The organism is Kitasatospora sp. NPDC101235 (assembly GCF_044767505.1).
Lineage (GTDB): Bacteria > Actinomycetota > Actinomycetes > Streptomycetales > Streptomycetaceae > Kitasatospora.
Window position 1 is genome coordinate 1 of sequence record NZ_JBIWNZ010000020.1, and the last position, 113,226, is coordinate 113,226.

The following is a 113,226-nucleotide window of genomic DNA, read 5'->3' on the forward strand; positions in this document are numbered from 1 at the left end:
ACCGGCCCCGCCCGCACGATGGGCGGCGACCGTACGGGCGGAGGGGCGGGGGTTGGTGTGGCGGTTGCGGGCCTTGCGGGCCTTGCGGGCCAGGCTGCCGAGGGCGGCGGCACCGGCGGCGGCACCGACCACGGCAACGGCCCCGCCGCCGAGCGATGCGGCACCAGCACCGGCGGCCCCGAGGGCGTTGGCGACGGCCACCGCCAGCGGGACACCCGGAACCGCGCCCGGCGAAGTCACGGGCTTCGGTTCGGGCTTGCGCTTCGGCTCGGGCGGTGGCTGGTTCTGGGGTGCGGGGACGACCTCGACCAGCGTCGAGGCAGCCGGTTCGGACATGATGAACGCTCCGGTTCTCTGCGAGGACGGAAGGCCCGGAACCGCCGACAGCTCGCCAGCAAGGCGGCGGTTCTGGGCCGTTACGGCTGGTCAGAGCCGGTAGGGCTCCAACGAGAAGAACACGAGGTGCGCGTTGCACTCGGCCAGCTCGGGTTCGTACCGCGCGAGCCAGGCCCGGATGGCGACATAGGCCCGTTCGCGGGAGCTGCCCGGCGGGAAGGCCGAGCTGCCGTGGCGGCTGACGACAGCGAATCCGCCGTTACCGAGCGGATACTGCAAGGTGATCAGCCAGGTGTGCGTGGGCTCGGCAGCCGGGATGGCGCCAGCGATGGTGTCGGACACGAGGACTCCGTGGGGTCAGGCGGCGATCGAGTCGGGGGCAGCGCAGGGCAGGCAGGTGCCGAGGTGCGCGGGCAGGACGTAGCCGGCATCCGTGCCGCAGGCGGGGCAGGTGCGCCGGGCGACGTTGGCCTTTTCGAGGGCGGCGGCCCGGGCGGGGGTCATCGGCCGTACGGGCTTGGCCAGCGTGAGGCGGTAGAGGTAGGCGGGGCGGGTGCCGCCGTAGCGGGAGCGCCACATGACCTGCGCGGCGACGTCCTGTCCGCCGGGGCGCAGGCCCTTGGCGCGGAGCTGGCGGCGGGTGAAGAGGCCACGCGGCGCCATGCGCCACGGGTAGGTGGGCGTTCCGCCGTGGCGGGCCCCGTCGGGGTCCCAGTGCCGCGGGCGGCTCACCGCTTGCCGTCCCTGGTGGCCTCGGGCAGGTCGAAGTAGCCGACCAGCCTGATCGGCGTGCCGGCGTAGGTGGTGGTGATGGTGAGCCAGGCGAAGGTGCCCGTCGTGGCGAGGTCGACGCCGGCCGGGTCGAGGCCGAGGCGCTGGCGCCACTGCTCGAAGTCGGCGAGGGAGTTGTCGTGGTGGAAGGCGAGGGTCATGCCCTCGGTGAGCGCCAGGTTGCCCTCGTCGTCGCGCTCGTCGGTGACGACGCGCTCGCTGGTGATCCTCGACGCGGGCAGGTCGGGGTGGGCGGTGAAGAGCGCGAGCAGGGAACCGACGGCGTTGATCTGGGCGCCGGCCGTGGTGGTGTCGGTGGTGGTGGTCACGATGCCTGCTCCTCGCGGGGGGTGGTGTCTTCGGTGGTGGCGGGTACGGCGTGCAGGGCGGGGCGGTCCGGGGCGGTCGCGCGCAGTTCCTGGTAGCGGGCGGCGACCCATCCGACGGACCAGCCGGTCAGCTCGACGGCCCGGCGCTGCGGGATGCGGGCCAAGACGCAGTCCTGGACCGTCAGTCGGGCCTGGCCCTCGGGCAGTCGCCCGTCTGCGGCGGGCGCGGACATGAGTTCCTGTCGAAGCTGTTCGATCTCCTGCTCGGTGCTCCGCTCACGCTCACGCTCAAGGAGTTCACGATCGCTCGCCTCCCGCTCACGGCGCTCACGGTCGGCCCGCTCGGCGTCCTCAAGGCGCTGCCGTTCCTGGCGTTCGTCATCGACCATCCGCAGCTCGTGCTCACGCTGCTGCTTGGCCATCCGCTCCTCGTGCTCACGGCGCTCACGCTCGGCCCGGTCGGCCCGGTCGAACTCGGCCAACCGCTCCTCGCGTTCCTGCTGGCGGCGCTGCTCGGCGCGACGCTCGCGCTCGGCCCGCTCATCGCGCTCACGGGCCTCATGGGCGGCCAGCGCGGCGGCGATCGCCCGCCGGTAGGCCAGCGAGGTCTCCGCCGTGACGATCAGCAGCAGCGGCGCCACCGAGTGGACCGCCACCCCGACCCGGTCATGGTCCAGGGCGGACTGACCCACGTTGAGCAGCACCGTCATGGCGCCGGTCATCCAGCGCAGCACGACCGGCCACCGGCCGCCCTCGCCGCCGAGGCGGGCGAGCACGCTGTCCAGGCGGACCACGATCACCACCGCCGCGTCCACGACCAGCGGCAGGATCGGCGCCGTCCACCCCCAGCCGTCCGGGGTGTGGTGGGACATCAGCGGGGTGACCGTGAGCATGCTGTAGAGGACTGCGCCGAGCGTGATCGTCCACGTGCCCACGGCCAGCGCCAGCTCGGCCGAACGGATCTGTTCCTGGCTCATCGGCGCCTTCACCGCGACCACCGCCCGGTGTGCGGTGAGCGCGTCGTGAGCGCGGTGAGCATGGGGGCGTTCATCAGTGAGCACCCCCGGCGGCGCGGCGTTCGCGGGCGGCGAGCTTGCGGCGGCGCTCGCTCACGCTCCACCGCTCGGCGGCGTTCAGCCCGCCGAACACGCCGTACTTCTCGTGCCGCTCCAGGGCCAGCTCCAGGCACATCGAGCGGACCGGGCAACCAGCGCAGATCATCTTGGCGCGACGCTCGGACCACTCGGCCGCCGCGCGAGCGACCTCGATGTCCTCGGCGTCCTCGTCGACCTCCGGGAAGAACAGGTTGGTGTCGACGCCAGCGCAGGCGGCGCCGCGCAGGTCGCCGTCGCCGTTCGGGCGGTACTCGGCGAGCACGGTGGCCGCCGGCCGGGCGGCCAGGTGCGGGGTGCGGGTCGCACCGGCGAGGAGGAAGTGCAGCTGGGCCATCACGCGGCCGCCTTCCAGGTCAGGACCCGGCGGCGCTCAGCGGTGTGCATCAGCGCGGACGCGAACCGGGCCGCCGGCCCGTCCAGGTCCCGCAGGACCGCCCGGGCGACGTCGAGCCGGACGACCCGGTCCTCGTCGGAGGCGTCCGTGCTGCCGTCGAACAGCTCGGTGTCGACACCGAAGCCGAAGTCTGCGCCGGTGCCGAACGCCAGCTCCGCGAACTCCTCGGGGGTCGCGGCCTCCTGGCCTGCAACAATCAGTTTCATGGGTTCACCTCGTCGAATTGGGGGGTGAGCCCGCAGGGCCGCCGCGCGAACCTTGGCCGGGAGCGCGGCGGCCCGACACACGGGCCCAGCTTCTCGTCGTTCACGAGCAGCCGCGGAACCCGACGCAGGCCCGCCGCCGCGAAGGCGGCCGGCGCGCGCCGGGGACCGTGATCGCTGGTAACGCGACCGGAAGCGGTGAGCCCCGCCCGCTGGTCAGCGGCGGGGCCGGATACAGCTCTGGGGCATGCCCATGGGCGCGCCCTCCTCAGGTCAAATCCCCGGGTGGGGAAGTTGGTTGGGGGTTGCCCGGCCTACGGGCGTCAGGTCTCTCGGGCCTGGTCCGGTGCTGTTCTCTGCCCAGCACCAGCAGGGCGGCGCACCCTCCGGAACGGGGAGTGCTGCGTGGCTCGCTGCCGCCGGCGACATCACCCGGTCGCCTCGGGGGCGGTCTGTCTCATCCCGCCACGTGCGTTGGAACTCCGCTGTACTCCCGGTTTCGCCATCCAGCCGTACGAATCGGCCTGGTCAGCGTCCCGTTCGGCCCCACACCCCCAGGAGGGGTGGCATGCCACTGCGTAGGGGGAGGGCTTCGTTCATCACGGCGGTTCGCCCCCGTCCTCTCGGCCTGGGCGCCTGCCGTGACCGCCGCCCTCGCGTCGGTCCCGCACGATCGATCTTCAGTTCTCAAGGAACAAGCGCTTCCTTCAGGCGGCTGTCACACCGCCCTCCGGGCGCGTTTGCGCAGCTCAGGGCAGCCCAAAGAAGGGCCACAAGAGCTGATGGTGTTTGCAGCGGCCCCGCTCGATCGCGGGCCCGTTCTGCTGCGACAAGCCTGCTCCGGCGCACAGCACCAGACCAATGACGGCCTGTCATATGAGGCTTTCCGCCGAGGCGTTGCCCTCACAATGAACATGGTGCACTTAGTGCGCCAAGTTGGCAAGTGCTTCGCCCCGGCGAGCCTGCGGCACACTGGTGCACTAAGTGCGAGACGTTGACTGGAGGATCACTGGTGACCGAGTTCCAAGGCGAGCCCGCCTATCTCCAGCTTGCCGATGACCTGCGGGAACAGATCCGCAGCGGCAAGCTGGCCGCAGGCTCCGCACTGTCGTCAACGCGGAAGCTGATGGACGACCACGGCGTGTCGAGCACCGTCGTGAAGGCCGCTGTCTCGCTGCTTCGCGCCGAGGGCTACGTCGTCGGGCATCAGGGGAAGGGGGTGTTCGTCCAGTTCCCGCCGCGCTTGGCCGTCCACTCCCGAGGGGCTGCCGATTGGGCAGTACCGGTGCTGCAAGCCGGCCATGCGCTCGAACAGGCCCTCCGCAGCTTGACTCAGTCCGGAGGTGAGGCTGAAGACGCCGAAGCGGCCCTCCAGCGCTGGCGGGACGCGTTCGACGCGCTTCCCGACAGCGTGAAGAGCCGCCTGGCGAAGTAGGTCAGAGCCCGCCGCGGCTGGTCGCCGCCCATCCACCTCGGATCAGGTCCTGGAGGCCGGACCGCTCGGGCTTCCACCCGAACTCGGTCGTGATCCGGGTGAGGTCGGCGACCAGCCGCGGCGGTTCCGGCTGCGGAGGGCGGTGAACCACAGGCACGGACCGCCCAGTGACCCGCTCCACGGCATCAACGATCTCGCGCATGCTCGCCGGGGTCGCACCCACGTTGTAGGCCCGGTGCGCGAACTCCCTAGCTTGCAAAGCCAAGACGTACGCACGGGCCAGGTCATCCACGTGAACGAAGTCCCGAACGGCGCTCCCGTCGCCGTTCATCTCCAAGTGCGGGTAGCGGCCGGCCGCCACGGCAAACGCCTTCGGGATGATCCGGGACTCGTCGGAGTCCGCTACCCCGCCCACCGACCCTGCGATGTTAAAGCAACGCAGGCTCACCGCCCGGACGGTGCCGCGCTCCCCTTCGCGCTTGAGCAGCTCATCTGCGGCGAGCTTCGAAGCGCCGTACGGGTTGCTCGGAGCAGGAACGACGTCCTCGCCGATGGGCTGCCGCTCAGGGGCGCCATAGATCGCGGCTGTCGACCCGAGCACGACCACCGGGCGATCCGTGGCCGCTCGACCGGGTAGCGCGGCCAGCAGGACTGCGGTGCCGTTGGCGTTGACGTCGTAATACTCGTCCGGCATGTCGAAGGACTCGCGCACCCGCGTGAGCGCGGCCAGGTGGCAGACGGCGTGCACGCCGCGCACGGCAGACGCTACGGCCTGCTCGTCGCGAATGTCACCGTGGACCACCTCGACCACCGGCAGCTCAGGGAGCGGGGCCCCCGGGGGCCGATGAGTCAGGGCAACTACCTCGTGGCCCGCCTCGGCAAGTCGTCGGACAACGGCGTTGCCGACGAAGCCGAAGGCGCCCGTCACGAGTACGCGCACGGAGTTCCTCCTCAGTTCAGGATCAGTCCGCGATGCTGCCACGCCAGGTCGAGGCAGGCGGCGGCGGCAGACGCGAGCGGTTCATTCTCCAGCAGGTGGCGGATGTTGGCCTCCGTGAAGTCGATCCCCCCGGCGTCGCCCGTGCCGGCGATGACGCTGCCCTCGGTGTTGCGGGAGACCATGCCGGAGAACACCGTGTCGTAGATGTCGGAGTCGATGACCACGACGCTGAGAATCTCGCCTGCCAGCGTGAGCGGGTCCAGGCCGATCCCGAAGCAGTACGGCCGGACCTTGCCCGCGCGTCGGGCCTCGTTGAGCGTACGGAACGGCTCGACCCCGTCGTAGTCGATGGGCTCGCCGCTGCTGCCGTCGGCCTCGGGGTCGCCCAGGAACTCCTCCGCGTACTCCCGGAGCACGTTGCGCCAGAGATCGAAGTCGTTCGACTGGTCCCACGGCATCACCGAGGACGGCTGGAACACCCCGGCGGGCATGATGTGGTACGTCCCGCCGGCCAGCGCCACGTTGCTCGCCGCCCGGTGGTGCAGCGGGAACGACGCCGTACCATCCGGCGCGAGCCGGATGGTCAGGGTGTCGATGGATGGCAGCAGCGGACGACGGCCAAGGTCGAACGGGTCACCGACCAGCGCCCGGAACGGGAGCGCGTCCCAGTTCGGCTCCCCAATCCATGCGGGGTCGCTGCCAGTCGCCAGCCACGCACCCGCCAGCTCATGGGCCACGCCCTCGCAGACGTCCGCCATGTCGAAGTACGTCGTGTAGCCGAACGACAGCTTGGGCCGACCGTCGACCTGGGCGACGTCGAGCAGCCGGAAGCTCGGCCGGTTCACGAACAGCGACGGTCGGTCGACCATGCGGATGGCCTGCGAGTACCGGGCGAAGCGACCGCCGTTCGCGGCCAACGGGCGGACGCCCTCGGACTCGGCTTCGGCGCCCACGATCTCCGGCGGAACCGTCTGCGTCAGCCACGTGAGGTCGATGTCTCCGAAGTCCATGGGGCTCGGCCACATCCACCCGGCCCTCGTGAGTACCGGGCTGTCTCCTGCACGGTCCACGTCGGGGTACAGCCGGGCAGCGGCCTTGGTGAGCTGGCTCCGGTGCCGGTTCAGGTCCCGGCGAGTCATCCGCCAACGGCGCTGTTCCTCGACGGCGGCCTGCGGGCCGCTCTCGTCGCCGGGAACCGAGACGACGGCCGCCTCGGCGACCGGCAGCAGGCCCAGCTCGTCCTCGGGCAACCCCAGCACCTGGGCCAGGCGCCGAAGCTCGTCCATGTCCTTGATCACTCGCTTCCCGCGCTCCAGCAGCGAGACATACGACTGGTCGTAGCCGAGCAGGTCGGCGAGCTCCTGCTGCTTCAGCTTGTGGAGAGCGCGGTAGGCCTTCAGGACGTCGCCGAGGTTGGACCCGTCCGGCGGCGCGGTGCGCTCAGCCGAGGTGGAGAGCCAGCTGACCGGCTCGGCCGTCGGGGCGGCCGGAGCGACCGGACCGGCGAGTCCGATCGCCCGGCGGCACGGGCTGCACACGGTGTCGGTGTTGCTGCGGCTCAGCCGGGCGCCGCATCGGGCGCAGACGACGGGCGTCTTGGCTGCGATGGTCATGAGGCATCTACCCCTTCAGGGATCGGCCGGTCACGGGACGAGCCGCCTGCAAGGCGGTGCCCCGTGCCGGAGAACATTCAACTGCACCTGCGGGTGCAGGAGATCTGTGTTTGATCAAGACGGGCACCCCCGTTTGGGGCACTGGGAGAATCCCGGGAGAGGATCTTGAGATTCACCCCTTGCCGGTCCGGCGAGAACCAACGAAAGCCAACGCTCTGACCAGCACGTTCACGTGTTTGTCCAGGTTGGCCGCCGCCCCGGACCTCATTCGGGACGAAGAGGCCGTGGGTTCAAATCCCGCCACCCCGACCCAGTGCAGAGGCCCTGCCGGAGAAATCCGGCAGGGCCTCTGTCGTTGTGCGCGACCGGCCGGGTGACCGAGCCTCAGCCGGTCCGGCGCCGGGATCCGTCATGCGCGCCGGCCTCGTCGCCCTGCTCGCCTCGGAACCCACCGTCGACGTCGTCGGCGAGGGCGGCAACGGCCGCGAGGCCGTGGAACTCGTCGAACGCCTACGGCCCGACCCGGCGCTGCCCGACCTCAGGATGCCTTCCCCCGACGGGGCGAGCGCCACCGCCGCGATCGTCGCCGCCCGGTCGGCGACCCGCGTGCTGATCCTGACCGCGTACGACACCGACGAGGAGATCGAGCGCGCGGTCGAGGCCGGAGTCGTCGGCTACCTGCTCAAGGACGCCACCCACGAGCAACTCGTCGACGCCATCCACTCCGCCGCCAGGGGCGAGACCGTCCTGGTTCCGAGGTCGCCGAACGCCTGGTCGCCTGTATGCGGCGCCCCGCCCCGTCGCCCTGACCGCCCGGGAGACGGAGGTGCTGAGCACCGTCGCCGACGGCTGGTCACCACCGAAGCCACCGTGAAGACCCACCTGCTGCGGATCTCCGCCGAACTCGGCGTCGATGACCGGGCGCAACCGGGCCCAGCGGCCGGAGAACCGCCACGTCGACCGCCGCCTCAGAAAACGGTGGTCAGTTCGGTGCGGGAGGTGATGTTGAGCTTCGGGTAGGCCTTGTAGAGGTGGTGGGCGACGGTGCGGGGGCTGAGGAAGAGCTGGGCGGCGATGTCGCGGTTGGTGAGGCCCTGGGCGGCGAGGCGGGCGATCTGGAGTTCCTGGGGGGTGAGGGGGGACTGCGGGGTGCCGGCGGGGGTGGCCGGGGTGGGGGCCGGGGTGCCGGTGGCGGAGAGTTCGGTGCGGGCGCGCGCGGCCCAGGGGTGGGCGGCGAGGCGGTCGAAGGTCTCCAGGGCGGCGCGCAGGTGGGGGCGGGCGTCGGTGCGGCGGCGGGTGCGGCGCAGCCATTCGCCGTAGAGGAGCGCGGTGCGGGCCTGTTCGAAGGGGCGGTGGGCCGTTGCGTGCCGGGTGAGGGCGGTGCGGTAGGCGGTCTCGGCGAGTTCGTCGGGGCCGAGCAGGGCCTGGCAGCGCAGGCGGAGTGCCTCGGCCCAGGGGCGGTCGGCGGCGGCCGCCCAGCGGGCGAAGCGCTCGTAGGGTTCGGCGGCGCGTTCGGGGGTGCCGAGGCGGACGGCGGCCTCGACCAGGTCGGGGACGGCCCGGGTGGCGCTGATGTGGTGCCGGTGCGGGCCGGTGGTGAGGGTGTGCAGCCGGTCGGCGGCGTCGCCGGCGCGGCCCTGGCCGAGGTCGAGCAGGGCGAGCGCCCACTGGACCCAGGCCAGGCCGGCCGCGGGGGCGGCGCTCTGCGGTCCGGTGGTGGCGAGGGCGGTGGCGGCGAGTTCGGCGCAGCGGTCGGTTCGGCCGTCGAGCGCGGCCAGGTAGGCGAGCAGCGCGGTGAGTTGGCTGACCCACTGGTGCTGGCCGGTGTCCCGGGCGAGGCCGAGCCCCTCGGTGGCGGTGAGTTCGGCGTCGCGGTGCCGGCCGTGGAAGAGTTCGGCCTCGGCCAGGAAGAACTGCAGGGTGGGCATCACGCCGACGGTGCCCTTGGCGCGGGCCTCGGCGACCAGTTCGGCGGCGAGTTCGGCGGTTTCCTCGTCGCGCCCGAGGACCAGGGTGGCGCCGCACAGCTGGATCAGGTCGACGGGGCTCTCGGCCCCGGCCCGGCGGGCGGCCGCGGCGGCCTCCCGGACGGGCGGCAGCGGCCCTGCGGGCCGGCCGAGCGCGGGCAGGACGGCCGCGGGCAGGTGGCGGGCGAGCGGGGCGAGGGGGTCGCCGTCGGGGAGCGGCAGGACCGCCAGGCGGTCCAGGACGGCGGCCACCGGCTCCTCCCCCGCGTACCAGGCGGCGTGGAAGGCCTGGAGCAGCATCCGGGTGGCGTACGTGGGGTCGATGTCGGTGCCGGCGGCGTCGAGCAGCAGCCGGTGGGCGGTCGGGTACGCGCCGCGCCAGAAGTGCGCGGTGGCCCGGACCTGGTCGAGCAGGGCGTGCGCCAGGACGTCGTCGGTACGGCCGGCGGCCTCGTCGGCGAGCGCCTCGGCGCGGGCCAACTCGCCTTCCTCGGTGGCGGCTTCGGCGGCCAGGACGAGCCGGCGGGTGGCACTGTCGCGGTCCGGGGTGAGCCGGGCGGCGCGCTCGTACGCGGCGGCGCCGCCGTGGCCGCCTCGGCGCTCGGCGCGGACGGCGGTGCGTTCCAGCGCGTCGGCGAGGCCGGCGTCGGGGGCGGTGGCGGCCAGGGCGAGGTGCCAGGTGCGGCGGTCGCCGTCGGGCAGCGCCCGGGCGATGAACTGATGGCTCGTCACTTTCTGGTGGTGCGGTGCCCGCTGGAGGATCGCGGAGCGCAGCAGCGGGTGCCGGAAGGCGATCCGACGGTCGGCCGTGACCGTCACCAGCCCGGACTCCTCGGCGGGCGTGAGGTGCTCGGCGGTGACGCCGAGGGCGGCCGCGGCGGGCAGGACGACGTCCAGCGCCCCGCTCTCCTCGGCTGCGGCAACCAGCAGCAGCGTCTGGGTGGCCGCGGGCAGGCCGGTGACCTGGCCGTGGAAGGCGATCAGCAGCCGGCTGGTGAGCGGCAGGCCGCCCGACGCCGGCGTCTGCGCTCCGGCGGCGACCGGGAGTTCGGTGAGCGCGAGCGGGTTGCCGGCCGCCTCGGCGAGCAGCCGGTCGCGGACGGCGGCGGGCAGGTCGGGGCCGATCCGCCGGGTCAGCAGCCGGGTGGCGTCGGCCTCGGACAGGCCGGTCACCTGTCGTTCGGGCAGGCCCAGCGGGCGCTCCGCCGGGCCGCCTCCGACCCCGGCCCCGGCCGCGCCGCCGGTGCGGGCGGCGAGCAGCAGGGCCACCCCCTCGGCCTGGAGCCGCCGGGCGGCCAGCAGCAGCGCGTCCAGTGAGGCCCGGTCCAGCCACTGCACGTCGTCCACGACGCACAACAGTGGTTGGTCGGCGGCGAGTTCGGAGAGCAGCCCGAGCGTGGCGAGCCCGACCAGCAGCCGGTCGACGCGCCCTTCGCCGACGGCCGGGCCGTCGTCGGAGAGCCCGAACGCCGCCTCCAGTGCCCGCCGCTGCGGCCCGGGCAGGGCGTCCAGCCGGTCCAGGCCGGGCGCGAGCAGCAGGGTCAGCCCGGCGTACGGAAGCTCGGCCTCGTACTCGACACCGGCCGCCCGGATCACCCGGAACGCCTCCCCCGCCCGCGCGACGGCGTCGTCCAGCAGCGCGGTCTTGCCGATGCCGGCCTCGCCCCGAAGCAGCAGCACCTCGCTGCGGCCGGCTCGCGCCGCGTCCAACAGGCCGTCCACGGCGGCCTGTTCGCCTTCCCTCCCGTACAGCATGCCCCGACCCTACCCATCCGGGCCGCGAACCGCCGCTGACCACGGCACCGGTACACCCCGCGAAAGGTACGTACTGCCATGCCCATACGTGACGGATTCGCCGCCGGCCAGCCGTCCATACCTTGGTGAGCGCCGGGAACTACCCGGCCAACCACCCACCGGAACACCGGAGATGACGATGACCGAGATCACCACCGCCACCCTCCAGCAGCTCGCCGAGCGCTACCTCGCGGCGTGGAACGAGACCGACCCGGCGGCCCGCCGCAAGCTGGTCGACGAGGTGTGGGCCGAGGACGGCCGCTACACCGACCCGCTGGCCGCCGTCACCGGCCGGGACGCGATCGACGCGCTGCTCGGCGCCGCCCAGGCCCAGTTCCCGGGGCTGGAGTTCACCCTCGGCCCGGTCGACGCGCACCACGACGTCGCCCGCTTCACCTGGAACCTCGGCCCGGCCGGCGCGGAGCCGGTGGTGATCGGCTTCGACGTGCTGGCGGCCACCCCGGACGGCCGGATCGGCGCGGTGTACGGCTTCCTCGACCGCGTGCCGGGCGCCTGAGCCGCCACCACCGACCACCCGAGGGGCGGGCCGCTCCCCACCGCGTCCCGCCCCCGGCACCGGCCACCCGTCCTCCTTGAGGAGAGCCCGAGATGAGCACCGCCCTGAACACCCGGCGGCCCGCCCCGGCCGCCCCGACGCCGGTCCCCAGGGGACTGCTGCCGGTCGTCCTGACCGCCACCTTCATGACCGCCCTCGACATCTTCGTCGTCAACGTCGCCCTCCCCTCCCTCCAGGGCGACCTCGGTGCCGGCCCGGCCGCCGTCCAGTGGGTGATGGCCGGCTTCAGCCTGGCCCTCGCGGCCGGCCTGGTCACCGCCGGCCGCCTCGGCGACCGCTACGGCCGCCGCCGGGTGTTCGGGCTCGGCCTGGCCCTGTTCACGCTCGCCTCCGCCGCGTGCGGCCTCGCCCCCACGGCAGCCGCGCTGGTCGGCGCCCGGGTGGTGCAGGGCCTGGCGGCGGCGCTGATGGGTCCGCAGGTGCTGGCGATCCTGCGCACCGCGTTCAGCGGCGCCGCGCAGGCGCGGGCGTTCGCCCGGTACGGGCTGACCATGGGCATCGGCGCGGTGTTCGGCCAGCTGATCGGCGGGCTGCTGATCCGCGCGGACCTCTTCGGCCTCGGCTGGCGCAGCTGCTTCCTGATCAACCTGCCGATCGGCCTGGCCGCCCTCCTGCTGGTCCGCCGCAGCCTGCCGGAGTCCCGCGCCCCGCAGCGGCCCGGTCTGGACCCGGCCGGCGTGCTGCTGGTCACCACCGCGCTGACCGGCCTGGTGCTGCCGCTGATCCAGGGCCCCCAGCTGGACTGGCCGCTGTGGACCGAGCTCTGCCTGGGCGCCTCGGTCGCCCTGCTGGCCGTCTTCGCCGTGCACCAGCACCGCGCCACCGATGCCACCGCCACCCCGCTGGTCGACACCCGGCTCTTCCGCAGCCGCGCCTTCAGCGCCGGCCTGCTCGCCCAACTCGCCTTCTGGCTCGGCCAGGGCTCCTTCTTCCTGGCGCTCGCCCTGCACCTCCAGTTCGGCCGTGGCCTGGACGCGCTCGGCGCCGGGCTGGTCTTCACCGCGATCGGCCTCGGCTACCTGATCACCTCCAACACCACCCACCGCGTCACCGCCCGTCTGGGCGACCGCCGCACCATCGCGCTCGGCGGGCTGCTGATGGCCCTCGGCCTCGGCCTGCTGGCCCTCACCGCGTACGACGCCTCGGACGGCAGCGTCTGGTGGCTGGCGCCCGGGCTGTTCGTGGACGGCCTCGGCATGGGCCTGGTGATCGCCCCGGTGACCTCGGTGGTGCTGGTCGGCGTCGAGCCGCGGCTGGCCGGTTCCGCGGCCGGGGTGGTGTCCACCGTGCAGCAGGTCGGCGGGGCGCTCGGGATCGCGCTGATCGGCCTGGTCTACTACGGCGCCGGCGACCCGACCGCCGCCTTCGGCCGCAGCGTCCTCGCCCTGGCGGCGCTGGAGCTGGTGCTCGTGGGCCTGGTCCGGTTCCTGCCGCACGGGGCACCGCGCAGGGGCTGATCCCGACGTGCTCCCGGCGCCCGGGCCGAGCCCGCGCAACCCTGGCGCCGGAGCGGGCGTTGGTGGACACGCCCGCCATGCTCCCGGCCGCACCCTCGGCCACACCCCCGACCGCGTCCCCGGCAACACCCCCCGACACCCCGACAGCACCCCCGGCACACAGGGCGGGTGGGCCCGAGCCCACCCGCCCGTTCCCTTCCCTCCCCCGGATCGGGTTGGATGGTCGGATGAGCGAGGAGAAGAGCGCCGTACCGGCGTGGGAGCAGCGGTTCAGGGCGGCCCGGGTGTCGCTGCCCGACTGGGCCGAGGACGCCCCCGACCGGGCGCTGTACGTGTCCAACGCGACCGGCACCTACGAGGTCTACGCCTGGGACCGCGCCACCGGCGCCCACCGTCGGGTCACCGACCGCCCGAACGGCACCACCGACGCCGAGCTGTCCCCCGACGGCGACTGGGTCTGGTGGTTCGACGACCACGACGGCGACGAGTTCGGCGTCTGGCGCCGCCAGCCCTTCGCGGGCGGCCCCGACGAGGAGGCCGTGCCCGGCCTCGCCCCCTCCTACTCGGCCGGCCTGGCCCTCGGCCGCGACGGCACCGTGGTCGTCGGACGCTCCACCGACGAGGACGGCACCACCCTGCACCTGCGCCGCCCCGGCAGCGCCGAGCCGGTCGAGATCTACCGGCACGAGGAGTACGGCGGCATCGGCGACCTCAGCCACGACAGCACGCTGCTCGCCATCGACCACACCGAGCACGGCGACGCGATGCACTCCGCGATCCGCGTGGTGCGCATCGACGGGGACGGCGGCGTCCAGACCGTCGCCGAGCTGGACGAGGTCACCGGCCGGGACGAGCCTCGCGGCGTCGCCTGCCTGGGCTTCGCCCCGGTCGACGGCGACACCCGCCTGCTGGTCGCCCACCAGCGCACCGGCCGCTGGGAGCCGATGATCTGGGACGTCGCCACCGGCGCCGAGACCGCCCTCCCGCTGCGCGACGAGCAGGGCCGCGAGCTGCCCGGTGACGTCTCCGCGCAGTGGCGCCCCGGCGCCGGGGAGCTGCTGGTGGAGCACGAGTACGAGGCGCGCAGCGAACTGTTCTCGTACACGCTCGCCGAGGGCCGGCTGACCCGCCTGGACACCCCGCGCGGCACCGTCGGCGGCGCCACCGCCCGTCCGGACGGCACCGTCGAGTACCTGTGGTCCTCCGCCGCCGAGCCCTCCGCCGTCCGCTCCACCGCCGGGACGGTCGTGCTGCGGGCGCCCGGCGCGGTGCCGCCCGGTTCGGTGCCGGTCGAGGACGTCTGGGTGGACGGGCCCGGCGGGCGGGTGCACGCCCTGGTGCAGCGGCCGACGACGCCCGCGCAGGGCCCGTACCCGACCGTGTTCGAGATCCACGGCGGCCCGACCCACCACGACAGCGACTCCTTCGCCGCCGGTCCGGCCGCCTGGCTGGACCACGGCTTCGCGGTGGTCCGGGTCAACTACCGCGGCTCGACCGGCTACGGCCAGGCCTGGACGGACGCGCTGCACGAGCGGGTCGGCCTGATCGAGCTGGAGGACATCGCGGCGGTCCGCGCCTGGGCGATCGACAGCGGCCTCGCCGACCCGGCCCGGCTGGTGCTCGCCGGCGGCAGCTGGGGCGGCTACCTGACCCTGCTCGGCCTCGGCGTCCAGCCCGACAGCTGGGCCCTCGGCGTCGCCGCCGTGCCGGTCGCGGACTACCACACCGCGTACGCCGACGAGATGGAGGCGCTCAAGTCGCTGGACCGCACGCTCTTCGGCGGCACCCCGCAGGAGGTCCCGGAGCGTTTCACCGCCTCTTCGCCGCTCACCTACGTCGAGCAGGTGCGGGTGCCGGTGTACATCAGCGCCGGGGTCAACGACCCGCGCTGCCCGATCCGGCAGATCGAGAACTACGTCGAGCGGCTGGAGCGGCTCGGCAAGCCGCACGAGGTGTACCGCTACGACGCCGGGCACGGGTCGCTGGTGGTGGAGGAGCGGATCAAGCAGCTGCGGCTGGAGATCGACTTCGTCCGGCGGCACCTGGGCACGGCCGAGCGCACCGGAGACGGGGGAACGGCGTGAGACGCCTGCTGATGCTCGCGGGGGCGGCGGTGGTCGGGGCCCTGGTGCTCACCGGCTGCTCGGGCTCGCAGCGGGACGAGGCCTCCTGCCCGCCCCCGGCCGCCCCGCCGACGCCGAGCTCCCCGGCCGTCGTCCCCACGGGCTCCGCCGGGCCGGCCGCGCCCGCCCCCGGCGCGACGCCGCTCGCCACCGCGACCAAGGCGAGCGCACCGGGCGCGGGGAGCGCGGCCGGCAGCGGGGGCGCGGGCACGGCCGTCCTCCTGGCGGCGTACGAGCCGACCGAGCAGGACGGCACCGTCACGCTCGCCAAGGGGTCGAAGGGGTCCAGCGGCTCCTCGGGCTCGAAGGGCTCCAAGGGGTCGAAGACCGGTCGCACCGTGCACCACCACATCGACCACTACGACTCCGACGACCACAACGGCAGCGGCAACGGCACCGGCAACAGCCACTGCCACAGCGACCCGACGCCGCTGCCCACCGGCTCGTCGTCCCCTACCCAGCCGCTGCTCCCGACGCCGACTCCGACACCGCCCCCGCCGGCGGTCAAGCCGACACCGGCACCGGCCCTGCCGACGAAGCGCTGAGACGGGGGTCGGACCAGCGACGCCGCCGGTCAGTCCAGGACCGGGTCCAGCCCGAGGGCCCGGTCCTGCTCCGCCTCCGCCTCACGGCGCACCAGGCGGTACCACATGAAGACCACGAACCCGCCGAAGACGAACCACTCCAGGGTGTAGCCCAGGTTCTGGAACGCGCGCAGGGTGAGCCCGTCCCCGCCCTGCGGCTGCACGGTCGGTACGGGGGCCAGTCCGGCGGGCGCGTCGTCGGCGGCCACCCAGCCGTCGTACCAGCCGTCGTACTCCAGCACGTTCAGCAGCGACGCCCGGTTGATCATGCCGAGCTGCCCGGCGGGCAGGCCGCCCGCCACCGCGCCGTTGCTGCCCACGGCCTCGTTGGCCTGCAGACGCCCGGTCACGGTCACCTCGCCGCCCGGCGCCGACCCGGCGGCGGCCGGGTCCCCGGCCGCCCAGCCGCGCACCACGGCGACGGCGTGTCCGTCGGCGGTGCGCAGCGGGGTGAGCACGTAGTAGCCCTGCTTGCCGTCCACCACCCGGTTGGGGACGAGCAGTTGGTGCTCGGTGTCGTAGCTGCCGGTCACCGTGACGGTCTTGCCGACGGTCTCCGTGCTCACCTGCGGTGTCGCCTGGTTGAGCAGTGCGTCGATCGGCCGGGCGTCACTCGAAGCAGTGATCGCCTGTTTGGTCTCCTGGTGCGTGGACACCCGGTCCTCGAACCGGCCGAGCTGCCAGGAGCCCAGCCACAGGCACACCGCCACGGCCGCCACGGCCACGACGGTGCCGCCGAGCCAGCGCGGAGTCAGGAGGAACCGGTACACACCCCCACGGTAACCACTCCTCACACCCGCCCGGTCCCCCGGGCCCCGGACACGGCGGCCTGCGGCCCGCTGCGGCCCCGGGCGCGGGTTCGCAGACGGGCCCTGGGTCACCCCGCCGTCGGCGAGCCCGACGGCTGCGGCGCCGGGCCGCCCAGGCCCTGGACGCCGCCGCGGTAGACGGTGCCGCTGCACGACACGGGCAGGGTCGCCGAGGCGGCCGCCGGGTTGCCGGGGGCGGGGGTGTGGGCGATGGTCACGGCGGGCGGCGCGGTGGTCGGGTTGCCGGTCGGGGTCGCGGTCGGGCTGGAGGCCGTGCTGGCGCCCGCCGACGGGGACGAGGAGGCCGGCGGGTTGGCGCTGGGCGCGTCGGTGGGGACGGAGGCCGGGGCGCCGGACTCGCCGGCGGGGACGCCCGAGCGCAGGGCCGCCTGGTTGACGCCGTTCGACGGGGTGGTCAGGGTGCCGGAGCCGGTACAGGTCTGGTCGGGGACCCAGGCGAACGGCACCCGGTACCCGGCCCGCGGCACGAGCACCGGCGGCTCCCCGTCCATCGCGGGCAGGCCGGCGGCCGGGTCGCCCGGCGCGTGGTCGGCGGTGCGGATGCGGCTGCGGTCACCGCCGCTGACGGAGGTGACCGCCACCGAGCCCGGCCCGCCGAGCCGGCAGCTGCGCCCGGAGACGTTGTAGACGGTGAACGATCCGTAGATCCGCCCGTCGCCGTCGGCCGTGCCGACCTGTGCGACGCCCTCGCCGAGGTCCGTCCGGCTGCAGAGCGGGACGATGCCGCCGTCGCCCGCGCCGGAGGTCCCGGTGGGCGCGACGCCGCCGTCGGTGTGCGCCAGCCCGCCGCCGGGGGTGTGCGGGGCCGTGACCGTACCGGGCGGCGGCGTGACGTCGCCGGTGCCGCTCGGGTCCGCGTGCGAGGCCGTACCGGTGCCTCCGGTGCCACCGGCGGTGCCGCTGGGGGACGTGGCGGCCGGGCTCTTGGCGTCGGCCGAGCCGGGGCCGCCGGAGAGCCCGAGGTGCTCCCCCTGGTGCAGGACGGGCAGGCCGATCGCGACGACGAAGGCGAGCGCGGCCGCCCCGGTCCAGGCACCGCGCCGGGCGGCCCGGCGGCGGGGCACGGCCCGCCGGATCCGCGGCAGCCCGCCGGCTGCGGGCTGGATGCCGGAGACGGCGCCGTGCAGCAGCTCGCGCACCGCCCGTTCCTCGGCGGACAGGTCCAGGAGCTCCGGGGCCCCACCGTCGGGCCCGTCCGTACCGGGCTGCCCGGGCGGGTTCGTGCCGGCCTTCCGGGGCCCGTCCGTACCGGGCTCCCCGGGCGCGTTCGTGCCGGAAGCCCCGTGCACCGGTCGCCGTCGACTGCCGTCCGTCTCAGCCATGTCCGGCCTCCATCTGGACGCGGAGGGCGGCGAGTCCGCGCGAGCCGTAGGCCTTCACCGAGCCGAGCGAGATGCCCAGGGTCTCGGCGACCTGCGCCTCCGTCATGTCCACGAAGTAACGCAGCACCAGAACCTCCCGCTGACGGCGTTGCAGAGAACGCAGCGCGGCCTTCAACTGGTCGCGCTCCAGGGCATCGTAGGCACCTTCTTCTGCACTGGCCATGTCAGGCATGGGCTTCGGCAGCAGTCGCAGCCCGAGGATGCGGCGGCGCAGGGTGGAGCGGGACAGGTTGACGACCGTCTGCCGCAGGTAGGCCAGGGTCTTCTCGGGCTCGCGCACCCGGCGCCGGGCGGCGTGCACCCGGATGAACGCCTCCTGGACGACGTCCTCGCAGGTCGAGAGGTCGTCGAGGAGCAGCGCTGCGAGCCGCAGCAGCGAGCGGTAGTGCGCCTGGTAGGTCTCGGTGAGCAGGTCCTCGCTGGTACCCGCGTCGGTACCGGCGCCGGAGTCCGCCGCACCCGGTGCGGCCGCCGTCATCTGGTCGTCTTCCGGCCTACTCACAGGCCACGGGGCGCGTGACGGGAAGGACACCGCGGCTCTCGCCGGGATGCCCGCCCTTGCCCCCACCATCACGTTCGCCACGCCCGTTGGACACTCGATCCCCTGTCATGGTTGCCCGGCCCGGGGCCCATTCTTCCGCATCGGCGGAAGAGGCCTCCAGAGGATTCCCACGGGATTCCGGACAGATTGTGTCGAGGAGCGGACACAGGTATGGACACAGCTGTGGACACAAGCAGGCACATCGGCACGCGCGAGGGCCCGCCGGCACCCGGCGGCGCTACTCCGCCGGCTCGCCCGCCGTCAGCTCCGCGGCCACCAGCTCGGCGAGCTGCACCAGGTTGAGCGCCGCCCCCTTGCGCAGGTTGTCCCCGCACAGGAAGAGGTCCAGCGCGTCCGGCTCGTCCAGCGCCCGCCGGACCCGCCCGGCCCAGACCGGGTCCGTCCCGACCACGTCGTTCGGCGTGGGGAACTCGCCCGCCGCCGGGTCGTCGTAGAGGACCACGCCGGGCGCGTCCCGCAGGATCTCCTGCGCGTGCTCCTGGGTGACCTCGCGTTCGAACCGCGCGTGCACGGCCAGCGCGTGGGTGCGGACCACCGGGATGTGGACGCAGGTCGCCGAGACCTTCAGGCCGGGCAGGCCGAGGACCTTGCGGGACTCGTCGCGGATGCCCATCTCCTCGGCGGACCAGCCGCCCTCGCGCAGCCCGCCGGTCCAGGGCACCGCGTTGAGCGCGAGCGGGGCGGCGAACGGCCCCTGATCGACGATCAGTGCGCGCAGGTCACCGGTCTGCCGGCCGACCGCGGTGCCCGCCACCAGCCCGGTCTGCGCGCGCAGCGCCGCCTCGCCGTCGCGGCCCTCGCCGTCGGCGGCCTGGTAGGAGGCGACCACGAGCTGCGCCAGCCCGTACTCGGCGTGCAGCGCCCCGACCGCGGCGATCATCGCGAGGGTGGTGCCGGCCGGACTGGCGACGATGCCGCGCGGGCGGATCCGCAGCGCGGCCGCGTTGACCTCCGGGACGACCAGCGGCACGTCCTCGGCGGTGCGGAAGACGGCCGAGTCGTCGATCACCACGACGCCCTTGACCGCCGCGATCGGCGCCCACTGGGCGGCGACCGGGTCGGGGACGGAGAACACCGCCACGTCGATCCCGGCGAAGGCCTCCTCGGTCAGCGGGACGACCTCGGCGGTCTCCCCGCGCACCACCGCCTTGCGGCCGGCCGAGCGCGGGGAGGCGACGAGCCGGATCTCGCCCCAGACGTCCCGGCGGAGGGAGAGCAGCCCGAGCAGCACCTCGCCGACCGCACCGGTGGCGCCGACGACGGCGAGGTTCGGACGCCGGGTCATCGCCCGGCGTCCCGGCCCGGTGCCCGGGTCATCGCCCGGTGCCGCCGTAGACGACGGCCTCGTCGCTCTCGCTGTCCAGGCCGAAGGCGCCGTGCACGGCGCGGACGGCCTCCGGCACGTCCTCGGCGCGGGTGACCACGGAGATGCGGATCTCCGAGGTGGAGATCAGCTCGATGTTGACGCCCGCGGCGGACAGCGCCTCGAAGAAGGTCGCGGTGACGCCGGGGTTGGAGCGCATGCCGGCGCCGACCAGCGAGATCTTGCCGATCGCGTCGTCGTAGCGCAGCGACTCGTAGCCGATGCCCTCCTTGACCCGGCCCAGCGCGTCGATGGCCTTCTGGCCCTCGGTCTTGGGCAGGGTGAAGGAGATGTCGGTCAGGCCGGTCGACGCGGCGGAGACGTTCTGCACCACCATGTCGATGTTGACCTCGGCGTCGGCGATGGCGCGGAAGATGCGGGCCGCCTCGCCCGGCTTGTCGGGCACGCCGACGACGGTGACCTTGGCCTCGGAGGTGTCGTGGGCGACTCCGGAGATGATGGCCTGCTCCATCTCGCCCCCTTCGGGCTGGTTCGGGTTGTCGTTGCTGACGATCGTCCCGGGAAGACCCGAGAAGGACGAGCGTACGTGAATCGGGATGTTGTAGCGACGGGCGTACTCAACACACCGATCGAGCAGCACCTTGGAACCCGACGAGGCCAGCTCCAGCATGTCCTCGTAGGCGATCCAGTCGATCTTGCGGGCCTTCTTCACCACGCGCGGGTCGGCGGTGAACACGCCGTCCACGTCGGTGTAGATCTCGCAGACCTCGGCCTTGAGCGCGGCGGCGAGCGCCACGGCGGTGGTGTCCGAGCCGCCCCGGCCCAGCGTGGTGATGTCCTTGCTGGTCTGGGAGACGCCCTGGAAGCCGGCCACGATCGCGATGTTGCCCTGGTCCAGGGCGGTGCGGATGCGGCCGGGCGTCACGTCGATGATGCGTGCCTTGTTGTGGACGGAGTCGGTGATGACACCGGCCTGGCTGCCCGTGAAGGACTGCGCCTCGTGGCCCAGGGATTTGATCGCCATGGCCAGCAGGGCCATGGAGATGCGCTCTCCAGCGGTCAGCAGCATGTCGAACTCACGGCCGGCAGGCAGCGGTGACACCTGCTCCGCGAGTTCGATGAGCTCGTCCGTCGTGTCGCCCATCGCGGACACCACGACGACGACCTCATGGCCGGCCTTCTTGGCATCAACGATTCGGCGGGCCACGCGCTTGATGCCTTCGGCATCCGCAACGGATGAGCCGCCGTACTTCTGCACGACAAGGCCCACGTGCGCTCCTCGACTCGAAGTCTTTTCCGGGGGCTACGGGCCCCCGTACCCCCCGGGGGAGAGGGGGGTGCGGTCGTCGTCAGTCTACCGAGCAAGGGTGCCCCGACCGGCTCTTTCCATATGGTGAGACGGTAGTTTCAGCACGTGAGCGGCAGTGCGGGGGGCTCCGCCGTCAGGTCTGCGGGCGATTCGGCACGGCTCCGAAGAATCAGCGGATCGGGCGACGGCTGTCCGGCCGGATTTCTTTTCCGGCCGGGCCGCTGAGGCATTCGTCACAATCCGGAGGCGCTATGGCGGAATACCGTCCACCGCCCACCGACCACGGGTCTGCTACCCGCTACCTACCGCCCGAGACCGAGCTCGGCCGCCATCAGGTCGCCCGCCTGCTGCTCCAGCTGCTCGTCGGTGAGCCCGTCGTCGTCGGTGTCCGCGCCGTCCGGCACCGCGCCGATCGGGCTGTCCAGCCGGACGTGGGCGATCAGCGACTGCAGGGCCCGCAGCACCGCCGTGCAGGTCGTGCCCCAGTTGGAGAGGTACGAGAACTGCCACCACCACAGCGCCTCGCTGACCCGGCCCTCGCGGTAGTGGGTCAGGCCGTGCTGGAGCTCGCTGACCACGCCGGCCAGGTCGTCCGAGATCCGGAAGGCGTTGGGCTTCTCCGGCGGGCCGTACGGGTCGAAGACCTCGTGGTAGACGTCGATCGGCGCGAGCAGCTCGGCGAGGCGCTCGCGCAGCTGCTCGCTGTCCGGCTCGGGACCGGCGTCGGGCTCGAAGCGGTCCTCCGGGACGACGTCCTCGATCGCACCCAGTCGGCCGCCGGCCAGCAGCAGCTGCGAGACCTCCAGGAGCAGCAGCGAGACCGCGCTGCCGGGCTCGTCGCCCTTGGCGACCTCGGTGACGGCGAGCACGAAGCTCTCCACCGAGTCGGCGATCTGCACGGCGAAGTCGTCCGGCTCCGAGCCGTGGCCGTGGGTGTGCGGGGCATGCGCCCCCGGTTCCCCGTGGGACTGCTGGTGGGGGGTGTGGGGCTGCTGGTTGATCGTCCGGTCAGACATCGAGCAGTCGTCTCCCTTCGAAGGCGCGGCCGAGGGTGACCTCGTCCGCGTACTCCAGATCCCCGCCGACGGGCAGGCCGCTCGCCAGACGGGTCACCTTCAGGCCCATCGGCTTGCAGAGCCGGGCCAGATAGGTGGCGGTCGCCTCCCCCTCCAGGTTGGGGTCGGTGGCCAGGATCAGCTCGGTGACCGTGCCGTCCGCGAGGCGTGACAGCAGCTCGCGGATGCGCAGGTCGTCCGGGCCGACGCCCTCGATGGGGCTGATCGCGCCGCCCAGCACGTGGTAGCGGCCGCGGAACTCGCGGGTGCGCTCGATGGCGACGACGTCCTTGGACTCCTCGACCACGCAGATGACGCCGAGGTCGCGGCGCGGGTCCAGGCAGACCCGGCACTGCTCGGCCTCCGCGACGTTGCCGCAGACCACGCAGAAGCGGACCTTGTCCTTGACCTCCAGCAGCGCGTGCGCCAGCCGGCGCACATCGGTCGGGTCGGCCTGCAACACGTGGAAGGCGATCCGCTGGGCGCTCTTGGGCCCGACGCCGGGCAGCCTGCCCAGTTCGTCGATCAGGTCCTGAACCACGCCCTCGTACAACGTCGCGCCTTCCCTCGGATGGTCGGTGGTACCGGATGGTCGGTGGTACCGGATGGTCGGTGGTACCGGATGCCGGTGGAGCTCCGGTGCCATCATCCAACGAATCGGGCGTCGGACACAGCGTCCGACGCCCGACTCCCACATAAATCACATGGGTCCGTCGTCTGAACTTCAGACCTTCTGAACTTAAGAACCCGCCGTTAGAAGGGCAGGCCGGGGATGCCGCCGCCCAGGCCCTGGGTCAGCGGGCCCATGCGCTCGGCCTGCATCTTCTGCGCGGTCTGGCTGGCGTCCCGGACGGCCGCCAGGATCAGGTCGGCCAGGGTCTCGGTGTCCTCCGGGTCCACGGCCGCCGGGGCGATGGTCAGCGCCACCAGCTCACCGGCACCGGTCACCGTCGCCTCGACCAGACCGCCGCCCGCCGTACCGTTCACCTTCGTCTCGGCCAGCTCCTGCTGGGCCTTCGCGAAATCCTGCTGCATCTTCTGCGCCTGCTTCAGCAGCTGCTGCATGTTGGGCTGGCCACCACCGGGGAACACGGCTCTCTCCTTGCTGTCACGGCTGTCTTGCGGTGCTTCGTTCGTCACCGCCGAGCCTACGTGCTGCCCGCTGCTCCGGGCCCCGATCGGGGCCCGGTTCAGGGTCGGCTCAGGGGCCCGACAGCCCCGGGGCGCGGGTCAGGAACCCTGGTGGTGGATCTCCTCCAGCACCGTCGCACCCAGCTCGCGGATGATCAGCTCCTGGCCGGAGAACACGTCCTCCTTGAGGTCCGGGTCGTCCGCCTCCGGGATGTCGTCCTCCGGGGCCACCGACTGCACCGGACGGGCCGGCGCCGCCACGGGCTGCGGGGCCCGCACCGGCGCGGGTTGCACGGACGCGGACTGCACGGGCGGGGCCTGGACGGGCGCCGGCGCGGCCTGGACCGGCGGCGCCTGCACGGGCGCCGGGGCGGGAGCGGGCATCGACGGCACGGCGGCCGCCGGACGCGCCGGGGCTCCCCAGCCCCCACCGACCTGGGCACCGCCACCCGGCGCACCGCCACCCGGGCCGCCGACGCCGCCGGACGGGTCGACGATGCACTCGATCCGCCAGTCCACGCCCAGCGCGTCGGCCAGCGCCGCGCGCAGCACGTCGTCGCTGTTGCTGCCGACGAAGCTGTCCCGGGCGCCGGCGTTGATGAAGGACACCTGGAGCACGCTGCCGTCGAACCCGGCCACCTGGCCGTTCTGGCTGAGCAGGATCCAGGTGAAGCGGCGGCGGTTCTTCACCGCCTCCAGGATCTGCGGCCACAGCTGCCGCACCTGCGCGGCACCCTGCTGCGCGGACGCCGACGGCTGCCCGCCGGAAGCCGCCGCCGGGGCGGGGGCCGGCGCGGGCACGGGAGCGGAGGCCGGGGCCTGGGTCTGGGTCGGCGCCTGGGCGGCCTGCGGCTGCGCCGCCGGGGGCGCCGCAGGAACCGCGGCGGGAGCGCCGCCGGCAGGCGGGAAGCTGCGCGGGATCGGCCAGGCCCCCGGCGCCGGCCCGGCGGGCGCGGCGGGCGGCGGGGCCTGCACGGGCTGCGCGGCCACGGGCGGCACCGCAGGCGCGGCCTGGACGGGAGCGGCCTGGCCGGGCGCGGGCGCGACCGGAGCCTCGGCCACCGGCGCGACCGCCATCGGGGGGGCCGCCACCGGCATGCCCACGGGGGCCGCCATCGGCGCGGCGAACCCGCCCGCCGCCGCCCGCCGCTCCAGCTTGTCCAGCCGTGCCTGCAACGACAGCTCGTCGCTGTACGCGCCCGGCAGCATCACCCGGGCGCAGATCAGCTCCAGCTGCAGCCGCGGCGCCGCGTTGCCCCGCATCTCGGTCAGCCCGGTGTTGACGATGTCGGCGGCCCGGCTCAGCTCGGCCGCGCCGAACGCGTCCGCCTGCGCCTGCATCACCGCGACCCGGTCGGCCGGGGCGTCGATCAGCCCCTTCTCCCCCGCGTCCGGCACGGTGGCCAGGATCACCAGGTCGCGCAGCCGCTCCAGCAGGTCGGTGACGAAACGGCGCGGGTCGTGCCCGCCCTCGACCACCCGGTCGATCACCTGGAACACCGTCGCCCCGTCGTGCGCGGCGAAGGCGTCCACCACCTCGTCCAGCAGCGCGGAGTCGGTGTACCCGAGCAGCGCCGTGGCCATCTGGTACGTGACGCCGCTCTCGCCGGCCCCTGCCAGCAGCTGGTCCATGACCGACATCGAGTCACGCACCGACCCGGCACCCGCCCGCACCACCAGCGGGAACACGGCGTCCTCGACCTGGATGCCCTCCCGGCCGCACACCTCCGTCAGGTAGTCGCGCAGCGTGCCGGGCGGGACCAGCCGGAACGGGTAGTGGTGCGTCCGGGACCGGATCGTCCCGATCACCTTCTCCGGCTCGGTGGTCGCGAAGATGAACTTGAGGTGCTCCGGAGGCTCCTCGACCACCTTGAGCAGCGCGTTGAAGCCGGCCGAGGTCACCATGTGCGCCTCGTCCAGGATGAAGATCTTGTACCGGCTGTGCACCGGCGCGAAGAACGCCCGCTCGCGCAGCTCGCGCGCGTCGTCCACGCCACCGTGCGAGGCGGCGTCGATCTCGATCACGTCGATCGACCCGGGCCCGCCGGTCGCGAGGTCCCGGCAGGACTGGCACTCCCCGCAGGGCGTCGGCGTCGGCCCCTGCTCACAGTTGAGGCAACGGGCCAGGATGCGCGCGCTCGTCGTCTTGCCACAGCCGCGCGGCCCGCTGAACAGGTACGCGTGGTTGACCCTGTTGTTGCGCAGGGCCTGCTGGAGCGGAGCGGTCACGTGCTCCTGCCCGATGACCTCCGCGAAGGTCTCGGGGCGGTAGCGGCGGTACAGGGCTAGGGACACACCACCGACGATATCGGGACGGACCGACAAACGCGTCGCCCCTCACCCCCGGCCAGGCCCCCCGGGAACGCAAAGACCCCCCGTGCACCCGCCAGAGCCCTCCTACCCTTGCTGCCTTCCGGCCCTGGGGGGGTTCAGAGAGATGACGCCACACGAGGGGCTGACCCCCACACTACCGGATCCCGGCCCCGACGATCCACAGGCCACCCCCACCCTCCCGCCTGCGGGATAGGTGGTCGCGACCACCCCAAAACATGTACTAAGCTCTCCCTCGGAGGATTCGCCTAGAGGCCTAGGGCGCACGCTTGGAAAGCGTGTTGGGGGCAACCCCTCACGAGTTCGAATCTCGTATCCTCCGCCTTCGCCCGCCAGGGCAAACGAAAGGCCCGGACCGCTCAGCGGTCCGGGCCTTCGTCGCACCCACCCCCTTTGGTGGGCCATCCTTGTGCTCCGGGCCGGCTTCGGCAGGGCAGGCCGTCCTTCTGCATGGCGAGGTGTCCCCATCAGTAAGAAGAACGGATCGGCGCTGGCCGCATGGCTCCGCGGTCTCGATGCGGCCGAGTTGGAGCGGGTCCTGGCGGCGCGCCCGGACGCCGCGTCGGTTCCGGAACCGCGGTCGGTCGGTGAACTGGCGGACCGCCTCCAGCGCCCGGCGTCAGTGGCGCTGGTCCTGCCCCGGCTCGCGCTGCCGTGCCTACAGGTGGCGGAGGTCGTCGCCGCGCTGACGGGCGTCTCGCGGGACGATCTGGCGAACCTCCTGGACGCGACGCACGGTGACCGCGCCCACGGATTGGCCGCCGTCCTGGAGGCACTGGCGGATCGCGCTCTGATGTGGCCCGACGGCAATGGCCTGCTGCACATGGCGACACCGCTGCGGAACGCGTGGGGCTCGCCGCTGGGACTCGACGCACCGCTCGTGCAACTGCTCGCGGGCTCGAACTCCGACGAACTGGGCCGCATGTTGGCGAAACTCGACATCAAACCTGCCGCCAACAGAAAAGAGATGCGCCTGGCGGCGCTGATCGACCATCACAGCGATCCGGCTCGGGTCGCCGCACTGGTGGCCAAGGCACCCGCAGCCGCCCGGAAACTCCTTGAGCGGCGGGCACATGAGGCTCCGGAGCGAGCGGGCTTCATCATGTTCGGGGCACCTCAGGCCGACTCCAAGCCCGGCGAACAGTGGGCGGTGGAACGGGGGCTACTGATCCGGGACCGGCCCCGGTACGGGCCGGCCCGCATGCCCGCGGAGGTGGCACTCGCACTGCGCGGCTCCGACTGGCACGCCCCGTTCACACCCGTCCCGCCCGGCGTGCGGTCGGTGCCCGCCACCGTCTCGGACATCGACCGGGAAACCGCAGCCGCCTCGATGGCGTTCGCCGCCCACGCCGTGTCCGTCCTCGGGGTGTGCGCCGCCGCTCCACCGGCCCGGCTCAAGGCCGGCGGGGTCGGCACCCGTGAGCTGGCCCGGATCGGCAAAGCGGCGCAGTGCGACGAGATCCTGGTACGCCTCGTGCTGGAGACGGCGAGCGCGGCCGGACTGCTGGCCCGGGACGGCGACCGGATCGCGGCGACCGCGTCCTACGACACCTGGGCCGAGCAGGAACCGGCCGACCAACTCGCCGTGCTGCTCCGGGCGTGGTGGGCGCTCCCGCTGACCCCCGGCGGGAGCCGCGACGAGGACGGGAAGGCTCTGCCGGCGCTCGCCGGGGCACCACCCTGCGGAGGCTGCGTACAAGCCCGGCACGGGCTGCTCACAGCCGCGTCACAGCTCCCGGCCGGCGAAGGCGCGGCAAACTCGGCGGACCTGGGGGCGCTACTCGTGTGGCTCCGCCCGCTCGTCGACGAACTCCCTCAGGACGCCACGCCGTTCGCCACCCTGATCCGGGAGGCGGAACTGCTCGGCGCACTCGCTCTCGGGGCCGTGTCCCCGATCGGGGCCGCCCTGCTCGCCGGCGACGCCGAAGCCCTGACCGACGCCTGTCGGCGACTGCTGCCCGCCGCCAGCGGGACCGCCCGCTTCGGCAGCGATCTCACGGCCGTGGTCGCCGGCACGCCGTCGGCCCGCCTCCTCGCGCTGCTGGACTCCGTCGCGGACCGGGAGAGCGCCGGTGCGGCATCCGTGTGGCGGTTCAGCCCGGGAAGCGTCCGCCGCGCCCTCGACGCGGGCCTCACCCCCGACGCCCTCACGGCCGACCTGGCCGCCGTCGCCGTCGAATCGCTTCCTCAGCCGCTCTCGTACCTGATCCACGACACCGCGCGCAGCCACGGTCGGGTGCGCGTCGTCTCCGCGGCCTGTGTGATCCACGGTGAGGAGCCCGCCCTCCTGGCCGAACTGGCAGCGCACCGCAAGCTCACTCAGCTCGGCCTGCGGCTGCTGGCACCGACGGTGCTGGTCAGCCGGACCCCACTGGACAAGACGCTCGCGGCACTGCGGTCCGCGGGCTACGCCCCCGTCGCCGAGGAACCCGACGGGTCCGTCCGCATCGAGCGGGCCCGACGCCCCCGCGCGGCGAGCACCCTCCCACCCCCGCGCCTGTCCGGTGGCAGGTCCCGCACGCAGCGCGCGGACGCCCACACCGCGGATGCCCGGACGACCGTCGACCTGCCCTCCCTCGCCGCCCGGCTTCGTGACGCCCCGCAGGACATCCCGGAGCCGGACCCGTGGGACAACCGCCCCTACGACAGCGACACCGAGGAGATCATCGCAGGGTACGCGCGCAACCTGCCCTTCACCGACGTCCGCCAGCTGGCCCATGCCGTCAACGACGGCCAGGCCATCACGATCGAGTACGTCGCGACCTCGGGCAACGCGACGGTCCGCACCCTCAGCCGGCTCGAACTGGATGCTCCCTACCTGCACGCCTGGTGCCACCTGCGGAACGACGAGCGGGTGTTCACCCTCTCCCGCATCCACGGGGTGATGCCCGCGTAGCCCCGGGCGGGATCCACACCATCTCGAAGAGGCGCCTGGTTACATTCACCCCCGGCCGGCACCGTTCAGGGCCCATCCGGCAGGTCGCTCTGCCGCAGGTCGCCGCCGATCTTGGACACGCGCGCCCATGCACGTCAACGGCGGTAGGCCGCCAAGACCAACTGCGACCTACCGCCCAATTGTCGAGCTACCAGACGAAGCCGCCCGAGTTGCCACACGCAGAATTTTCAGGCGCGATGGCGTTCAGTCGCGTCTTCAGTCCGACCAGGATGTCGACCTCGGTCGTGGAGAGCGAATTAATGGCATCCAGCTGCTCCTGCGTGGCACATTCGAATTTCAGGCCAGCCGCCTTGAGATGCTCAGCCGCTTGCTGCTTGTTCGCCACAATAACCTCCAATCTTATTTTCGGATTCATGACACTGCGCTGGGCGACCCGTTGCCGCCAGCACTTCCTCGATGACATGAATTCCACTCTTGACCGTATGCAACGCACTGAGCCCAAGAGCCGCGTGCAGACGGGAAGTGATAGGCAGATCATCGAGAGTCTTCATGAGTTCGTCACGATGACGTACGTCCAGGGCCGAATGTCGCTCAAGGGTCCGGAAGCCGGACAAGGGGTATCCGGTCCGCTCGGAGAGATAAGCGGCGAGCCCCCGGGGAGGCGGGTAGCCTTCAAGGACGGCAATGTGCCCGAGCAGACAAACCGGATGGTAATGGCTCACCCAGTAGTACTGGGCACCCACCAGCGTGGCAACGGTATCTGAAGGCAGGCGGCGCAGCGGTTCATCCGGGTCGAATCCGATGGCGGCCAGATCTTCGCGAACCCACTCGTCATGCCCTTGCTCTTCCCGAATGTGCCGCTCCAAATACTCGGCAACACCTCGCGCGACGGGGTCGCCATCCGACAGCTGCGAGGCCGCACGCAGGGCGTGCTGCATCAGAGGCACTGTCGAGCGGATAGTGGCATGCAGCATGCAGAGGTACTCGGGGTACAGGTCAACCAGAGACGGTGATTCCCAAAGACGCCTGGAGACGGCCAGAAGACCCGGTAGGGCGAGTTCAATCTTTGCGCGAAGAAGAAATGAATGCCCAGCTGTCATCACGAGCTCGATCTCCCCGCCTCCACGACAGGAAGCGACCGGCTTCCAGCCGTTTCCTGCCTCCGCCTCAGCATGGTCCAGCAGGCACCACAGATGCTGCTGAACTCCTTATCCGCAAGGTCCTGAAACTCTGGATGATCGACAGCCATTTCGCCAATTCCAACGTCCGAGACAGCCCGAAAGAACGGGTCATTTCGAAATTCAGCAACGGCCTTCGATGTTTCAACCCCATCGGCACAGTCCCTGCGCAGAGCCGGCGGACCACCCCCCATGATCACAGTTTCATTGCAACATGCGGTGACCAGACCGTCGTAGCGCACGACCGGCGAAGTGGCCAGGTTGCACACGCCGAAGCCCCTGGTCGCGAAGCGATGTTTCCAGGAATAGATTCCCGCCCCTCGCCCGTAGGGGAGGGGAAAAGTCGGGATGATTTCCGCGCAGCGACTCCAGTCGTTTCCGAACGCCGCCACCAAGAGTTGTCGAGCCCGTTCGACCATCCCATTTTCATCGATAACTTGCACGATAATCGGGATGCCATGGCGCGCCACGGCTCTGGCGGCGTTGGAAAATTGCCCTGCAGCTGTTCCCGCCTCGTGATATGCATCGGTGCTGAGATAGATGCAGTCAGTCCGAGCCAGCACCTCGTCGATCCAAGGCGGTGGAATCTCCTGAGCCGCCCAGAAGCCACTTGTATAAATGGCGATCCGTTTGCCAGCGCCGACCAGCCGGTCAACAGCGAGCGACAGTCCCCGGCGCTCAACAAACGGCTCTCCCCCTGAAATGCCGACCAAGTCAAGACGTGGCTGGCCGCACAGCTGATCGACGATCCCGGCGAACAGGTCGAAGTTGCTGATGCGAGGACTTTCCGGGCGGGAATCCACGGAGCAGTGCGCGCAGCCCACCGGGCACCTGTCGGTAATGAACAGGAGGATTGACGCCCCAGGTGTCCGTCGAATCCTGTTCACTTCAGCATGACTCAGACGTTCCATTGCGCATTCCGCTGCTTCGGCAGGCCGAGCATGACCAGGTCGGCATATTCGGCAATCCCCCACTGCCGCGCAAAAGCCACTGGCCCTGCATCGGCCAGAATCTGCTGAGCCACGGCCTCGATCGCCAGATTCTTCTGCGCGTCGCCGTCGAGCATCGCCGGCAGATCCGGCTTCTCAGAAAGCGCCCAACAGGTCTCGCAGTAACCGGAGCAGCTCCGAGCGCCGGCACGTTGGGAAAGATACAGCGGGCCAAGCGCCCGTAGCACGCGGAGTGTCGAGGATGCCAAGCACCGTTCCTTGATGGCCGCCCAGTCGTCGACGGCGATGTCTCCCAACAGAAGATGATCAGGCATGGGCACCTTGCCGTCCATGACATCCTGATTACCGCACGTGGTGACTCGGCCATCGAATCCGACCACCGGCCAGCCGGCCACGGTGCAGGGAAGTGCCTGGCCGGGGAAGTGAGGTTCCGGACCGCTCTCAACCCAACTCCGGGCCCGTCCGTGTGGCACCACCGGTGCGACGAACATCGGGATCCGGTCCTCGAACGTACTTCTCACCTCGCCCACCAGGTCCGCAAGGTACCGATCGTCCGGTCCCAGCCCCACCAGCTGCATGCTGACGTCCTTGCCCTCGTCGAGCAGCTGCCGCAACACTTTGAATGCCGCGGCGCGGGGGACTTCTCGCTCGTGATAGGCGTCAAAGCTCGCCGAGAAGTGGTCCACCGCGTCAATCGCGGCCTTCACGGGCCTTGGAATCCGGGGACCGTTCGCGAAGAACAGCCCGGACAGGACTTGCGACCTGGCCCCGATGCGCCGCGCGTGGTCGGCAATTCTGCGAACCAGCTGCGGCCGAAGCAGCGCTTCGCCACCCGACATGAGCAGGAAGTCCGGCCGGCTTTGCTCGGTCATGGTGCGCACAAACGCGAGCAGCTTTTCAGTCGCACTCTCGTCGCTCGCGAGGGTCGAACTGGTGGCGCAATGCGCACAACTCAAAGGGCAGCGACGGGTGATGCCCAGGGAGATTGCCGCACCCGGGGCGGTCCGACGATTGAGGATGTCTGCCAGATGCATAGTGAACCAACCATTACAGAAGGCTGTTTGGCGTCAGAGGCTGCGGCGACCGACCACCCGCACCATTACGGTGGGCACGCAGAGCATAGCTCTCCGTAACGAAACAGGGGCGAACCATCGGCCGCGTGTCGCACGGGCAGGTGATCCGCATCGACCGAGAACCCTGCGCTGCACGCCCTGGATCCGTCGCACCGCAGCGGGGAACAACGCTGCCTCGGACCGCACTCGGGACCCGATCCGACTCTCCCCGAGTGTTGCGGACATGCCCAAAACGCCCCTAGCGTGAGTGACCGTTGATCCATTCACGTGGAGAGGACTCGTCTTGATCATCCGTCAAGTCAGAACCGCGGCACGGACACTACTCGCAGCCGGCCTGCTCATCACCGGTGCGCTCGTCGGCGCATCGCCGGCGGCGGCCGCTGTGGCACCGACGGACCTGCCCGCGTCCGAGTACACCCTCACCGCGGACTACCACAAGTTCGACACGCTCAACTCGGCCCTCGTCACGGCACTGGGGACCTCTGCCGTGCACACGGTGATGGAGAACGCGAACCACACCCGGCAGGCGCTCCCCTCGTCGTTCTCCGTCGGCGGCCTGTCTACCGGCTTCCGGTTCGACGACGGCGACAACTCCGACTGCCAGAGCTTCCCGCAGGGAATCACGACGAGCCGGGACGCCGTGGGGACGGCGAACAGCGGCAACTACGACGGACATCAGCTCGTGCTGGTGAGCTGGTACACCAAGGACGGCTGCGACGGCGCCCAGCAGCGCAGTCGGATCACCCTGGTCGACTGGGACGCCACCTACCCCAACACCTACCGCAAGATCCTCCTGGTGGAGCCGACCGGCACCGCGGCGGCGCCGGACTTCAAGGACATCCCGATCCACGCCGGCGGCGTCTCCTGGTACGGCGACTACCTCTACGTCGCCGACACCGGGCGCGGCATGCGCGTCTTCGACATGCGCAAGATCCTCAACACCGACACCGGCGGCACTGCCGACCAGATCGGCCGTCAGTCCGACACCGTCTACTACGCCCACAACTACGCCTACGTGCTGCCCCAGATCGGCACGGTCACGTCGCAGACGACGTCCGGCAACGCCCTGGTGTGGTCGTCGGTCTCCCTCGACCGGGTCAGCAAGTCGGTCGTGATGACGGAGTACACCTGCCAGTCGGGCTGCACCAGCTATCCCAACCGCCCGCCGAGGGCCGTCCGCTTCCCGTTCGCAGCCGGGGCGACGACGTTCGCCGCGACGACGACCGCCAGTCAGGCCCTCCAACTGCCCTGGTACAACCTCAACGGCGTGGCTTCCCACAACGGCCGATGGTGGTTCAACTCCTCTGGGCAGAAGAAGCTCTACTACTGGACCCCGACCGCGGGCCCCTCCACCTTCGCCTGGGTGGGCGGCGGCGAGAGCCTCTCCTACTGGGAGCACGCCACCAACCCCGACCTGCTGTGGTCGCTGCAGGAGACCACGGGCGGACGCAACGTCTTCGCCGTCACCCAGAGCACCTACGGCGGCGGCTGAGCACCGGACCTGCGCCCGGGGTGCGCGGCCTGCCGTTCGCCGGTATCCGACCACGGCAAGCGGTCCACTCCGGCGCGGGCCAGGACACATGCGGACCTCGGCGGGCTCTCCCGGGGAGCGTGCCGGGGGCAACCCCTCACAAGCTCGAAGCTCGCGTCACCCGCCTTGATCGAAGGCCCGGACCGCATCACGTGGTCCGGGCCTTCGCCGCGCTCGCGGCCTCCGACGAACCGGGCCGCCTGCGGGCGTAGCCCGGAACCACACCTGCCGGCGGCTTCGCCCCCGTCCGGCACCGGCGTCGTGCCGCCGGCCCCGGTCCCCGTTCGGTCGGAGTCCGGGGCCCGGTCCGGTCGTAGGCTTGTCTCCCACACTCGGGAGGGGAATTGAGCGCGGTCGTCTGTGTGCACGGGGTGAGCGGGCGGCACCCTGGCGGGGACTCGGGCCGGTGCGCCGCGTCGGAGGTGCGCTGATGCGCTACCTCATCGCGGCGGGCACCCGCCACTACGTGGAGGAGCCGGAGCTGCCTCTGGTGCACGAGGACGTCGAGGGAGTGGTCGGGCTCTTCGCGTCGATGGGGTACCAGCGGGTGCTGGCCTCCGTCTCCCACGATCCCGCATCGGCGGACTTCGAGGACGCCCTGTCCGACTGGTGCCGGAGCCCCGGGCTCACCGCCGATGACGTACTCGTCGTGTACTACGCCGGGCACGGCTCCCGGTCCGCCACCAACCAGTACCGGCTGGCGTGTGCGGACAGCACCCACGGCCGGCCCCGCTCCTGGCTGTCCCTCCCCAACCTGGCCGAGGTCGTCGCCGAATCCCCCCTGCGCAACGTGCTGTTCATCATCGACGCCTGCCACGCCGCGGCGGCCGGGGCCGGGCTCGGTGCGGTGACCGACACCGTCGTGGCCGGTCGGGGCCGCGGCGACGAACTCGGCTCGGGCACCTGGCTGCTGGCCTCCGCGCGCCATCGCGACACCGCCGTGGACGGCGCCTTCGTCTCCGAACTCGCCAAGGCCTACCGCCAGGGTGACGGGGCATCGCAGCGCCACCTGTCCCCGGGCACCGTCGCCGACCGGGTCAACCAGTCCTTCGTGGCGTCCGGGCTCAGGCAGCGGGCCGCCTGCTCGTCCGTGGACCAGTCGGAGCCGCCGCCGTTCTTCCCGAACCCGCTGTTCGACCCGCAGGCCGAGGTCACCGGGGAAGGGTGCACCGACGCAGGTTCCGCCGACCTCGCCTCGCACTTCGAACCGCGGGGGCGCGGCGTCGAACAGGTCTACGACTCCGGCTCGTACTTCACCGGGCGAGAACGCGCCCTCCGGAGGGGACGCGACCACCTCGCCGGAGAGGAGGGCCCGGGCATCCTCGTGGTGACCGCCGATCCGGGCTCCGGCAAGTCCGCCGTACTCGGGCGGCTCGTCCTGGAAGGCTGCGCCGACGCCTCCGTCAACGCCCACCACCAGACGATGGAAGCACTGGTCGAACGGCTCGCGGCCGCTGCCGACGTACGGGCCGCGACACCGGTGGCGCTGTTCGCGGCACTGGCCGGCCGGCAGCGGCCGTTCCGCGTCATCGTCGACTCGCTCGACGAGGCCGGGCCCGGCGGCGACAAGGCCGAGGCCCGCCGCATCGCCTGGGAACTGCTGCGCCCGCTCGCCGGCGTGGCCTGTGTCCGGCTCGTCGTCGGATCGCGCCGTGAGCTGCTGTCCCACATCGGGGACCGGGTGCCGGTCATCGACCTCGACGACCGCGCGTACGCCGACGACACCGACACCGCCGAGTACGTCGCGAAGATCATCTCCGACGCGGGCGCACCCTACGAGCACACCCCCGACCTCGCGCGCCGGGTGGCGGACGAGGTCGCACGCCGGGCCGGCCGCTGCTTCCTGGTCGCCCGCATGACGGCGAGCGCGCTGCTGCGCGACCGGCCCGTCGACACCTTCGTGCCGGGCTGGACGGAACAGCTCCCCTCCGACGTCGGCGGCGCCTTCGAGGCATATCTCCAGCGGCTTCCGTCCGACCGCCACGAGCCGACGATGGCGCTGCTCACCGCCCTGGCCTTCGGGGAGGGCAGCGGCCTTCCGCGCAGGATCTGGGTGCAGGCTGCCAGGAGCCTGTCGGGCATGCCGCTCACGGAGGCGCACATCGACGTGCTCCTGGAGGAGGACGGCTCCTACCTGTCCCACGCGGTGGTGGACGGGACCAGGTACTTCCGGCTGTACCACCAGGAACTGACGGACCACATGAAGACCCGGGTGCTCGCGCGCCGGGACCTCAAGGACGTCCAGGAGTGCTTCGTCGACACGCTGACGGGCCTGGTCCCGGACCGGGCCTGGTCGCGGGCCCACCCCTACGTACTGGCCCATCTCGCGACCCACGCGGCCGAGTCGGGGGCGCTGGACGACCTCCTGGCGGACGCCTCGTTCGTCGTCGGCGCGGAGCCTTCGACCCTGCTTCCCGCACTGCGCCACGCGTTGCGCGATCCCATGCTGTCCATGGCCGTCGAACGCTACTGCTACCTCCTCACGGACGGAGCCTCCGCGGCGGTCGACCGGGCCGCCCTGCTGGCGTACGTCGCGGGCACCCACGGGGAGCACGGACTCGCCCGGCAGGCCGAGGAACTCTCCGGTTCGCTGCGGCGGATCCGGGTCGAGCCCCGTGAGATCACCCCGCACCGGGTGGTGGGGCGGCACGAGGGGGACGCGTACTCGATCAGGTCGGTGAGCCTGGCCTGGACGGTCAGGGACCTCGTCCTGCCGGCCGGCGGCCGGGCCGTGCTGGCGAGCGAGCCTTCGGTTCCCCACGTGCACGTCTGGATGCTCGACGAGCCGTCCCGGTCGACGATCCTGCCGCACCCGGCGAACGTCCTCGGACTCGCGGTGCTCACCGACCGGGCCGGACGGACGGAGGCGGTCACGCTCGACGCCCGGGGCACGATCCGCGTCTGGAACGTACCGGACCAGACGCTCTCCCGGGCGATCCCCGACACCGGGTACTACGAACTCCTCGACGCCGGGCTCCGGTCCGACGGCACGCCGGTCGCCGTGTGCCGGGACACGGAACACGTGGTGGCCCTGTCGCTCCCGCAGTGGCGGGAACTGGTCCGGGTGGACTGCCCCACGCCTCCGCAGGTCACCTTCGACGCCCCCAGGGCCTCGGCCCGCCTCGGCCACGACGCGGACGGTCGTCTCTGCCTGCTCACCTGCGACGGCGTGCGGGGACGCCTTCTCCTGCACCGTCTGGAAGAGCCGCACGACCCCTCGGTCGTGCGGGAGGGGATGGCGCAGCCCCTGGTGGTCGACAGTATCCACCGAACGGGTGGGACCGTGGCCGCGATCGTCGAGTCCCGCGTCGCCATGAGCCTGTTCGACATGGGCACGGGGAAGATCACGACCGTGCCCTTCGACGGATTCTCGTGGCAGGAAGCCCGGTTCGCCCACGGCAGTGCCACCGATGCCGTCCTCGTCGCGCAGGACGACGAGAACCTGCTGATCCTCCGCCCCGACGCACCACCACGACGCCTTGCCGCGCGTGGCAAACCGGCAGCTCATGCCTCACGGATGGAACCCGTACTGCGTTCCGACGGCCAGGTCGTTGCGGTGACGGTGAGCTATCGGAGCCAGCTGACCGTCGTCGACTGCGGGACCGGCGAGGCTGTCGGCTCACCCGTCTACGGCCACGAGAGCGCCGTGTGCGCCCTGCTCCTGCTCGACGTGCCCGGGGCCGAGGGGCCCGACGTCCTCGCCGTCGGCAACGACGGCACGGCTCGGCTCTGGCCGTGGGGCGCCCACGAACGCGCACTGCCGTCCACCGGGCAGGACCCGGCCGGCCCTCTGGTCTCGGCACCCGAAGTGGACTCGCTGATCCCCTGGTCCCAGGATCCGTCGGCAGTCACGGTGGTGTCCCACCAACTCGCCAGGCACATGCGTGCGGACCGGCTGGACGATCCGCTGCTCGACGTCGGCCCCTGCCCCGGCCTGGTGCTCGGGGACACTCCTGCAGAGGAGGACCGCTCCGAGGACCCCGACGGCACGCTCAACCTGCTGTCCTGGGAGTACACGGGGCACGTGGACGCCGAGGTCGTCGGTCCCGATGCCGAAGGCTGGCCGCTCTCCCTGCCGATGTCGTTCTGCATCTGGCACCGGCTGCGCCGCGGATCGGAGACCGAGAACGGCGGGCTCGCCTGGTTCCACGGTGAGAGAGGGCGACTGCGCGGGCAGCTCCTTCCCTCGACGCGCTGGAACGCCGGCACGCGCTTCGTGGGCTTCGACGCGGTGAGCGGGCGCGTCGCGCTGCTGAGCGCCCCCGATGACGCCCCGGAGTGGGTGGCCCTCCCGTGGATCATCGACCCCGGCAACGACGCCGTCGTTTCGACGGCGTTCACCACCACGTCCGGCGCCCCGGTGCTGCTGACCGCGGTCAGACCGGCTCACGAGCACGAATCCAGCGTGGCGGGTCGATGGATCCGGCCCCCCGGCGCCGCCGATCTCGTGGAGACGTGGGCTGAGGGCCCCGTCGTCGGCCGGATGTGGAACATCCCCACGGGCACTCCGTTCCAGGACGACGGGATCGAACTCGCCTCCGACGTCTTCCGCCTGGTACCTCACCACGGCAGCGCCGGAACCCGCTGGATCGCGGAACAGGGGTTCGGCGGCACGACTTCGGTGATCGACCTGACGACGAACCGTCGATACGTCGTCACCCTCCCGCCCAGAGCCGGAAGCTCCGGTCACAGAGGCCGTCGCACGCTGTTCTCCGGCTACTCCCGCGACCTCTGCTGGGCCGAACTGCCGGACGGCACTCCCCTGCTGCTCCACCTCGACACCGCGGCGCCCGGCGAATCCGGCGCGTTTCCGGTCGCGGTCTGGAATTGCGCGACGCCCGACATCGCCCGGTGTCTGCCCGTCCCGGCTTTCCGCATCCTGTGGACCGGCCCCGCACCGAACGGCGAGGCCCTGGTGGCCGTGAGCGACGAACACGGTGTGGCCCTGTGCCATCTGCCCAGCTGCGAGAAGGTGTGGTCCGCCCCGCTGCCCGCCCTCGTCACCTCGCTCACCGCCCTTCCCGGGAGCCCGTGCCTCGACCTGGCCGTCGGCACCCAGCAGGGGGTCGTGTTCCTGCGCCCCCAGCTGTCCGCGGACTGGTGCAGGCGTCTCGGCGTCGACTGATCCGCCGATGTCCGATTCGTTCAAGACCGGGCGGGTGGGGGGCGCCTAGCGTGGCGGGCATGAACAGCACATCTGCACCGCAGTTCGCCTTCGTCGGGCTGGCCGTTTCGGACATGGCCGCCTCGGTCGCCTTCTACCGGCGGTTGGGGGTGGGGTTTGCCGAGGGGGCCGAGGGGGAGCCGCACGTCGAGGCCGAGTTGCCGGGCGGGCCGCTCCTGGTGCTCGACGCCGAGGCCACCATCCGGTCGTTCCACCCCTCCTGGCAGCCGCCGAGCCGCGGCACGCGGGCCGCGCTGGCGTTCCGCTGTGCGAGCCCCGCGCAGGTGGACGCGCTGTACGAGGAGCTGACCGGCGCCGGGTACCACGGGGAGTTGAAGCCGTGGGACGCCTTCTGGGGGCAGCGCTACGCCGTGGTGCACGATCCGGACGGCAACGGGGTGGACCTGCTCGCGCCCCTGTAGAAGGACCTAGCCGAGCAGCAGTGCGGCCATCGGCATGCCCGCCAACTCCCGTACATCGCGGGCCAGGTGGGCCTGGTCCGCATAGCCGGCCCGGGCCGCCGTCTCGGCCGGCGGGACGCCGGAGCGGGCGAGCGTCAGGGCGCGCTGCATGCGCAGGATCCGGGCGAGGGTCTTGGGACCGTAGCCGAAGGCGGCCAGTGAGCGGCGGTGGAGTTGGCGCGCGCCGAGGCCGACCGTCTCGGCCGTCGCGGCGACGGACCGTCCGGCGGCGAGCGAGGCGGCCACCGAGCGGATCAGCGGGTCCTCGGGCCGGGCCTCGGCCGCCAGGCGCAGGGCCAGGGCCTCCAGTGCGGCGGCCGCGTCGGGGGCCGCGTCGATGCGTTCGGTGAGGCGCCGGACTTCGGCAGCCGGCCGCAGGTCGGCCAACTCGACCCTGCGGTCCCGCAGTTCGTGCGCGGGGACGCCGAGCAGCGCGGGGGCGGCGCCGGGCCGGAAGCGTACGCCGGCCCACGGGCCGCGCAGCCCGGGGCCGGGGCGGAAGGCGTGGGTGTCCGGTCCGGCGACCAGGAGCCTCCCCTGCGTCCACAGCAGGTCCATGCAGCCGTCGGGCAGGACGGGCCCGGCCTGGGCGGCGTCCGTACGCGCGAGGGCCTGCTTCGTCCACACGACCGCACCGGGCAGCCGGGACGCGCGCTCCAGGTACGGCGAGGACGGTTCCATGACGCGAGGCTACGCGCCGCGGGACGGGGGCGCGCGAACGCCGTTGGCCCCGGCTGCGCCAGGCAACCGGGGCCAACGGGGATGTCGGAGACGTCAGGCCGGACGGGCGGGGGCTCAGGCGACCGGCTCGGCCTCCGGCGCCACCGGAGCGTCTCCCCCCGCGCCGGCGGTCTTCCGGCCGTCGCGCATCAGCACCAGGGTGAGCGCCGCGGCCGCGACGACCGCGATGCCGCCCACCGTGAAGGTGGTGGAGGTGGCGGTGTTGAACGCCTCCCGGGCGGCCGCGACCAGTCCGCCGTCCCCGGTGGAGCGGGCCACCGCGAGCGCGCCGGTGATGTCGTGGCGGGCGGCCTCGGGGGCGGCGCCCGGCATCGCGCCGGTGTAGGTGCTGGAGAGCACGGTGCCGAGGATGGCCACGCCGAGCGCCGCGCCGGACTGCTGGATGGTGTCGTTGAGCGCGGAGCCGACGCCGGCGTGCTCGCTGGGGATGGCGCCCATCAGCGCGTTGGCGGCGGCCGGCATGCCGAGGCCGGAGCCGATGCCCAGCACCAGCATGGCCAGGCCGACCTTGGTGAAGCCGTCGCCGACCGACAGGGTGGCCAGCAGCCCGAAGCCGCCCGCGATGATCAGCATGCCGATCGAGGTGAGCGCCCGCGCCGGGACCTTCTTGCCGAGCACCGCGCCCAGCGCGTTGAACACCAGCGAGGCGATGGCCAGCGGGATGAAGGCGAGGCCGGTGTCGGTGGGCGAGAACTCCAGCACGAACTGGAGGTGCTGGGTGAGGACCAGCATCAGCCCGCCGGTGGCGAAGGTCAGCAGGACGAGCGAGAAGCTGGCGCCGGTGAAGACCCGGTTGCGGAACAGGTTGAGCGGGACCATCGGCGAGTCGGTGCGGACCTGCCGGACGGCGAAGCCGGCCAGTGCGGCCACCGCGAGGAGGAGCGCGCCGAGGGTGCTCACGCTGGTGAAGCCGTCCCGGGGCAGCACGATGATCGACCAGACCAGCGCCGTCATGCCGATCATCGACAGCACCATGCCCGGCAGGTCGGGACGGCGCCACGGCCCCTTGGACTCGGGCATCAGCACCATCGCGGCGAGGATGGCGACAGCCGCGACCGGCACGTTGAGCAGGAAGACCGCACCCCACCAGAAGTGCGCGATCAGCGCGCCGCCCAGCACCGGACCGCCGACCAGGCCGATCATGGCCACCGCGGTCCAGGCGGCGATCGCCTTCGGGCGCTCCTCGTCGTCGAAGACGGTGATCAGGATGGAGAGCGTGCTCGGCATGACCAGCGCGCCGCCGACGCCCATCAGGACGCGCCCGGCTATCAGCTCACCGGGGCTGCCGGCGTACGCCGCGACCAGCGAGGCGGCGCCGAACAGCGCCAGTCCGACGATCATCACCTTCCGCCGGCCGAAGCGGTCGGAGAGGCTGCCCGAGGTGAGCAGCAGGCCGGCGAAGACCAGGATGTACGAGTCGATGATCCACTGGATGTCCTGCGCCCCGGCCTTGAGGTCCTCCGCGATCGGAGGGACGGACACCGTGAGCACCATGTTGTCGATCACCAGCACCAGGCTGCTGAGACAGAGCACGACCAGAATGAGCCAGCGCTGCGGATGACGTTCCACGGCGTTTCCCCCTTCGAGCTTCGGATCGGACGCGGGCTGTGGCCGCGCGGAAGTCGTCGCGGGCACACCGCCCTCCGTCCCCAGGGGTACGGTGTGCGCCGCTCCGAACACTGTACGGACACCGCACACTGTTCGCAACGCCGTACGCCGTTCGACCTCCGCACGCTGTTCGTGGCGCCGTACACTGTTCGCAACCGTGTGGCGAGCTGCGCCGGACCGAACCGGGTCCGGACGATTGGTGAGGAGGGCCCGATGGCGGCCAAATCAGAGGACGGTACGACCCCGGGCATCCCGACGCTGTGGAACCGGCCCCAGCGACGGCGGGAGCAGCCCACCCTCAGTCGCGAGCAGATCGTCGCCGAGGCCTTCGCGCTGCTGGACTCCGACGGCATCGAGGCGCTGAGCATGCGCAAGCTCGCCGCCCGGCTGAACGCCGGCGCGACCTCGCTCTACACCCACGTCGCCAACAAGGACGAGCTGCTCGCCCTGGTCGTCGACCAGGTCTTCGGCACCCTCCCGCAGCCCGAGGCCGAGGGCTGCGAGGACCCGGAGGTCTGGCGCGCGAAGGTCATGGAGTGCGCCGAGAGCATGCGCGCGGCCATCATGCGCCACCCCTGGATGGTGTCCGTGATCGGCGACGTCGGGATGATCTACCTCGGCCCCAGCTGGATGCGGCTCTCCGAGGCCCTGCTGGCCGTGCTGGACACGGCCGGTTTCGAGATCGGCGAGGCGAACGACGCGATGAACGCGGTCATGGGCTACACCATCGGGACCGCCTGCGTGGAGGCCTCCTGGGTGACCGCGCTGGCCCGCAGCGGCCAGGACGAGCAGGAGTGGATGAACCAGCTGCTGCCCGCCGTCATCGAGGCCACCAAGGAGTTCCCGCGGCTGCACCGGCTGTACACCACCGAGGTTCCGGACGAGGTCGCCGCGGGCCGGGACAGCAGCTTCGCCCGCGGCGTCAACGTCATCCTGGACGGGATCGAGGCGTCCCGGGCCGCCCGCCACGAGGGCTGAACCCGGACGGTCGGCCCACCCGGGACGTGCTCAACTCCCGCTGAGCGCCTGCACCTCCGCGTACCCGGGCACCGGGCCGACCGGCTCGCCCGCCGCGACGGCCGCCGCCGCGGCCACCGCCGCCGACAGGGCCGCGCGGTACAGCAACGAGCCCAGGCTGACCCGGGCCACCCCGAGCCCGGCCAGCTCGGCGAGGCCCGGGCCGGCCGGCGTCCAGAGGATGTTGAGCGGGACGGCGAGCGCGCCGACCAGCCGGCCGATGGCCGCCGGATCGGTCAACCCGGGGACGAACACCCCGTCCGCGCCCGCCCGCTGGTAGGCGTCCAGGCGCCGGAGCGTCTCCGCCTCGGGGGCGCCCTGACCGCACCAGTAGGTGTCGGTGCGGGCGTTCACGAACAGCTCCGGCACGGCCGCCTTCACCGCCGCGATCTTCGCGGCGTGACGGACGGACGGGGTCAGCGTGCCGTCCGCCCGGCCGTCCTCCAGGTTGATGCCGACCACTCCCGCCTTCGCCAACTCCACGGCCAGCTCGGCGACTTCGTCCGGGTCGTCGCTGAACCCGGACTCCGCGTCGACGCTGAGCAGGAAGCCGCCGCGCCCGAGCCGGCGCGCCAGCCGTACGGTCTCCGCGCGGGTGGCGGCGGCGCCGTCGGGCAGCCCGGCGACGGCTGCCACACCCAGGCTGGTGGTGCCGATCGCGGGGTGGCCCTGGGCGGCGAGGGCGACGGCCGAGGCGTGGTCCCAGGCGTTGGGGAGCAGCAGCGGGCGGCCGGGCCGGTGGTGCAGGGCCGCGAAGGGGGTCATCGGGTCGTCTCCATCGGCTCGTTCGTGAGGTCTCCGGTCGCGTCCGCCGGGCAGTCGGCCGCGTCCGCCGGGCTCCCGACCGAGTCCGCGTAGTAGTACCCGGCCCCGGAGACGTGGCAGACGATCTGCCGGAAGCTCCAGCCCGCCCCCGGCGAGTCGTCCAGCTGCCCGTCCGGCAGCGCGGCGATCCGCCGGGACCAGATCCCGGCCAGCCGGGTCAGCCGGCTGCGGGCCTCGTCCAGGTCGGCAGTGGTGAACGGGGCGAGGTCGGCCGGGGTGGTGACGTTGGAGGCGTGCCAGTGGTCGGGCTCGGTCGGCTCGCCGACCAGTCGGGCATCCAACTCGGCCAGGTGGTCCAGGAGATGGTCGGTGATGCGGCGAACCGCCTTGTGCGGAGCGTAGGTTCGGCCGTCGGCGTTGACGATCGGGCGACCGTCCCAGACCGTCCAGCCGGCCGCCAGCGCGAGCACGTGATCGACCATCTCCGGCACCAGGGAGGCGAGTTCGCCCTTGTCGAGGTCCGACGCCGGCGGCGTCTCGGTGTCCGCCGGATCGGAGGCGCCGTACAGGATGCCCTCGGCGATGACCATGGCCTGCGAGCGCCCCGGACAACTCCGGGGCGGGGCGCCGAAGGTGAGCGCGACGCCCTCCGGCGCCCCGGCCTGGGCGGCCGCGATGTCGAGCAGGACCTGCGTCCCGGCCGGTACCGCGACCCCGCCGACCTCGGTCGCCCGGGCGGCGAGCCGGCGCATCGTCCTCAGCGGCGGGTCCGTGCGCAGCACCCCGGCCGGCCCGTCCTCGTGCCGGCGGGCGCCCTCGACCAGCGCGGCGGTGGCGTCGCAGGCCTGGACGAGCAGGCCGATCCGGTTCGCGGCCGTCTCCTCGTCCCGGTCCCCCATCGCGGGCAGCAGCCGGGCCACCGCCACGTCCGCCGCCGGGTCGTCCGGTGTGTCGGCGAAGTACGCCCGGGCCACCGTCGCGACGTCCCGCGCCACGGCCTCCGGGTCGGCCAGGCCCAGCTCCGCCGCGAGCACCCGGACCACCCGCAGCCGGACGTCGGGCTCGAAGCCGCCGGCCGCGGCCACCCGCAGCCGGGCCGGGTCCAGCCGCTCCAGGTCGGCCAGCACCAGCGCCCGGCGCCGGGCGTGCGGCTCGCCCGAGCTGAACCGGGCGACGGCGGACCGCAGCCAGGCCACCGTGCCGGGGGTGGCGCCGGGCGCGGCGGGCGGCGGGACCAGCGCCGGGTCGGCCAGGGCCGCCGTGACGTCGCCGTAGCGGGAGAAGGTCATGGTCGCGGGGCCGGAGGCCACCGTGGTTTCGCTCATGCCGTCATCGTGGCCCCGGGTCGTTTCGGCGCCGGCCGAACCGTGCCGGCGCGACCCTGGAGGCATGTCCCCGGCTCCGCTCCCCCACGCGGCCCCGCCGCTTCGACCGCCCCGGCCCCCGGACGCAGCCCTCCGCGCGCCCGCGGACACACCCACGGACACGCCCCCGCACCCCGACCATGGAGGCATGACGCTCGCCGCCTTCGCCGCCCTGCTCGCCGACCCCACCCGCGCCGCCATCTGCACCGCGCTGCTCGACGGCCGCGCCTGGACCGCCGGTGAGCTGGCCCGGCACGCGCGCGTCGCGCCGTCCACGGCCAGCGAGCACCTGTCCCGGCTGATCGCGGGCGGGCTGCTGGCCGAGGAACGGCAGGGCCGGCACCGGTACGTCCGACTGGCCACGCCCGCGGTGGCCACGCTGATCGAGGACCTCACCGCCTTCGCCGAGTCCGGCCCCGGCCCCGCGACCGCTCCCCGTAACCTGGGCGAGGCCACCCGGCTGAGCGCCGAGGCGCGCGCCCGCACCTGCTACGACCACCTGGCCGGGCGCCTCGGCGTGGCCGTGTCCGACGCGCTGCTCGCCCGCGGCTTGGTCACCGAGGAGGGCGGGCTGGCCGTCACCGGGCTCGGGCGGGACTGGCTGGCCGCGCAGGCGATCGAGTTGCCGCCGCGCGCGGGCCGCCGGGGCGGGCGCCCGGTGGTGCGCAGCTGCCTGGACTGGACGGAGCGCCGCAACCACCTGGGCGGGGCGCTGGGCGCGGCGCTCTGCCGGGCCGCCCTGGACCGCGCCTGGGTGGAGCGGATCGGCTCCGGACGGGCCCTTCGGGTCACCCCGGACGGCGGCCGGGTGCTGCGCGAACTCCTCGGCGTGGAGCTGCCCTGACGGCGCTCCGGCCACCGTCGGCGCCGCTCAGCCCGTCGACTTCGCCCCGTCCAGCGACTCCCGGACGATGTCGGCGTGCCCGGCGTGCTGCGCGGTCTCGGCGATCAGGTGCAGCAGCACCCGCCGGACCGACCAGGTCGTGCCCGGCGGGAACCAGGGCGCGGGCGGCAGCTCATGGGCGAGGTCGAGGTCGGGCAGGGTCCGGACCAGCTCGTCCGTGCCGCGGGCCACCCGCTCGTACTCGGCGAGCAGCCCGGCCAGGGTGTCGCCCTCCGCCATCCGGAACTGGGCCGCCCAGGCGTCCGCGTTGCCGGGGCCGTGCTGCCCGTCCCGGCCCCGCATCGCCTCGGCGCCGCCGGTCATGAACCGCCCCCAGCGTTCCTCGACCGCCGCCACGTGCTTGATCAGGCCGCCGAGGCTCAGCTCGCTGACCGTGGTGCGCCGGGCCGCCTGCGCGTCGGTGAGGTCCCGGACGGTGTGCCGCAGCAGGCCGCGGTGCTTGTCGAGCGTCTCGACGAGTTCCTCGCGCTCACCCACGGGCCACTCCCGCCGCCCTCCGGACGGGCCGGCCTGCCGCCCGCCACGTCATGAGCCGTCCACCGTCTTCGGCTGCTCGCCGACCGTCCGTCCGAGGTCGATCAGCCCGAAGGCCGCACCCTGCGGGTCGCCGACCGCCGCGAACCGGCCGAACGGGCTGTCCATCGGCCCGAAGTACACCGTGCCGCCACGCGCCGTCAGCCGCCCGATCGCGGCATCGGTGTCGTCCACCGCGAAGTAGACGCTGATGTACGAGGGCGCCTGGGGCGGCAGGACGCCCTCGGCTCCCATCCAGCCCAGCACCGGCCGGTCGCCGACCCGGAACATCCGGTAGTCGAACTCCTCGGAGTCCATCCTCGTCACGCCGTACGGGAAGACCGCGGGGAAGAAGGCGTCGGCCTTCGCGGGCTCGCGGGTCACCAGCTCGGCCCAGCTGTACGCGCCGGGCCCGCCCTGCTGCTCGAAGCCCTCGTACCGGTCTGCCTGCCAGACGCCGAACACCACGCCGGCCGGGTCCCTGGCGATCACCATCGTGCCGAAGTCGCCGATCTGCGTCGGCCCCATGAGCACCTCACCGCCGTTGGCGCGGATCCGCGCCGCAGTGGCGGCGGCGTCCGGCGAGGCCAGGTACAGGCACCAGGCGGACTGGGCCTCCACGCCGGGCATCGGCGGCACGATCGCGGCGACCGCCCTGCCGTCCGAGTACGCCCGGGTGTAGTTGCCGAACTCCGACGAACTCTCACCGAAGGTCCAGCCCAGCACGTCGCCGTAGAAGGCCTTCGCGCCCTCCAGATCGGTGAACATCGCGTCGGCCCAACAGGGTGTGCCCTCAGGTAGCGCAGCCATCTCTCTGCCCTCGTGTGTGGCGAAGTGCGCGCGCCGGAGGGCGCGCGCCGGTCCCCGGCTCGCCAGCCTAGCCACGACGCGGCGCCCCCGCGCGGGATGGAGCGGGACGGACCCGCGCGGGGGCGCTTCGTCAGCGACTCACTGCCGCGGCACCGTCCCGCCCGACGGCAGCCGCAACGAGGCCGTGCCCAGGCCGGTCGGGCCGAGCGGCAGCACACCGGTCAGGACGGCCGCCGAGGGCTCCGGAGCCCGCTCGGGGCCGGGGACGGGCAACGGCGGCACCGCGGGCACCGGCACCCTTGGGAGGGCCGGCGCGGTGGGAGCCGTCGGAGCCTCGGCGGCGGCCGCCGCGGCCGCCCGCCGGGCCTGTGAGGCCTCCGCCAGGTCCCGTCCCGCGCCGTAGTGCCGCTCCAGGTCGGCCGTCCCGTACCGAAGACAGCCCTCGTGCCAGCTCAGGATGCCCGCGAGCCAGTTCTCCAGTTCCCCCACGTACCCGTCGAGCAGCTCCCTGGCCGCCGGTTCCAGCCCGAAGTCCTCGTACATGACCGGGAGTTCCTTCTGCGCGACGTGCTGGAACTGGCCCAGTCGCGAGTGCATCAGGTCGTCGACGATCCGGACCGCCGACTCGTAGTCGCAGTTGAAGAAGTTCTGCACCACCAGGACGGCGTTGTGCAGCTCGCCCTCGTACTCGACCTCCTTCTGGTACGAGAAGAGGTCGTTCATCATGCACGCGTAGTCCATCGCGGAGTTCTCCAGCGCGCGCATCGAGCCGTGGTCGTACACCTCCGGCGGCACGGTCTCCCCGTGGCCCAGTCGGGAGAGGCTCGTGGTGAGCTCGGAGCCGAAGGTGGAGCGGCGCATCTCCAGGTAGTCCACCGGGTCCGGGATCCGGTTCTGGATGTGGTTGGCCAGCTCCCAGATCCAGCTGTCCAGCATCGCCTCGACCGCCACCCGGAACCGGGCCCTGGCCTCGACGGCCATCGGGCCGGCGGTGCGCTCCCAGATGTCGGCGAGGCCGCGCTCCAGCGCGTTGACGGGTTCCGGTGCGGGGGTGCCGTCCACCGGCATGAACAGCGACAGCCGCGCGTTGGCGGCCTTGGCGCCGGCCAGGTCACGGGTGTGCCCGAAGGCCCGGGGGTAGTAGTCGTCGGCCCAGGTGCCCCAGAGCAACCAGGCCGACGCGATGTCGAGTTGGTCGGCCGTGGCGTCCGGGTGGATGCCGGCCGCGCAGAGCGGGAGGTCGTAGTCGCGCGTCGACTCGGCGTCCCAGATGCCGGACGCGGGAACGCCCGGCTCCACCGCCAGCAGTCCCATCCGCTCCGCCCACTCGACCACGCGCTCCCGGGCGCCGTCCAGGTGGGGGCTCAGCCGGAGCTCGTACGGCAGCTTGAACTCGGGCAGCCGGGACGGCCCGACGGCCTGGTACGGCACGTGGCTGTACGACCGCGCCCGTCGCCCCGCCGGGCCCGCCGCGCCCCCGGCCGCCGACGCCACGCCCTTCTCCGCCGAGGCCGCCGGGGCCGCCGAGGCCCCCGCGGCCGTGCTGCGCAGGATGTCCAGCGCCGAGGTGCCGATGCCGCCGATCGCGTACTGGTCCCACCAGTTGCCGCCCCCGGACCCGCCCGGCAGCCCCGGCAGCCCCGCCGGAGCGCCGCCCGAGCCGGGTGCCACCCCTGCGCCGGGACCGCCCGAACCCGCCGCCGCCCCACCGCCGTTCATGTACCGGCTGGAGCGCAGGTGCCACTCGTGCCCGCCGGACTGCCAGTCCTGGAGGCCCTTGACGTACGCCATCACCCGGGCGCGGCCCTCCGGGTCGAGCCCGGTCTCCGCGAACAGCACCGGCAGTTCGGTGAACACGGTGTTCTCGAACTGCTGGAGCCGCGAGGTGAGCAGGTCGTTGACCGCCTCGGCGGCCTCCTGGGTGGAGCACTCCAGGAACCGTTCCAGCACCAGGATCCCGTTGCTCAGCTCGCCCTCGTCCTCCACCTCCCGCTGGTACGAGAAGATGTCGTTGCGCAGGTGCACCCCGTCGGAGAAGGCGTCCATCAGCACCCGCAGCGCCCGCGAGCCCGACACCTCCTTGGGCACCTCGGCGCCGGCGGCGTACTCGACCAACTGCGCGGACCAGGGCGCGCCGCCGACCTTGCGGCGCATCTCGATGTACTCGACCGGGTTGGCCACCCGGCCCTCGTTGATGTTCGCGAGCTCCCAGAGCGACTCGTTGAGCAGGTTCCGGGTGCTCTCGGCGAAGCGGACCCGCCAGTCCTCGCCCATCGCCGGCACGGTGCGCCGCCACAGGTCGGCCAGGCCCGCCTCGACCGGGTTCTCCGGCTCGGGCAGCTCGGCGGCCGGGTCGGCCGGCATGAACAGCGGCAGCCGGTCGAGGTGGGCCTTGCCCGCCTCGCGGTCGTTGGTGCGCTTGTACATGTCGAGGAAGTGGTCGTCGAAGAAGAAGACCCACACGTACCAGTCGGTGACCAGCGACAGTGCCTCGGCGGACGCGTCGGGATGGGTGTACGCGCAGAGCAGGCCGTAGTCGTGGGCCTCCAGGTCGGCCTGGTCCCAGATTCCGGAACCCTCCAGTATCCCCATCTCCCGGGCCCAGACGGTGGAATGGGCTCGCGCCTCGTCCAGATGGGGGTTGAGCCGCGCCGGGTGCGGCACGTAGAAGGACGGCAGTTCGAACGGCTGGGTCACGGCGGGCGAGCCTTTCTGGACGCGTCGATTGGACCAAGAATGACCCGCCGTCAGCTCGCCGCACCGGCACAACAGAAACAGTCATATAAAATGACTCGCCGCCTCCACGCAATATCGCCCACCCGGCCGAGCGCTCTCCCGCACCCCGCACGCCCCCATGCCCGCCCCCACGCGCACCGGGGATTCGGAGGCCGCGGAGGCCGGGGCCCGGCCTCAGGACGCGAGGCCGAGGACGAGGGAGGCGGCGGCGGGGGCCAGGTAGAGGAGGGGGAAGGGGACGTGGGCGTAGGCGCGGGCGCGGACGACGGTGATGACGGCGCCGAGGAAGTAGAGGACCACGCCGACCGCGGCCGCGTAGCCGACGGCCGGGACGACGAGGCCGGCCAGCAGGCCGAGGGCGCCGGCCGCCTTGGCGACGCCGAGCCAGGTCCACCAGGCGCGCGGAACGCCGTAGTCGGCGAGGGGCTTCACGACGTACTCGGCGCCGGCGAAGACGGAGTAGGCCGAGAAGCCGACCATGAGGGCGCCGAGGACGGTGACGACGGTGTGGGCGACGGACATTGGAGTGCTCCCCATTCGATGGCTGTTCGGTTCGACACTCCCCTGACCCGGGGCACCCGACGGATGTGACAGGCGCGGGCAAAAATTTGTCCGCGACGACCCGCCGTCACCCCCGCCAACCCACTCCGCCAACGAACAATGCAGCTCAGACAAGGCGTTCAACAGACAAGACTTCCCCGGCTACGGGCGTGTTGACCGCCTGCGCCAACGCCGCTTCCACCAGACTGGGCGACCCGACGTCAACTCCGAGGAGGGCAAGTCCATGGACGCCACCGTTCGGCTAGCACAGCAGCCCGAGGCCGACGAACTGCTCGGACGGAGTGCGCTCGCCGCGCTCGTCGGCATGCTGCTGGACCAGCAGGTCCCGATGGAGTGGGCGTTCACCGGCCCGCTGACCATCGCCCAGCGCCTCGGCCACGACGATCTGGACGCCCACGAGATCGCCACCTACAACCCGGAGGAGTTCGTCGCACTCCTCTCCGCGAAGCCCGCGGTCCACCGCTACCCGGCCGCGATGGCCAAACGGGTGCAACAGCTCTGCCAGTTCCTCGTCGCGCAGTACGACGGCGACGCCGCCGCGCTGTGGAAGAACGTCCGCACCGGCAAGGAACTGCTCAGCCGGCTCAACGCCCTGCCCGGCTTCGGCAAGCAGAAGTCGCAGATCTTCCTGGCCCTGCTCGGCAAGCAGTACGGGGTGCAGCCCGAGGGCTGGCGCGAGGCGGCCGGGGTGTACGGCGAGGAGGGCTCGCACCGCTCGGTCGCCGACATCACCGGCCCCGAATCCCTCATCCTGGTACGGGAGTTCAAGCAGGAGATGAAGCGCGCCGCGAAGGAGGCCAAGGCCGCCGCCAAGCCCCGCACCACCACCCGGACCGCCACCGCCGCCACCAGCGGCGCCCGCTGAGCCGACGGGCGGACCACGGCCGCGAAAACCGATTGCCCCGCCCCACCCCACCGGGTGACGCTTCCGGCATGACCGCAACCACCCCCGCCACCCGCAGCGTGTCCGCCCTCTTCGCCCCCGACGGCCGCCTGATCGCCGTCCCCCGCAAGGCGGCCCGCCGGGAGCAGCTGCTGGCCCACCTCGCAGAGACCCTGTTCGAGCCGGGCCGCAGCTACACCGAGGCCGAGGTCAACGACGCCCTGCGCGCCGTGCACGACGACGTCCCGGCCCTGCGCCGCTACCTGGTCGAGGCCGGGCACCTGGCCCGCCCGAAGGACGGCAGCAGCTACCAGCGGGTCGGCACCCCCGTGTAGGCGTACCGCCCACGGACAGAGGGCCCCGGCCGCGCAGCGCGACCAAGGCCCTCGACCACGGCAAGGACGTCAGACCAGGACAGCCTCGGACTCCCGCTCCGGTGCGGCGTCCTCGACCGCCGCACCCCGCTTGCGCGGCAACGCGAACATCAGCAGGAACACCGCGAACAGCACTCCCGCGACCCACCACATCGCGTGCACGAAGGCCCCGCCGAACGCCGCTCCGACCGCCTCCGGCGCGACCACGTCGTCCATCGCCCCGAAGAAGGCCACCGACACCAGGCCGAGCCCGAGCGCGTTGCCCACCTGCTGCACGGTGTTGATCAGCCCGGACGCCGAACCGGCGTGCTCACGCGGCACCTCCGACAGCACCGCGTCGGTGATCGGCGCGACGATCAGCCCCATCCCGAGGCCCATCACCACCAGCGGCAGCGCCATCTGCCAGGCCGTGATCGCCGTCCCGTACCGGTCCGCCTCCCAGATGTAGACGAGCACGCCCGCCGCCATCACCAGCGCGCCGGTCTGGAGCACCTTCCGCCCGAACCGCGGCACCAGCTTCTGCACCGACAGCCCGGCCGCCGTGGAGACCGCGATGGAGAACGGGATGCCGGTCGCACCGGCCTTGAGCGGGCTCCAGCCCAGCCCCACCTGCATGTAGAGGGTCCAGACCAGGAAGTAGATGCCGAGCGCCACGCCGAAGGCCAGCTGCACGCAGATCCCGGCCGCGAAGGACTTCACCCGGAACAGCGCCAGCTCCACCAGTGGCGAGCCGTCCCGCCGCGTCTTGACCCTCTCGTACGCCACGAACAGCGCGAACACCGGCAGGCTCCCGGCCATCGACAGGTAGCCCCACAGCGGCCAGCCGGCCTCCCGGCCGTGCGTCAGCGGGTAGATCAGCATCAGCAGGCCGAGGCTGGCCAGCGCCACGCCCACCAGGTCCAGCTTCAGTGCCTGGTCGGCCTTCGACTCGTCGATGAAGCGGCGGCCGAGCAACAGCCCGGCGATGCCGACCGGCAGGTTGATCAGGAAGATCGGGCGCCAGGCCAGACCGAACAGGTCCCACTCGGTGAGCAGCGCACCGATCATCGGACCGGAGACCGCGCCCAGCCCGACCACTGCGCCGAACAGGCCGAACACCTTGCCGCGCTCCTCCGCCGGGAAGGTCGCGTGGATGATCGACAGCACCTGCGGCACCATCAGCGCCGCCGTCCCGCCCTGGAGCAGCCGGGTCGCGACCAGCATCTCCGGGCCGGAGGCCAGCCCGCACAGCGCCGAGGCCAGCGTGAAGCCGCCGATCCCGATCAGGAACACCCGCTTGCGGCCGTGGATGTCGCCCAGCCGGCCGCCGGTGATCAGCCCGATCGCGAAGGCCAGCGCGTAGCCGCCGGTGACCCACTGGATGGCGCTGAACGAGGCACCGGTGTCCTGCTGGATGCTCGGGATGGCGATGTTGACGATGGTGACGTCCACCAGGTCCATGAAGGAGGCGACCATCACGATCGTCAGCGCGATCCACCTCCGCCGGTCCGTTGCCGGGGTGCTCATTCCGTAGTCCTCATTTCTTCTCCACGTCCACGACGCTCTTCTCCACGCCCACGACGGTAACGGCCATGTAGGTCAGAACCTGTCCCAGTTGTTCCGGCATGCTGGGTGGCATGAGCGACACCCCGGCCCGGCTGCTGAGCCTCCTGTCCCTGCTCCAGACGCCGCGCGAGTGGCCCGGCAGCGAGCTCGCCGAGCGGCTCGGCGTCAGCCCCCGCACCATCCGGCGCGACATCGACCGGCTGCGCGAGCTGGGATACCCGGTGCGGGCCAGCATGGGCGCGGTCGGCGGCTACCGGCTGGTCGCGGGCACGGCGATGCCCCCGCTGCTGCTGGACGACGAGGAGGCGGTGGCCATCGCGGTCGGGCTCCGCGCGGCGGCCGGGCACGCCGTGGTCGGCATCGAGGAGGCCTCGGTACGGGCGCTCGGCAAGCTGCTCCAGGTGCTGCCGGGCCGGCTGCGGCAGCGGGTCGGGACGCTCAACTCCGCAACCGTGCCGCTGCTCACCGGGGACGGCCCGACCGTCGACCCGGAGGACCTCACCGTGCTCGCCCGCGCCGTCACCGCCCGGGAGCGGCTGCGCTTCGGCTACCGGGCGTACGACGGCGCCGAGAGCAGGCGGCGGGTCGAGCCCGAGCGGCTGGTCTCGGTCGGCCGCCGCTGGTACCTGGTGGGCTACGACCTGGACCGCGCGGACTGGCGGCTCTTCCGGGTCGACCGGCTGAGCGGCCCGGCCGCCACCGGCGTCCGCTTCACCCCGCGCCCGCTCCCCGCCGAGGACGCCGCCGCGTACGTGGCGGGCAAGCTGCGCCGCCCGTCACCGAGCGGCACCGTGGTCGCCACCGTGCACGCCCCGGCCGAGCGGGTCCGCCACGGCCTCAGGCCGGGTGACTCCGAGGTCACGCCGATCGACGAGCACAGCTGCCTCCTCCGCTCCCGCTCCGACTCCCTGGAGTGGACGGCGATGCGGCTGCTGTCGCTGGACTGCGCCTTCGAGGTGCACGAGCCGCCGGCACTGCGCGAGCACCTGCGCAGGCTCGCCGCCCGCGCCCACCACGCGTCGGGCCAGGAGGGTTAGGCCTCCACCCGGAACCAGCCGTTGCCGGACCGGAACCACAGCACGCCGTCCCGGCCGTACGCGCGCTCCCGGTCGAGGTCCCCGAGGACGCCGACCTGCTCGCGGCGCACCTCCCGCCAGCCCTTCCGGCTCTCCCGTTCGCACCGGATCAGCTCGCCGCCGGGCTGGAGGAACACGGCCCGGTCCCCGGCGATCGCGAAGCCCATCGGCTGCCGGGCCGGCAACCGCATGACGACCGGCTCGGCCTCGGCGGGGTCGATCCCGGTGAGGCGGCTGCTCTCGCCGTACCAGGCCAGCCAGGCCCGCCGTCCCTCGGTGGCGGCGGCGAGGCCCTCCAGCGGCTGGTCGCCCAGGTCCTTGAAGTCCGGCCGCCAGACGATCCGCCCGGCGGTGTCCAGCCCGACCAGGCCGCACTGGCCGAGCGGGTTGTCGCCGTAGTTGCCCTCGTCCCCGAAGACCAGCCAGATCCGGCCGTCCCGGTCGGTGGTCAATGCCACGACGTCGTCGCCGAGTTGCAGCTCCCGGGTCAGCCGGCCGTCCGGCCCGAACACCTGGCCGTTGCGCTCCCAGCCGTCCGCCTGCTCGTCGGCCCGGCGCCCGGCCAGCAGCACCCGCCCGCCCGGCAGCAGCGCCAGGAGGTCCGGCGAGACCCCGACCCCGGTGAGCGGCATCCGCCACTCGCCCCGCGGGCCGTGCACCACCACCTCGCCGTCGAACGGCAGCCGGGCGTACGGCCACGAACCGGCCGGTGCCACGTACTGCTCCGGCACCACCAGGACGGCCAGCTCCCCGTCCGGCCCCACCGTCCAGGTCAGGGCCCGGCGGCCGGCCCTCCACTCCTCCTCGGGCAGCCGCCAGACCTCGACCGGACGATCGGATACCGACACTGCTCAGACGCCGTACTCGGCGGTCAGCAGCGCCCGGCCCAGGCTGTGGAAGACGAGGTTGAAGCCCACCTGGGCCGGCGGGGTGTCGGCGGCGACGTCCAGCTTCTCCACGTCCAGCGCGTGCACCGCGAAGACGTAGCGGTGCGGGGCGCCGGGCGGCGGGGCGGCACCGTCGTACTGGTTGCCCGGGAAGTCGTTGCGGCCGTGGAAGGAGGCCTCGCCAGGCAGGCTGTCGTCCGAGGAGCCGGCGCCGCGCGGCAGTCCGGTGGTGTCGGCGGGCAGGTTGAGGGCGAGCCAGTGCCACCAGCCGGAGCCGGTCGGCGCGTCCGGGTCGTAGCAGGTGACCGCGATGCTCCGGGTGCCCTCCGGCAGGCCCGACCAGGCCAGCTGCGGCGAAAGGTTGCCGCCGGCGTGGATGAACTCCCGGCCCAGCGTGCCGCCTTCGGTGATGTCCTGGCTGCTCAGCGGGAAGGACGGCACCTGCGGCAGGAACTCGTACGGCAGCGGCGCGCGCTCACTCATGGGGTTGCCACCTCTCATGGTCGGAATGACACGGGTCACTGTAGTGGGGTGCACATCCGATCCCGTCGGACGGTGGCAGGCCCTACAGTCGAGGCATGGCCGCCAAATTCGCCCAACTGTTCGCCGACTCACGCCGCGCGCTGTTCACCATGCTCGGCATTCAGGCCGTCATCTGGTCCGTACAGGTGGTCAACTGGCTGGACGACTACGGGCTGTCGCGGGAGTTCGGCCTGCGCTCGGAGCAGGTCGACGACCTGCCCGAGATGTTCACCATGCCGTTCCTGCATTTCAGTTGGAGCCACATCGAGGCCAACTCCTGGCCGCTGTTCGTGCTCGGCTTCCTGTCCGCCTACCGCGGCATGAAGAAGTTCCTGCTGGCCAGCCTGGTGATCCTGGTGTCCGGCGGGCTGCTGGTCTGGCTGCTGGAGAGCCCGAACACCGTGACGGCCGGTGCGAGCGGCATGGTCTACGGCTACCTGGGCTACGTGGTGCTGCGCGGGGTCCTGGACCGCAACGTGCTGGACGCGGTGGTCGGCATCGTCGTCGCGGTGGTCTACTCGACCATCCTGATCGGGGTGCTGCCGCTCACCCCGGGCGTCAGCTGGCTGGGTCACCTCGGCGGGCTGATCGGCGGACTGGCCGCCGCCGTCCTGCTCCGCAACCGGCCGACCGCGCAGCAGCCCCCGCAGCAGGCGAGCACCCCGAACAGCCCCGGCTCCGCCCTGCTCAAGCAGCTGGACGAGCTCGGCCTGTGAGGCCGACGGGCCGCCCGGAACATCAGGTATAGACCAATCCCGCCCCTGCGGCTAGCGTGGGCCGCTCCCCCTCCCCCAGCTCCGGAGCCGCACCGTGGAGTCGTCCGTCCTCGCCTTCGCCACCGACCTGCTCGACGAGGGCGCCGACACCTTCTTCGGCAACCTCACCGACCGCGCCGGGGTCGGCGGCGTCACCCTCGCCTCGGTCTACCACGAGGCCCGCGACGTCTTCCCGCACAACCCCCGCCGGGTGGTCCGCTACCTGGAGCCGGGCGCGGCGTACTTCCGCCCCGACCCGGCCGCCTGGCAGGGCCGCCGGCTGGCCCCCGTGCCGTCCACCGCGATCGGCGACCGCGACCCCTTCGCCGAGGCCGCGGAGGAGGCCCGCCGCCGCGGCCTGAAGCTGCACGCCTGGACGGTCTTCTGCCACAACGACCGGCTCGGCTTCGCCCGCCCCGACTGCGCCCCGGCCAACGCCTTCGGAGACCGCCACCTCACCGAGCTCTGCCCGGCGAACCCGGAGGTCCGGGAGTACGCCCTGACCCTGGTCGCCGAACTGGCCCGGTACGGCGTGGACGCGATCCGCGCCGAGTCCCTGCACTTCCACGGGCTGCGCCACGGCTACCACCACGAGCGCTACTTCGAGGAGCTGGGCCCGATCGCCGAGGCCCTGCTCGGGGTCTGCTTCTGCCCGCACTGCCGCGCCGCCGCCTCCGGTGCCGGTGTCCCGGCCGAGGCGGTGGCCGAGGCGGTCCGCACCGAGCTGCGCCGCCGGCTGGCCGACGAGTCCGCCGCCGCCGGGCCCGCCGACCTGAGCGCCCTCGCCGACGGCGCCTTCGCCGCCTACGTGGACGCCTCCGCCGCCACCGTCACCTCGCTGGCCGCCGACCTCGCCGAGCAGGCCCGCCGGCACGGCATGCGGTTGAGCTTCATGGACGGCGGCGGCCCGGGCACGGGCTGGCTCTGCGGCATCGACCTGCCCGCCCTCGCCAAGGCCGCCGACCAGATCGAGACCCTCGGCTACGCGAAGACCCCGGAGGCGGTCCGGGAGAAGATCGCCGCCTTCGCCCTGCACGGCGTCCGCCCGCAGTCCATGGCGGTGATCCTGCGCCCGATGTCCTCCGACTGCGACGGCCCGGAGAACCTCGCCGCCAAGATCACCACCCTTCGCGAACTCGGCGTCCCCGAGGTGGAGTTCTACCACTACGGCCTGATGCGGCTGTCCTCCCTGGACCGGATCGGCGCCGCGCTCTCCGGCTGACCGGTCAGCGCCGCCGCTCGGGCGTCCCGAACAGGCAGCGTCGGATCTCCTCGGCCCGAGCTGCCGCCCGCCCTGGTCCTGCCGGTGCCGGTGAAGGCGCCCCCTCGGTGATCTCCCGGACGGCCGGCGGGGTGAGGCCGGAGGACAGCGGTACCCACTCCTGAGCGGATCGGAACGCTTCGGAACGCTTCGGCATCGGCACGGAGCCCGATCGGCACCGGGCGATGTTCGCGACATTTCCCATCAAACGGCCACATTCGTCCACCCGCAGTTCACACCGGCGCGCGTGGCGGGGCCGCGGCTGCTGCGCCATCCGCCGCCCAAACGGTAGGCTTTCCGTGTGATCTTCAAGCGCATCGGCAATGGGCGGCCGTACCCGGATCACGGCCGGACGAGCACCCGCCAGTGGGCTGACGTCGCCCCGCGCCCGGTGCGACTCGACCAGCTGGTGACCACCAAGGGACAACTCGACCTCGAAACCCTCCTGGCCGAGGACTCGACGTTCTACGGGGACCTCTTCGCCCACGTGGTGAAGTGGCGCGGCGACCTCTACCTGGAGGACGGCCTGCACCGGGCCGTCCGGGCCGCGTTGCAGCAGCGCCAGGTGCTGCACGCCCGCGTCCTCGAAATGGAGTGACGGACTCCCGCCACAGGGACCGTCGGACCACCACGGGCTTTCCGGACCGCCCCTTCGCCACCCGGCGGAGGGCGGTCCGCGCATACCCCGGTACCCCCTTTCGGGTACCGGGCTACGCCAGATGATGATCGTTTAGTACCTTCGAAGCCGTACGGCACTACGCTGCTGACTACGGCCACGACCAGGGGATTCCGCCCGCACCGGGGGGAAGTCCCCACCCGGCCGATCCGTCATCCCGACCCCGCCCTGGCACGAGGGGGAGACAAACCGTGAGCATGTTGACTCCCCAAGGCCTCAAGGGGAAGCAGTACCGGGTCACCGGCAATACCTACCCGCGGTTGGGGCGGCCCCCGAAGAAGAGCCGCAAGGTGATCGGCGTGCTCGCCGGCCTGCTCGCGCTGGCCCTGATCACGCTCGGCGGCGTGCAGTTGTACGACATCTTCAGCGGCAGGAACAAGAACGCCTCGGCGCAGGCCTGCGCGACCCCGTCCGGCAAGCCGCTGGCCGCCCCGTCGCCGGGGGCCCCGGGCGACTCCGGTGCGCCCGCCGCCGCGCAGGGCGACCCGCACGCGGTCCCGCAGCCCACCGCGGTCACCGTGAACGTCTACAACGCCACCTCCAAAGCCGGTCTGGCCGGCCGGACGGCCGAGGAGCTCAAGAAGCGCGGCTTCGTCATCGGCAAGGTCGGCAACGCCCCGGCCGAGCTGGACAAGAAGGTGCCCGGCACCGCCCAGGTGATCGCCGGTCCGGCCGGCGCCGGCGCGGGCACCCTGGTCGGCTCGCAGATCGCCGGCGCCGCCGTCACCGCCGACGCCCGCACCGACGGCAGCGTGGACTTCGTGATCGGCGACAGCTACAACGCCCTGCTGGACGAGACCCAGGCGGCCGCCGCCCTCGCGCTGGCCACCAAGCCCTCCCCCACCCCGACCACCACCAGCAGCTGCTGAGGGACACCGAACACCGAGAGCCCCCCGGCAGACGCAGTGCCGGGGGGCTCTCGGTGTTCGGTGGTTCGGGTGGGGAGGCTCAGCCGGCCGTGCCGTACAGCCGGTCGCCCGCGTCGCCGAGGCCGGGGACGATGTAGCCGTTCTCGTTGAGCCGCTCGTCCAGGGCGGCGGTGACCACGGTGACCGGCAGGTCCGCCAGCTCCCGCTGCATCACCTCGACGCCCTCGGGGGCGGCCAGCAGCACCACGGCGGTGACGTCGGTGGCACCGCGCTCGATCAGCATCTTGATCGCGGCGACCAGAGTGCCGCCGGTGGCCAGCATCGGGTCGAGCACGTAGACCTGGCGGCCGGAGAGGTCATCCGGCATCCGGGTGGCGTAGGTGGAGGCCTCCAGGGTCTCCTCGTTGCGGACCATGCCGAGGAAGCCCACCTCGGCGGTCGGCAGCAGTCGGGTCATCCCGTCCAGCATGCCGAGGCCGGCCCGCAGGATCGGGACCACCAGCGGGCGCGGGTAGCTGAGCCGGGTACCCAGCGTGACCGCCACGGGCGTGGTGATCTCCACCTCGTCGGTGCGGACGTCCCGGGTGGCCTCGTAGGCGAGGAGGGTCACCAGCTCGTCGGTCAGGCGACGGAAGGTCGGCGAGTCGGTGCGCTCGTCGCGCAGGGTGGAGAGCTTGTGGGCGACCAGGGGGTGGTCGACGACGTGGAGACGCATGTACCGAGGTTAGCCCGGTCCTGGACGGGTGTACGACTCGCCGTGCCCCACCGGGCGCCGGTCCGGGTGACGTTCCCGTGACACGCCGCGGCCCTTCGCGGATGTCCGGACGGAAGTGTCTCCTGTGGTATCAACCGGGCCGTTCTGGGAATGTCACCTCTTATGACGAGCAACCCGAACGCCGGGGACGGCTCGATGGACGAGCCCGTCGACGGGGCGGGCCGCAGCCCGGGCCCGCCGTACGACCACCCGGAGACCGAGGCGGAGCGCCGCAAACGGCGGGCCGTCTTCCTGCGTGAGCTCACCGAGGCCCGCGAGCTGCGGGAGCGGGTCCAGCCCCGGCGGACCAAGGAGCGGCGGATGCGCGAGGCGATGCGGATGCGAACCTTCCGGATCTGACACGACCCGGAAGCGGCCCGCACCACCCTGACGCGACCGCGGCACGCACCCGGCGCGGCCCCGGGCGAACCCGGAACGGGGCCCGGGGCGGCCCCGGCGGCCGTTCGGAGCAAATTTCGACCGGCTTCGGACCGTCCGGCACGGCTTTGCCGTCCGCCACCCGGTCCTTCCGACACGACCTGCAAAGACGCGCTGCCGAACACCCCCCGCAAGGGCGGCCTTTCTGTCACGATTCCGATGGGACGGTCCGAACAAGCGGACCGCCTCTGGCGCGGGGGCGGCCAGATTTCCGCGTTGCCCGTGCGCGCCGACAGCCGAGACCGATGATCTTGGGAGTGTCCCTGGTGGCGTACTTCGCTGCAGTGCTTGCTCGCTCCGAGGACGGGTGGGATGTGAGCGAGACGGAGCTCGACGACGTCGAAACCCTGGCCGATCTGGCCGATCTGGCCCGCGACTCCACCCAGGACGACGACAGCGTCCTGATCTTCATCGAACAGGAGGACGCCTGGTTCGCCATCGTCCGCGTGGACGGGGAGGAGGACCCGCGGATCTTCGTGTCGGACGGCGCCGCCGCCGCCCGCAGCTCCTACGGCTCCGTCCTCACCGACGAGTTGGTCGACCAGGCCGGCGAGAGCGAGTTCGGCGACCTGGACCACCTGCTGGAGGAGGCCGAGGAGGCGGAGGAGCAGGACGAGGAGGAGTCCGACGCCCGCGGCGGCGTCCCGGTCGGCCCGCTCGGCGACACCCACATCCTCACCGAGTTCGGCCTCGCCTCCGACGAGCTGCTCGCACTCAGCGGCGAGGGCGCGGTGCCGGGCGACGCCCTGGAGGAGATCGCCGAGGCCCTGGGCTGCGGCGAGGTCCTGGAGGCCGTCCGGTAGCGCCGTCGGCCGTACCGGTGTCCACCACCGGATGCCCGACACTGGATGCCATGCAGCCCGCATCCACCTCGCTGACCGTCCCGCACGTCCCCTCGCTGCCCGCCCCCGTCCGCCCCGACCCGGTCCGTGACCGCTGGGCGGCGCCGATGCGCCTCGCCATGGCCGAGGCCGCGCTGGCGCCGGCCACCGGGGACGTACCGGTCGGGGCGCTCGTCCTGGGCCCGGACGGCGAGGTGATCGGACGCGGCCACAACGAGCGTGAGGCGGTCGGCGACCCGACCGCGCACGCCGAGGTGGTCGCGATCCGGCAGGCGGCCCGGAATTTGAGGCGAGCCGCGCGCAGCGCGCCGAACAAGGGTGGCGGCGGGCGACGGGAGGGCGAGTGGCGGCTGAGCGGCTGCACGCTGGTCGTCACGCTGGAGCCGTGCACCATGTGCGCCGGCGCCATCGTGCTGTCCCGGATCGACCGGGTGGTCTACGGCGCCCTCGACGAGAAGGCCGGCGCGGCCGGCTCGCTCTTCGACGTGATGCGCGACCGCCGGCTCAACCACCGTCCCGAGGTGATCTGGGGCGTCCTCGCCGAGGAGTGCGGCGAGCAGCTGCGCGCCTTCTTCGACACCCACCGCTGAGGGCCCGCCGACCGCCACGGCGATACGGATTTCGTGACTGCGCCACCCCTCCGGTAGAGTTCCTCTCGGTAGCGTGTCCGAGCGGCCAAAGGAGCACGCCTCGAAAGCGTGTGTGGGGGCAACTCCACCGTGGGTTCGAATCCCACCGCTACCGCTCGAAAGCCCGAGGGCCCGTCCGATCCGGACGGGCCCTCGGCATTTGTCCCGCCGGCATTTGTCCCGCCGGCATTTGTCCCGCCGGCGTTCGTCCCGCCGCCGCGCACGAGGCCGGCGCGGGCATGGAAAACGGCTCCGCACCCCGGGCCGGTGACCACCGGTGCCCGGTCCGTACGGAGCCTGGAGGGGGGAGCGGCTCGGGGGGACTGACCGCTCCCCCGACGGAGTCCCACAACCGGCGCCGCTCGGGGGGAAGCCACGGCGACCGGTCCCACAGCGGGGAGCTCCGGATCCATGTACCGAAGGATTCCTGCCAGACCCTCGGTACGTCATCCATCCTGCCGCCCGGCGCGCGACCGGGCATCCGGAGAAAGGCCCCCCTCGCGGGGACCTTCGTCCCGCCGGCCGAACGCGTCGCACACTTGATAGCCCGTCCGGGTGGATAAGCTGCCCCCTGCAGGCCGCTCGGGGACCGGACGACGGCGGCCCACGGCTGGGAGGAAGGTCACCCGATGGCGCAGGCGAAGAAGATCGGCATGGTCCTCCTGCTCGTCTTCGTGCTCTACTCGATCATCACCTCGCCCTCCCGGTCCGCCCAGCTGGTCCAGCTCGGGTTCGAGGGGATCTCGAACGCGGCCAAGGCGGTCGGCACCTTCATGACCGGTCTGATCAAGTGACGGGCGGTCCACGGCCGGGCCCCGCGCACCGGCTACGGTGAGCGGGACCCTCTGTCCCCGTCCGCGAGGAGCGGCAATCGTGATCCGGCACCTGGTCCTGTTCAAGCTCAACGAAGGCGTCAGCAAGGACGAAGAGCGCGTGCTCACCGGCGCCAAGGCCTTCGACGCGCTCGGCTCGGTGATCCCCGAGCTGCGCGAGTGGGAGTGCGGCTGGAACACCACCGAGCGCGACATCGCCTACGACTACGCGATCAACAGCCTGGTCGAGGACCGGGACGCCCTCCAGGCCTACCTGACCCACCCGGACCACCAGGCCGCGGCCGGTCTCTGGCGCGAGTTCGCCACCTGGGTGATCGCCGACGTCGAGGTCTGAGCACCCGTCCGACCCGGGCCCGTCCGAAGCCCGTCCCGGGCCCGTCCCCCGGACGGACCGCGGCGCCCCGTCCGGTCTCCGGGCGGGGCGCCTTGCTCCGTTCCGGAACGATCCTTGCCACGCTTCGCGGGCCGGCCCGGGGAAGGTTGAACAGCCCACCAACACACCTCCGCCGGGTGCTTGCCCGACCTGTGCCCACCTTGTGATGCTATGACCGGTTTTGCCGGACATGGCGAGGTGGTGAACCAGCCGCGACACCCGCTCCGCAGGGCCCGCCGTTGACGACTTTGGGAGGGGTGAGGTGTCCGTGGACGAGGTGCTGGCTGCGATCACCAGCCCGGCCGGCGAGCTCCGCCCGGAACGGCTGCGCGGCCCCGGCGGCCGCCCCGTCGTGGACGTCAGGACGCTGACCCGGGTGCTGTTCGAGCGGCTCGCCGAGCTGCCCCCGGACACCCCCGAGCGCGAGCGGGTCCGGGCCGCCCTGATCGAGGTGAACATCCCGCTGGTCCGCTACGCGGCCACCCGCTTCCGCAGCCGCAGCGAGCCGATGGAGGACGTCGTCCAGGTCGGCACCATCGGTCTGATCAACGCGATCGACCGCTTCGACCCCGGCCGCGGCGTCCAGTTCCCCACCTACGCGCTGCCGACGATCCTGGGCGAGATCAAGCGCTACTTCCGCGACAACGTCCGCACCATGCACGTCCCGCGCCGGCTCCAGGAGCTGTGGGTCCAGGTCAGCGGCGCCATGGAGGAGCTGACGGTGCTGCACGGACGGGCGCCCAAGGTGCCCGAGATCGCCGCCAGCCTGCGGATCCCCGAGGAGGACGTGCGGGCCTGCCTGGATGCCGGACGGGCCTACAACGCGGCCTCCCTGGAGGCCGCGCAGGAGCACGAGGGCGGGCTCGCCCTGCTCGACCGGCTCGGCTACGAGGACTCCGCGCTGGCCGAGGTCGAGCACCGGGACATGGTCCGCCACCTGCTGGTCCAGCTCCCCGAGCGGGAGCGACGGATCGTGATGCTGCGGTTCTTCGCCAATCTGACCCAGTCCCAGATCAGCACCGAGCTGGGGATGTCCCAGATGCACGTGTCCCGGCTGCTCTCACGGATCCTGACCAGGCTTCGGACCGGCAACTCCTGGGAAGAGTGAGATTGCAGCGAGTTACCCCGGTGTGACATCTCGCGACGTTCGGGTTTGCCGTGGACCGTGTTCCGGTATGGAGGGGGAAGGCCCTCGTCGGGAACCTCCGCGCGACGGCCCCCGTTCAACCGACAGTCACAAGGGGGTGGGTGCATGTCCGGAGAGCTGGGCACTGCGGAGATCCACGCTGGACAGGCCAACGGCACGGCCGTCGTCGAGGACCTGGTCCCGCGGCAGCGGGTCGAACCGGCCCGGCCGCCCGGCCCCGACGCGGGATCCGAGACGCCGACCGGCTCCGGACTGGACACCCGGACGCTCTCCCGCTCGCTGTTCCTGCGGCTGGCCGCGCTGGACCCCGGCAGCGCCGAGCACACCTACGTCCGCGACACCCTGATCGAGCTCAACCTGCCGCTGGTCCGGTACGCCTCGGCGCGCTTCCGCAGCCGCAACGAGCCGATGGAGGACATCGTCCAGGTCGGCACCATCGGCCTGATCAAGGCGATCGACCGGTTCGACCCGGAGCGCGGGGTGGAGTTCCCGACCTTCGCGATGCCCACCGTGGTCGGCGAGATCAAGCGCTTCTTCCGGGACACCAGCTGGTCGGTGCGGGTGCCGCGGCGGCTCCAGGAGCTGCGGCTGGCGCTCACCAAGGCCGGCGACGAGCTCTCCCAGCGACTGGATCGCTCCCCCACCGTCGCCGAGCTGGCGGCCTGCCTGGGGGTCAGCGAGGAGGACGTGGTCGAGGGCCTCGCGGTCGGCAACGCGTACACCGCCAGCTCGCTCGACTCCGGCGCCGGCGAGGAGGACAGCGACGGACCGCTGGCCGACCGGCTCGGCTACGAGGACCTCGCGCTGGAGGGCGTGGAGTACCGGGAGTCGCTCAAGCCGCTGCTGGCCAAGCTGCCGCCGCGCGAGCGCCGGATCATCATGCTGCGGTTCTTCGGCAACCTCACCCAGTCGCAGATCGGCGAGGAGATCGGGATCTCCCAGATGCACGTCTCCCGGCTGCTCACCCGGACGCTGACCCAGCTGCGCGAGGGGCTGATCAACGAGGGCTGAGCCGGCCGCCCGGGGCCGGGCCGCTCCGCTCGGCGCCCGGGCCGTCCAGCAGGTTGGCCCGCAGCCCGGCCAGCACCTCGTCGTCCAGCCCGAGCCCGTCCCGCCAGTACGCGTCGAAGCCGCCCCAGCCGGCCTCGACCTCCGCGAAGGCCGCGCCCAGGTAGTCGTCGTCGGCCCGGAGGACCGGCAGGAGCAGGTCGGGCTCGCGCATCAGGCCGCGGGTGCCGAAGTCGTCCAGCACCCGCCGCACCACCGGGGCGGAACGCTCGTTGGTGAGCAGGTAGTCGGCCAGGACGGTCCTGCGGTCCACCCCGAGGGCGGTCAGCAGGAGTGCGGCGGCCCAACCGGTGCGGTCCTTGCCCGCCGAGCAGTGGAACAGCAGCGGCGGCCCCTCCGGGGCGGCCAGCAGGCGCAGCAGGGCCGCGAAGCGCTCGCGCGCCACCGGATCCGTGACGAACCAGCGGTAGAGGCCGGTCATCAGGGCGGCCGCCCGGCCGTCGCCGAGCAGCGCACGCTGGCGCTGCGGGCTGTGATCGGCCAGCGCCTCGCGGATCAGCAGGAAGATGTCGAAGTCCGCGGCCAGCAGCGGAAGGTGATGGAGCGTCACGCCACCGGGCAGGCGGTCCAGACCGGCTTCGCGGACCTCGCCCATGCTCCGCAGGTCCACCACGCTGCGCAGGCCGAGCGCGCCGAGCGGGCCGAGGTCCTCGACGGTGACATGGTTCAGGCCATCGCTGCGCAGCGCCACCCCGGACCGGAGAATCCGCCCGTCGGCCGCCCGGTACCCGCCCAGATCCCGGGCATTCAGCGCGCCCCGCAAACCGAGACTGCGTCCGACCAGCGGCGTTCCGTCCGGCTCCGGTGGCGCATTCCGCACGCCCCGGAATCCACCGGCCCCGGTATGCTGATCGACCACGCGAGCGCCTCCATTGCATATTCGGACTGTCACATGGCACAGCAGTGCCCGATATTGCATGAACCTGCCCAACGGGGCGGAGGGATGTGCAAGAGTGTCATGCGTAACAACGACAGTGTAGGTCTCCCGCCTGCCCCACCGAGCCGCACCGCCGGTAACCACGTGTAGCGCTCAGCTTCCGGTTTTTCATTTTCAATTCATCATTTGCGCCGCCGGTGCGGTTCCGGTCACAATCAGCGCCTTCATGGCATCGCCATGAACGTTGGTAACAGGTTCGCTGCACTCTCGCCCAATTGGTCCCCCGCACCGCCGTCCCTCGACCAGGATGGGCCCGGGCAGCCTGCTGCCCGCGAACAGCTACACGGGCAGGCGAGCGCCGAGCAGCGCCGCCCGCCCCAAGGGGAGGATCACCATGGGTCGAGCGACCCGAAGAGTCGCCGCGTGCGCGGCGGCAGTCCTGCTGGCCAGCGGCTTGCAGACCACCCTGGCCCACGGCGACACCGCGCCGCCCAGGATCGACCTCACCGTCCTGGTCGTCGACGACGGCGGCCCGTCCGTCGCGGCCATCACCGCCGAGCTGAAGAGCCAGGGCACGCTCTACAAGGTCATCAGCCTCAATGACCCCAACCGTCCCGTCATCAACTCCGCTTTCCTGAGTGACACGGTGAACGGCCAGCCCCGGGGGAAGTTCCAGGGCATCGTGCTGCCCAACGAAAACCCCTTCCCCAACAGTGCCGCCGAGATGACCGCGATCGCGAGCTACGAAGCCGCATTCAACGTCCGCCAGATCGACGCGTACACGTGGGCCAGTCCGGCGGTGGGCCTGAACTACGCCCAGAATCCCGGATTCGTGGGCACGCTGGACGGATTCCAGGGCGCCACCACCGCAGCCGGAACTTCGGGCCCGTTCGGGTACCTCAAGGGCAGCGTCCCGTTCGAGGACAACGACCCGAACGTCAGCGAGAGCTACGGCTACCTCGCCACTCCGCTCGCCGGCCTGCCGGCCGGTGCCTCGTTCGTCCCGCTGGTCGACGCGCCGATACCCAACACGACCGCGCGCGGTTCACTGGTCGGCGAGTACACCCACGACGGCCGCAAGGAACTGGTCGTCACGTTCGTCTACAACCAGTACCAGCAGCAGTACCGCCTGCTGGCCCGCGGCATGGTCGACTGGATCACCCAGGGCGTCCACCTCGGCTACGACCGCAACTACTTCGCCACCCACGTGGACGACGTCTTCCTGGCCGACGACCGCTGGGACACCGTGCTCAAGTGCACCCCCGGTGACGTCACCTGTCCGCCCGGCACCCCGGACACCGCCAACCCGATCCGGATGACCCAGGCCGACGCCCAGCACCTCAAGCAGTGGCAGACGGCCAACAACTTCACCCTGGACATGGTGTTCAACGGTGGCGGCAGCGAGGACTGGAAGGCCGACCACGAGACCACCGTGGACGCCACGGCGAACCAGATGATCGCCGACCAGAGCAGCTACCGGTGGGTCAACCACACCTACACCCACCCGTACCTGGGCTGCGTCCAGGACGTCTCGGTGGTGCCGTGGCGCTGTTCCAAGGACGCCACGGGCAAGACGGTCTGGGTCGACCAGAACACCATCTCCAGCCAGATCAAGAACAACGCCGACTGGGCCACCGCGAACGGCCTCCAGTTCGACCCGCAGACCCTGGTCACCGGCGAGCACTCCGGGCTGCTGACCGCCCCGCAGGAGACCAGCGACAACCCGAACCTGGCGCCGGCGCTGGCCGCCCACGGCATCAGGTTCACCGCGAGCGACGCCTCCCGCGAGCCCGGCCAGCGGGCCGTCGGCTCGTCCACGCTGACCGTGCCGCGGTACCCGATGAACGTCTTCTACAACGCCGGCACGGCGAAGGAGGAGACCGACGAGTACAACTGGATCTACACCAGCACGGCCAACGGCGGCAGCGGCGTCTGCGAGAACAACGCCAACTCGACCTGCCTGCCGCAGCCGCTGGACGTCAACACCGGCTACCAGTCGTACATCGTGCCGCTGGAGGCGCGGATCGACCTCGGCCACGTGCTGAACAACGACCCCCGGCCGCACTTCGTGCACCAGTCGAACCTGTCCGAGGACCGCATCCTGTACCCGGTGCTGGAGAAGATCCTCGGCACCTACCGCTCGCTGCACGCGGACAACGCCCCGATCGTGAACCTGAGCCAGCGCGAGATCGGCCTGGAGTTCCAGCGCCGCGCGGCCTGGAACACGGCGCTCGCCTCCGGCCAGGTCACCGCCTACCGGGTCGGCAACACCATCACGGTGAACGCTCCGTCCGGCGTTCAGGTCCAGGCCACCATGCCGACCGGAACTGCTCAGAAGCTGGCCATCGGGACGACCGGGTTCGGTTCGCCCTACGCCGGTAGCCTCTCGGGTTGGGTGTCCCCGGGCGCGCTGCAGAGCAGCATCACCCTGCAGCTGCCGTCCGCGCCGACCGCCCCGGCCGCCGTCGCGCCGAGCGTCGCGGCCAAGTCCGTCCCGGCCCCGGTGCCGGCGGACAAGAAGGTCGTGCCGCAGGGCGTCGCCACCCCGGTTCCGGTGGGCCCGAGCGACACCACGCGCAAGCCCGCTCCGTCCCTGGTCCCGGGTAGCGGAACCCCGGTGCCCGGCAAGGACGTCACCGCTGGCAACATCGGTCAGGGCGGAAACGGCCACGGCGACAAGGCTGCGACGAAGAACGGCACGGCCTCTGGGGGGACGGCCACGCCGAGCAGCACCACCGGACGCTCCGGCAACCGGTAACCGGTACCACCCGCTGGTGGGGTCGGGCCGGTCGCCCGGCCCGGCCCCACCACGGCTCCCGTTCCGGTCATCCAGGCCGGAACCGACGCAAGAACAGGAGGGGGGACAGGAATGCGCGTCACCCTGCTCACCGAGGGGACGTATCCGCACCAGCACGGCGGCGTGAGCGTCTGGTGCGACCAGCTCGTTCAAGGCATGCCCGACGTCGAGTTCGACGTCATCGCCGTCACCGGAACCGGCCACGAACCACTGGCCTGGGAGCTGCCCGCCAACGTGCGGTCGGTCACCACCGCACCGCTGTGGGGGGCGGCCTCGGAAGGCCGGCCGCCCCGCGGCAAGGAGATGCGGCGCTTCCTCAACGCGTACGAGCGCTTCCTTCACTCCATCCTCGATCCGGTCTACACCACCCACTTCGGCACCGAGCTGTACAACTTCGCCGACCTCGCCCGGCACGGGCTGCTCAGCCCGGCGCTGCGCAGCGAGCGCGCGCTGCGCACCCTCCAGCACGTGTGGACCCGCGACTACCTGCCGACCGCCGTCTCCCGGCCCACCCTGCACGACGCCCTGAACGCCACCGACCTGCTGGAGCACGCCCTGCGGCCGCTCTCGGTCGAGCCGCCCAAGGACGGCGTCGCGCACGCGGCCAGCGGCGGGCTCGCCACCCTGCCGGGGCTGATCGCCGCCCAGCAGTACGGCGTACCGTTTCTGCTCACCGAGCACGGCATCTACCTGCGCGAGCGCTACCTCGGCTACCGCACCGGTCCGTACCGCTGGCCGGTGAAGGCGCTGCTGCTCGGCTTCTACCGGATGCTCGCCGAGGAGAGCTACCGGCAGGCCGCGCTGGTCACCCCCGGCAACCGGTACAACCGGCGCTGGGAGGAGCGCGGCGGCACGCCGTCCTCGCACATCCGCACCGTCTACAACGGGGTGGACCCGGCGGCCTTCCCGCCGGCCGGCCCCGAGCCCGAGACGCCGACCCTCAGCTGGGCCGGCCGGGTCGACCCGATCAAGGACCTGGAGACGCTGATCCGGGCCTTCGCCATCGTCCAGCGCGAGATCCCCGAGGCGCGGCTGCGGCTCTTCGGCGGCACTCCCAAGGGCGGCGAGGCGTACCGGGACGGCTGCATAGCCCTGGCCGCCGAGCTCGGCATAGCCGACTCGGTGGCCTTCGAAGGCCGCGTCGCCGACATCACCGACGCGTACGCGGCGGGCAACGTGGTCATGCTCTCCAGCATCAGCGAGGGCTTCCCGTTCACCCTGATCGAGGCGATGTCCTGCGGCCGCGCGACCGTCTCCACCGACGTCGGCGGGGTGCGCGAGGCCGTCGGCGACACCGGACTGGTCGTCCCGCCGCGCGAGCCCGAGCCGATGGCGGCCGCCGCGATCGAGCTGCTGCGCGACGCCGAACGGCGCGCCCGGCTCGGCGAGGGCGCCCGGCTGCGGGTGATCGAGCAGTTCACCCTCCGCCAGAACATCGACGGCTTCCGCGGCATCTACACCGAACTCCTGGGCACCGCCCGCTGGATGCCCGGCGGCATGGTCGCCGTCACCGACCAGGTCCCCAGCCCCGACTGGGACCAGCAGCTGGCCACCGCCCGACCCGAGCCGAGCGAGGTGGGCGCGTGAGCGAGCGATGGGGGTACCCCCGGCCGGAGGCTGGGGGAAAGCGAACGATCAAGAGGTGCGCGTCCCGCGAAGCGGCCGCCGAGCGCAGCGAGGTGGGTGCATGAGCGGCCCCCTGCGCCTGGTGCCCGGCGAGGCCGGCCCCGAGCACACCATGCAGCTGCGCACGCTGCCGCTGAAGCGCCGTCGCCCCGCCCCGCCGGAGCCGGAGCCCGAGGAGTCGCTCTACCTCTCCGCGGACCCGCTGGACGAACTCGCCGAGCGTCTGCGCGACGTCTGCGCCGACGCCGTCCACCCGTACGAGATCGCGGCCTTCCTGGAGTCCGACGGCCTCTCGGACGAGCAGGCCGCCCTGCTGTACGGCCGCCCCGACGCGTTCACCGTCGCCGAGGAGCTGTTCGAGAAGGTCGAGCGCCGCTACCCCGGCCCGAGCTCCGAGTTCGCCAACCCCTGGCGGGCCGACCCCTGGCGCTGCGTGGTGCGCGGCCTGGTCTTCGCCCTGCCCGGGCTCGGCTACCTGCTGGGCGCCAACCTGTTCGCGACCACCCGGATGCGTTTCGGCCTGCCCTCGGGCATGCTCGCGCTGTCCGTCGCCACGCTGGTCAGCTGGGGCTTCAACCAGGCGCTGGCGCACCGCTCCTACCGCTGGCTGGGCCGGCTGCGCCGCCGCGAGGCCGCGGTCTGCCTGGCCGTCGGCGCCCCGGCCGGCGCGCTGGTCGCGGCGGCCGCCGCGTACGTGGTCGGCGGGCCGCTCGGCGCGCTGTGCTTCGCCGCCGGGCAGTCCTGCTACCTGGGCGCGGCCACCGTGCTGCTGGTGCTCGGGCGGGAGAAGTTCCTGCTGCTGGCGCTGGCCCCGGCCTCGGTCGGCGCCGGCGTGGTGCTGGCGGTGGACGTCCCGCAGCTGGTCCGTACGGTCGTGCTGCTCGCCTCGCTGGTGCTGGCGGTCGGACTGGCCGTCCGGGAGCTGCTGGTCTGCATCCGCGGCGGCGAACGCGAGTCCGTCGAGCTGAAGCTGCCGGTCCGCCAGGAGGTCCCGCACCTGCTGTTCGGCCTGGCCTGCGGCGCGCTCACGCTGATCGCCGGCCTCGGCGGGACCATCCACCAGGCCGTGCAGACCGGCGGCCACCCCGCGCAGGAGACGTCGGCCACCCCGACCGGCCCGGCCATGATCGCGCTGACGCTCAGCCTGGGCCTCGCCGAGTGGCTGCTCTTCCGCTACCGGGCGCTGGCGGTGGCCGCGCTGCGCACCAGCCACACCAGCGGCCAGTTCTCCCGCCGCACCGGCGCGATCCTGCTCGGCTGCCTGTTCATCTACCTCACCACCGTGGCCGCGCTGGACGCAGCCGCGACCGTGCTGTGGCCCGGCGCCCCCGCGCTCGGCGTGCCGCAGCTCGGCGCGATGCTGCTCCTCGGCGGCTCGCTCTGGCTGGCGCTGCTGCTGAACGCCTTCGGGTTCAGCTGGAGCACCGCCCTCGTCTGTCTGGCCGCCGCGGTCGCCGAGAGCACCGGGCTGCTGGCAGGTGCGGACCCGATCGTCCTGCAGCTGATCGGCTGCGGGGCGGCCGCCGTCGTCCTCACCGCACTCGCCGGGCCCGCGCTCGGCCGCACCACCCAGCACCGCTGACACATCGAATATCACGCACGCCTCCTTTCGCGTGCACCGTCGTACCCGCTCCACCTGAGACACCCATCGGGCCACGGCGGTCGGGCGCCGCAGAGCGTCGGACCGCCCCGGCAGATCGAGAAAGCGAAATCCGTATGAGCAGCGTCGCGGTTACCGGAGCCGAGGGCTTCATCGGCTCCCACCTCGTCGAGACCCTGGTCGCCGACGGGCACCACGTCCGCGCGATGGTCCAGTACAACTCGTTCTCGTCCTTCGGCTGGCTGGAGACCCTGTCCCAGGAGGTGCTGGACTCGGTCGAGATCATCCTCGGCGACGTCCGGGACCCGGGCTCGGTCAACGGCCTGGTCAAGGGCACCGAGGCGGTCTATCACCTGGCCGCCCTGATCGCGATCCCGTACTCCTACCGCGCCCCCCACTCGTACGTGGACACCAACGTCACCGGCACCCTGAACGTGCTGGAGGCGGTGCGCCATCTGGAGATCCCCCGACTGGTGCACACCTCCACCAGCGAGACCTACGGCACCGCGCAGACCGTGCCGATCACCGAGGACCACCCGATCAACACCCAGTCCCCGTACGCCGCCTCCAAGGCCGGCGGGGACCGGCTGGCCGACAGCTACCACGCCAGCTTCGGGACCCCGGTCGTCACCCTGCGCCCGTTCAACACCTTCGGCCCGCGCCAGTCGATGCGCGCCGTCATCCCGACCGTGATCGCCCAGGTCGCGGCCGGCCAGACCGAGATCACCCTCGGCGACCTGCGCCCGACCCGCGACTTCATGTTCGTCAAGGACACCGCCAACGCCTTCCGCACGGTGGGCACCGCGCCCGCCGAGACGGTGGTCGGCCGGACCTTCAACGCCGGCACCGGCGGCGAGATCTCGGTCGGCGACCTGGTCACCCTGGTCGGCAAGCTGATGGGCGTGGACCTGGTGGTGAAGGAGGACGAGCAGCGCATCCGTCCGACCAACTCCGAGGTCATGCGCCTGGTCGCGGACGCGACCCGGCTGCGCGAGGCCACCGGCTGGGCGCCCGGCTTCAGCCTGGAGCAGGGCCTGGAGCAGACCATCGAGTTCTTCCGCGACCCGGCCAACCTGGCCCGCTACAAGACCGACATCTACAACGTCTGACCCGCCGTAACCGATCTTGCTCGTCCTGGTAACCAAGGTTCGTGTCCTGCACATCCTTTCCGTGGGGGAAACACCATGCACGCAGTGATCCTGGCCGGCGGTAAGGGCGTCCGTCTCCGCCCGTACACCACCGCGCTTCCCAAGCCGCTCGTTCCGATCGGCGACCAGCACGCGATCCTGGAGATCGTGATGCGCCAGCTCGCCGCCGCGGGCTTCCAGAGCGTCACCCTGGCCATCGGCCACCTCGGCCACATCATCCGCGCCTACGTCGGCAACGGCTCCCAGTGGGGCCTGCGGGTCGGCTACGCCGTCGAGGACAGCCCGCTCGGCACCATGGGCCCGCTGCTCACCATGCAGGAGCGCCTGCCCGAGCACTTCCTGGTGATGAACGGCGACATCCTGACCGACCTGGACTTCGCCGGGGTGCTCAAGCACCACGAGGCGTCCGGCGCGCCACTGACCATCGCCACCTACGCACGTCAGGTAAAGATCGACTTCGGCGTGCTGACCGCCGACGAGGGCACCATCACCGGCTTCCAGGAGAAGCCCAGCATCGACTACCGCGTCTCGATGGGCGTGTACGGCGTCTCCCGCTCGGCGCTCGCCAAGTACACCCCCGGCCTGCCGCTGGGCTTCGACGAGCTGGTGCTGGACCTGCTGGCCGCCAAGACCCCGCCCTCCGCGTACGAGTTCGGCGGCTACTGGCTGGACATCGGCCGGCCCGACGACTACGACCGGGCCAACGCCGAGTTCTCCACCATCCGCCCGGCCCTGATGCCCTTCGAGTCGACCGGCGTCACGCCGGGCGTCGCGGAGCTGCCGATCCCGGCCGCCCGCACCGCCCCTGACGACGCGCCCGCCGAGCCCGCCGCCGCGGGCGTCGAGAGTGACGGACGGGCCGCGTGAGAATCCTGCTCCTCGGCGGCGACGGCTTCCTCGGCCGTCACGCCACCGCCGTCCTGCGGTCACTGCCCGGTACCACCGTGCTGACCGCGGGCCGGCGGCCCGACCACGACCTCCGGCTGGACCTGGCCACCGTCCAGGCCGGCCCGCTCGGCGAGGAACTGTCCGCACTGGCCCCCGACGCGGTGGTCAACTTCGCCGGCGCGGTGGCCGGCAGCGCGGTCAAGCTCGCCGAGGTGAACGCCCGCGGCCCGGCGGTGCTCTGCGAGGCGCTCTCCCTCGGCGCCCCGAAGGCCCGCCTGGTGCACATCGGTTCGGCCGGCGAGTACGGGGTCTGCGCGGAGGGCGAGTCGCTGTCCGAGGACGCCGACGCCCGCCCCGTCGGCGTGTACGGCGCGACCAAGCTGGCCGGCTCCCTCGCGGTGGCCGGCTCGCCGCTGGACGCCGTGGTGCTGCGGGTGTTCAACCCGGTCGGCCCCGGCGCCCCGGCGGGCTCGCTGCCCGGGCGGCTGGCCGCCGAGCTGCGCCGGGTGGCGCCCGAGGGCGCCGACGGCGTGATCACGGTCGGCGACCTCTCCGCCTACCGCGACTTCGTCGACGCCCGGGACGTGGCGAAGGCGGTCGGCCTGGCCGTCACCGCCGACCGTCCCCTCCCCCGGGTGCTCAACCTGGCCTCCGGACACGCCCGGCAGGTCCGGGCGATCGCCGACGGGCTGGTCGCCGCGGCCGGCTTCACCGGCCGGATCGACGAGAGCGGGGCGGGCTCCGAGCGCTCGGCCGCGGTCTCCTGGCAGCAGGCCGACGTGGCGGCCGCCGCCCGGGAGCTCGGCTGGCGGCCGGAGACGGACCTCGCCGACACCCTGCGCGACCTGTGGCTCGGCACCGCCGGGCCCACACCCGACCCGGTGGTCGCATGATCACCGGGCCCACCCCCGACGGCCGCCTGCTGGTGCCGCTGTACGTCCACCCCGCGGTGGACCCGGCGGCCTGGCAGGCGGTCGCCGCCGCCGACCCCGCCCGGATCGCCGCCGTCGTGCTCAACCTCGCCGACGGACCGGGCGAGGTCCCGGACCACGTCTTCGCCGAGGCGGCCGACGAACTCCGCGCCGCGGGCCTGCCGTTGGTCGGCTACACCGACACCGACTACGGCCGCCGACCGCACGCGGCCGTGGTGGCGGACATCCTGACGTACCGTCAGCGCCACGGCATCACCGGCGTCTACCTCGACCAGGTGACCACCCAGCCGGGCGCTCTGCCGCACTACCGGCGGCTGGCCACGGCCGCCCGCGCGGCCGGCTGCGGCACCGTGGTGTTCGGCCACGGCGAGCACCCGGACCCGGGCTACGCCGAGGTCGGCCTGGCCGACCTGCTGGTCACCTTCGAGGGCGACTGGGACGCCTACCGCACCATGACGCTGCCGCTGTGGACCGGCCGGCACGCGGCGTCACGCTTCTGCCACCTGGTCTACGACGTCCCCGTCGAGCACGCCCAGGACGCCGCCGCCCTGATCGCCGCCCGGCGAGCCGGCGTCGGCTGCGCCGTACCGGGAGCCGGGGAGAACCCCTGGCGCACCCTGCCGTACGGCCTGAACGCCGCTGAACTGACCTGACCCGATCCGGAGTCCGACTACCGTGAACCGTCGCAACCGGCTACTTCCGGCCGCCCTGGCCCTCGCCACCGCCACCGCCCTGCTGGTCAGCTCGTGCAGCAGCTCGGGATCGGAGGACGACCAGGACTCGGCCGACGGCACCCCGAGCAACTCCCCTGCGGCCACCGCGCCGAGCACCCCCGGCACCCCCGACGCGACCACCACCGCCCCGGGCACCCCGCCCGCCACCCCGGGCACCCCCGACGCACCCGGCACCACCGGGCCGGCCCCGGGCGCGCCCGGCGGCAACACGCCGCCGTCCACCCCACCGGGGCCCGGCACCCCGCCGGGCAACCCCGCCCCGCCACCCGCCGGCGCCCGCTGGCAGCCCACGCCCGGCCTGGCCTGGCAGTGGCAGCTCGGCGGCGGCGTGGACCAGTCGGTGGACGTCCCGGTCTACGACATCGACGGCTTCGAGAACGACGCCTCGGTGGTGGCCGCGCTGCACGCCAAGGGCCGCAAGGTGATCTGCTACATCAACGCCGGCTCCTGGGAGAACTTCCGCCCCGACTCCACCGCCTTCGCCAAGTCCCTCCAGGGCTCGGACACCGGCTGGAAGGGCGAGAAGTGGTTCGACATCCGCAAGCTCGACCAGCTCAGGCCGCTGATGGCCGCCCGCTTCGACATGTGCAAGAGCAAGGGCTTCGACGCCATCGAGCCGGACACCATCGAGGCCTACAACCAGAACAGCGGCTTCCCGCTGACCCCGGACGACCAGCTCAAGTACAACCGGATGCTGGCGCAGCTCGCCCACGAACGCGGCCTGGCCATCGGCCTGAAGAACGACCTGGACCAGATCCCGGCGCTCCTCGCGGACTTCGACTTCGCGGTCAACGAGGAGTGCGCGCAGTTCGACGAGTGCGACCGGGTCGCCCCCTTCGTCAAGGCGGGCAAGGCGGTCTTCCACGTCGAGTACAAGCTCGACACGGGCCAGTTCTGCGGCAGGACCAAGTCGCTGGGCTTCAGCTCGATGCAGAAGAAGCTCGAACTGAACGCCTGGCGCAAACCCTGCTGAGGCGTTCCCCTCCCGTCGCGCGGGTGACCCGGACGAGGGTCACCCGCGCGCGGGTCACTTGACCGCCAGCCAGATGACGCCGCCCAGGACGGCCAGCGTGACGACGGCGATCAGCGCGATCACGCCGGTGCGGCTGCCGCTCTTGCTGCTGCCGTAGGTGGAAACGTTGCCGGGGGCCTGAGGCGCCGGGGTCTCGTCGACGAACGCCCGGAACATCTGGGTGCTGCCGGCGGGGTCGTAGTCGTTGTCAGCCATGGCACGGACTCTAACGAATCGGCCCACCTCAGGCACACCCCGGACCCCCGTCGCGCGGGCCACACCACCCCCACGTGCGACAGCGGCACGACGGGCTCGTGAAGACCGGGCGTTTCGCGGAATTCCCCACCGCGCCGTCCGGTTCACTGGGATCATGACCGGAAACCACAGCCGGGTGAGCCTCGGCACCTCCGACCTGTCCGTCTTCCCGCTCGCCCTCGGCGGCAACGTCTTCGGCTGGACGGCCGACGAGCAGCAGTCCTTCGCCGTCCTGGACGCCTACGCGGCGGCCGGCGGCAACTTCGTCGACACCGCCGACGTCTACTCCTCCTGGGCCCCGGGCAACACCGGCGGCGAGTCCGAGACCGTCATCGGCAACTGGCTGCGCAGCCGCGGCAACCGCGAGGACGTCGTGATCGCCACCAAGGTCGGCATGCACGCCGAGCGCAGCGGTCTGGGCGCCGCCACCATCAAGGCCGCGGCCGAGGACTCGCTGCGCCGCCTGGGCGTCGAGCGGATCGACCTCTACTACACCCACCGGGACGACGACACCCCGGTCGAGGAGTTCGTCACCGCACTGGACGAACTGGTCCGCGAGGGCAAGGTCCGGGCGGTCGCCGCCTCCAACATCTCCGCCGAGCGGCTCGCCGAGGCGCTGGCCTTCGCCGAGCGCGAGGGCCTGGCGAAGTACGTCGCCGTCCAGCCGCACTACAACCTGGTCTCGCGCAGCACCTTCGAGGGCCCGCTGGCCGACGTGGCCGCCGAGCACGGCCTGGCCACCGTCCCGTACTACGCGCTGGCCTCCGGCTTCCTGACCGGCAAGTACCGTCCGGGTGGCGCGGGGGTGGACAGCGCCCGCGCCGAGGGCGCCGCCCGCTACCTGGCCGAACCACGCGGCCCCAAGGTGCTGGAGGCGCTGGACACCGTCGCCGCCGAGCAGGAGGTGGAGCCCGCCTCCGTCGCCCTGGCCTGGCTCGCCGCCCGCCCGACGGTCGCCGCCCCGATCGCCAGTGCCCGCACCGTCGAGCAGCTCCCGCCGCTGCTGGCCGGCGCCACCCTGGAGCTCACCCCGGCGCAGACCGCCCTGCTGGACGCCGCCTCCGCCTGAGCCCGCCCGGCACCGCACCGGCCCCCGCAGGCCGCGAACCCGCCCAGCCCTGGGCGCAGTTCGCGGCCTGCGGCGTTCCGGGGGGCATCCGGCACCGTCGACGAGATCAAGGGCAACTCCCACACCGTCGACGAAAACGCCCAGGAGGAGACCACCAACGCCTATGCCGTGCTGACCAGTTGGCAGACCGGCCCGGAACTGCGCGACCGCTCCACCCGCTTCATCTGCCGGGACAACCAGGTGTCCACTCTCGGGCACAGAGCCTGCTCGGCAGCGGGATCATGGGGTGGCAGATGAGCGCCACCGAGGAGATCATCCTCACCGGTGTCAACGGCCGTAGCGGACACGAGGGGATCAGCGCCATGGTCGAGAAGTGGCAGCAGCAGCGCGACGGACTGAACCCGGACTCCCCCGCCGTCGACTGGGACGAGCAGCAGATGCGGACGATCTACAACACCGGCCGCAGCAACGCCGCCACCGCCCTCGGCCGCGGGGGCGAGAACAAGCGACCTCCGAGCCCGCGGAACCGCGCGGGGCCACGGCTGCTCCGCCCCGCAGCTGGCCTGAACACGGTCCGGGCCCCGACAGCGACGCACTGTCGGGGCCCGGTACGGCTTCGCGGCTACGGCACGGTGGCTACGGCCGCCCGAAGTGGGTCGGGTAGTAGCCCGAGCTGAGGGTCGAGATCCGGACGGTCGTGCCCGGCCGCGGTGCTTCCACGAACTTGCCGCCGCCCAGGTATATCCCCACGTGGTGGATCCCCGAGGCCCGGCCGCTGTCGGACCAGAACACCAGGTCGCCGCGGCGCAGCTGCCCGGCGCTGATCGGCGTGGTCGCCGCGTACTGGTCGTCGGCGACCCGCGGCAGGCTTGTCCCCGCGCGCCGGTAGGCCTGCTGGACCAGCCCGGAGCAGTCGTAGCCGGACGGACCGTTGCCGCCCCAGACGTACGGCTTGCCCAGCTGGGCGAGCGCGTAGTCGATGGCCGACTCCATGCCCCCGGAGGCGGGCGTCGGGTTGGCCGCCGAACGGCTCGCGGGGATTGCGGGGGCGGGGGCCGGACCGCCGCCGGACTGCCCGGTGCGGCTGGCATAGACGTCGTAGTGGCTGGTCCAACGCCACTCGCCGGAGCCGTTCTTGAACCAGTACTTCGACCCGTCCCAGCCCTGGCGCACCCCGGCGGAGGAGGCCGAGCCGTTGGAGAGTGCCTGAGCGGTGGAGCCGGCCGACCCGCCGGACTGCCCGGTGCGGCTCGCGTAGACGTCGTAGTGGCTGGTCCAACGCCACTCGCCGGAGCCGTTCTTGAACCAGTACTTCGACCCGTCCCAGCCCTGCTTCCCGGCCGCGGCGTGCGCGGATCCGGCGCCGGCCGTCAGGCCGACGACGCCGGCGCCCGCCAGCACGGTGGTGGCCAAACAGGTGCTTCGCACGGCCCGGTGTATTCGGCCGCCGCCGGCCGCCACCGCGGAGCGGGCGGTGCGCGGCCGGACGGCGCAGTTCGGGCAGCTGCAGCCCGCGATCGCGGGGATGCTGCCGAGGCGTTCCTCGAAGCCGATCAGACCGGGATCACCGTCGGGGCCACCCGAGCCGACGGTGATGGCGGGTTCGGCGTACGCGCCGGTGGCTATCCTCATGCAGGTCGTCCTTCCTTCCGCCCGGCACGGGAGGCCGGGGACGGTACCGAGGCGGTTACTCCGGCCGGGGCGACGAAGGCGACCAGCAGCTGTTCCATCAGCGCGCTGCGAGCGGCCTCGTCCAGTTCGTGCGCGGTCGCCCGCTCCAGCCGCCGGACGGCGAGCGCCGCCGCCTCCACCGCGTCGTCCACCAGCACCGTGCGCAGGCCCGCGTCCAGGTCGGCCAGCCGGCGCCGGCGCATCGACTCGGCCACCTCGGGTGCGTAGTCCAGGGCCAGCGGCTGCACCGAGTAGACCTCCAGGCCGGCCGGGGCGACCTCGGCGGCCAGCGCTCTGGTCAACTCGTCGGCGAACCACTGCCCGTCGCGCAGCGCGGGGCCGGGCGCCGCGTTGCTGTCGCAGGGCAGGGTGGACGCGGTGCGGGTGAGCACCGCCTGGACCTGCTCGCGCAGGTAGCTCTCGTGGTCCTCGATCGCCAGCAGCGCCCGCGCGGTGTCCTTGACCCGCCAGACGATCAGCAGCCGGACCACGATCGGCGTGCCGGTGCGGTCCACCACCCTGACCGACTCGCTGCGCCAGTGCCGCAGCCGCACGTCCACCCGCCGGCGGCGCAGCAGCGGGTTGACCCAGACCAGGCCGGTCCGGCGGACGGTGCCCCGGTAGCGGCCCCAGCGGGTCAGCACCCGGGTCTCGCCGCCCGCGTTGGCCAGCAGACCGGCGAGCGTGAACACCACCAGCAGGCCGGCCGCGGCCGCCGCGGCGATCGACTGCGCGTCCACCTCCACCCGGCCGCTCTCCCGCGCGGCGCTGCCGCGCAGGTCAGGCAGTACGTCCCAGTGCGGGAGGACGCCGGTGTGCAGCAGCACGAACAGCACGCCGGCCACGCCGATCAGCACCGCCAGCAGGGCGATCCAGCCGGGCAGCGAGGTGGCGCGGCGCTCCCGCAGCGCCTGGTCGGCGCGCGGCGGGCGCCGGGTGGCGGTGGCGGTGGCGGTCGGGGCCCCGACCACAGTGGTGCCCAGGAGTCCGACGGTCTCCGGCGCGGCTGTCTCCAGCGGGTCGCGCAGGTCCACCGGCTCGGCCGGCGACGGGCTCGGGACGACGGCCAGCGGGGTGGTCGCCGGGCCGCTGTCGGCCGGTCCACCCTGCTTGACGGTCTTGACGGCCGTGGCGCTGGCCAGCGGGCCGGAACCGGAGACGGAACGTTCCGGCAGGGCTGGCGGGAGCGCCTTGGGCAGGTTGTCGGGTCGCAGCGAAGAATCGCGGGTGACGTCCATGCACGGATCCTCTGGGTCGGTGTGTCGCGCAACGGGCGGCCCGGATCTGACGGGCAGTGCCAGGGTCAGGCTAAGTTCATACGTCATCAAATGCGACATTTGAACCGAGTGTGTCGACATTTACTGACGAATCATCCAAAGCTGACCTGACGTGCAGACACATGAATGGATGGTCGGACGGTTCGGCGCAGGTCAGCGCCGAGAAGCACCGGCCCTGCGGTCGAACACCCGACGGGTGATCAGTTCGAGGCCGGTGAGCACCAGCAGGACTCCGGCGAGTCCGTCGCGCCGGCCGGCCTCCCCGGCCCGGCCGGCCGCACCCTGCACAGCTTCCGTCGGCGGCGGCGCCGGCGGCCGGGCCGCATGCCCGGTCGGCTCGGCGGACTCGGCCGAGCCGGCGGCTCCCGCCGGCGGAACGACGATCGACACCAGCCCGAGTACCGACGCGACGGACGGACCCGACCCCGACCCCGGCCGGGGCCTGGGCCACAGGCCGGCGGACGGGCCACGCAGACCCGCCCCGTGGTCGAGCCGGACCAGCGGCCCGTCGTCCGGGGCCTCGGCGGAGCGGTTCCGGCCGGTGCGCGCCGGGCCGGCCGCGTCGGCGCCCAAAAAAAGGTCGGAGACCACATGCGGGGCGGTGCCGAATTCCTCGTCGACGGTGCCGGTATATACCGGCCGCATTCCGCCGGCATGGCGGGCGGCGTGGCGCCCTGCCGCGGACCGGTCCGCCGATTCGCCCCGCTCGGCGGACCGGGTACCGGGGGATCGGGCCACCGAGCGCGGGGCGTTCCACGTGGTCAGCAGCCCGCTCGCGAGGACGGCCAGGGCGACAGCCGTACGGGGAAACGGTCGGCTCATCCGGCTCTCCTTCGCGGTCGGCTGCCGGGGCGGTGGGCAGTCTGCACAAGATCCGACGAAAAGGAATCACGATCCTGAGCCGGTCATACTGCGACACCTGTGCTTTTGGCCGTGTCCCACCCGTTTGGCGGTCATCCGGGCGACAGGACGGGATGTACCCGAAACGACTGCATTTCATCCATTAGTCGACAATCGACACCGCCCGAACGGGCGCGGGAACGGGAAATCCGGGCCCATCCGGTGGACACCGGCCTCCGGGACGGGGCCATCCACCGGGAAACCCTGTTCGAATCGTCCGCCGGGCACCCCGGAGAACGAGAGAAGCCCCCGGCCGGTGGCCGGGGGCTTCTCGATGGTGCGCTCAGCAGGATTCGAACCTGCAACCTCTTGATCCGTAGTCAAGTGCTCTATCCGTTGAGCTATGAGCGCAAGGAACGGGCGAACCCGATCTTGCGGTGGTTGGTGCGCTCAGCAGGATTCGAACCTGCAACCTCTTGATCCGTAGTCAAGTGCTCTATCCGTTGAGCTATGAGCGCTCGCCCTGGTGAACGTTGCCTCCGGGGCGTTGCGGGGACAACATTACATGACCTGCGGCGCAGGACGAAATCGGTTGCTCCGGGCCTCACCCGGCCCCGCCGACGCCGCCCCCCGGACCACCCCGGGAACGCGAAGAGCCCCCGCCGACAAGATCGTCGACGGGGGCTCCCGACTGGCGGAGGCTGAGGGATTTGAACCCTCGATCAGGAATAACCCCGAAACCGCATTAGCAGTGCGGCGCCATAGACCGGACTAGGCGAAGCCTCCCCACATGGAGCGTACCCGCGTGAGCGGACCCGTTCCGTGTGTCAGTGATGATGCCACAACCGTGGGGCTCGGCACCAACCACCGCCAACGTTACTAGGCGGGTCGTCCCCGCCGCAAAGAAGAATGAGATACTGCCGTCTCCGGAGGAGCTGCCCCGAGCCGAGGAGACCTGTCGACGTGAGCAGCAGGCCGATCCGAGGCGCTGCTCGCCTCGCCGCCATACTCGACGCCCTGCCCGACGCGTTGCTGCTGGTGAACAGCAACGGCACCGTCGTGGACGCCAACAGCGCGGCGGTCCAGGCGTTGCAGGCACCGGGCACCTCGCTCGTCGGCATGGGCGTGCTGGGCCTGCTGCCCGAGTTCGACCCCAGCCGCATCCCCGGCTCGATGCGCCCGGCCACGCGCGACGACGACGCCCTCGACCGCCCGGTCCGGATGACCGCCCACCGCACCGACGGCACCACCTTCCCGGTCGAGGTCTCCGGCAACGACTTCGCCGACGACGGCGACGGCCGCGGCTACGCGCGCTCCCCGTACGACGCGTACCGCGAGAACTCGCCCTCCTCCTCCGACCTGCTCCTGCTGCTGGTCCGCGACCTCTCGGGCCGGCTCGGCGTCGAGGCCGAGCTGCGCCGCCAGCACAAGCAGACCGAGATGATCCTGCGCGCCGCCGCCGAGGGCGTGCTCGGCGTGGACCTCGAAGGCCGCTGCGTGCTGGTCAACCCGGCCGCCGCGCACATCCTGGAGTACCGGGCGAGTGAGCTGGGCGGGCGCGAGCTGCACCCGCTGATCCAGCACTCCCGGGCCGACGGCACCCCGCTGGCGCTGGAGGAGTCGGCGCTGCTGGACACCCTGACCTCCGGGCGCAAGCACCGGGTGCGCGGCACCGTGCTGTGGCGCAAGGACGGCCGGCCGGTCACCGTCGACCTCACCACCGCCCCGGTCCGGGACGGCGACCAGCTGGTCGGCGCGGTGATGACCTTCACCGACCGCAGCCGCGAACTCGCCCTGGTCGCCCGCAACGAGCACCTCACCGCCGTCCTGGAGAGCGAGCTGGGCGGCGCGCTGAACGCGCTGAACCAGCGGCTCGACGCGCTCGCCGCCGACCCGGCCGGCCAGCTCTGGCCGGAGGCGAACTGGACGCTGCGCCGGCTGGCCGCCGAGTGCCGCCGGTTCGGGAAGCTGATCGACGGGGTGCTCGACCACCAGCGCTGCGAGGCCGGCGAGAACAGCGGCACCGAGGCCAAGGACGGCAAGGAGCCCAAGGCCGGCAAGGACGGCAAGGACGGCAAGGACGGGCGGAAGGCCGCGTCCCGGGTGCCGGTGGGCCTGGACAAGGTGGTCCGCCGGGCCGTCGAGGAGGCCGGCGAGCTGGTCGGCCCCGGCCGGGTGCGGTTCTCGGTGCACGCCGCCGCGGTCGAGGTGATCGCCGACGAGCGGCGGCTGGCCCAGGCGCTGGCCCACCTGGTCGCCGACGTCAGCGGCGTCGGACTGGCCCTGGACGACCCCGCCGCTCCCTCCCCCGGCCTGGCCGTGCCCGGGCTGAACGGCGCCGCCGCACCCGCGCTGCCGCCCGCCCCCGAGCCGCCGACCGTCGTGCTGGCCGCCGCCCAGCGCGGCGAGGTCGCCCGGGTCGAGATCCGCGGCCCCGGGGTCGGTGGCGGCCCCGTCCACCTGCCGATAGCCCGCACGGTGGTCGAGCGCCACGGCGGCGTGCTCCAGCCGCACGAGCTGCCCGGCAAGGCCGGCACCACGTACGTCGTCGAGCTGCCGCTGGACCCGGCCGCCGCGAAGGCCGCTGCCGAACGCGCCGCCGCCGAAGGCCGCTCCGACCGGCCCAAGGAGAGCGACAGCGCCGTCCTGCCCGAGCTTCCGGGCATCCCCCAGCTGCCCAGCAGCGGCGAGAGCGCCGAGCCCGCGGCCGCCGGGGAACAGCCCGGCCCCGAGGCCCCCGCCGCGGAGCAGGCGCCCGCCGAGGAGCCCCCCGCCGAGCGGCGCGGCCGCAGAGGCCGCCCGGCCGCCGGGACCACGGCGTCCGGCACCCCGAGCGACCCCGACATTCCGGCCGACCAGTGGCCGAACGCCCCCGCCCGGGTCGAGCGGGCCGTCCCCGAGCAGTGGAACGGCACCGGCAACGACCCCGCGTACGGCCGCCAGGGCCTGGCCGGACCGGACGGCGCCCAGAGCGACCCGTGGGGCAAGGACGACGGCAGCTCCGGCCCCGCCTACGCCGTACCCGTCGAGGGCGACCGGGCCCAGCCGAACCGCCCCGGCGGACGCGAGCCGCTCGCGATCGGCCCGGCCCCCGCGCCCGCCGCCCCGGACGGCACCCCGCCCGGCGGCACCCCGACCGCCGAGGCCGCCCAGGAGCAGGCCCCGGGCGAGACCAAGCACCGGCGCCGCCGCGCGCTGCCCTCCGCCGAGGAGCCCTCCGGCGGCTTCGCCCTGCCCGGGGCGGCCGACGCCCCGGTCTACCCCGGCCTGGAACACGCCCTGCCGGCCGGCCCCGCGCCCGCGCTGCCCGAACCGGCCGCCACCGCGCCGACCGGGCGCCGCCGCCGGCTGGCCGTCCCGCCGGGGCCCGGCCCGGACGCCCTGGTGAACGCCTCCGGCCCCGCCGTCCCGGCGCAGCCCTCCCCCGGCACCGCGCTGGCGCCCGCCCGGGCCGCGCTGCCCGCCGCCGAGGAGCCGTCCGCCCCGCGCCCGGTCGGCACCGGCCTGGGCGAGCTCGCCCCGCCGCGCCCGCTCGGCGCGGCACCGGTGCCCGCCGCCGCGCCGCAGCCGCCCGTCCCGGCCGACACCGCCCGGACCGCGCCGCGCCCGATGGCCGAACTCCCGGCCGCCGACCATCGGCCCGCCGCCGGGCAGCCGTCGGCCCCGACCGGCGAGCTGGCCAACACCCGCCGGCTGCTGGTCTGGCCCGAGCCCGACCCGGCCACCAAGCAGGCCCTCCAGGCGCGCGGCTACCTGCCGGTGATCGTCCGCTCCCGCGAGGAGGTGGACGCCCAGGTCCCCGGCTTCCCCGCCGCCCTCTTCGTCGACCCGCTGACCGGACCGATCACCCGCACCGCGCTCCAGTCGCTGCGTACCGCGGCGCTCAACCGCCGGGTCCCGGTGCTGGTCACCGCCGGCCTCGGCCAGGCCACCCGGGACGCCGCGTACGGGGCCGACCCGGCCGTCCTGCTGCGCGCCCTCGCGCCGCGCGACGGCGAGCACCACGCCCCGCGGGTGCTGCTGGTCGAGGGCGACCCGGACATCGCCGCCGCCATGATCAGCAGCCTGGAGCGGCGCGGCATGCACGTCGAGCACGCGGTGGACGAGAACGACGCGGTGGCCCGGGCCAGCAGCGTGCAGCCCAACCTGGTGGTGATGGACCTGCTGCAGATCCGCCGCCGCCGGGTCGGCCTGCTGGACTGGCTGCGCGCCAACGACCGGCTGCACCGCACCCCGCTGGTGGTCTACACCTCGGTGGACCTCGACCCGCGCGAACTGCCCCGGCTGCGCACCGGCGAAACGGTGCTGTTCCTCGCCGAGCGCTCGACCAGCGAGGACGTCCAGTCCCGGATCGTCGACCTGCTCGGGCGGATCGGCGCGATGGGCGAGGCGGGCGTCGCCGCCGCGGGCTGAGACGCGAACACGCGAGGAGGCCGGGACCGACGGTCCCGGCCTCCTCGCGTTCGCGGCTACTCCTTGCCGAGCACCGTGACGTCCAGCTCGTCCGCCGCGTAGCTGGCCCGGATCACCTTCTTGTCGAACTTGCCGACCGAGGTCTTCGGCACCGACTCCACGATCGACCAGCGCTCCGGCAGCTGCCAGGAGGCGATCCGCTCGCCCAGGAAGGCCCGCAGCTCCTTCAGCCCGACGATCGCGCCCGGCCGCAGCACCACGGTGGCCAGCGGGCGCTCGCCCCACTTGTCGTCCGGGACGGCGACCACGGCGGCCTCGGCCACGTCGGGGTGGGCCATCAGGGCGTTCTCCAGCTCGACCGAGGAGATCCACTCGCCGCCGGACTTGATGACGTCCTTGGCCCGGTCGGTGAGGGTCAGGTAGCCGTCGGCGGTGATGGTGCCGACGTCACCGGTGCGCAGCCAGCCGTCCTCGGAGAACTTGTCGTCCGGGCGGACCGGGTCCTGGCCGGCGCCGCCGTAGTACGCCCCGGCGATCCACGGGCCGCGCACCTCCAGCTCGCCCGCCGAGACGCCGTCGTGCGGCATCCGCTCGCCGCCCGGGCCGATCAGCCGGGCCTCGACCGAGGCCGGGAAGATGCCCTGGGTGATCCGGTACGGCCACTCCTGCTCGGGGGTGAGGCCGCCCGGCGGCTGGGCGAAGCAGCCGAGCGGGGAGGTCTCGGTCATGCCCCAGGCGTGCAGGACCCGGATGCCGTGGCGCTCCTCGTAGGCCTTCATCAGCGACGGCGGGCAGGCGCTGCCGCCGATCACCACCATGCGCAGGCTGGAGGTGTCGTAGTCGCCCGCGTCGAGCTCGTCCAGCAGGCCGGCCCAGATGGTGGGGACGGCGGCGCTGACGGTGGGCTTCACCGCGGCGATCATCTCGGCCATCGGCTTGGGCTGGAGGAAGCGGTCCGGCATGAGCAGGTTGGCACCGGACATGAAGGCCGCGTGCGGGATGCCCCAGGCCTGGACGTGGAACATCGGCACCACCGGCAGCGCGGTGTCGCGCGGGGTGAAGGCGAAGTTGTCGCCGGTGTTGACCTGGAGGCAGTGCAGGTAGACCGAGCGGTGGCTGTAGAGCACGCCCTTCGGGTCCCCGGTGGTACCGGAGGTGTAGCAGAGCACGGCGGCCTGCCGCTCGTCTATGTCGTGCTGCCACGGGTACTCGGTGGGCCGGCCGGCGATCAGCTCCTCGTAGTCGTGCACGCCGCCCGCGAAGCCGGCCAGCACCGAGCGGTCGCCGGGGCCGCTCACCACGATGTGCCTGAGGGTCGGCGCGAGGTCCGGGAGGACGGCGGCGAGCAACGGCAGGACGGTGCCGTTGACGATGATCACGCGGTCGGCGGCGTGGTTGATGATGAACGACAGCTGCTGGGAGGGCAGGCGCAGGTTCAGCGTGTGCAGCACGGACCCCATCGAGGGGACGGCGAGGTACGCCTCCAGGTGCTCGGTGTTGTTCCACATCAGGGTGGCGACCCGGTCGTCCCCGCGCACCCCCAGCTCGTCGCGCAGCGCGCAGGCGAGCTGCGCGGCCCGCGCGCCGACCTCGGCGTAACTGCGGACGACCGGCCCGGTGCCGTCCCAGGTGGTCACGGTCGAGCGGCCGTGGATCGTGGACCCGTGCTCCAGGATTCGGGCGACGGTGAGCGGTACGTCCTGCATCGTGCTGAACACGGGTCCTCCTTGACCTGGCGGCACTGGCGGCTGCGCCTGCGGCACCTACCGGGCGGTAATGCGCGCGGACGTGCCCGATTGTGCCGCCCCCACCCCCCGCTGTCAGTATCCCGACCCCGTTGCACGGATCACGGATTCGTCCCGGTTCGGCCCTCCGGCCTCTCCCGAAGCCACAAGGGCAACGCGGCCCGCACGTCCGCCGGAACGCCCGAATACTCCGCGACGGCCAGGGTCCGGCTCCGCCACACCCCGCCGGCACCCGCCTCGACCACCCGCACCTCGTCCTCAGCGGTGACTACGGCCCGGCGCCGGCCGGTGAAGATCCACACCTGTGTGCCACCCTCCTGCCACCGGTACTCCGGCTGGTCCTTCCTGCTGTCGTAGAGCGTGTCGTCCCGCCACAGCACGTCCTTCAGCGTGCCCTCGCCGCTCTTCGCCGGCGTGTACGCCCGCACCACCCCGCGCCACCGCTTGCCCCCGTCCGGCCCCGCGCTCTCCTCCACCTCCAGCGCGAACCGGTCGTACGGCGCCCGCACCCAGTAGTCGGGCCGGGCCGCCCCCTCCGTGTGCAGCCGGTTGGTGTACACCGTCGGCGGGTCGTCCGCCGTTCCCCGGCATCCGCCCAGCACCAGCCCGACCGCCAGCACCGCGGCCGCCCGTCCACCCCTGCGCATCACAGGTCAGGGCCGGTCGGAGCGGCAGAGGCGGAGGGAGTTGGCCGGGTCGGGGGTGTAGGCGGGGTCGAGGGTCCAGCCCTGTTCGGCGGCGATGCGCAGGGCCTGGTGGGCCCCGGCGCCGCGGTAGGTGGCGCGGTTGAGCCGGATGCGGTGCACGAGGGTGCCGTCGGGGGTGCGGGTGCCGGCGGAGGCGGTGCCGGTGCGCTTGGTGTCGCGCTTGAGGATGCGGCGGATGTGGCGGTCCCAGGCGGCGGGGCTGTTGGTGAACTCGGCGCGGAAGGCGCGCGGGCCGACGGTCCAGCGGGCGCCCCAGCGGTCCCAGTGGTCGGGCTCGGGGTGGTTCACCCAGAAGGTGAGCAGACCGTACACCGGGACGTAGACGATCTGGAGCAGGAAGACGAACGGCAGCAGCGGCGCGAAGCGGACCGGCTGCGGGCCCCACGGGGTGCCGGGGGCGGCGGGCGGGTCCTGCGGGGAGGGTGCGTCCAGCGTGGCCGGGGCGGGGAAGTGACGGGCGATCCGGACGTGCCCGGCGTCGGTCCCGGACGCCACGCCGTGCCAGCCGCGCTGCTCGGCGAGCCGCACCACGCCGGCCGCGCCGAGGCCGCGGTAGAGCCGCAGCGCGAACCCGGTCCGCACCACCCGGCCGAGGTCGGCCTGCACCTCGCCGCCACCGGCCGCGTGCGTCGCCTCTGCGGCGGCGATCCGGCGCGCCAGGACCGGGGCGACGTAGCGCTCCCAGTGCTCCGGCCGGCCGGTGAGCTCGGCCCGCAGCCGGCGCGGCGGAATGAAGCTGCGGTTGACCTTCAACCAGCCGTCCGAACTGGGGCCTCCCCCGCTGTAGTCCGCGAAGATCAGGACGATGAAGAGGAGCACCAGGCCGAGGATCCAGAGCGGCGCGTAGATCCACTGGAGGAGGAACTGGACCAGCACGGCCACGCGGTTGCGGCGCGGCGCGGGGCCGGGGAAGCCGCCGGGGCGGCCGGCTCCGGGCTGCGGCGGGGTGCCGAACCCGGCGGCGGCGTACGGCTGTTGGGGATCGGGGTGGGCCTGCTGCGGCGGGACGGGCTGCGGCTGCCGGGGCGGGTACGGCTGCGGCGGCGGCACCGGCTGCGCGTACGGGTTCTGCGTGTAGGGGCTCTGCCCGTACGGGTTCTGCTGCGGCGGCGCGCCGTACCCGTCGGCGCCGCCGTGCCCCTGGCCGTTCACCATGCCGTTCCCCCCGTGCTCGATCGGGGGCCACCCTATCTGCGGGTCTCAGTCGGCGGTCGGACCGTCCACGTGGTTGCGGTCGACGGTGAGGGTCGCGCCGCCGAAGGTCTCCTCGACGTTGCCGTGGTACTGGTGGACGCGCTGGTGGAGGCTCCAGAGGTCGGGGGCGATACCGCCGGAGCCGGCCGTGTCGGCCTGGTCGTCCCAGCGGGCGTACCAGAGCGCGTCGGGCATCGGGGAGCTGCCGGCCCGGGCGGCGGCGGCGAGGTCCGCGATGCCGGAGTCGAGGCTGGAGTAGAAGCCCGAGCGGTAGGCGGCGGCGTGCAGGCCGGCCGTCCAGCCGAGGGTGAAGTCGACCACGGCCTGGCCGCAGGCCGGGTCGCGCATCGGGTAGGCCTCGATGTCCAGGTAGACCGGGCTGCCCTCGGCCAGCCCGAGCGAACGCAGGGCCTGGGCGGCCTCAGCCCCCTCCTCCAGGCCCTGCTCGACGGCCCTCGCCGGGTCGATCCGCTTGGGCTTGTGGCTCAGGTCGGCGCACGGCGCCTGCAGCCCGACGTGCACCGGCAGGAACCGCCAGCCCAGCTCCCTCGCCTGGCGCACCCACTCGGCGGTGAGCCTCGACTGGGTGCAGCCGCGCTGGGAGCCGCTGGTGTAGATGCCGACCGCCCCGTACGGGGAGGTGCCGCGCCAGGCCCGCAGGGTGTCGAGCGGCGGTGCGGTGCAGGCGTCGAAGGCCCGGCCGTTCCAGGTGTCAAGGGGCCGGGGCGGGCCGGACCGGTCGGGCAGCGTGACGGCCCGGATGCGGGGGGCGGCGACGGCGGCCGGGACGGCGGCTTCGGCGCGCACGCCCGTCCCGTCGGTGGCCAGCGGAAGGACGAGGGCGGCGGCGAGGAGGGCGGCGGAGCGGAGATGGCGCACCCCGCCTTGATACTGACGAGCCGTCGGACGATCGCGGCAACCACGCCGCAGCACCCGCGCGGGCCCACCCTTTCGGATGCACCCGTCCGCATCCGTCCCGATTTTTGTAACGAGCTTGCCGGTTTGTCACTCCTTACGGCAAACTCACGAATATGCCCACCTCCCATACCAGCGAAACCCCCGCCGCCTCGTCGTCGGCCGCCGCCGTCGCCGAGGCCCTTGCTATGCCGCCCGCCCCCAAGGGCGAGCCTGCCGGCGAGCGGGGAAGCTGGCGACGAGGTGGGGCGTCCGGCCCCGCGGCGCCACCCGAAGTCCACCCCGGCCGGTCCACCGGCCGGTTCGGCAAGATCCTGCGGCGCCCGGAGAGGATCCCGGCGCCGCTTCTCTGTCTGACCGCGATGTTCCTGGTACAGACCGGCATCGCGCTGTCCAAGCCGCTGTTCGGCCCGCTCGGCGTCAGCGGCACGACCTTCCTGCGGCTCGGCTTCGCCGCCGTCATCCTGCTCGCCGTCACCCGGCCGAAGCTGCGCGACAAGCGCCCGCGCGACCTCGCCGCGGCCGCGCTGCTCGGCATGGCCTCGGCCGGGATGACCTTCCTGTTCGCCGGGGCGATCGACCGGCTGCCGATGGGCACCGCCGCGACCATCGAGTTCCTCGGCCCGCTCGCGGTCGCGCTGGTCTTCGCCCGGCGCGCCAGCCACCTGCTCTGGGCGCTGCTCGCGGCCGCGGGCGTGGTGCTGCTGACCCTGCTCGGCGAGGGGGACGGCGGCGGGTCGCTCGACCCGGTCGGCCTGCTGTACGCGTTCGGGGCGGCCGCCTGCTACGCCGCGTACATCCTGTTCACCGACAAGGTCGGCGCGGCCTTCCAGGGGTTCAAGGGCCTGGCGGTGTCGATGACGGTCGGCGCCCTGACGCTGGCGCCGTTCGGGCTCGGCCAGGCCTGGCACGGGCTCACCGCGCCCGGCGCCTCGCCGACGGCGCTGCTCGCCGCGGTGGCCGGGGTGTCGCTGTTGCTGCCGGTGATCCCGTACGCGCTGGAGATGACCGCGCTGCGACGGATGCCGCAGCGGGTGTTCAGCGTGCTGGTCAGCCTGGAGCCGGCGGTCAGCGCTCTGGTCGGGCTGGTGGTGCTGGGCCAGCTGCTGGGCGTACCGCAGCTGGCCGGGATCGGCTGCGTGGTCGCGGCCAGCGTGGGTGCCACGCTGACCGGGCGGCGGTGACGGGCCGGTCGGCCTACGGGCGCGTAAGCCGCCCAGCGGCTCACGGCTCAGCGGCTCACGGCCAGATCAGGCTGCGCGACCACTCCGGGGAGCTGACCGGGCCGGTGCGGGTGTAGCGCAGCCGGATGTGCCGGCGCTGGGCGTCGCCCTGCCAGAACTCCACCTCGTGCGCCCACAGGGTGTAGACCGCGTGCCCGGGCGGGACCGCGTCCGGGTGCGCCTCCAGCCGACGACGGACGACCGCCACCGCCTCGTCGTACTCGGCGAACGAGCCCAGCGGCTCGCTCTGCCGTCCGACCAGCGCGTGCACCCGGGCGGCGGGCGAGCGGGTGGCGAACTCGGCGGCGGCGACCAGGTCGGCGGCCCGTTCGACGGTGCCGCGCACCCGGACCTGGCGGCCCAGCTGCGGCCAGTAGACGGTCAGCGCGGCGGCGGGGTGGCCGGCGAGCTGACGGCCCTTGGGGCTGTCGGCGTCCGCGGAGAAGTTCCAGCCGGTGCCGGCCGCATCGACGTCCCGCAGCACCAGCACCCGGGCGTCCGGCATGCCGTCGGCGTCCACCGTCGAAAGGGTGAAGGCCTGCGGGTCCAGCACACCGGCGTGCAGCGCGGTGGCGAGCCAGTCCACGAACAGCGGGCCGGGCTCGGCGGGGGCGGCCTCGTGGTCGAAGGACGGCAGCGGGCGGGCCATCGGCGGGCGGCCGAGCAGCAGTTCGGGGACGGACCTGGGCCCGGACCGGTGCTCGTGGACCGGATCGGCCGTCGGCTCCGGGCGCACCTCCGCCGCCGGCTCCGACCCGGGCTCCGGTGCGGGCCTGGCCTCGTCGGGGCCGGTCAGGCCCTCCTCCTCCGCCGCCATCGCGCACCCTTCCTTCCGATTGCCGCGGTCGCCGCCCCGGCCGGGCCGGTCCTTCCGGGCCCGGGCACCTGGGTGCGCTGTCGGAGCGCAACCGTACCGCCGTACCCCGACGGCTCCGGGCGCGGGCCCTCGGTGGACGGATCAGGGCCGGTCTGCGGGGGATTCCGGGGTGGCCGAGCAGGGGAACCCGGGCCGGCCGCCGGGGAGTCCGGGGGTGCCGGACACACTCGTGGGCGGTGCCGATGGCGGCACCGCCCACGAGACCGGTTTCGCGGTGACCCTTTCCGCCGGCCGGTCGAATGCTCTGTTCCCTCTGTTCCCTCTGTTCCCTCTGTTCCCTCTGGCCCCTCTGGTGTGATGCGTTGGTACCTCGGTGTCCGTTCCGGCCGTTCCGTTCCGGTCCGGGCCCGTCCGCGGCTGCTCAGCTCACCCGCGGCCACCCACGTCCGGCGCCCCCGCCGTCCGTGGTGCCCGGTGCCGTCACTCGGCCGGGCGGTCGGTCAGCCGACGGTGTCGGAGACCACACCGGCGTTGGAACCGGCCCCGGTACCCGCGCCGTTGTCGGCGGCGGCGGCAGCACTGGCACCGGCCGGCAGCAGGCGGGCCGCGAGCGGGCCGGCGAGCAGGATTTCGGCCATCCGACGGGTGTGGATGCGAGCCATGAATGCCTCCGAGAAGCAGTTAATCGTGCAATGGTCGATCAAGGTGCGCAAGGTTCGCCGGTCAGACGAACACCTGCGGGCTGCGACGCCGGAGGACAGCCTTCCGCAACAAATCGACAAAGCACTAGCCCGCAGGGCGGATTTCGCCCGTTAGCGTGATATCCACTCGACCCGCGCATAACGACCGGGAAAGCGGACAGCGCGCCGACACACCCCGGCCGAGCTGGGAGTTCACCCGGGCAGGCGCCGACGGAGGCGCCCCGGAGGGCGGCGCAGCAGCATCACGCGATCCGCCGGTTGCACCACCCCGGCGCACACGAACCACAAACGCGCCCCTGAAAAGTTCGATCACCCTCCCATGTCGACTTTCCAGGCCATTCACAGACCATCGGAAAGTCACATCATGACGGCGGGGGTGCGGGCGCAGAAAATCCGTCCAGGCGCACGGACATCAGATCATCTTGCCGGGATTCAGAATGCCCAGCGGATCGAAGACCGCCTTCAACTGCCGCTGCAGGTCCAACGCCACCGGGCCCAGCTCACGGGCCAGCCAGTCCCGCTTCAGCAGCCCCACCCCGTGCTCCCCGGTGATCGTGCCGCCGAGCTCCAGCCCGAGTGCCATGATCTCGTCGAAGGAGCGCTGGGCGCGGGCCGTCTGCTCCCCGTCCGAGGCGTCGAAGATGACGATCGGGTGGGTGTTGCCGTCCCCGGCGTGACTGACCACCCCGATGGTCAGCCCGTGCCGCTCCGCGATCACCGCGACACCGTTCAGCATCTCCGCCAGCCGGGAGCGCGGCACCGCCACGTCGTCGATCATCGTGGTGCCCAGCCGGTCCATCGCGGGCAGCGCCATCCGCCGGGCGGCCAGCAGCAGATCGGACTCCGCCTGGTCCTCGGCCGGCACCACCTCGGTCGCCCCGGCCTCCCGGCACAGCTGCGCGACCCGCGCCAGCTCGGCCACCCGGTCCGGCCCGTCGAAGGCCACCAGCAGCAGCGCCTGGGTGGACTCGGGCAGTCCCATCCGCCCCAACTCGTTGACGGCCCGCACCGAGACCGCGTCCATCAGCTCCATCAGCGACGGCGTCAGACCGCGTGCCATCACCTCGCAGACCGCCGCCCCGGCCGCGTCCGCGCTCGGGAACTCCGCCGCCAACGCCAGCTGCGGGGCCGGCGCCGGCCGCAGCGCCAGCACCGCCCGGACCACCACGCCGAGCGTCCCCTCCGAGCCGACGAACAGCCTGGTCAGGTCGTACCCGGCCACGCCCTTCGCCGTCCGGCGGCCGGTGGACAACAGCCGCCCGTCCGCCAGCACCACGTCCAGCCCGAGCACGTACTCGCTGGTGACGCCGTACTTCACGCAGCAGAGACCGCCCGCGCCGGTGCCGATGTTGCCGCCGATCGTGCAGGACTCCCAGCTGGACGGGTCCGGCGGGTACGAGAGACCCGACTCCTCGGCAGCGCGGGAGAGTTCGGCGTTCACCACGCCGGGCTCGACCACCGCGATCCGGTTCACCGGGTCGATCTCCAGGATCCGGTTCAGCTTCACCAGCGACAGCACGACGCAGCCGTCCACCGCGTTCGCCGCGCCCGACAGCCCGGTCCGGGCGCCCTGCGGCACCACGGGGACGCGCAGCTCGGTCGCGGTCCGCAGCACGTGCTGCACCTGCTCGACCGTCTCCGGGAACACCACCACGGCGGGCTGCCCGGCCGCGCAGAAGCCCGCCATGTCGTGGCGGTACGCGGCGGTCACGTCCGGGTCCACCACGAGGGCCCCGTCCGGGAGGCCCCGTGCCAGTCGGTCCGTCAGATCACTCATCGCCGCCTCCACTCGCCGCCCGCCCGCCCCCACCTCCGCACTCTGCCCGGACGGCAGGGGCCGGGCAAGTGGGCCGCGAAGCGGACGGGTGGGGAGGAGCACCGCGAAGCCTCCGGACGTGGGCGACGCCCGGGGTGCCGACCGGAAAGACGGCCGCGTGGCTCAGGCCCGGCGGAGGGTCGGGGTGGCCAGGGCGGTGAGGCCGGCGGCAGCCGTGGCGAGCGCGCAGAGGAGGGTCGGCAGGGCGGCACCCATCGCGTCCGAGAGCAGGCCCAGCAGGACGTTCGAGAGCACCAGGGCCAGGCTCTGCACGAGCGTCAACAGGGCCTGGACGCGCGAGAGATGGGTCTGCGGCGCGCCGGTCAGCACCAGCGGGCCGAGGTGGCAGGCGAAGAGCCCCGAGCCGAGACCCGCCACCGTACTGCCGGCCACCGCCGCCGCCGGTCCCGCGGCCGCCGCCAGCAGCGCGATCCCCGCCGACGCCGCACAGAGCCCGGCCGCCGCCCCCACCCCGGCCCGGGGAAGCGCGCCCCGCCGGGCGACCAGGCCGGCCACCGCCAGTACCCCGGCCGCCTGCCCGGCGCTCACCAGTCCCGCCGTTCCGGCCGCCCAGCCGTGCGCCCGGGCGAGCAGCGGGCCGAGCAGTGACACCACCGGCAGCAGTGCCCCGGCCGCCACGCCGGTGAGCAGCAGCGCGGCCCGCAGCAGCGGGTCCGCCAGGGCGAGCCGGACGCCGGACGCCGCGTCGCGCAGCAGGCCGGCCCGTGGACCGGACGGCCCGTCCGCCCGGGGGCGCACCCGCCGCAGGACCAGCAGGACGACCCCGAAGCTCGCCGCGTCCGCCAGCGCCACGCCGGACAGTCCGCCGCCCGCGACCAGCAGGCCGCCCAGCGGCGCCCCGAGCAGGACGGCGGTCTGCCCGCCGGCCTGCCGCAGGGCGAGTGCCCGGGGCAGCCGGTCGGCGGGTACCAGCCGGCGCGGCATCGAACCGCTCGCCGGGAGGTGGAAGGCGTCCACCGTCCCGATCACGGCGGCCGCCGCGACCAGCAGCCACAGCGGCGTCCCCCGGTCTGCCGCCACCAGCGCCAACGCGACGGTCGCGGCCAGCATCACCGTGTCCCCGACGATCATCACCCGACGGGCGCCGAACCGGTCCGCGACCGCACCGCCCAGCAGGACCAGCGCGGTGCGCGGCACCGTGATCGCCGTCAGGACCAGTCCGGCCGCTCCACCACCGTGCGCGGACGCGGCCCAGCCGAGGCCGAAGTACAGCGCGGCGTCGCCCAGCAGTCCGGCCTGGACACCGGCCAGCCAGAGCAGGTACGTCCGGGGCAGCGCAGCCCGCGGCGACGGGCCGGAGCCGCTGGTGGTGGAGGCGGTGGTCATGCCGGGCGACGCTAGGGCCCTCGACCTGGTCGAGGGCAACCACCGCTACCGGCGGACCACCGGCTCCTGGAGCTCGGTGACCCATCCGGCCCGGTCCTCCGGGCACTCCAGGTACAGCTCCCGGGCGTAGCCAGCCGAGCGGTAGCCGTTCCCCTCGATGAAGCGGGCCAGTTCCTGGACCGTGCCCAGCACCTCGTCCATCGGACCGCGGTGCACGATCGTCGCCGCCTCCTCGATCGGCGGCAGGTCGAGCACCTCGAAGTCGTGCGCGTCCGGCCGCACCGACGGGCCGACCGGGACGGCGACCAGGACCAGCACCGAGCCGTTGCCCTCCGGCGCGTCCTGGTAGCGGGCGACGGACGGGCCGGTCGCCTCGATCCCGGCCTCGGCCAGCCGCCGGCACAGCTCGGCGAACAGCGGCCCGATCACCGGTCCGATGTCCTCCGGCTCGTAACTCGCGGCCACACCGGCCAGTTGGGCCACCCGGACGGCCGGCACCGACTTCACCACAACATCGTGCGTGGACATGGTCCCCTCACTCTCGATCGTCCGGAGCCTCGCCTCCACCCGGGTCAGCCGCAGCTCGTCGGCCGCGATCGCCTCGGCGAGCTGGGCCCGCCGCAGCCGCAGCATCCCGCGCAGTTCGGCCGCGTCCACCTGCTCGTCCAGGACGGCGCGCACCTGCTGCAGCGTGAAGCCGAGCTCCTTGAGCGCGATCACCCGGTTGAGCCGGGCGAGTTGGGACGCCTCGTAGAAGCGGTACCCGCTGACCGGGTCCACGCGAGCGGGCCGCAGCAGCCCGATCGCGTCGTAGTGGCGCAGCATCCGCACCGACACCCGGCCGTGGCTGGCGAAGTCTCCGATGTTCAACATGATGCGACCACTCCATCCCCTGCCACCGTGTCAGGGTCAACCCGGCCGCCCGCATCCGTTTCCCGGCCGCTCCACAGCCGGCGACCGCGGCCACCGGGGAAACACCGAGGGCGGGTGCCGAGTGGTCTCGGCACCCGCCCTGAGCAGGTGGTTCTCCTACCGGCGGAGAGCGTGGGATTCGAACCCACGGTACGGGGTCACCGCACGACAGTTTTCAAGACTGTTCCCTTAGGCCGCTCGGGCAGCTCTCCAGGCGGAGGTCAGCCTAACGGGTCCGGCGGGGTTCGGCGCACACCTTTCGGCGCGGGCGGGGGTCACTGGTCGCCCTCGCGCTGGCCGAGGGTGACCTTGGTGTTGAAGGTCTGGCCGTTGCGGGTGTACTCGACGTCGACGGTCTCGCCGGGCTTGTGCGTCCAGATCCGGCTGACCAGGGCGGGGCCGTTCTCGATCGGGACGCCGCCGAGCTTGGTGATGACGTCGCCCGGCTTGAGGCCGGCCTTGTCGGCCGCGCCGCCGGGGGTGACGGCGGGCTGGCCCTGGATGTCCTTGGTCTGGATCTGCGCGCCGTCGCCCTTGTAGTCGTCGTTGCGCAGCACGTCGAGCTTGGCGTAGACCGGCTTGCCGGTCTTGATCAGGGTGTCCGCGACCCACTTGGCCTGGTTGATCGGGATGGCGAAGCCCAGGCCGATGCTGCCGGCCCGGCCGTTGGCGGAAGCGTTGGACTGGATCGCCGAGTTGATGCCGATCACCGCGCCGCCGGAGTCGAGCAGCGGGCCGCCGGAGTTGCCGGGGTTGATCGAGGCGTCGGTCTGGAGGGCGTTCATGTACGAGGCCTGCGAGCCGGTCTCGTCGCCGGAGGCCACCGGGCGGTCCTTGGCGCTGATGATGCCGCTGGTGACGGTGGACTCCAGGCCGTACGGCGCGCCGATCGCGATGGTGGCGTCGCCGACGTTGACCTTGTCGGAGTCGGCCAGCGGCAGCGGGGCCAGCTTGCTCTTGGGCGGGTTGTCGATCTTGACCACGGCGACGTCGTAACCCTCGGCGTGGCCCAGCACCGAGGCGCTGTACGAGGTGCCGTCGGCGAACTTGACGGTCAGTTTGCCGCCGTTGAGGGTCGGCGCCACCACGTGGTTGTTGGTGAGGATGTGGCCCTCGGTGTCGAAGACGAAGCCGGTGCCGGTGCCCGACTCGCCGTTGCCCTGCGCCTTGATGGTGACGACGCTGGGCAGCGCCTTCTGCGCGATGGCGGCGATCGAGCCGGGGGCGGCCTCGTTCTTCTGGGTGTCGCTGGCCTGGACGGTGGTGCTGCGGTGGTCGTTCGGGGAGCTGCTGCTGTCGGCGCGGTTGGCGACGGTCACGCCGAGCGTGCCGCCGGCCACACCGGCGACCAGCGCGACGGCCGCGATCAGGGCGACCAGGCCGCCGCGCTTCTTGCGCGCGCCGGGGCCGGCCGGACCGCCGGGGTAGTCCGCCGGGTAGCCGAGCGGGCCCGCCGGGCCACCGGGGTGGCCCGCGCCGCCGGAGGTGGAGTCGTGGGTGGGGCCCCAGCCACCGAGCGGCTGGCCGGCCCCGAAGGGGTGGTGGCCGTGCGCGGCGGGGGCGGCGGGAACGGCCGGAGCGGCGCCGTACCCCTCGTGCGCGCCGACGGCGGGGACCCCGTGGGTCGGGGTGGCGTACGGGTTGCCGACCGGCGGCAGGGCCGGGGCCTGCGGGGCGGGCGGCAGGACGGGCGGCGGCGCGTCGATGTAGCCGGTGGCCGGGTCGACGGCAGGCTCCTCGGCGGCGGGCGCGGCAGGCGCCACGGGCGGCACGGGGGCCACGGGGGCGGCGGGGGCCTCCGGTGCGGGCACCTTGGTGAAGGCGACGGTCGGCTTGTGCCCGCCCTCGGCCGAAGGCGCGTCGACCGGGCCCTGCCCGGACTCGACGGCACCGGCCTCGACGGCACCCGCCTCCGGCTCGGGCACCCGCCGGAAGGCCATGGTCGGCTGGTGCCCGCCCTGAGCGGGGCCCTCGGAAGCGGACTCGGCCGCTCCCCGGCCGGCGGGCTGCTCCCCCTGCGGCCCGGTGGGCCCAACCTCGCGCTCGGTGCTCACGGACGACCTCCATAGCTGGCAGAACCAAGGACCATAGTTTTTCGCACTGTCGATTCGATTGCCGTAAGGACCCCTCTGAAGAACTCATAAGAATCCTTAGCCGGCACCGACGCCGGTACCGGCGGCCGAGGCTCCCCTCCCCCGCCGGACGTCCCGCGATGGACCGCGACTCCCTCGGCCTTGGGCGTTCGCCCCCGTGCCGGTTAGCCTGTCGCTCCAAACTGACACGCGGGAGCTTGGACCCACCAGGCTGAGAGTGCGCATGTCGACCGTACGCCACACGAGTGGCGGACGTTCGAGGGGGCGCTGACCGCCGGAACCTGTCCGGGTAATGCCGGCGTAGGGAGTATCGGCCATGCCGCCTGCTTCGCCATCCTCTTCTTCGGGCGCGAACGCCACCTCTTCGAGTGCGACCGCCGTCCTGGAGCGCCCCGAGGCCCCCCTGGTCCTGGACACCGAGCCGCCGCGCACGCTGCGCTTCCGGGACCACTTCGCGCTCTGGATGAACCTGGGCGTCAGCCTGATCGGCTTCTCCACCGCCGCCACCGTGCTCGGCGCCCCCGGCAGTGAGCTGTCGCTGGCCGCCGCGGTGACCGCGATCGCGATCGGTACGGCGGTCGGCACCGCGATGCTCGGCGTGGCCGCACTGATCGGCGCCCGCACCGGCGCCCCCGCGATGGCGAACCTGCGCGGGCTGTTCGGCACCCGGCTGTCCTACCTGCCGACGGTGCTGAACATCGTGCAGTGCGTCGGCTGGGGCGTGTTCGAGCTGCTGACCATCTCGGCGGGCGCGCAGACCGTCGCGCACACCGCCGGCTACCGCTGGCTGTTCGTCCTGCTCGCCGGCGCGCTGACCACCGCGCTGACCATCTGGCCGCTGGGCTCGATCGCGGTGCTGCGCCGCTTCGTGGCCGGGGCGGTCGCGGTGGCGATGGTGTACTTCACCGTCCAGCTGGGCCGCCAGGGCGTGCCGGACCCGGGCGCGGGCAACTGGCACGGCTTCCTGGGCGCCACCGACGCGATGATCGCGGTGTCGGTCTCCTTCGTCCCGCTGGCCGCCGACTACACCCGGCACTCGCGTACCCCGCGCTCGGCGTTCTGGGGCAGCTTCTCCGGCTACACGATCGCCCAGGTCTGGTGCTACGTGCTCGGCCTGATGGCGCTGCTGCAGTCGGACGGCGACCCGAACCGGATCTTCGACTCCTTCCTCGGGGTCTGGGCGGGCTGGCTGTTCCTGCTGGTGCTGGTGCTGCGCGAGACCGACCAGTCCTTCGCCAACGTGTACTCGACCGCGATGTCGGTGCAGAACCTGCTGCCGAAGGTGGACCGCCGGGTGCTCTCCGGCGCGATCGGCGCACTGACCACCGTGCTGGCGCTGCAGATCGACGAGTTCACCGACACCTACTACGGCTTCCTCGGCCTGATCGGCTCGGTGTTCGTGCCGCTGCTGGCGGTGCTCGCGGTGGACTACTTCCTCGGCGCCGGCCGGCGCGGCTGGGACCTCTCCGCCGACGCGCCGTCCCGCTGGCTGATGCTGCTGCCGTGGGCGCTGGGCTTCGCGGTCTACCAGTTCATCGCGCCGACCAAGGTGGCCGACTGGTGGACGGACTTCTGGACCTCCGCCCAGGAGGCGCTGCACTTCACCCCGCAGGAGTGGACCTCCGCCTCGCTGTTCGCCTTCCTGGTGCCCGCCCTGGCCACCTGGGCGCTCACCCCGCTCAGCCGCCGCGCCAACCGCCGCTGAGGAGACCGGGCAAGCGCAGGCGCAGACGGCCCCACGGGTTGGGGCCGTCTTTGTCCGCGCTTCACCTCCGCCGCCTATCGTTGGCCCTGTGACCAGCCCAGACCTGTCCTCGACGACGGCGCGCACCGTGCCCCCCGTCCAGGTGATCGCCCACCGCGGTTCCTCCCACGCCCTGCCCGAGCACACCCTCGCGGCCTACCGGCGCGCGCTCGACGAGGGCGCGGACGCGCTGGAGTGCGACGTCCGGGTCACCGCCGACGGCGCGCTGGTCTGCGTGCACGACCGCCGGATCGGCCGGGTCTCCAACGGCCGCGGCACCGTCTCGGCCATGACCCTCACCGAGCTGGAGGCGTACGACTTCGGCGCCTGGAAGACCGGCCGCCCCAGCACCGACCCGGAGCTGCGCGGGGTGCTGCGGCTGGAGCGGCTGCTGGAGCTGGTGGTGGAGTGCGGCCGCCCGGTGGACCTGGCGATCGAGACCAAGCACCCGGTGCGCTTCCGGGGCCGGGTGGAGGCCGAACTGCTGCGGACGCTGGAGCGGTTCAGGATCGGCGCGACCCGGGACGGCGACCGCCCGTCCGCCCGGATCATGAGCTTCTCCTCGGTCGCGCTGAACCGGGTGGCCGCCGCCGCGCCGGAGTACCGTCAGGTCTTCCTGTTCGAGCGGACCCTGCCGCTGATCGGCCGCCTGCGCGCCGGCTCGCCGCTGCCGGGCGGGGCGCGGATCGCGGGCCCGGGCATCGAGCTGGTGCGGGCCCGCCCGCAGCTGGTGACCCGGCTGCGCGAGCTGGGGCACGAGGTGCACGTGTGGACGGTGGACGAGCCGGCCGACGTCGAGCTCTGCCTGGAGCTCGGAGTGTCGGCGATCATCACCAACCGGCCCGCGGAGGTGCTGGCGCAGCTCGGACGGTGATCCGCCGACGCGCCGAAGGCCATACCCGTCCGATCCGATCATGCTGGTCGGCAGTCAAACCTTCCTCGCACGAAATTGCCGGAATTCTTGCATCCGGGCGACAGAGGGTGAGCGCGGAATGACCTGATGTCGACCGTCGGTTGCCGCACTCGAAATGGGCTCGCGGGATCGTCCGGTGCTCGTTTCCGACGCATTACCAAGGGGCATCTCTCCCTCGGCATACGCTGAAGGAGGTCCGGGGGTGGCGTTGATGGTGGCGCGTACTGTGCCCACAGGAGTTGGGCCGACCTCATCGACCATGGCAGTGCCGCACGGCCCAGCGAGTGTCGGGGTCGCACGGCGCCGACTGCGTCGAGATCTGGGTGACCGGCAGATACCGGAACCGGTCATCGATGATGCTGTTCTGATCCTTTCCGAGCTGTTGAGCAACGCCTGTCGGTACGCCCGTCCGCTCGGCCCGCTGCCGGCACTGGGCCGCAGCGCCCGGGCCGAGGTGCTCGGACAGGTGCTGGTCGGCCTCCCGTCCGGGGCGCACTCCGCGCAGGGCGGCCGGGAGTCCGCCGAGGGCCCGGACGAGCCGCACGGCGGGGTGCTGATCCGCTGGCAGATGCACGCCGACGGGGTGCTCACCCTGGAGGTCACGGACGGCGGGGCGGCCACCCGGCCGCTGCCCGCGAGTCCCTCGCTGACCTCCCGCGGCGGCCGCGGCCTGAGCATCGTGGACCAGCTGGCCAGCGACTGGGGCGTGCGCGACGCCCCGGGCGAGGTCACGGTCTGGGCGGCGCTGCCCGCCCGGGCCCGGCACGCCCGGCACACCGGGGGCGATGCCCGTAGCGCGTGAGCCGGGCCCGGGGAATGTGTCGTTAGGCTTCCCGGAACACAGAACCACCGTTCCCGGGAGAGCCGCAGCATGGGCAAGAAGGCCGCCAAGAAGGCGCCGCAGCGCCAGTCCACCACCGCCGTCACGGGCGAGATCCCCGTGGTCGGGGCCCGCGAGGACTGCCCCTGCGGCTCGGGCCGCCGGTACAAGGCGTGTCACGGCCGGGAGGCCTCGCACGCGGTGCAGGAGCTGGTGCACCGCCCGTTCGAGGGCCTGCCGGGCGAGGCCGACTGGGTGGCGCTGCGCGAGCTGGTGCCCGCCGCCACGGTGCCGCTGACGCTGGCCGCCGGGGTGGCCGAGGGCGCGACCGGCGACGTCCCGTCGGTGACCCTGGCCACCGTGCTGCCGCTGGCCTGGCCGGCCCTGCGCCGCCAGGACGGCTCGATCCTGCTCGGCCTGCAGACCCAGTCCGCCTCCGGCGACCTCAGCCGCGACCTCGCGGACGCCCTGGAGCTGGCCCTGGCCACCGAGCCGGGCAGCCCGGTGCCGGCCCGCCGGACCGTCCCGGGCGGGCGCCGCCTGCAGGACCTGCTGGACACCACCGCCGCGTTCACGCCCACCGTGCACACCGGCTTCGAGTTCTGGCTGGAGGACGCCGAGTCCGCCACCGGCGAGGTCGCCGCCTCCCTGGAGCGCGCCAACGCCTCGGCCATCCCGACCGAGAAGCTCGCCGGCGTGGACTCCGCCTACTGGTGCGGCACTCCGGACAAGAACCACCTGCGCTGGGTGATGACCGTGCCCGAGGAGCAGCTGCTGGACGCGCTGGCCCGGCTGAACGCGGCCGGCGAGGCCTCGCTCGGCGCGGACACCCGTCTGGTCGGCTCCTTCCGCGCGCACGGCCTGACCGTCCCGGTGTGGGACCTCCCGCTCGCGATGACCGCCGCCGACTGCGAGAAGCCGGCCGCCGAGTTCGCCGAGCGGCTCGCCGCCGTGCTCGCCGACGGAACCCCGCTGACCGCCGAGGAGCGGCGCGCCCGCGCGAACCTGGTGAACCGTCAGGTCACCTTGAACTAAAGCGCACCGGATCTGCGTGATACGCGTCACATTGCCACGGTGAACGCGCAATTTCCGGGCGTGCAGGGCGTCTTGGAAATTGGCGCGGGCGCGGATCCTTGTTACTGTCTAAAGAGTCCGGCCGCTGGTGCATCCCCCGTCGCCAGCGGCCGGATCTTTTGTTTTTCCGGAACGCCCCGGCGGACGGCCTCGACGCCCCGCCCGGACCCGGTGATCCTCAGTAGGCCGAGCGTCCGCTGTCCAGCCGGACCGTCGCCTCCACCAACTCCCCCAGCAGCGGCCCGACCTGCGGCAGCCAGACCCCGCCACCGACACCCGGCCGCGGCGCGAGCACCCAGCGCACCCTCCCCCAGCCTCCGGCCGGGGGGACCCCCACGGCCGCGCCGCCGGGCGGCAGCGGCAGGAAGCCGCCCGGCCCGTGATAGCGCAACGATCCAGGCACCCAGGGGAGTTGGGCGAGCATCTCGCCGAGCACGTCCAGCGAGTACGGTGCCACCAGCAGCGCGTAGCGGCCCGGCATCGCCAGCACCGGTCCGAGCGGCAGCCGCAGCGCGCCCAGGTAGGCCAGCGCCCGGGCACCGGCCGCCGCGGGCAGGCTGACCGCCGAGACCGTGGAGCCGGTCGCGGCCAGCACCGGCGCGTCCGGGCTCTGCCGCTCCCACCACCAGCGCACCATCCGGGTGTCGGTGGTCGCGGCCAGCAGCGAGGGGTCGTGCGGGTGTGCGCCGGGGACGGTGCAGTCCCGGTCACCGCAGGAGCAGCAGCCGTCGCGCAGCACGGCGCCCGGCACCACGGGCCAGCGGTGGTCGACGGCGGCCGTCAGGGCCGCGGCCAGTCGGGCGGCACGCTCCTGCGACCGGCCCTTCGGGTTCTCACGCATGGCGCTCGTTCCTTTCCCTGACCGCTCGGTTCGCTCCGCCCCGCCGGCGTCCGTCGGGATCCTCCGCACGGGCCGGCCGCGGCACGGCCCGGGCGGCACGGAGCGGGGCGGGCGGCAACGCGGACGGCGCGGCTACGACGTGGAGCGGGTGTGGAGCACGACATGAAAGGGCCGCGCACCGGCACAGCCCTTGGAACGAGAATCCCGTACGCGACCGGATGGACGCCGCCCGGGCGCGCTTGGTTCCACCGTACGAGTGAGAGAGTTCCGGCCAGCCCGGCTCGCGGGCGGCACGGACATACGATCCGGACGGCCGCCCGGGCCGTCCTCCCGGTTCTGCCCGTTCGCGGCCCGCTCCATGCCTCCCGGTCCGCCCGGCGCGTACGCGAGCCCTGCACGCCCCCCGACCGGGTCGCGACGGGTGTGGAACGGACCACCGCGTCGTCCTGGATCTGGACATGCCCCGAATGGCCTGTGTAGAAGTGGTGGCATTGCTGTCGATCAATGACGAGTAGTAGCGAATCGAGGCGAAACACGCCCATTGGCCGTGCTCGCTCCACATTGGCCGTACCTGGGGGTTTCGCATGGCACGTAGCACCGCGTCAGGAGTGGCGGCATGAACGAGTCCCACCCGTCGACGGCCCTCCCGTCGACGACGACCGCCGAGCCGGGCGAACCCGGCTGCGCAGGCGGGCTCACCGTCCTCGACCCGCCGGACCTGCCCGGCCGGGTCGACGTCCCGGACGGCACGGCGGACGGACGCACGGCGCCGTCCGCTGCGGTGCAGGACCGTTTGGCCGGACGCCTGTCCGATATCACCAGCCTGCACGAACACACCGAGCGGCTCGCCCGCACCCGCGGCCTGGCCGCCACCCTGGACACCGTCCTCGCCTCCGGAGCCGCCCTGCTCGGCGCCCGGCGCGGCATGCTGGTCACCAGGCTGCCCGGCGGCGGGCCCGGCCAGCCGGTCGGCTTCGGCCTCGACCGCGCCAGCCTCGGCGCCCTGGAGACCGTCCCGACCGAGCAGAGCCTGCTGGCCAGGCTGCTGCGCGAACGGGACCGGCCCGCGCAGCTGCACTCCCACGACCTCGCCGAGGACCCGGCCATCGGCGACCGGCTGCGCGAACTCGCCGTCCACCTCGGCCTCGGCGGCGCCTTCGGCCTGCCGCTCGCCACCCCCGAGGACGGCCCGCTCGCCGCCGCCCTCTGGTTCTGGGACGAGCCCGCCGAACCGACCGGATGCCGGCGCGAACTGGCCCGCCACTACTGCGAGATCGCCGCCCCGCTGCTCGCCAAGCAGCTGGAGTCGGACCGGATCTCGCGCACCACCGAGGCACTGCGCCGCGGCCTGCTGCCGGACCGGCTCCCCCAGGCCGCCGGACTGCGGCTGGCCGCCCGGATCGTCCCGGCCGGGCTGGAGCGCTCCTGCGGCAGCGACTGGTACGACGCGATCCCGCTGCCGGACGGCACCATCGGCCTCACCGTCGGCTCCGTCTCCGGCGACGGCCCCGGCGCGGGCCCGGGCTCCGCCCCCGGCGCGGCCGCCGCGATGGGCCGGGTCCGGTCCGCGCTGCGGGCCTACGCGGTGCTGGAGGGCGAGGACCCGGTCTCCGTCCTGGGGGACCTGGAGCTGCTGCTCAAGACCACCGAGCCGGCCCGCACCGCCACCGCCGTCTACGCCTGGGTCGAGCCCGAGGAGCGCCGGATCACCCTGGCCGGCGCCGGGCACTGCCCGCCGGTCCTGGTCGGCCGGCACGGCGCCGAGTTCGTGGAGACCTCGCTCTCCGCCCCACTCGGCATGCTGGCCTGCTGGGAGGCCCCCGGGGTGGAGTTCACCGCGGAGCGCGGCGACACCCTGCTGCTCTACACCGAAGGGCTGGCCCGCCGCTGCGGCCCGACCCTGCACGCCGGGCAGGCCAACCTGCGCCGGGCCGCCGCCGACGCCCCGCGCGACGTGCGGATCGACCCGGACCGGCTCTGCGCCCACCTGCTGGCCGTCTGCCCGGACCCGGACGCCGCGACCACGGCCACCGACGACCTGATGCTGCTGGCGGCCCGCTTCGAGTGACCGTTCGGGCCCGGAACAAACGGGCGGCCGGGCGTCCGTACCATGGACGCACGGCCGCCCGCGCGTGTCGCGATCCGACACCTCCCCCGAGGGGCGGCGGTACCACCCCCCAAGGAGGCGTTGCACGTGACCGAGGACCGTACCCCCGCGGTGGCCGAGAACCCCGAGGCCGAGGGCGGCGAGGAGCCGGAGCAGCACAAGGGCCGCAAGAACGGCCTCTACGGCGAGGTCTCCGACGAGCTGGCCGCCTCGATGAAGTCCGGCTGGGCCGACACCGAGCTGCACGACCTCGCCCCCGTCGCCCAGGCCCCGTACGCGGCCGAGCGCCGCGCCAAGCTGTCCGCCGCCTTCCCCGGCGAGCGCCTGGTCGTCCCGGCCGGCAACCTGCGGGTGCGCTCCAACGACACCGACTACGCGTTCCGCGCCTCCAGCGAGTACGTCCACCTCACCGGTGACCAGACCGAGGACGCGGTGCTGGTCGGCGAGCCGACCGGCGCGGCCGGCCACGAGTTCGTGCTCTACCTGCTGCCCCGCTCGAACCGCGAGAACGGCGAGTTCTGGCTGGACGGCTACGGCGAGCTGTGGGTCGGCCGCCGGCACAGCCTGAGCGAGCAGGAGCAGCTGCTCGGCCTGCCCGCCCGCGACGTGCGCAAGGCCGCCGAGGAGCTGGCCGCGAAGGCCGCGGACTCCGCCGTGCCGACCCGGATCGTCCGCGGCTACGACGCCGGCCTGGAGGCCGCGCTCGCCGACGCCCTGGACGCCGACAAGGACGCCGGGTTCAAGGAGTTCCTGAGCGGTCTGCGGCTGGTCAAGGACGAGTGGGAGATCGGCGAGCTGCGCGCCGCCTGCGACGCGACCGTCAAGGGCTTCACCGACGTGGTCCGCGAGCTGGGCCAGGCCGTCGCCACCTCGGAGCGCTGGATCGAGGGCACCTTCTGGCGCCGCGCCCGGGTCGAGGGCAACGACGTCGGCTACGGCACCATCGCCGCGGCCGGCCCGCACGCCACCACCCTGCACTGGGTGCGCAACGACGGCGACGTGCGCCCCGGCGAGCTGCTGCTGCTGGACGCCGGCGTGGAGACCAGCACCCTCTACACCGCCGACGTCACCCGCACCCTGCCGATCAACGGCCGCTTCACCGAGCTCCAGCGCCGGATCTACGACGCCGTGTACGACGCCCAGGAGGCCGGCATCGCCGCGGTGAAGCCCGGCGCCCGGTTCCGCGACTTCCACGAGGCCTCGCAGCGCGTCCTCGCCGAGCGACTGCTCGCCTGGGGCCTGCTGGACCCGTCGGTGTACGACGTCGAGAAGGTCCTGGAGCTCGGCCTCCAGCGCCGCTGGACCCTGCACGGCACCGGCCACATGCTCGGCCTGGACGTCCACGACTGCGCCCACTCGCGCCGCGAGGAGCACGTCGACGCGCTGCTGGTGCCCGGCATGGTGCTGACCGTCGAGCCCGGCCTGTACTTCCAGCAGGACGACCTGACCGTGCCGGAGGAGTACCGCGGCATCGGCGTCCGGATCGAGGACGACATCCTGGTCACCGCCGACGGCAACGAGAACCTCTCGGCCGGCCTGCCCCGCCGGGCCGAGGACGTCGAGGCCTGGATGGCCTCGCTCGTCTGAGCCGGAGCGCGCACGAGCACGCAAGAGGGCCCGGCCTCCCGAGCAGTGGGAGGCCGGGCCCTTCGGCTGTGACCGGGACCGGTGGCCGGGCGGACCCCTAGCGCCCGAAGACGGACCGCCGGACGGACCGGTGGCCGTTCGACTCCGCGCCCACCCGGATGTCCACGTCGTACTTCGGGGTCTCCCTGAACGTGACCCGGAAGGCGTACTCGACCGTGTCGCCGTTCCGCTTTCCCCCGGGACGGTGACGGCGCAGGCCGTTCCGTCAGGTCACCTGATCGAGATCGTGATCGGGGGGATCGTTCCGGCTGCCCTCTGCCGGGTTCCCTCCGTCCCCGTACCGAAGGACGTGTGACGGGGGTGAAGGGTGCAGGTGGGTTCGAAGAGAATTCCGAAGGGGCCGGGAGGGCTACACTCACCGGCATTCCGCCACCCGTGAGCAGGGGGTTCGCATGGCCGAGCAGAACGTCGACGGCCCGGTCGGTGCCGGAACGGGTACGGCTGTGGAGAGGACCGCGGCCGTCGATCCGGCCGCGGGTACGACTGCGGTCACCGGGACCGCCGTCGGGTCACGGCCGGTGGCCGTCACCATCGGCCGGTGTCCGGAGCCCGTGCACGACGTCGCGGTGTACGCCTTTCCGGGCATGGCGCCGTTCGAGCTCGGCGTGGTGGTCGAGGTGTTCGGGCTGGCGCGGCCCGAGCTGACCGGCCTGCTGGCGGCGCCCTGGTACGGGCTGAAGGTGTGCGCCGACCGCCCCGGGACGCCGCTGGACGCGGTGGGCGGCTTCGCGCTGACCGCCCGGCACGGGCTGGACGAGCTGGCGGCCGCCGACACCGTGGTGGTCCCCGGGGTGCCGAACGCGTTCGACTGCGAAGTCTCCCCTGCCCTGGTGGAGGCGCTGCGCACCGCGCACGGGCGCGGTGCCCGGATCGTGTCGATCTGCTCGGGCGCCTTCGCGCTGGCCGCCGCCGGGCTGCTGGACGGCCGGGAGGCGACCACCCACTGGCGGTACGCCGAGCTGCTCCAGCAGCGGTACCCGGCGGTGCGGGTCGACCCGGACGTGCTGTACGTGGACAACGGCGACGTGCTGACCAGCGCGGGCAGCGCGGCCGGCATCGACCTCTGCCTCCACCTGGTCCGCCGGGACCACGGCGCCAGGGTCGCCAACACGGTGGCCCGCCGCTTCGTGGTGGCACCGCACCGGGACGGCGGGCAGGCCCAGTTCGTCGAGGCGGCCGTCCGCCCGGTCGAGGCCGAGGACGACGGGATCGCCCGCAGCATGCAGTGGGCGCTGGACCACCTGTCGTCCCCGCTGGCCGTCTCGCAGCTGGCCCGCGCCGCCCGGATGTCGGACCGCTCGTACCTGCGGCACTTCACCGCCCGCAACGGGACCAGCCCGATGCGCTGGGTCGTCACCCAGCGCATCGCGGCCAGTCTGGCGCTGCTGGAGTCGCCGGAGGGGACGGTGGAGGAGATCGCCACGGCGGTCGGCTTCGAGAACGCCGCGGCCTTCCGCCACCACTTCGGCCGGGTGATGCGCACCTCCCCGACCGCCTACCGGCGTTCCTTCGGACGCGGAGTGGCCTGAGCGCGCGGCCTACTTCCCGTCGCGCTTCTCCTCGCGTCGGTCCGCGTTGGCGAGGATGGCGTCGTGCAGCCACTGCGCCAGGCCCGGCGCGGTCTTCTCGTAGGCGTCGGTCCAGCGCGGGTCGGAGACGTACAGCCCGGCCAGGCCGCGGTGGATGGTGTACGTGCAGTCGTAGAAGTTCCGGCAGATGTGCTGCCGGTGCTCCTCGGCGAGGTCCGTGGCCACCGTGCCGTCGGCGGGCTCGCCGGCCGTGATCGCCTCGGCCAGGCGGTTGTTGAGCCCGGTCATCTCGGCCTGGATGCGCTGCCAGTCGGCCTTGGAGTAGCCGCCGGTGCGGCGCTGCGACTCGGCCCAGGCCTCGGTGTCGCCCCAGCGCTGCTCGGCCTCCTGCTCCCACTCCTCCTGGTAGCTCTCGCCGAAGATCTCGAACTTCTCCTCCGGGGTCAGCTGAATGCCCATTCTCCGTGCCTCCATGGCGTGTTCGACGGCGGTGGCGAGCTCCTGGAGGTGACTGATCCGGTCGGTGAGCAGCCGGTGCTGCCGCCGGAGGTGTTCGGTCGGGCTGACCGATTCGTCGTCCAGGATCGCCGCGATCTCCTCCAGGGGGAACCCGAGTTCTCGGTAGAAGAGGATCTGCTGCAGCCGGTCGAGGTCGGCGTCCTCGTACCGGCGGTAGCCGGACCGGGTACGGCCGGCCGGGGACAGCAGGCCGATCTCGTCGTAGTGGTGCAGGGTGCGGACGGTCACCTTGGCGATCTTCGCCACGGCGCCGACCGAGTAGCCCTCACTGGTCATCGGAGTTCCTCCCTGGTGCTGACCACCACCCTCGGCTCTCACGTCGCGTGAGGGTCAAGCGGTGGGACCGGGCGCGGGCGCGCCCGCTTCAGGCGCCGGCGCCGGCCAGCGCCCGCTCGCGCCGTCGGCCGCTGCTGCGGCCGTGGCCGCCACCCCCGCCGTTGCCGTCACCCGGTGCGCCGGGCCGCTGCCGGCGGGACCGCTGGGTGGGCCAGAACAGCACGTACGCGGCGGAGACCACCACGAAGGCGAGCCGGACGAAGCCGCGGGCCGCGTCGGACGGCAGGAACAGCGTGCCGCCGTACAGCGCGGCCAGCGCGATCCAGCTCCACCACGGGACGAGCCGCTTCTGCCCGACCGCGTCCCAGAGCAGGGTGCCGAGCAGGATCGAGGCCGTGTAGTACGTGTAGACGCTCGGGTCGAGCAGGATGCGGGCGTCCGCGCCCAGCAGCACCACGGCCGGCCAGCGCCCGCGCCAGACGGCGACGCAGCCGAGCCCGATGCCGAGCGCGAACTGGGTCGGGCGGTCCCACCAGGGGGTGGACGGGTCGGTGACCCCGAACCAGCGCAGTGCGGAGGCGGGCTGGTTCGGGATGGTGAACTTGGCGGCCGCCATGGTGTCCAGGTTGCCCAGGTAGAACGGCAGCCAGGCGATCGCCACCAGGGCGCAGAACCAGAGCGCGGTGCGCAGCCAGGCGGGCCGGGGCAGCGCCAGGATCAGCGGGGCGAAGGCTATCGCCCAGGGTTTGGAGTCCACCGCCAGCGCCAGGAAGACCGCGACCTGGGTGGGCTTGCCGCGGGCCAGGGCGTGCGCGGCGAGGGTGGTGAAGAACAGCGCGAGGACGTCGTCCAGGTGCGCGAAGCGGACGGAGACCTCGACCCACATCGGGATGAACGCCAGCCCGGCGATCAGCAGCCGCTGCTGGAGCCGTCGGTGGTTGGTCCCGGTGCCGAGGTAGTACAGGGCGGCGGTGCGGCCGACCACGACCAGCATCACCAGGCCCAGCCCGGCGCTCACCGCCTCGGCGATCAGCTCGCCGGTGTGCGGTGCGAACGGGGCGGTGAGGCGGGCCGCGGCCAGGCTGACCGGTCCGATCTGGAGCTCCGGGTGGTGGGCGTAGAGCGACAGGCCACCGTCGGGCTGACCGCTGAAGAGCAGCTGCTCGCCCTGGCGCAGGTAGTGCCAGGAGAAGCCACCGCTGGGCTCGACCAGGAAGAACCAGAGCACCGTCCAGGCCGTCAGCAGGACGTGGTGCCTCCGGAGCGGCAGTCCGGCGATCCGCCCGGTCGCCGCCTCGTAGTCGGTGGTGGTCCGTATCGTGCGCGCTTCCCGCACCTGTCCTCTCCCGCCGTTCCGCCCCCCTCCGGCCGGACATCCTATGTGACGGAGGAGAACCGCCCGTGTCGCTCGCACACCCGTCCGACGGGACGGTGCGGGCGGCCCGGGGCACACCGGGAGCGACGCGGGGGCCGGGCCGGCATCAGCCGTGGCCCGGCCCCCGCGGGGAGCACCCTCCGGGTCGGCGCGCTTCGGATCGGCGCGCCTCGGGTCAGCCCTGCTGGGCGGCCTTGCGGCGGCGCAGCACCACGAGGGTGCCGACACCGGCCACCAGGACGGCGCCACCGGTGGCCGCGATGGCGGTGGTGTTGTCACCGCCACCGGTCTGGGCCAGGGCCTTGTCGTTGCCGTCCGCGGCGGCCTTGGCCTTGTCGACGGCGGCCGGGGTCAGCGGCGGCGGGGTGATGACCGGGGGCTCCACCGGGAAGTCGATCGGGCCCGAGGTGTCGCCGCTGCTCTCGGCCGGGGCCGGGGTGGTGGCCGGGCCGGAGGGCTCACCGGTGGCCGGGGTGGTCGGCTTCTCGGTGGGCTTCTCGGTCGGGGTGTCGGTGGGCGTCTCGGTCGGCTTCTGCGTCGGCGTGGCGGTCGCGGTGGCCGACGGGGAACCGCTCGCGGTCGGGCTGGGCTTGCCCGTCTGGGTCGGGGTCGGCGTCGGGCTGGGCTTGCCGGTGTGCGACGAGGTGGGCGTCGGGGTCGGCTTGCCGCCGGGCGCCTTGATGACGAAGCCCGCGCCGCCGTCGCAGCTGAGGTGACCGTTGTCGACCGGCTGGTGGCTGGAGTCGTCGAGCTGGGCCGCGAAGACGACCGGGACGACGCCGGCCCGGCCGAGCGGGGCACCGTCGGCGAAGGAGGCCCGGACCTTGATCGGGACGTTCTTGCCGCGGTTCACCCCGAGCAGGTCATCGCCGGTCGGGTTGCCCTCCGGGCCGAGGGCGCCGAGCAGCATCAGGACGGAGTCGTTCTTCTCCCCGCTCTTGTCGGGGGCGGCCACGGCGGTCTGCCACTCACCCCCGGGGAGCCGGAACTGGACCTTGAGGTCCTT

At 73.0% G+C, this 113,226-nt stretch carries 97 protein-coding genes, 6 tRNA genes, 1 other RNA gene, 3 pseudogenes and 1 riboswitch (1 of these 108 only partly in view); of the genes and pseudogenes, 48 read left to right on the forward strand and 59 right to left on the reverse strand.

Features of this window, described 5'->3' with window-relative positions; genetic code table 11:
* The 7 genes and pseudogenes from ACIRRH_RS28445 to ACIRRH_RS28475 form a co-directional block, all read right to left on the reverse strand.
* Positions 1 to 336: pseudogene (locus ACIRRH_RS28445) on the reverse strand (hypothetical protein); the annotation flags it as partial.
* 90 nt (positions 337 to 426) lie between these two features.
* The gene (locus ACIRRH_RS28450) at positions 427 to 678 is read right to left on the reverse strand and encodes a hypothetical protein (RefSeq protein ID WP_403073113.1); all 252 of its coding nucleotides are present in this window, start codon (positions 676 to 678) and stop codon (positions 427 to 429) included.
* 15 nt (positions 679 to 693) lie between these two features.
* Positions 694 to 1,068: an RRQRL motif-containing zinc-binding protein gene (locus tag ACIRRH_RS28455; protein ID WP_403073115.1), complete on the reverse strand. Its 375-nt coding sequence runs from the start codon at positions 1,066 to 1,068 to the stop codon at positions 694 to 696.
* Complete coding sequence (locus ACIRRH_RS28460; RefSeq protein ID WP_403073117.1) at positions 1,065 to 1,436, reverse strand: hypothetical protein; 372 nt, start codon at positions 1,434 to 1,436, stop codon at positions 1,065 to 1,067. The genes ACIRRH_RS28455 and ACIRRH_RS28460 overlap by 4 nt, the downstream gene beginning before the upstream one ends.
* A complete protein-coding gene (locus ACIRRH_RS28465) occupies positions 1,433 to 2,413 on the reverse strand; it encodes a DUF2637 domain-containing protein (RefSeq protein WP_403073118.1) in 981 nt (326 codons plus the stop codon). Before ACIRRH_RS28465 ends, ACIRRH_RS28460 begins: the two co-directional genes overlap by 4 nt.
* 73 nt (positions 2,414 to 2,486) lie before the next feature.
* Positions 2,487 to 2,885 carry a WhiB family transcriptional regulator gene (locus ACIRRH_RS28470; RefSeq protein ID WP_403073120.1) on the reverse strand — a complete coding sequence of 133 codons (399 nt, stop codon included), beginning with the start codon at positions 2,883 to 2,885 and terminating at the stop codon, positions 2,487 to 2,489.
* Entirely contained in the window at positions 2,885 to 3,151 is a 267-nt protein-coding gene (locus ACIRRH_RS28475; RefSeq protein ID WP_403073122.1) for a hypothetical protein, read from the reverse strand. Before ACIRRH_RS28475 ends, ACIRRH_RS28470 begins: the two co-directional genes overlap by 1 nt.
* Positions 3,152 to 4,160: 1,009 nt before the next feature.
* Between ACIRRH_RS28475 and ACIRRH_RS28480 the strand changes: the two genes are divergently transcribed.
* On the forward strand, positions 4,161 to 4,583 hold the full coding sequence (locus tag ACIRRH_RS28480) for a GntR family transcriptional regulator (RefSeq protein WP_403073124.1): 423 nt from the start codon (positions 4,161 to 4,163) through the stop codon (positions 4,581 to 4,583).
* Between the two features lies 1 nt (position 4,584).
* On the opposite strand, the gene ACIRRH_RS28485 is transcribed toward ACIRRH_RS28480, so the two are convergent.
* On the reverse strand, positions 4,585 to 5,523 hold the full coding sequence (locus ACIRRH_RS28485; RefSeq protein ID WP_403073126.1) for an NAD-dependent epimerase/dehydratase family protein: 939 nt from the start codon (positions 5,521 to 5,523) through the stop codon (positions 4,585 to 4,587).
* A gap of 11 nt (positions 5,524 to 5,534) precedes the next feature.
* Positions 5,535 to 7,136 (reverse strand): helix-turn-helix domain-containing protein, encoded by a 1,602-nt coding sequence (locus ACIRRH_RS28490; RefSeq protein WP_403073127.1) that lies wholly within the window; start codon positions 7,134 to 7,136, stop codon positions 5,535 to 5,537.
* 411 nt (positions 7,137 to 7,547) lie between these two features.
* Here ACIRRH_RS28490 and ACIRRH_RS28495 point away from each other — a divergent pair.
* Positions 7,548 to 8,156, forward strand: a pseudogene (locus tag ACIRRH_RS28495) (response regulator).
* On the opposite strand, the gene ACIRRH_RS28500 reads toward ACIRRH_RS28495, so the two are convergent.
* Positions 8,105 to 10,858 carry an ATP-binding protein gene (locus ACIRRH_RS28500; RefSeq protein WP_403073129.1) on the reverse strand — a complete coding sequence of 918 codons (2,754 nt, stop codon included), beginning with the start codon at positions 10,856 to 10,858 and terminating at the stop codon, positions 8,105 to 8,107. The pseudogene ACIRRH_RS28495 and the gene ACIRRH_RS28500 sit on opposite strands and share 52 nt — an antisense overlap.
* A gap of 178 nt (positions 10,859 to 11,036) precedes the next feature.
* Between ACIRRH_RS28500 and ACIRRH_RS28505 the strand changes: the two genes are divergently transcribed.
* From ACIRRH_RS28505 to ACIRRH_RS28520, 4 genes are all read left to right on the forward strand, one after another.
* Positions 11,037 to 11,414, forward strand: a complete 378-nt coding sequence (locus ACIRRH_RS28505; protein ID WP_403073131.1) for a nuclear transport factor 2 family protein — start codon at positions 11,037 to 11,039, stop codon at positions 11,412 to 11,414.
* A 92-nt stretch (positions 11,415 to 11,506) separates the two neighbouring features.
* Complete coding sequence (locus ACIRRH_RS28510; protein ID WP_403073133.1) at positions 11,507 to 12,931, forward strand: MFS transporter; 1,425 nt, start codon at positions 11,507 to 11,509, stop codon at positions 12,929 to 12,931.
* A 227-nt stretch (positions 12,932 to 13,158) separates the two neighbouring features.
* A complete protein-coding gene (locus tag ACIRRH_RS28515; RefSeq protein WP_403073135.1) occupies positions 13,159 to 15,015 on the forward strand; it encodes a S9 family peptidase in 1,857 nt (618 codons plus the stop codon).
* Positions 15,012 to 15,599: a hypothetical protein gene (locus tag ACIRRH_RS28520; protein WP_403073137.1), complete on the forward strand. Its 588-nt coding sequence runs from the start codon at positions 15,012 to 15,014 to the stop codon at positions 15,597 to 15,599. Before ACIRRH_RS28515 ends, ACIRRH_RS28520 begins: the two co-directional genes overlap by 4 nt.
* Before the next feature lie 29 nt (positions 15,600 to 15,628).
* On the opposite strand, the gene ACIRRH_RS28525 is transcribed toward ACIRRH_RS28520, so the two are convergent.
* The 10 genes from ACIRRH_RS28525 to ffs all read right to left on the reverse strand — a co-directional run bounded on the left by ACIRRH_RS28525 (position 15,629) and on the right by ffs (position 25,688).
* Positions 15,629 to 16,408 carry an SURF1 family protein gene (locus tag ACIRRH_RS28525; protein WP_403073139.1) on the reverse strand — a complete coding sequence of 260 codons (780 nt, stop codon included), beginning with the start codon at positions 16,406 to 16,408 and terminating at the stop codon, positions 15,629 to 15,631.
* Between the two features lie 107 nt (positions 16,409 to 16,515).
* Positions 16,516 to 17,790 (reverse strand): hypothetical protein, encoded by a 1,275-nt coding sequence (locus ACIRRH_RS28530; RefSeq protein WP_403073141.1) that lies wholly within the window; start codon positions 17,788 to 17,790, stop codon positions 16,516 to 16,518.
* Complete coding sequence (locus ACIRRH_RS28535; RefSeq protein ID WP_224284012.1) at positions 17,783 to 18,328, reverse strand: SigE family RNA polymerase sigma factor; 546 nt, start codon at positions 18,326 to 18,328, stop codon at positions 17,783 to 17,785. The genes ACIRRH_RS28530 and ACIRRH_RS28535 overlap by 8 nt, the downstream gene beginning before the upstream one ends.
* Positions 18,329 to 18,629: 301 nt before the next feature.
* On the reverse strand, positions 18,630 to 19,697 hold the full coding sequence (locus ACIRRH_RS28540) for an aspartate-semialdehyde dehydrogenase (protein ID WP_403073143.1): 1,068 nt from the start codon (positions 19,695 to 19,697) through the stop codon (positions 18,630 to 18,632).
* Between the two features lie 28 nt (positions 19,698 to 19,725).
* Positions 19,726 to 21,006 (reverse strand): aspartate kinase, encoded by a 1,281-nt coding sequence (locus ACIRRH_RS28545; RefSeq protein WP_403073145.1) that lies wholly within the window; start codon positions 21,004 to 21,006, stop codon positions 19,726 to 19,728.
* A 341-nt stretch (positions 21,007 to 21,347) separates the two neighbouring features.
* A complete protein-coding gene (locus ACIRRH_RS28550; RefSeq protein ID WP_403073147.1) occupies positions 21,348 to 22,061 on the reverse strand; it encodes a DUF5063 domain-containing protein in 714 nt (237 codons plus the stop codon).
* Positions 22,054 to 22,653 (reverse strand): recombination mediator RecR, encoded by a 600-nt coding sequence (gene recR, locus ACIRRH_RS28555; RefSeq protein WP_224284008.1) that lies wholly within the window; start codon positions 22,651 to 22,653, stop codon positions 22,054 to 22,056. Before recR ends, ACIRRH_RS28550 begins: the two co-directional genes overlap by 8 nt.
* A 200-nt stretch (positions 22,654 to 22,853) precedes the next feature.
* Positions 22,854 to 23,192 carry a YbaB/EbfC family nucleoid-associated protein gene (locus tag ACIRRH_RS28560; protein ID WP_403073149.1) on the reverse strand — a complete coding sequence of 113 codons (339 nt, stop codon included), beginning with the start codon at positions 23,190 to 23,192 and terminating at the stop codon, positions 22,854 to 22,856.
* A gap of 138 nt (positions 23,193 to 23,330) precedes the next feature.
* Positions 23,331 to 25,526: a DNA polymerase III subunit gamma and tau gene (locus ACIRRH_RS28565; RefSeq protein ID WP_403073150.1), complete on the reverse strand. Its 2,196-nt coding sequence runs from the start codon at positions 25,524 to 25,526 to the stop codon at positions 23,331 to 23,333.
* A gap of 71 nt (positions 25,527 to 25,597) precedes the next feature.
* Positions 25,598 to 25,688, reverse strand: an RNA gene (ffs, locus tag ACIRRH_RS28570) — signal recognition particle sRNA small type.
* Between the two features lie 111 nt (positions 25,689 to 25,799).
* Here ffs and ACIRRH_RS28575 point away from each other — a divergent pair.
* Both ACIRRH_RS28575 and ACIRRH_RS28580 read left to right on the forward strand, forming a co-directional pair.
* Positions 25,800 to 25,884: transfer RNA gene (locus ACIRRH_RS28575), tRNA-Ser, on the forward strand.
* Positions 25,885 to 26,226: 342 nt separating this feature from the next.
* Positions 26,227 to 28,458, forward strand: coding sequence for a helicase-associated domain-containing protein (locus ACIRRH_RS28580; protein ID WP_403073152.1), 2,232 nt, complete (start codon positions 26,227 to 26,229; stop codon positions 28,456 to 28,458).
* 187 nt (positions 28,459 to 28,645) lie between these two features.
* Here ACIRRH_RS28580 and ACIRRH_RS28585 read toward each other — a convergent pair whose 3' ends face one another.
* The 4 genes from ACIRRH_RS28585 to ACIRRH_RS28600 form a co-directional block, all read right to left on the reverse strand.
* Entirely contained in the window at positions 28,646 to 28,843 is a 198-nt protein-coding gene (locus ACIRRH_RS28585) for an aroma-sacti cluster domain-containing protein (protein ID WP_403073154.1), read from the reverse strand.
* Positions 28,818 to 29,396, reverse strand: a complete 579-nt coding sequence (locus tag ACIRRH_RS28590; RefSeq protein ID WP_403073155.1) for an iron-containing redox enzyme family protein — start codon at positions 29,394 to 29,396, stop codon at positions 28,818 to 28,820. Before ACIRRH_RS28590 ends, ACIRRH_RS28585 begins: the two co-directional genes overlap by 26 nt.
* Before the next feature lie 161 nt (positions 29,397 to 29,557).
* Positions 29,558 to 30,547, reverse strand: a complete 990-nt coding sequence (locus ACIRRH_RS28595; RefSeq protein WP_403073157.1) for a radical SAM protein — start codon at positions 30,545 to 30,547, stop codon at positions 29,558 to 29,560.
* A complete protein-coding gene (locus ACIRRH_RS28600; RefSeq protein WP_403073159.1) occupies positions 30,535 to 31,620 on the reverse strand; it encodes a radical SAM protein in 1,086 nt (361 codons plus the stop codon). Before ACIRRH_RS28600 ends, ACIRRH_RS28595 begins: the two co-directional genes overlap by 13 nt.
* A 322-nt stretch (positions 31,621 to 31,942) precedes the next feature.
* On the opposite strand from ACIRRH_RS28600, the gene ACIRRH_RS28605 reads away from it, so the two are divergent.
* The 3 genes from ACIRRH_RS28605 to ACIRRH_RS28615 all read left to right on the forward strand — a co-directional run bounded on the left by ACIRRH_RS28605 (position 31,943) and on the right by ACIRRH_RS28615 (position 38,776).
* Positions 31,943 to 33,151, forward strand: coding sequence for a hypothetical protein (locus ACIRRH_RS28605; RefSeq protein ID WP_403073161.1), 1,209 nt, complete (start codon positions 31,943 to 31,945; stop codon positions 33,149 to 33,151).
* 469 nt (positions 33,152 to 33,620) lie between these two features.
* Positions 33,621 to 38,315 carry a caspase family protein gene (locus ACIRRH_RS28610; protein ID WP_403073163.1) on the forward strand — a complete coding sequence of 1,565 codons (4,695 nt, stop codon included), beginning with the start codon at positions 33,621 to 33,623 and terminating at the stop codon, positions 38,313 to 38,315.
* A gap of 59 nt (positions 38,316 to 38,374) precedes the next feature.
* Entirely contained in the window at positions 38,375 to 38,776 is a 402-nt protein-coding gene (locus ACIRRH_RS28615; protein ID WP_403073165.1) for a VOC family protein, read from the forward strand.
* A 6-nt stretch (positions 38,777 to 38,782) separates the two neighbouring features.
* Here ACIRRH_RS28615 and ACIRRH_RS28620 read toward each other — a convergent pair whose 3' ends face one another.
* Together ACIRRH_RS28620 and ACIRRH_RS28625 are read right to left on the reverse strand one after the other, a co-directional pair.
* Entirely contained in the window at positions 38,783 to 39,496 is a 714-nt protein-coding gene (locus ACIRRH_RS28620; protein ID WP_403073167.1) for a helix-turn-helix domain-containing protein, read from the reverse strand.
* Between the two features lie 114 nt (positions 39,497 to 39,610).
* Positions 39,611 to 41,125, reverse strand: a complete 1,515-nt coding sequence (locus tag ACIRRH_RS28625) for an MFS transporter (protein ID WP_403073169.1) — start codon at positions 41,123 to 41,125, stop codon at positions 39,611 to 39,613.
* A 252-nt stretch (positions 41,126 to 41,377) separates the two neighbouring features.
* Here ACIRRH_RS28625 and ACIRRH_RS28630 point away from each other — a divergent pair, with 252 nt between their 5' ends.
* Positions 41,378 to 42,142 (forward strand): TetR/AcrR family transcriptional regulator, encoded by a 765-nt coding sequence (locus ACIRRH_RS28630; RefSeq protein ID WP_403073171.1) that lies wholly within the window; start codon positions 41,378 to 41,380, stop codon positions 42,140 to 42,142.
* A gap of 30 nt (positions 42,143 to 42,172) precedes the next feature.
* Here the strand turns inward: ACIRRH_RS28630 and ACIRRH_RS28635 are convergent, their stop codons facing one another.
* On the reverse strand, positions 42,173 to 42,946 hold the full coding sequence (locus ACIRRH_RS28635; protein WP_403073173.1) for an isocitrate lyase/phosphoenolpyruvate mutase family protein: 774 nt from the start codon (positions 42,944 to 42,946) through the stop codon (positions 42,173 to 42,175).
* The gene (locus tag ACIRRH_RS28640; protein WP_403073174.1) at positions 42,943 to 44,271 is read right to left on the reverse strand and encodes a hypothetical protein; all 1,329 of its coding nucleotides are present in this window, start codon (positions 44,269 to 44,271) and stop codon (positions 42,943 to 42,945) included. The genes ACIRRH_RS28635 and ACIRRH_RS28640 overlap by 4 nt, the downstream gene beginning before the upstream one ends.
* A gap of 187 nt (positions 44,272 to 44,458) precedes the next feature.
* On the opposite strand from ACIRRH_RS28640, the gene ACIRRH_RS28645 reads away from it, so the two are divergent.
* Positions 44,459 to 45,154, forward strand: a complete 696-nt coding sequence (locus ACIRRH_RS28645; RefSeq protein WP_403073176.1) for an ArsR/SmtB family transcription factor — start codon at positions 44,459 to 44,461, stop codon at positions 45,152 to 45,154.
* 27 nt (positions 45,155 to 45,181) lie between these two features.
* On the opposite strand, the gene ACIRRH_RS28650 is transcribed toward ACIRRH_RS28645, so the two are convergent.
* From ACIRRH_RS28650 to ACIRRH_RS28665, 4 genes are all read right to left on the reverse strand, one after another.
* Positions 45,182 to 45,691 carry a DinB family protein gene (locus ACIRRH_RS28650; RefSeq protein ID WP_403073178.1) on the reverse strand — a complete coding sequence of 170 codons (510 nt, stop codon included), beginning with the start codon at positions 45,689 to 45,691 and terminating at the stop codon, positions 45,182 to 45,184.
* Between the two features lie 48 nt (positions 45,692 to 45,739).
* Positions 45,740 to 46,537: a VOC family protein gene (locus tag ACIRRH_RS28655; RefSeq protein ID WP_403073180.1), complete on the reverse strand. Its 798-nt coding sequence runs from the start codon at positions 46,535 to 46,537 to the stop codon at positions 45,740 to 45,742.
* A 138-nt stretch (positions 46,538 to 46,675) separates the two neighbouring features.
* Positions 46,676 to 49,234 carry a germacradienol/geosmin synthase gene (locus ACIRRH_RS28660; protein WP_403073182.1) on the reverse strand — a complete coding sequence of 853 codons (2,559 nt, stop codon included), beginning with the start codon at positions 49,232 to 49,234 and terminating at the stop codon, positions 46,676 to 46,678.
* A gap of 213 nt (positions 49,235 to 49,447) precedes the next feature.
* Positions 49,448 to 49,795: a DoxX family protein gene (locus ACIRRH_RS28665; protein ID WP_403073183.1), complete on the reverse strand. Its 348-nt coding sequence runs from the start codon at positions 49,793 to 49,795 to the stop codon at positions 49,448 to 49,450.
* Positions 49,796 to 50,057: 262 nt separating this feature from the next.
* Between ACIRRH_RS28665 and ACIRRH_RS28670 the strand changes: the two genes are divergently transcribed.
* Together ACIRRH_RS28670 and ACIRRH_RS28675 are read left to right on the forward strand one after the other, a co-directional pair.
* Positions 50,058 to 50,699 carry an HhH-GPD-type base excision DNA repair protein gene (locus ACIRRH_RS28670; RefSeq protein ID WP_403073185.1) on the forward strand — a complete coding sequence of 214 codons (642 nt, stop codon included), beginning with the start codon at positions 50,058 to 50,060 and terminating at the stop codon, positions 50,697 to 50,699.
* A 68-nt stretch (positions 50,700 to 50,767) separates the two neighbouring features.
* Positions 50,768 to 51,052: a DUF2087 domain-containing protein gene (locus ACIRRH_RS28675; RefSeq protein ID WP_403073187.1), complete on the forward strand. Its 285-nt coding sequence runs from the start codon at positions 50,768 to 50,770 to the stop codon at positions 51,050 to 51,052.
* Between the two features lie 69 nt (positions 51,053 to 51,121).
* Here ACIRRH_RS28675 and ACIRRH_RS28680 read toward each other — a convergent pair whose 3' ends face one another.
* On the reverse strand, positions 51,122 to 52,597 hold the full coding sequence (locus tag ACIRRH_RS28680; RefSeq protein ID WP_403073189.1) for an MFS transporter: 1,476 nt from the start codon (positions 52,595 to 52,597) through the stop codon (positions 51,122 to 51,124).
* 110 nt (positions 52,598 to 52,707) lie between these two features.
* Between ACIRRH_RS28680 and ACIRRH_RS28685 the strand changes: the two genes are divergently transcribed.
* The gene (locus tag ACIRRH_RS28685; protein ID WP_403073190.1) at positions 52,708 to 53,673 is read left to right on the forward strand and encodes a helix-turn-helix transcriptional regulator; all 966 of its coding nucleotides are present in this window, start codon (positions 52,708 to 52,710) and stop codon (positions 53,671 to 53,673) included.
* Here the strand turns inward: ACIRRH_RS28685 and ACIRRH_RS28690 are convergent.
* Positions 53,670 to 54,560: a hypothetical protein gene (locus ACIRRH_RS28690; RefSeq protein WP_403073192.1), complete on the reverse strand. Its 891-nt coding sequence runs from the start codon at positions 54,558 to 54,560 to the stop codon at positions 53,670 to 53,672. The genes ACIRRH_RS28685 and ACIRRH_RS28690 overlap by 4 nt on opposite strands.
* Before the next feature lie 3 nt (positions 54,561 to 54,563).
* Positions 54,564 to 55,082, reverse strand: a complete 519-nt coding sequence (locus ACIRRH_RS28695; protein ID WP_403073194.1) for a YbhB/YbcL family Raf kinase inhibitor-like protein — start codon at positions 55,080 to 55,082, stop codon at positions 54,564 to 54,566.
* 95 nt (positions 55,083 to 55,177) lie between these two features.
* On the opposite strand from ACIRRH_RS28695, the gene ACIRRH_RS28700 reads away from it, so the two are divergent.
* The 4 genes from ACIRRH_RS28700 to ACIRRH_RS28715 all read left to right on the forward strand — a co-directional run bounded on the left by ACIRRH_RS28700 (position 55,178) and on the right by ACIRRH_RS28715 (position 58,682).
* The gene (locus ACIRRH_RS28700) at positions 55,178 to 55,837 is read left to right on the forward strand and encodes a rhomboid family intramembrane serine protease (RefSeq protein WP_403073196.1); all 660 of its coding nucleotides are present in this window, start codon (positions 55,178 to 55,180) and stop codon (positions 55,835 to 55,837) included.
* A gap of 94 nt (positions 55,838 to 55,931) precedes the next feature.
* Positions 55,932 to 57,098: a hypothetical protein gene (locus ACIRRH_RS28705; RefSeq protein ID WP_403073197.1), complete on the forward strand. Its 1,167-nt coding sequence runs from the start codon at positions 55,932 to 55,934 to the stop codon at positions 57,096 to 57,098.
* A gap of 340 nt (positions 57,099 to 57,438) precedes the next feature.
* A complete protein-coding gene (locus tag ACIRRH_RS28710) occupies positions 57,439 to 57,735 on the forward strand; it encodes a type II toxin-antitoxin system VapB family antitoxin (RefSeq protein WP_063348635.1) in 297 nt (98 codons plus the stop codon).
* Positions 57,736 to 58,010: 275 nt separating this feature from the next.
* On the forward strand, positions 58,011 to 58,682 hold the full coding sequence (locus ACIRRH_RS28715; protein WP_403073357.1) for a LytR C-terminal domain-containing protein: 672 nt from the start codon (positions 58,011 to 58,013) through the stop codon (positions 58,680 to 58,682).
* 79 nt (positions 58,683 to 58,761) lie between these two features.
* Here the strand turns inward: ACIRRH_RS28715 and upp are convergent, their stop codons facing one another.
* Positions 58,762 to 59,397: a uracil phosphoribosyltransferase gene (gene upp / locus ACIRRH_RS28720; RefSeq protein WP_224276860.1), complete on the reverse strand. Its 636-nt coding sequence runs from the start codon at positions 59,395 to 59,397 to the stop codon at positions 58,762 to 58,764.
* A gap of 195 nt (positions 59,398 to 59,592) precedes the next feature.
* On the opposite strand from upp, the gene ACIRRH_RS28725 reads away from it, so the two are divergent.
* From ACIRRH_RS28725 to ACIRRH_RS28760, 8 genes are all read left to right on the forward strand, one after another.
* The gene (locus ACIRRH_RS28725; RefSeq protein ID WP_403073359.1) at positions 59,593 to 59,796 is read left to right on the forward strand and encodes a hypothetical protein; all 204 of its coding nucleotides are present in this window, start codon (positions 59,593 to 59,595) and stop codon (positions 59,794 to 59,796) included.
* A gap of 323 nt (positions 59,797 to 60,119) precedes the next feature.
* Entirely contained in the window at positions 60,120 to 60,677 is a 558-nt protein-coding gene (locus ACIRRH_RS28730; protein WP_403073199.1) for a tRNA adenosine deaminase-associated protein, read from the forward strand.
* A 50-nt stretch (positions 60,678 to 60,727) separates the two neighbouring features.
* Positions 60,728 to 61,306, forward strand: a complete 579-nt coding sequence (locus ACIRRH_RS28735) for a nucleoside deaminase (RefSeq protein WP_403073201.1) — start codon at positions 60,728 to 60,730, stop codon at positions 61,304 to 61,306.
* A 67-nt stretch (positions 61,307 to 61,373) separates the two neighbouring features.
* Positions 61,374 to 61,460 (forward strand) — tRNA-Ser (locus ACIRRH_RS28740).
* 514 nt (positions 61,461 to 61,974) lie between these two features.
* Positions 61,975 to 62,139: a hypothetical protein gene (locus tag ACIRRH_RS28745; RefSeq protein ID WP_224276854.1), complete on the forward strand. Its 165-nt coding sequence runs from the start codon at positions 61,975 to 61,977 to the stop codon at positions 62,137 to 62,139.
* A 79-nt stretch (positions 62,140 to 62,218) separates the two neighbouring features.
* Entirely contained in the window at positions 62,219 to 62,512 is a 294-nt protein-coding gene (locus ACIRRH_RS28750; RefSeq protein ID WP_403073203.1) for a Dabb family protein, read from the forward strand.
* 364 nt (positions 62,513 to 62,876) lie between these two features.
* Positions 62,877 to 63,659, forward strand: a complete 783-nt coding sequence (locus ACIRRH_RS28755; protein ID WP_403073361.1) for an RNA polymerase sigma factor SigF — start codon at positions 62,877 to 62,879, stop codon at positions 63,657 to 63,659.
* 144 nt (positions 63,660 to 63,803) lie between these two features.
* Entirely contained in the window at positions 63,804 to 64,709 is a 906-nt protein-coding gene (locus ACIRRH_RS28760; RefSeq protein WP_403073205.1) for an RNA polymerase sigma factor SigF, read from the forward strand.
* Here the strand turns inward: ACIRRH_RS28760 and ACIRRH_RS28765 are convergent.
* The gene (locus ACIRRH_RS28765; RefSeq protein ID WP_403073206.1) at positions 64,696 to 65,685 is read right to left on the reverse strand and encodes a tyrosine-protein phosphatase; all 990 of its coding nucleotides are present in this window, start codon (positions 65,683 to 65,685) and stop codon (positions 64,696 to 64,698) included. The two genes, ACIRRH_RS28760 and ACIRRH_RS28765, sit on opposite strands and share 14 nt — an antisense overlap.
* A gap of 352 nt (positions 65,686 to 66,037) precedes the next feature.
* On the opposite strand from ACIRRH_RS28765, the gene ACIRRH_RS28770 reads away from it, so the two are divergent.
* From ACIRRH_RS28770 to ACIRRH_RS28805, 8 genes and pseudogenes are all read left to right on the forward strand, one after another.
* Complete coding sequence (locus ACIRRH_RS28770) at positions 66,038 to 68,401, forward strand: hypothetical protein (RefSeq protein ID WP_403073207.1); 2,364 nt, start codon at positions 66,038 to 66,040, stop codon at positions 68,399 to 68,401.
* 111 nt (positions 68,402 to 68,512) lie between these two features.
* The gene (pelF, locus tag ACIRRH_RS28775; protein ID WP_403073209.1) at positions 68,513 to 70,027 is read left to right on the forward strand and encodes a GT4 family glycosyltransferase PelF; all 1,515 of its coding nucleotides are present in this window, start codon (positions 68,513 to 68,515) and stop codon (positions 70,025 to 70,027) included.
* Between the two features lie 100 nt (positions 70,028 to 70,127).
* The gene (locus ACIRRH_RS28780; protein ID WP_403073211.1) at positions 70,128 to 71,648 is read left to right on the forward strand and encodes a hypothetical protein; all 1,521 of its coding nucleotides are present in this window, start codon (positions 70,128 to 70,130) and stop codon (positions 71,646 to 71,648) included.
* A 134-nt stretch (positions 71,649 to 71,782) separates the two neighbouring features.
* Positions 71,783 to 72,775, forward strand: a complete 993-nt coding sequence (locus ACIRRH_RS28785) for an SDR family NAD(P)-dependent oxidoreductase (protein ID WP_403073213.1) — start codon at positions 71,783 to 71,785, stop codon at positions 72,773 to 72,775.
* Positions 72,776 to 72,850: 75 nt separating this feature from the next.
* A pseudogene (locus ACIRRH_RS28790) lies at positions 72,851 to 73,552 on the forward strand (NDP-sugar synthase); the annotation flags it as partial.
* Between the two features lie 125 nt (positions 73,553 to 73,677).
* Positions 73,678 to 74,595, forward strand: a complete 918-nt coding sequence (locus ACIRRH_RS28795; protein ID WP_403073215.1) for an NAD-dependent epimerase/dehydratase family protein — start codon at positions 73,678 to 73,680, stop codon at positions 74,593 to 74,595.
* Positions 74,592 to 75,287, forward strand: coding sequence for a spherulation-specific family 4 protein (locus tag ACIRRH_RS28800; protein WP_403073217.1), 696 nt, complete (start codon positions 74,592 to 74,594; stop codon positions 75,285 to 75,287). The genes ACIRRH_RS28795 and ACIRRH_RS28800 overlap by 4 nt, the downstream gene beginning before the upstream one ends.
* Positions 75,288 to 75,309: 22 nt before the next feature.
* Positions 75,310 to 76,341, forward strand: coding sequence for an endo alpha-1,4 polygalactosaminidase (locus tag ACIRRH_RS28805; protein ID WP_403073219.1), 1,032 nt, complete (start codon positions 75,310 to 75,312; stop codon positions 76,339 to 76,341).
* Positions 76,342 to 76,395: 54 nt separating this feature from the next.
* On the opposite strand, the gene ACIRRH_RS28810 is transcribed toward ACIRRH_RS28805, so the two are convergent.
* Entirely contained in the window at positions 76,396 to 76,596 is a 201-nt protein-coding gene (locus tag ACIRRH_RS28810; RefSeq protein WP_403073221.1) for a hypothetical protein, read from the reverse strand.
* Positions 76,597 to 76,750: 154 nt separating this feature from the next.
* Here ACIRRH_RS28810 and ACIRRH_RS28815 point away from each other — a divergent pair, with 154 nt between their 5' ends.
* Positions 76,751 to 77,704, forward strand: a complete 954-nt coding sequence (locus ACIRRH_RS28815; RefSeq protein ID WP_403073223.1) for an aldo/keto reductase — start codon at positions 76,751 to 76,753, stop codon at positions 77,702 to 77,704.
* Positions 77,705 to 77,997: 293 nt separating this feature from the next.
* Positions 77,998 to 78,381, forward strand: coding sequence for a hypothetical protein (locus ACIRRH_RS28820; RefSeq protein WP_403073224.1), 384 nt, complete (start codon positions 77,998 to 78,000; stop codon positions 78,379 to 78,381).
* Here the strand turns inward: ACIRRH_RS28820 and ACIRRH_RS28825 are convergent.
* The 6 genes from ACIRRH_RS28825 to ACIRRH_RS28850 all read right to left on the reverse strand — a co-directional run bounded on the left by ACIRRH_RS28825 (position 78,341) and on the right by ACIRRH_RS28850 (position 82,278).
* On the reverse strand, positions 78,341 to 79,336 hold the full coding sequence (locus tag ACIRRH_RS28825; RefSeq protein ID WP_403073226.1) for a C40 family peptidase: 996 nt from the start codon (positions 79,334 to 79,336) through the stop codon (positions 78,341 to 78,343). The two genes, ACIRRH_RS28820 and ACIRRH_RS28825, sit on opposite strands and share 41 nt — an antisense overlap.
* Positions 79,333 to 80,613, reverse strand: a complete 1,281-nt coding sequence (locus ACIRRH_RS28830) for an SPFH domain-containing protein (protein ID WP_403073228.1) — start codon at positions 80,611 to 80,613, stop codon at positions 79,333 to 79,335. The genes ACIRRH_RS28825 and ACIRRH_RS28830 overlap by 4 nt, the downstream gene beginning before the upstream one ends.
* Positions 80,614 to 80,805: 192 nt before the next feature.
* Positions 80,806 to 81,474, reverse strand: coding sequence for a hypothetical protein (locus tag ACIRRH_RS28835; RefSeq protein WP_403073230.1), 669 nt, complete (start codon positions 81,472 to 81,474; stop codon positions 80,806 to 80,808).
* Between the two features lie 353 nt (positions 81,475 to 81,827).
* Positions 81,828 to 81,903 (reverse strand) — tRNA-Arg (locus ACIRRH_RS28840).
* 31 nt (positions 81,904 to 81,934) lie between these two features.
* Positions 81,935 to 82,010 (reverse strand) — tRNA-Arg (locus ACIRRH_RS28845).
* A gap of 174 nt (positions 82,011 to 82,184) precedes the next feature.
* Positions 82,185 to 82,278: transfer RNA gene (locus ACIRRH_RS28850), tRNA-Ser, on the reverse strand.
* Positions 82,279 to 82,455: 177 nt separating this feature from the next.
* Here ACIRRH_RS28850 and ACIRRH_RS28855 point away from each other — a divergent pair.
* Complete coding sequence (locus ACIRRH_RS28855) at positions 82,456 to 85,905, forward strand: PAS domain-containing protein (protein ID WP_403073232.1); 3,450 nt, start codon at positions 82,456 to 82,458, stop codon at positions 85,903 to 85,905.
* A gap of 56 nt (positions 85,906 to 85,961) precedes the next feature.
* Here ACIRRH_RS28855 and ACIRRH_RS28860 read toward each other — a convergent pair whose 3' ends face one another.
* From ACIRRH_RS28860 to ACIRRH_RS28875, 4 genes are all read right to left on the reverse strand, one after another.
* Complete coding sequence (locus ACIRRH_RS28860; protein WP_403073234.1) at positions 85,962 to 87,623, reverse strand: long-chain fatty acid--CoA ligase; 1,662 nt, start codon at positions 87,621 to 87,623, stop codon at positions 85,962 to 85,964.
* Positions 87,624 to 87,751: 128 nt separating this feature from the next.
* Positions 87,752 to 88,297 (reverse strand): hypothetical protein, encoded by a 546-nt coding sequence (locus tag ACIRRH_RS28865; protein ID WP_403073236.1) that lies wholly within the window; start codon positions 88,295 to 88,297, stop codon positions 87,752 to 87,754.
* Between the two features lie 6 nt (positions 88,298 to 88,303).
* Entirely contained in the window at positions 88,304 to 89,512 is a 1,209-nt protein-coding gene (locus ACIRRH_RS28870) for a hypothetical protein (RefSeq protein WP_403073238.1), read from the reverse strand.
* A gap of 45 nt (positions 89,513 to 89,557) precedes the next feature.
* Positions 89,558 to 90,430 (reverse strand): DUF1906 domain-containing protein, encoded by an 873-nt coding sequence (locus ACIRRH_RS28875; RefSeq protein ID WP_403073240.1) that lies wholly within the window; start codon positions 90,428 to 90,430, stop codon positions 89,558 to 89,560.
* 152 nt (positions 90,431 to 90,582) lie between these two features.
* Here ACIRRH_RS28875 and ACIRRH_RS28880 point away from each other — a divergent pair, with 152 nt between their 5' ends.
* Positions 90,583 to 91,650 (forward strand): EamA family transporter, encoded by a 1,068-nt coding sequence (locus tag ACIRRH_RS28880; protein ID WP_403073242.1) that lies wholly within the window; start codon positions 90,583 to 90,585, stop codon positions 91,648 to 91,650.
* Positions 91,651 to 91,705: 55 nt separating this feature from the next.
* Here the strand turns inward: ACIRRH_RS28880 and ACIRRH_RS28885 are convergent, their stop codons facing one another.
* Complete coding sequence (locus tag ACIRRH_RS28885; RefSeq protein ID WP_403073243.1) at positions 91,706 to 92,506, reverse strand: pyridoxal 5'-phosphate synthase; 801 nt, start codon at positions 92,504 to 92,506, stop codon at positions 91,706 to 91,708.
* A 500-nt stretch (positions 92,507 to 93,006) separates the two neighbouring features.
* Positions 93,007 to 93,168: a hypothetical protein gene (locus tag ACIRRH_RS28890; RefSeq protein ID WP_403073245.1), complete on the reverse strand. Its 162-nt coding sequence runs from the start codon at positions 93,166 to 93,168 to the stop codon at positions 93,007 to 93,009.
* Here ACIRRH_RS28890 and ACIRRH_RS28895 point away from each other — a divergent pair.
* Positions 93,167 to 93,322 (forward strand): hypothetical protein, encoded by a 156-nt coding sequence (locus ACIRRH_RS28895; protein WP_403073246.1) that lies wholly within the window; start codon positions 93,167 to 93,169, stop codon positions 93,320 to 93,322. The genes ACIRRH_RS28890 and ACIRRH_RS28895 overlap by 2 nt on opposite strands.
* A 297-nt stretch (positions 93,323 to 93,619) precedes the next feature.
* Here the strand turns inward: ACIRRH_RS28895 and ACIRRH_RS28900 are convergent, their stop codons facing one another.
* From ACIRRH_RS28900 to ACIRRH_RS28920, 5 genes are all read right to left on the reverse strand, one after another.
* A complete protein-coding gene (locus ACIRRH_RS28900; protein WP_403073247.1) occupies positions 93,620 to 94,984 on the reverse strand; it encodes an FAD-binding oxidoreductase in 1,365 nt (454 codons plus the stop codon).
* Positions 94,985 to 95,146: 162 nt separating this feature from the next.
* Positions 95,147 to 96,370: an MFS transporter gene (locus tag ACIRRH_RS28905; RefSeq protein ID WP_403073249.1), complete on the reverse strand. Its 1,224-nt coding sequence runs from the start codon at positions 96,368 to 96,370 to the stop codon at positions 95,147 to 95,149.
* A gap of 45 nt (positions 96,371 to 96,415) precedes the next feature.
* Positions 96,416 to 97,243, reverse strand: coding sequence for a MerR family transcriptional regulator (locus ACIRRH_RS28910; RefSeq protein WP_403073251.1), 828 nt, complete (start codon positions 97,241 to 97,243; stop codon positions 96,416 to 96,418).
* Between the two features lie 163 nt (positions 97,244 to 97,406).
* A tRNA-Ser gene (locus ACIRRH_RS28915) sits at positions 97,407 to 97,494 on the reverse strand.
* A 63-nt stretch (positions 97,495 to 97,557) separates the two neighbouring features.
* The gene (locus tag ACIRRH_RS28920) at positions 97,558 to 99,336 is read right to left on the reverse strand and encodes a S1C family serine protease (protein WP_403073252.1); all 1,779 of its coding nucleotides are present in this window, start codon (positions 99,334 to 99,336) and stop codon (positions 97,558 to 97,560) included.
* 218 nt (positions 99,337 to 99,554) lie between these two features.
* Positions 99,555 to 99,699: riboswitch (TPP riboswitch) on the forward strand.
* Here ACIRRH_RS28920 and ACIRRH_RS28925 point away from each other — a divergent pair.
* From ACIRRH_RS28925 to ACIRRH_RS28940, 4 genes are all read left to right on the forward strand, one after another.
* Positions 99,692 to 101,080, forward strand: a complete 1,389-nt coding sequence (locus ACIRRH_RS28925; protein WP_403073254.1) for a purine-cytosine permease family protein — start codon at positions 99,692 to 99,694, stop codon at positions 101,078 to 101,080. (Overlaps the previous riboswitch by 8 nt.)
* A gap of 88 nt (positions 101,081 to 101,168) precedes the next feature.
* On the forward strand, positions 101,169 to 101,993 hold the full coding sequence (locus tag ACIRRH_RS28930) for a glycerophosphodiester phosphodiesterase family protein (protein ID WP_403073256.1): 825 nt from the start codon (positions 101,169 to 101,171) through the stop codon (positions 101,991 to 101,993).
* Between the two features lie 421 nt (positions 101,994 to 102,414).
* Positions 102,415 to 102,834: an ATP-binding protein gene (locus ACIRRH_RS28935; protein WP_403073258.1), complete on the forward strand. Its 420-nt coding sequence runs from the start codon at positions 102,415 to 102,417 to the stop codon at positions 102,832 to 102,834.
* A 69-nt stretch (positions 102,835 to 102,903) separates the two neighbouring features.
* Positions 102,904 to 103,887, forward strand: coding sequence for a DUF5926 family protein (locus ACIRRH_RS28940; RefSeq protein WP_403073260.1), 984 nt, complete (start codon positions 102,904 to 102,906; stop codon positions 103,885 to 103,887).
* A gap of 217 nt (positions 103,888 to 104,104) precedes the next feature.
* On the opposite strand, the gene ACIRRH_RS28945 is transcribed toward ACIRRH_RS28940, so the two are convergent.
* Complete coding sequence (locus ACIRRH_RS28945; RefSeq protein WP_403073262.1) at positions 104,105 to 104,767, reverse strand: bifunctional DNA primase/polymerase; 663 nt, start codon at positions 104,765 to 104,767, stop codon at positions 104,105 to 104,107.
* Between the two features lie 616 nt (positions 104,768 to 105,383).
* Between ACIRRH_RS28945 and ACIRRH_RS28950 the strand changes: the two genes are divergently transcribed.
* From ACIRRH_RS28950 to ACIRRH_RS28960, 3 genes are all read left to right on the forward strand, one after another.
* Positions 105,384 to 106,835, forward strand: coding sequence for a PP2C family protein-serine/threonine phosphatase (locus ACIRRH_RS28950; RefSeq protein WP_403073263.1), 1,452 nt, complete (start codon positions 105,384 to 105,386; stop codon positions 106,833 to 106,835).
* A gap of 126 nt (positions 106,836 to 106,961) precedes the next feature.
* Positions 106,962 to 108,461 carry an aminopeptidase P family protein gene (locus tag ACIRRH_RS28955; protein WP_403073265.1) on the forward strand — a complete coding sequence of 500 codons (1,500 nt, stop codon included), beginning with the start codon at positions 106,962 to 106,964 and terminating at the stop codon, positions 108,459 to 108,461.
* Between the two features lie 452 nt (positions 108,462 to 108,913).
* Entirely contained in the window at positions 108,914 to 110,050 is a 1,137-nt protein-coding gene (locus ACIRRH_RS28960) for a helix-turn-helix domain-containing protein (protein ID WP_403073267.1), read from the forward strand.
* A gap of 9 nt (positions 110,051 to 110,059) precedes the next feature.
* On the opposite strand, the gene ACIRRH_RS28965 is transcribed toward ACIRRH_RS28960, so the two are convergent.
* The 3 genes from ACIRRH_RS28965 to ACIRRH_RS28975 form a co-directional block, all read right to left on the reverse strand.
* Entirely contained in the window at positions 110,060 to 110,845 is a 786-nt protein-coding gene (locus tag ACIRRH_RS28965; RefSeq protein WP_403073269.1) for a MerR family transcriptional regulator, read from the reverse strand.
* A gap of 88 nt (positions 110,846 to 110,933) precedes the next feature.
* On the reverse strand, positions 110,934 to 112,181 hold the full coding sequence (locus ACIRRH_RS28970) for a hypothetical protein (RefSeq protein WP_403073271.1): 1,248 nt from the start codon (positions 112,179 to 112,181) through the stop codon (positions 110,934 to 110,936).
* Positions 112,182 to 112,395: 214 nt separating this feature from the next.
* On the reverse strand, positions 112,396 to 113,226 hold the 3' portion of the coding sequence (locus ACIRRH_RS28975) for an LPXTG cell wall anchor domain-containing protein (protein WP_403073273.1). It continues 300 nt past the right edge of the window; only the last 831 of its 1,131 coding nucleotides appear in the window; its start codon lies beyond the right edge, outside the window — the gene reads right to left on this strand; the stop codon is at positions 112,396 to 112,398.

Excerpts from the sequence above, each read along its gene's own strand:
- ACIRRH_RS28465 (WP_403073118.1), bottom strand. The coding sequence starts at position 2,413 with ATGAGCCAGGAACAGATCCGTTCGGCCGAGCTGGCGCTGGCCGTGGGC.
- ACIRRH_RS28470 (WP_403073120.1), bottom strand. The coding sequence starts at position 2,885 with ATGGCCCAGCTGCACTTCCTCCTCGCCGGTGCGACCCGCACCCCGCAC.
- ACIRRH_RS28475 (WP_403073122.1), bottom strand. The coding sequence starts at position 3,151 with ATGAAACTGATTGTTGCAGGCCAGGAGGCCGCGACCCCCGAGGAGTTC.
- ACIRRH_RS28490 (WP_403073127.1), bottom strand. The coding sequence starts at position 7,136 with ATGACCATCGCAGCCAAGACGCCCGTCGTCTGCGCCCGATGCGGCGCC.
- ACIRRH_RS28500 (WP_403073129.1), bottom strand. The coding sequence starts at position 10,858 with ATGCTGTACGGGAGGGAAGGCGAACAGGCCGCCGTGGACGGCCTGTTG.
- ACIRRH_RS28505 (WP_403073131.1), top strand. The coding sequence starts at position 11,037 with ATGACCGAGATCACCACCGCCACCCTCCAGCAGCTCGCCGAGCGCTAC.
- ACIRRH_RS28510 (WP_403073133.1), top strand. The coding sequence starts at position 11,507 with ATGAGCACCGCCCTGAACACCCGGCGGCCCGCCCCGGCCGCCCCGACG.
- ACIRRH_RS28515 (WP_403073135.1), top strand. The coding sequence starts at position 13,159 with ATGAGCGAGGAGAAGAGCGCCGTACCGGCGTGGGAGCAGCGGTTCAGG.
- ACIRRH_RS28530 (WP_403073141.1), bottom strand. The coding sequence starts at position 17,790 with ATGGCTGAGACGGACGGCAGTCGACGGCGACCGGTGCACGGGGCTTCC.
- ACIRRH_RS28535 (WP_224284012.1), bottom strand. The coding sequence starts at position 18,328 with ATGACGGCGGCCGCACCGGGTGCGGCGGACTCCGGCGCCGGTACCGAC.
- ACIRRH_RS28540 (WP_403073143.1), bottom strand. The coding sequence starts at position 19,697 with ATGACCCGGCGTCCGAACCTCGCCGTCGTCGGCGCCACCGGTGCGGTC.
- ACIRRH_RS28550 (WP_403073147.1), bottom strand. The coding sequence starts at position 22,061 with ATGTCTGACCGGACGATCAACCAGCAGCCCCACACCCCCCACCAGCAG.
- ACIRRH_RS28590 (WP_403073155.1), bottom strand. The coding sequence starts at position 29,396 with ATGCAGCACGCCCTGCGTGCGGCCTCGCAGCTGTCGGATGGCGACCCC.
- ACIRRH_RS28595 (WP_403073157.1), bottom strand. The coding sequence starts at position 30,547 with ATGGAACGTCTGAGTCATGCTGAAGTGAACAGGATTCGACGGACACCT.
- ACIRRH_RS28600 (WP_403073159.1), bottom strand. The coding sequence starts at position 31,620 with ATGCATCTGGCAGACATCCTCAATCGTCGGACCGCCCCGGGTGCGGCA.
- ACIRRH_RS28610 (WP_403073163.1), top strand. The coding sequence starts at position 33,621 with ATGCGCTACCTCATCGCGGCGGGCACCCGCCACTACGTGGAGGAGCCG.
- ACIRRH_RS28615 (WP_403073165.1), top strand. The coding sequence starts at position 38,375 with ATGAACAGCACATCTGCACCGCAGTTCGCCTTCGTCGGGCTGGCCGTT.
- ACIRRH_RS28620 (WP_403073167.1), bottom strand. The coding sequence starts at position 39,496 with ATGGAACCGTCCTCGCCGTACCTGGAGCGCGCGTCCCGGCTGCCCGGT.
- ACIRRH_RS28630 (WP_403073171.1), top strand. The coding sequence starts at position 41,378 with ATGGCGGCCAAATCAGAGGACGGTACGACCCCGGGCATCCCGACGCTG.
- ACIRRH_RS28635 (WP_403073173.1), bottom strand. The coding sequence starts at position 42,946 with ATGACCCCCTTCGCGGCCCTGCACCACCGGCCCGGCCGCCCGCTGCTG.
- ACIRRH_RS28640 (WP_403073174.1), bottom strand. The coding sequence starts at position 44,271 with ATGAGCGAAACCACGGTGGCCTCCGGCCCCGCGACCATGACCTTCTCC.
- ACIRRH_RS28645 (WP_403073176.1), top strand. The coding sequence starts at position 44,459 with ATGACGCTCGCCGCCTTCGCCGCCCTGCTCGCCGACCCCACCCGCGCC.
- ACIRRH_RS28655 (WP_403073180.1), bottom strand. The coding sequence starts at position 46,537 with ATGGCTGCGCTACCTGAGGGCACACCCTGTTGGGCCGACGCGATGTTC.
- ACIRRH_RS28665 (WP_403073183.1), bottom strand. The coding sequence starts at position 49,795 with ATGTCCGTCGCCCACACCGTCGTCACCGTCCTCGGCGCCCTCATGGTC.
- ACIRRH_RS28670 (WP_403073185.1), top strand. The coding sequence starts at position 50,058 with ATGGACGCCACCGTTCGGCTAGCACAGCAGCCCGAGGCCGACGAACTG.
- ACIRRH_RS28675 (WP_403073187.1), top strand. The coding sequence starts at position 50,768 with ATGACCGCAACCACCCCCGCCACCCGCAGCGTGTCCGCCCTCTTCGCC.
- ACIRRH_RS28680 (WP_403073189.1), bottom strand. The coding sequence starts at position 52,597 with ATGAGCACCCCGGCAACGGACCGGCGGAGGTGGATCGCGCTGACGATC.
- ACIRRH_RS28685 (WP_403073190.1), top strand. The coding sequence starts at position 52,708 with ATGAGCGACACCCCGGCCCGGCTGCTGAGCCTCCTGTCCCTGCTCCAG.
- ACIRRH_RS28695 (WP_403073194.1), bottom strand. The coding sequence starts at position 55,082 with ATGAGTGAGCGCGCGCCGCTGCCGTACGAGTTCCTGCCGCAGGTGCCG.
- ACIRRH_RS28700 (WP_403073196.1), top strand. The coding sequence starts at position 55,178 with ATGGCCGCCAAATTCGCCCAACTGTTCGCCGACTCACGCCGCGCGCTG.
- ACIRRH_RS28715 (WP_403073357.1), top strand. The coding sequence starts at position 58,011 with ATGTTGACTCCCCAAGGCCTCAAGGGGAAGCAGTACCGGGTCACCGGC.
- upp (WP_224276860.1), bottom strand. The coding sequence starts at position 59,397 with ATGCGTCTCCACGTCGTCGACCACCCCCTGGTCGCCCACAAGCTCTCC.
- ACIRRH_RS28725 (WP_403073359.1), top strand. The coding sequence starts at position 59,593 with ATGGACGAGCCCGTCGACGGGGCGGGCCGCAGCCCGGGCCCGCCGTAC.
- ACIRRH_RS28730 (WP_403073199.1), top strand. The coding sequence starts at position 60,120 with ATGATCTTGGGAGTGTCCCTGGTGGCGTACTTCGCTGCAGTGCTTGCT.
- ACIRRH_RS28735 (WP_403073201.1), top strand. The coding sequence starts at position 60,728 with ATGCAGCCCGCATCCACCTCGCTGACCGTCCCGCACGTCCCCTCGCTG.
- ACIRRH_RS28745 (WP_224276854.1), top strand. The coding sequence starts at position 61,975 with ATGGCGCAGGCGAAGAAGATCGGCATGGTCCTCCTGCTCGTCTTCGTG.
- ACIRRH_RS28760 (WP_403073205.1), top strand. The coding sequence starts at position 63,804 with ATGTCCGGAGAGCTGGGCACTGCGGAGATCCACGCTGGACAGGCCAAC.
- ACIRRH_RS28765 (WP_403073206.1), bottom strand. The coding sequence starts at position 65,685 with ATGCAATATCGGGCACTGCTGTGCCATGTGACAGTCCGAATATGCAAT.
- ACIRRH_RS28770 (WP_403073207.1), top strand. The coding sequence starts at position 66,038 with ATGGGTCGAGCGACCCGAAGAGTCGCCGCGTGCGCGGCGGCAGTCCTG.
- pelF (WP_403073209.1), top strand. The coding sequence starts at position 68,513 with ATGCGCGTCACCCTGCTCACCGAGGGGACGTATCCGCACCAGCACGGC.
- ACIRRH_RS28780 (WP_403073211.1), top strand. The coding sequence starts at position 70,128 with ATGAGCGGCCCCCTGCGCCTGGTGCCCGGCGAGGCCGGCCCCGAGCAC.
- ACIRRH_RS28785 (WP_403073213.1), top strand. The coding sequence starts at position 71,783 with ATGAGCAGCGTCGCGGTTACCGGAGCCGAGGGCTTCATCGGCTCCCAC.
- ACIRRH_RS28800 (WP_403073217.1), top strand. The coding sequence starts at position 74,592 with ATGATCACCGGGCCCACCCCCGACGGCCGCCTGCTGGTGCCGCTGTAC.
- ACIRRH_RS28810 (WP_403073221.1), bottom strand. The coding sequence starts at position 76,596 with ATGGCTGACAACGACTACGACCCCGCCGGCAGCACCCAGATGTTCCGG.
- ACIRRH_RS28815 (WP_403073223.1), top strand. The coding sequence starts at position 76,751 with ATGACCGGAAACCACAGCCGGGTGAGCCTCGGCACCTCCGACCTGTCC.
- ACIRRH_RS28820 (WP_403073224.1), top strand. The coding sequence starts at position 77,998 with ATGAGCGCCACCGAGGAGATCATCCTCACCGGTGTCAACGGCCGTAGC.
- ACIRRH_RS28825 (WP_403073226.1), bottom strand. The coding sequence starts at position 79,336 with ATGAGGATAGCCACCGGCGCGTACGCCGAACCCGCCATCACCGTCGGC.
- ACIRRH_RS28830 (WP_403073228.1), bottom strand. The coding sequence starts at position 80,613 with ATGGACGTCACCCGCGATTCTTCGCTGCGACCCGACAACCTGCCCAAG.
- ACIRRH_RS28835 (WP_403073230.1), bottom strand. The coding sequence starts at position 81,474 with ATGAGCCGACCGTTTCCCCGTACGGCTGTCGCCCTGGCCGTCCTCGCG.
- ACIRRH_RS28865 (WP_403073236.1), bottom strand. The coding sequence starts at position 88,297 with ATGCGCAGGGGTGGACGGGCGGCCGCGGTGCTGGCGGTCGGGCTGGTG.
- ACIRRH_RS28870 (WP_403073238.1), bottom strand. The coding sequence starts at position 89,512 with ATGGTGAACGGCCAGGGGCACGGCGGCGCCGACGGGTACGGCGCGCCG.
- ACIRRH_RS28880 (WP_403073242.1), top strand. The coding sequence starts at position 90,583 with ATGCCCACCTCCCATACCAGCGAAACCCCCGCCGCCTCGTCGTCGGCC.
- ACIRRH_RS28885 (WP_403073243.1), bottom strand. The coding sequence starts at position 92,506 with ATGGCGGCGGAGGAGGAGGGCCTGACCGGCCCCGACGAGGCCAGGCCC.
- ACIRRH_RS28895 (WP_403073246.1), top strand. The coding sequence starts at position 93,167 with ATGAATGCCTCCGAGAAGCAGTTAATCGTGCAATGGTCGATCAAGGTG.
- ACIRRH_RS28890 (WP_403073245.1), bottom strand. The coding sequence starts at position 93,168 with ATGGCTCGCATCCACACCCGTCGGATGGCCGAAATCCTGCTCGCCGGC.
- ACIRRH_RS28900 (WP_403073247.1), bottom strand. The coding sequence starts at position 94,984 with ATGAGTGATCTGACGGACCGACTGGCACGGGGCCTCCCGGACGGGGCC.
- ACIRRH_RS28905 (WP_403073249.1), bottom strand. The coding sequence starts at position 96,370 with ATGACCACCGCCTCCACCACCAGCGGCTCCGGCCCGTCGCCGCGGGCT.
- ACIRRH_RS28910 (WP_403073251.1), bottom strand. The coding sequence starts at position 97,243 with ATGTTGAACATCGGAGACTTCGCCAGCCACGGCCGGGTGTCGGTGCGG.
- ACIRRH_RS28925 (WP_403073254.1), top strand. The coding sequence starts at position 99,692 with ATGCCGCCTGCTTCGCCATCCTCTTCTTCGGGCGCGAACGCCACCTCT.
- ACIRRH_RS28940 (WP_403073260.1), top strand. The coding sequence starts at position 102,904 with ATGGGCAAGAAGGCCGCCAAGAAGGCGCCGCAGCGCCAGTCCACCACC.
- ACIRRH_RS28945 (WP_403073262.1), bottom strand. The coding sequence starts at position 104,767 with ATGCGTGAGAACCCGAAGGGCCGGTCGCAGGAGCGTGCCGCCCGACTG.
- ACIRRH_RS28950 (WP_403073263.1), top strand. The coding sequence starts at position 105,384 with ATGAACGAGTCCCACCCGTCGACGGCCCTCCCGTCGACGACGACCGCC.
- ACIRRH_RS28960 (WP_403073267.1), top strand. The coding sequence starts at position 108,914 with ATGGCCGAGCAGAACGTCGACGGCCCGGTCGGTGCCGGAACGGGTACG.
- ACIRRH_RS28965 (WP_403073269.1), bottom strand. The coding sequence starts at position 110,845 with ATGACCAGTGAGGGCTACTCGGTCGGCGCCGTGGCGAAGATCGCCAAG.